The 114,588-nt window shown below is 67.5% G+C and carries 102 protein-coding genes (1 of these 102 only partly in view); 47 read left to right on the forward strand and 55 right to left on the reverse strand.

The annotated features are described in order from the left end of the window. The coding region (locus QZ670_RS07085; protein ID WP_294253392.1) for a 3'-5' exonuclease at nt 1–2,296 on the forward strand (2,296 nt) is incomplete at its 5' end. A gap of 84 nt (nt 2,297–2,380) precedes the next feature. Next, the gene (gene trxA / locus QZ670_RS07090) at nt 2,381–2,701 is read left to right on the forward strand and encodes a thioredoxin (protein WP_294253394.1); all 321 of its coding nucleotides are present in this window, start codon (nt 2,381–2,383) and stop codon (nt 2,699–2,701) included. A gap of 48 nt (nt 2,702–2,749) precedes the next feature. On the opposite strand, the gene QZ670_RS07095 is transcribed toward trxA, so the two are convergent. The 4 genes from QZ670_RS07095 to QZ670_RS07110 all read right to left on the reverse strand — a co-directional run bounded on the left by QZ670_RS07095 (nt 2,750) and on the right by QZ670_RS07110 (nt 7,045). Continuing rightward, nucleotides 2,750–3,544: an inositol monophosphatase family protein gene (locus QZ670_RS07095; protein ID WP_294253399.1), complete on the reverse strand. Its 795-nt coding sequence runs from the start codon at nt 3,542–3,544 to the stop codon at nt 2,750–2,752. Between the two features lie 5 nt (nt 3,545–3,549). Next, nucleotides 3,550–4,776, reverse strand: coding sequence for a bifunctional glutamate N-acetyltransferase/amino-acid acetyltransferase ArgJ (argJ, locus tag QZ670_RS07100; RefSeq protein WP_294253401.1), 1,227 nt, complete (start codon nt 4,774–4,776; stop codon nt 3,550–3,552). Between the two features lie 57 nt (nt 4,777–4,833). Beyond that, nucleotides 4,834–5,778: a factor H binding protein domain-containing protein gene (locus QZ670_RS07105; RefSeq protein ID WP_294253403.1), complete on the reverse strand. Its 945-nt coding sequence runs from the start codon at nt 5,776–5,778 to the stop codon at nt 4,834–4,836. A gap of 418 nt (nt 5,779–6,196) precedes the next feature. Beyond that, a complete protein-coding gene (locus tag QZ670_RS07110) occupies nt 6,197–7,045 on the reverse strand; it encodes a transferrin-binding protein-like solute binding protein (protein WP_294253408.1) in 849 nt (282 codons plus the stop codon). 674 nt (nt 7,046–7,719) lie between these two features. Between QZ670_RS07110 and QZ670_RS07115 the strand changes: the two genes are divergently transcribed. Together QZ670_RS07115 and secA are read left to right on the forward strand one after the other, a co-directional pair. Beyond that, nucleotides 7,720–7,980 (forward strand): hypothetical protein, encoded by a 261-nt coding sequence (locus QZ670_RS07115; RefSeq protein WP_294253410.1) that lies wholly within the window; start codon nt 7,720–7,722, stop codon nt 7,978–7,980. Nucleotides 7,981–8,106: 126 nt separating this feature from the next. Continuing rightward, nucleotides 8,107–10,851 (forward strand): preprotein translocase subunit SecA, encoded by a 2,745-nt coding sequence (gene secA, locus QZ670_RS07120; protein WP_294253411.1) that lies wholly within the window; start codon nt 8,107–8,109, stop codon nt 10,849–10,851. 179 nt (nt 10,852–11,030) lie between these two features. On the opposite strand, the gene QZ670_RS07125 is transcribed toward secA, so the two are convergent. The 3 genes from QZ670_RS07125 to QZ670_RS07135 form a co-directional block, all read right to left on the reverse strand. Beyond that, complete coding sequence (locus QZ670_RS07125) at nt 11,031–11,630, reverse strand: hypothetical protein (protein ID WP_294253413.1); 600 nt, start codon at nt 11,628–11,630, stop codon at nt 11,031–11,033. Nucleotides 11,631–11,762: 132 nt separating this feature from the next. Next, complete coding sequence (locus QZ670_RS07130) at nt 11,763–12,278, reverse strand: phosphoribosyltransferase family protein (RefSeq protein ID WP_294253416.1); 516 nt, start codon at nt 12,276–12,278, stop codon at nt 11,763–11,765. Beyond that, nucleotides 12,278–13,294, reverse strand: a complete 1,017-nt coding sequence (locus QZ670_RS07135; protein ID WP_294253419.1) for an adenosine deaminase — start codon at nt 13,292–13,294, stop codon at nt 12,278–12,280. The genes QZ670_RS07130 and QZ670_RS07135 overlap by 1 nt, the downstream gene beginning before the upstream one ends. On the opposite strand from QZ670_RS07135, the gene QZ670_RS07140 reads away from it, so the two are divergent. Then, a complete protein-coding gene (locus tag QZ670_RS07140; protein ID WP_294253638.1) occupies nt 13,244–14,536 on the forward strand; it encodes a right-handed parallel beta-helix repeat-containing protein in 1,293 nt (430 codons plus the stop codon). The genes QZ670_RS07135 and QZ670_RS07140 overlap by 51 nt on opposite strands. Before the next feature lie 40 nt (nt 14,537–14,576). Here QZ670_RS07140 and QZ670_RS07145 read toward each other — a convergent pair whose 3' ends face one another. After that, on the reverse strand, nt 14,577–14,744 hold the full coding sequence (locus QZ670_RS07145; RefSeq protein WP_294253421.1) for a hypothetical protein: 168 nt from the start codon (nt 14,742–14,744) through the stop codon (nt 14,577–14,579). A 220-nt stretch (nt 14,745–14,964) separates the two neighbouring features. Here QZ670_RS07145 and QZ670_RS07150 point away from each other — a divergent pair, with 220 nt between their 5' ends. Next, complete coding sequence (locus QZ670_RS07150) at nt 14,965–16,050, forward strand: acyltransferase (RefSeq protein WP_294253424.1); 1,086 nt, start codon at nt 14,965–14,967, stop codon at nt 16,048–16,050. A 67-nt stretch (nt 16,051–16,117) separates the two neighbouring features. Here the strand turns inward: QZ670_RS07150 and QZ670_RS07155 are convergent, their stop codons facing one another. Next, the gene (locus QZ670_RS07155; protein WP_294253429.1) at nt 16,118–19,153 is read right to left on the reverse strand and encodes a TonB-dependent receptor; all 3,036 of its coding nucleotides are present in this window, start codon (nt 19,151–19,153) and stop codon (nt 16,118–16,120) included. Between the two features lie 590 nt (nt 19,154–19,743). On the opposite strand from QZ670_RS07155, the gene QZ670_RS07160 reads away from it, so the two are divergent. The 3 genes from QZ670_RS07160 to trxB all read left to right on the forward strand — a co-directional run bounded on the left by QZ670_RS07160 (nt 19,744) and on the right by trxB (nt 22,332). Then, nucleotides 19,744–21,000 carry an HD-GYP domain-containing protein gene (locus tag QZ670_RS07160; protein WP_294253432.1) on the forward strand — a complete coding sequence of 419 codons (1,257 nt, stop codon included), beginning with the start codon at nt 19,744–19,746 and terminating at the stop codon, nt 20,998–21,000. 83 nt (nt 21,001–21,083) lie between these two features. Then, on the forward strand, nt 21,084–21,221 hold the full coding sequence (locus QZ670_RS07165; RefSeq protein ID WP_294253435.1) for a hypothetical protein: 138 nt from the start codon (nt 21,084–21,086) through the stop codon (nt 21,219–21,221). A gap of 139 nt (nt 21,222–21,360) precedes the next feature. Continuing rightward, nucleotides 21,361–22,332 carry a thioredoxin-disulfide reductase gene (gene trxB, locus QZ670_RS07170; RefSeq protein ID WP_294253437.1) on the forward strand — a complete coding sequence of 324 codons (972 nt, stop codon included), beginning with the start codon at nt 21,361–21,363 and terminating at the stop codon, nt 22,330–22,332. 7 nt (nt 22,333–22,339) lie between these two features. Here trxB and QZ670_RS07175 read toward each other — a convergent pair whose 3' ends face one another. The 3 genes from QZ670_RS07175 to QZ670_RS07185 are packed head-to-tail and all read right to left on the reverse strand — an operon-like array spanning nt 22,340 to nt 23,969. Further along, nucleotides 22,340–23,086 (reverse strand): alpha/beta fold hydrolase, encoded by a 747-nt coding sequence (locus QZ670_RS07175; RefSeq protein ID WP_294253439.1) that lies wholly within the window; start codon nt 23,084–23,086, stop codon nt 22,340–22,342. Further along, nucleotides 23,074–23,715 carry a hypothetical protein gene (locus QZ670_RS07180; RefSeq protein ID WP_294253442.1) on the reverse strand — a complete coding sequence of 214 codons (642 nt, stop codon included), beginning with the start codon at nt 23,713–23,715 and terminating at the stop codon, nt 23,074–23,076. Before QZ670_RS07180 ends, QZ670_RS07175 begins: the two co-directional genes overlap by 13 nt. Continuing rightward, the gene (locus QZ670_RS07185; RefSeq protein ID WP_294253445.1) at nt 23,712–23,969 is read right to left on the reverse strand and encodes a phosphopantetheine-binding protein; all 258 of its coding nucleotides are present in this window, start codon (nt 23,967–23,969) and stop codon (nt 23,712–23,714) included. Before QZ670_RS07185 ends, QZ670_RS07180 begins: the two co-directional genes overlap by 4 nt. Nucleotides 23,970–24,056: 87 nt before the next feature. On the opposite strand from QZ670_RS07185, the gene QZ670_RS07190 reads away from it, so the two are divergent. The 11 genes from QZ670_RS07190 to QZ670_RS07240 all read left to right on the forward strand — a co-directional run bounded on the left by QZ670_RS07190 (nt 24,057) and on the right by QZ670_RS07240 (nt 37,614). Then, entirely contained in the window at nt 24,057–25,544 is a 1,488-nt protein-coding gene (locus QZ670_RS07190; RefSeq protein ID WP_294253448.1) for an acyl-CoA ligase (AMP-forming), exosortase A system-associated, read from the forward strand. Continuing rightward, nucleotides 25,541–26,752, forward strand: coding sequence for a pyridoxal-dependent decarboxylase, exosortase A system-associated (locus tag QZ670_RS07195; RefSeq protein WP_294253451.1), 1,212 nt, complete (start codon nt 25,541–25,543; stop codon nt 26,750–26,752). The genes QZ670_RS07190 and QZ670_RS07195 overlap by 4 nt, the downstream gene beginning before the upstream one ends. A gap of 138 nt (nt 26,753–26,890) precedes the next feature. After that, on the forward strand, nt 26,891–27,487 hold the full coding sequence (locus tag QZ670_RS07200) for an XrtA/PEP-CTERM system exopolysaccharide export protein (protein ID WP_294253640.1): 597 nt from the start codon (nt 26,891–26,893) through the stop codon (nt 27,485–27,487). After that, nucleotides 27,487–29,007, forward strand: coding sequence for an XrtA system polysaccharide chain length determinant (locus QZ670_RS07205; RefSeq protein WP_294253453.1), 1,521 nt, complete (start codon nt 27,487–27,489; stop codon nt 29,005–29,007). The genes QZ670_RS07200 and QZ670_RS07205 overlap by 1 nt, the downstream gene beginning before the upstream one ends. Before the next feature lie 3 nt (nt 29,008–29,010). After that, nucleotides 29,011–29,865, forward strand: coding sequence for an AAA family ATPase (locus QZ670_RS07210; RefSeq protein WP_294253456.1), 855 nt, complete (start codon nt 29,011–29,013; stop codon nt 29,863–29,865). Then, entirely contained in the window at nt 29,862–31,448 is a 1,587-nt protein-coding gene (locus QZ670_RS07215; RefSeq protein ID WP_294253458.1) for a hypothetical protein, read from the forward strand. Before QZ670_RS07210 ends, QZ670_RS07215 begins: the two co-directional genes overlap by 4 nt. A 12-nt stretch (nt 31,449–31,460) precedes the next feature. Continuing rightward, nucleotides 31,461–32,525 carry an AAA family ATPase gene (locus QZ670_RS07220; RefSeq protein WP_294253460.1) on the forward strand — a complete coding sequence of 355 codons (1,065 nt, stop codon included), beginning with the start codon at nt 31,461–31,463 and terminating at the stop codon, nt 32,523–32,525. Nucleotides 32,526–32,528: 3 nt separating this feature from the next. Continuing rightward, entirely contained in the window at nt 32,529–33,374 is an 846-nt protein-coding gene (locus QZ670_RS07225) for an XrtA system polysaccharide deacetylase (protein ID WP_294253463.1), read from the forward strand. Beyond that, nucleotides 33,371–34,423: a FemAB family XrtA/PEP-CTERM system-associated protein gene (locus tag QZ670_RS07230; RefSeq protein WP_294253465.1), complete on the forward strand. Its 1,053-nt coding sequence runs from the start codon at nt 33,371–33,373 to the stop codon at nt 34,421–34,423. Before QZ670_RS07225 ends, QZ670_RS07230 begins: the two co-directional genes overlap by 4 nt. Beyond that, on the forward strand, nt 34,423–35,688 hold the full coding sequence (locus QZ670_RS07235) for a TIGR03087 family PEP-CTERM/XrtA system glycosyltransferase (protein ID WP_294253468.1): 1,266 nt from the start codon (nt 34,423–34,425) through the stop codon (nt 35,686–35,688). Before QZ670_RS07230 ends, QZ670_RS07235 begins: the two co-directional genes overlap by 1 nt. A gap of 33 nt (nt 35,689–35,721) precedes the next feature. Continuing rightward, nucleotides 35,722–37,614 (forward strand): XrtA/PEP-CTERM system amidotransferase, encoded by a 1,893-nt coding sequence (locus tag QZ670_RS07240; RefSeq protein ID WP_294253471.1) that lies wholly within the window; start codon nt 35,722–35,724, stop codon nt 37,612–37,614. Between the two features lie 36 nt (nt 37,615–37,650). Here the strand turns inward: QZ670_RS07240 and QZ670_RS07245 are convergent, their stop codons facing one another. After that, a complete protein-coding gene (locus QZ670_RS07245) occupies nt 37,651–38,454 on the reverse strand; it encodes a fructosamine kinase family protein (protein ID WP_294253473.1) in 804 nt (267 codons plus the stop codon). 13 nt (nt 38,455–38,467) lie between these two features. After that, a complete protein-coding gene (locus QZ670_RS07250) occupies nt 38,468–38,746 on the reverse strand; it encodes a metal/formaldehyde-sensitive transcriptional repressor (RefSeq protein ID WP_294253475.1) in 279 nt (92 codons plus the stop codon). Between the two features lie 98 nt (nt 38,747–38,844). Between QZ670_RS07250 and QZ670_RS07255 the strand changes: the two genes are divergently transcribed. Beyond that, a complete protein-coding gene (locus QZ670_RS07255) occupies nt 38,845–40,170 on the forward strand; it encodes a carbohydrate porin (RefSeq protein ID WP_294253477.1) in 1,326 nt (441 codons plus the stop codon). 7 nt (nt 40,171–40,177) lie between these two features. Here QZ670_RS07255 and QZ670_RS07260 read toward each other — a convergent pair whose 3' ends face one another. The 10 genes from QZ670_RS07260 to QZ670_RS07305 all read right to left on the reverse strand — a co-directional run bounded on the left by QZ670_RS07260 (nt 40,178) and on the right by QZ670_RS07305 (nt 47,491). Continuing rightward, complete coding sequence (locus tag QZ670_RS07260) at nt 40,178–40,942, reverse strand: phosphoadenylyl-sulfate reductase (protein ID WP_294253480.1); 765 nt, start codon at nt 40,940–40,942, stop codon at nt 40,178–40,180. Next, the gene (locus QZ670_RS07265; RefSeq protein WP_294253481.1) at nt 40,935–41,360 is read right to left on the reverse strand and encodes a DUF934 domain-containing protein; all 426 of its coding nucleotides are present in this window, start codon (nt 41,358–41,360) and stop codon (nt 40,935–40,937) included. Before QZ670_RS07265 ends, QZ670_RS07260 begins: the two co-directional genes overlap by 8 nt. Beyond that, nucleotides 41,353–42,987 (reverse strand): nitrite/sulfite reductase, encoded by a 1,635-nt coding sequence (locus tag QZ670_RS07270; RefSeq protein WP_294253483.1) that lies wholly within the window; start codon nt 42,985–42,987, stop codon nt 41,353–41,355. Before QZ670_RS07270 ends, QZ670_RS07265 begins: the two co-directional genes overlap by 8 nt. A 3-nt stretch (nt 42,988–42,990) precedes the next feature. After that, nucleotides 42,991–43,287, reverse strand: a complete 297-nt coding sequence (locus tag QZ670_RS07275) for a DUF2849 domain-containing protein (protein WP_294253485.1) — start codon at nt 43,285–43,287, stop codon at nt 42,991–42,993. Continuing rightward, nucleotides 43,284–44,081: a uroporphyrinogen-III C-methyltransferase gene (gene cobA, locus QZ670_RS07280; RefSeq protein ID WP_294253487.1), complete on the reverse strand. Its 798-nt coding sequence runs from the start codon at nt 44,079–44,081 to the stop codon at nt 43,284–43,286. Before cobA ends, QZ670_RS07275 begins: the two co-directional genes overlap by 4 nt. 83 nt (nt 44,082–44,164) lie before the next feature. Continuing rightward, entirely contained in the window at nt 44,165–44,638 is a 474-nt protein-coding gene (gene moaC, locus QZ670_RS07285) for a cyclic pyranopterin monophosphate synthase MoaC (protein ID WP_294253491.1), read from the reverse strand. Then, entirely contained in the window at nt 44,635–45,405 is a 771-nt protein-coding gene (trpC, locus tag QZ670_RS07290; protein ID WP_294253494.1) for an indole-3-glycerol phosphate synthase TrpC, read from the reverse strand. The genes moaC and trpC overlap by 4 nt, the downstream gene beginning before the upstream one ends. Next, a complete protein-coding gene (gene trpD / locus QZ670_RS07295) occupies nt 45,402–46,397 on the reverse strand; it encodes an anthranilate phosphoribosyltransferase (protein WP_294253496.1) in 996 nt (331 codons plus the stop codon). The genes trpC and trpD overlap by 4 nt, the downstream gene beginning before the upstream one ends. A 56-nt stretch (nt 46,398–46,453) precedes the next feature. Continuing rightward, entirely contained in the window at nt 46,454–46,861 is a 408-nt protein-coding gene (locus tag QZ670_RS07300; protein ID WP_294253499.1) for a hypothetical protein, read from the reverse strand. Between the two features lie 45 nt (nt 46,862–46,906). Further along, on the reverse strand, nt 46,907–47,491 hold the full coding sequence (locus tag QZ670_RS07305; protein ID WP_294253501.1) for an aminodeoxychorismate/anthranilate synthase component II: 585 nt from the start codon (nt 47,489–47,491) through the stop codon (nt 46,907–46,909). Between the two features lie 112 nt (nt 47,492–47,603). On the opposite strand from QZ670_RS07305, the gene QZ670_RS07310 reads away from it, so the two are divergent. Further along, nucleotides 47,604–48,014: a hypothetical protein gene (locus tag QZ670_RS07310; protein WP_294253502.1), complete on the forward strand. Its 411-nt coding sequence runs from the start codon at nt 47,604–47,606 to the stop codon at nt 48,012–48,014. Between the two features lie 176 nt (nt 48,015–48,190). Here QZ670_RS07310 and QZ670_RS07315 read toward each other — a convergent pair whose 3' ends face one another. Together QZ670_RS07315 and QZ670_RS07320 are read right to left on the reverse strand one after the other, a co-directional pair. Next, a complete protein-coding gene (locus QZ670_RS07315) occupies nt 48,191–49,678 on the reverse strand; it encodes a chorismate-binding protein (RefSeq protein ID WP_294253504.1) in 1,488 nt (495 codons plus the stop codon). Continuing rightward, nucleotides 49,675–51,621 carry a peptidylprolyl isomerase gene (locus tag QZ670_RS07320; RefSeq protein ID WP_294253506.1) on the reverse strand — a complete coding sequence of 649 codons (1,947 nt, stop codon included), beginning with the start codon at nt 51,619–51,621 and terminating at the stop codon, nt 49,675–49,677. The genes QZ670_RS07315 and QZ670_RS07320 overlap by 4 nt, the downstream gene beginning before the upstream one ends. 118 nt (nt 51,622–51,739) lie before the next feature. Between QZ670_RS07320 and tpiA the strand changes: the two genes are divergently transcribed. Together tpiA and QZ670_RS07330 are read left to right on the forward strand one after the other, a co-directional pair. Next, entirely contained in the window at nt 51,740–52,495 is a 756-nt protein-coding gene (tpiA, locus tag QZ670_RS07325; RefSeq protein ID WP_294253507.1) for a triose-phosphate isomerase, read from the forward strand. Between the two features lie 4 nt (nt 52,496–52,499). Further along, nucleotides 52,500–54,497, forward strand: a complete 1,998-nt coding sequence (locus tag QZ670_RS07330; RefSeq protein WP_294253510.1) for an EAL domain-containing protein — start codon at nt 52,500–52,502, stop codon at nt 54,495–54,497. Here the strand turns inward: QZ670_RS07330 and QZ670_RS07335 are convergent. From QZ670_RS07335 to rimO, 4 genes are all read right to left on the reverse strand, one after another. Further along, a complete protein-coding gene (locus QZ670_RS07335) occupies nt 54,475–55,869 on the reverse strand; it encodes a leucyl aminopeptidase family protein (RefSeq protein WP_294253512.1) in 1,395 nt (464 codons plus the stop codon). The genes QZ670_RS07330 and QZ670_RS07335 overlap by 23 nt on opposite strands. A gap of 74 nt (nt 55,870–55,943) precedes the next feature. Continuing rightward, nucleotides 55,944–56,585: a hypothetical protein gene (locus QZ670_RS07340; protein ID WP_294253515.1), complete on the reverse strand. Its 642-nt coding sequence runs from the start codon at nt 56,583–56,585 to the stop codon at nt 55,944–55,946. Then, nucleotides 56,582–57,982, reverse strand: a complete 1,401-nt coding sequence (locus QZ670_RS07345; protein WP_294253518.1) for a serine hydrolase domain-containing protein — start codon at nt 57,980–57,982, stop codon at nt 56,582–56,584. The genes QZ670_RS07340 and QZ670_RS07345 overlap by 4 nt, the downstream gene beginning before the upstream one ends. A 60-nt stretch (nt 57,983–58,042) precedes the next feature. Next, complete coding sequence (gene rimO / locus QZ670_RS07350; protein ID WP_294253520.1) at nt 58,043–59,374, reverse strand: 30S ribosomal protein S12 methylthiotransferase RimO; 1,332 nt, start codon at nt 59,372–59,374, stop codon at nt 58,043–58,045. Nucleotides 59,375–59,488: 114 nt separating this feature from the next. Between rimO and QZ670_RS07355 the strand changes: the two genes are divergently transcribed. Then, nucleotides 59,489–60,004, forward strand: coding sequence for a GNAT family N-acetyltransferase (locus QZ670_RS07355; RefSeq protein WP_294253523.1), 516 nt, complete (start codon nt 59,489–59,491; stop codon nt 60,002–60,004). A 40-nt stretch (nt 60,005–60,044) separates the two neighbouring features. Here QZ670_RS07355 and QZ670_RS07360 read toward each other — a convergent pair whose 3' ends face one another. From QZ670_RS07360 to QZ670_RS07370, 3 genes are read right to left on the reverse strand one after another with little or no spacing between them, the layout of a single operon-like run. Continuing rightward, on the reverse strand, nt 60,045–61,481 hold the full coding sequence (locus QZ670_RS07360; protein ID WP_294253526.1) for an AMP nucleosidase: 1,437 nt from the start codon (nt 61,479–61,481) through the stop codon (nt 60,045–60,047). 56 nt (nt 61,482–61,537) lie between these two features. Then, nucleotides 61,538–61,987 (reverse strand): cytidine deaminase, encoded by a 450-nt coding sequence (locus QZ670_RS07365; RefSeq protein ID WP_294253529.1) that lies wholly within the window; start codon nt 61,985–61,987, stop codon nt 61,538–61,540. A 5-nt stretch (nt 61,988–61,992) separates the two neighbouring features. After that, a complete protein-coding gene (locus QZ670_RS07370) occupies nt 61,993–62,475 on the reverse strand; it encodes a UPF0262 family protein (protein WP_294253532.1) in 483 nt (160 codons plus the stop codon). A gap of 80 nt (nt 62,476–62,555) precedes the next feature. On the opposite strand from QZ670_RS07370, the gene QZ670_RS07375 reads away from it, so the two are divergent. Then, nucleotides 62,556–64,052 carry a replicative DNA helicase gene (locus tag QZ670_RS07375; RefSeq protein ID WP_294253535.1) on the forward strand — a complete coding sequence of 499 codons (1,497 nt, stop codon included), beginning with the start codon at nt 62,556–62,558 and terminating at the stop codon, nt 64,050–64,052. 130 nt (nt 64,053–64,182) lie between these two features. Next, nucleotides 64,183–64,803: an FRG domain-containing protein gene (locus QZ670_RS07380; protein WP_294253538.1), complete on the forward strand. Its 621-nt coding sequence runs from the start codon at nt 64,183–64,185 to the stop codon at nt 64,801–64,803. Nucleotides 64,804–64,828: 25 nt separating this feature from the next. Here the strand turns inward: QZ670_RS07380 and QZ670_RS07385 are convergent, their stop codons facing one another. Together QZ670_RS07385 and QZ670_RS07390 are read right to left on the reverse strand one after the other, a co-directional pair. Continuing rightward, on the reverse strand, nt 64,829–65,521 hold the full coding sequence (locus QZ670_RS07385; protein WP_294253541.1) for a VIT family protein: 693 nt from the start codon (nt 65,519–65,521) through the stop codon (nt 64,829–64,831). A 224-nt stretch (nt 65,522–65,745) separates the two neighbouring features. Further along, the gene (locus QZ670_RS07390; protein WP_294253544.1) at nt 65,746–67,110 is read right to left on the reverse strand and encodes an MFS transporter; all 1,365 of its coding nucleotides are present in this window, start codon (nt 67,108–67,110) and stop codon (nt 65,746–65,748) included. A 131-nt stretch (nt 67,111–67,241) separates the two neighbouring features. Between QZ670_RS07390 and QZ670_RS07395 the strand changes: the two genes are divergently transcribed. After that, nucleotides 67,242–68,375, forward strand: coding sequence for a glycosyltransferase (locus tag QZ670_RS07395; protein WP_294253547.1), 1,134 nt, complete (start codon nt 67,242–67,244; stop codon nt 68,373–68,375). A gap of 90 nt (nt 68,376–68,465) precedes the next feature. Continuing rightward, the gene (locus tag QZ670_RS07400) at nt 68,466–69,869 is read left to right on the forward strand and encodes a nitronate monooxygenase (RefSeq protein ID WP_294253549.1); all 1,404 of its coding nucleotides are present in this window, start codon (nt 68,466–68,468) and stop codon (nt 69,867–69,869) included. Nucleotides 69,870–70,001: 132 nt separating this feature from the next. On the opposite strand, the gene QZ670_RS07405 is transcribed toward QZ670_RS07400, so the two are convergent. Then, a complete protein-coding gene (locus tag QZ670_RS07405; protein ID WP_294253551.1) occupies nt 70,002–71,000 on the reverse strand; it encodes a D-glycerate dehydrogenase in 999 nt (332 codons plus the stop codon). Nucleotides 71,001–71,073: 73 nt separating this feature from the next. Between QZ670_RS07405 and QZ670_RS07410 the strand changes: the two genes are divergently transcribed. After that, nucleotides 71,074–71,556, forward strand: a complete 483-nt coding sequence (locus tag QZ670_RS07410; protein WP_294253553.1) for an SH3 domain-containing protein — start codon at nt 71,074–71,076, stop codon at nt 71,554–71,556. A gap of 192 nt (nt 71,557–71,748) precedes the next feature. Here QZ670_RS07410 and QZ670_RS07415 read toward each other — a convergent pair whose 3' ends face one another. Beyond that, nucleotides 71,749–72,936, reverse strand: a complete 1,188-nt coding sequence (locus QZ670_RS07415) for an acetyl-CoA C-acyltransferase (protein WP_294253555.1) — start codon at nt 72,934–72,936, stop codon at nt 71,749–71,751. 145 nt (nt 72,937–73,081) lie between these two features. Here QZ670_RS07415 and QZ670_RS07420 point away from each other — a divergent pair, with 145 nt between their 5' ends. From QZ670_RS07420 to QZ670_RS07445, 6 genes are all read left to right on the forward strand, one after another. Continuing rightward, nucleotides 73,082–73,885, forward strand: coding sequence for an A24 family peptidase (locus QZ670_RS07420; protein WP_294253557.1), 804 nt, complete (start codon nt 73,082–73,084; stop codon nt 73,883–73,885). Nucleotides 73,886–74,091: 206 nt separating this feature from the next. After that, on the forward strand, nt 74,092–74,538 hold the full coding sequence (locus QZ670_RS07425) for a MarR family transcriptional regulator (RefSeq protein ID WP_294253560.1): 447 nt from the start codon (nt 74,092–74,094) through the stop codon (nt 74,536–74,538). Between the two features lie 75 nt (nt 74,539–74,613). Then, entirely contained in the window at nt 74,614–76,653 is a 2,040-nt protein-coding gene (locus QZ670_RS07430) for a malate synthase G (RefSeq protein WP_294253562.1), read from the forward strand. Nucleotides 76,654–76,756: 103 nt separating this feature from the next. Further along, nucleotides 76,757–78,955, forward strand: a complete 2,199-nt coding sequence (locus tag QZ670_RS07435; protein WP_294253564.1) for a BamA/TamA family outer membrane protein — start codon at nt 76,757–76,759, stop codon at nt 78,953–78,955. Further along, complete coding sequence (locus QZ670_RS07440; RefSeq protein WP_294253566.1) at nt 78,955–83,172, forward strand: translocation/assembly module TamB domain-containing protein; 4,218 nt, start codon at nt 78,955–78,957, stop codon at nt 83,170–83,172. Before QZ670_RS07435 ends, QZ670_RS07440 begins: the two co-directional genes overlap by 1 nt. A gap of 54 nt (nt 83,173–83,226) precedes the next feature. Then, the gene (locus QZ670_RS07445; RefSeq protein ID WP_294253568.1) at nt 83,227–84,693 is read left to right on the forward strand and encodes an NAD(P)/FAD-dependent oxidoreductase; all 1,467 of its coding nucleotides are present in this window, start codon (nt 83,227–83,229) and stop codon (nt 84,691–84,693) included. Here QZ670_RS07445 and QZ670_RS07450 read toward each other — a convergent pair. The 18 genes from QZ670_RS07450 to QZ670_RS07535 form a co-directional block, all read right to left on the reverse strand. Then, the gene (locus tag QZ670_RS07450) at nt 84,690–85,907 is read right to left on the reverse strand and encodes an FAD-dependent oxidoreductase (protein ID WP_294253570.1); all 1,218 of its coding nucleotides are present in this window, start codon (nt 85,905–85,907) and stop codon (nt 84,690–84,692) included. The two genes, QZ670_RS07445 and QZ670_RS07450, sit on opposite strands and share 4 nt — an antisense overlap. Before the next feature lie 17 nt (nt 85,908–85,924). Beyond that, nucleotides 85,925–86,374, reverse strand: coding sequence for a MaoC family dehydratase (locus QZ670_RS07455; protein ID WP_294253572.1), 450 nt, complete (start codon nt 86,372–86,374; stop codon nt 85,925–85,927). After that, nucleotides 86,375–86,839 carry a GNAT family N-acetyltransferase gene (locus QZ670_RS07460; protein ID WP_294253576.1) on the reverse strand — a complete coding sequence of 155 codons (465 nt, stop codon included), beginning with the start codon at nt 86,837–86,839 and terminating at the stop codon, nt 86,375–86,377. Then, nucleotides 86,836–88,710, reverse strand: a complete 1,875-nt coding sequence (locus QZ670_RS07465; RefSeq protein WP_294253579.1) for a biotin carboxylase N-terminal domain-containing protein — start codon at nt 88,708–88,710, stop codon at nt 86,836–86,838. Before QZ670_RS07465 ends, QZ670_RS07460 begins: the two co-directional genes overlap by 4 nt. Next, nucleotides 88,707–89,027: a DUF3088 family protein gene (locus QZ670_RS07470; protein WP_294253581.1), complete on the reverse strand. Its 321-nt coding sequence runs from the start codon at nt 89,025–89,027 to the stop codon at nt 88,707–88,709. The genes QZ670_RS07465 and QZ670_RS07470 overlap by 4 nt, the downstream gene beginning before the upstream one ends. Then, complete coding sequence (locus QZ670_RS07475; RefSeq protein WP_294253583.1) at nt 89,015–89,542, reverse strand: nuclear transport factor 2 family protein; 528 nt, start codon at nt 89,540–89,542, stop codon at nt 89,015–89,017. The genes QZ670_RS07470 and QZ670_RS07475 overlap by 13 nt, the downstream gene beginning before the upstream one ends. A gap of 47 nt (nt 89,543–89,589) precedes the next feature. Continuing rightward, the gene (locus tag QZ670_RS07480; RefSeq protein ID WP_294253586.1) at nt 89,590–91,191 is read right to left on the reverse strand and encodes a carboxyl transferase domain-containing protein; all 1,602 of its coding nucleotides are present in this window, start codon (nt 91,189–91,191) and stop codon (nt 89,590–89,592) included. Between the two features lie 6 nt (nt 91,192–91,197). Then, on the reverse strand, nt 91,198–92,352 hold the full coding sequence (locus tag QZ670_RS07485) for an isovaleryl-CoA dehydrogenase (protein WP_294253588.1): 1,155 nt from the start codon (nt 92,350–92,352) through the stop codon (nt 91,198–91,200). A gap of 142 nt (nt 92,353–92,494) precedes the next feature. Continuing rightward, the gene (locus QZ670_RS07490; protein ID WP_294253590.1) at nt 92,495–92,926 is read right to left on the reverse strand and encodes a hypothetical protein; all 432 of its coding nucleotides are present in this window, start codon (nt 92,924–92,926) and stop codon (nt 92,495–92,497) included. Nucleotides 92,927–93,059: 133 nt separating this feature from the next. Then, entirely contained in the window at nt 93,060–93,413 is a 354-nt protein-coding gene (locus QZ670_RS07495) for a Rieske (2Fe-2S) protein (protein WP_294253592.1), read from the reverse strand. Between the two features lie 211 nt (nt 93,414–93,624). Continuing rightward, complete coding sequence (gene hmgA, locus QZ670_RS07500) at nt 93,625–94,902, reverse strand: homogentisate 1,2-dioxygenase (protein WP_294253594.1); 1,278 nt, start codon at nt 94,900–94,902, stop codon at nt 93,625–93,627. Nucleotides 94,903–95,163: 261 nt separating this feature from the next. Beyond that, nucleotides 95,164–96,204: a 4-hydroxyphenylpyruvate dioxygenase gene (gene hppD / locus QZ670_RS07505; RefSeq protein ID WP_294253595.1), complete on the reverse strand. Its 1,041-nt coding sequence runs from the start codon at nt 96,202–96,204 to the stop codon at nt 95,164–95,166. A gap of 51 nt (nt 96,205–96,255) precedes the next feature. Continuing rightward, the gene (locus QZ670_RS07510) at nt 96,256–97,605 is read right to left on the reverse strand and encodes an FAD/NAD(P)-binding protein (protein ID WP_294253596.1); all 1,350 of its coding nucleotides are present in this window, start codon (nt 97,603–97,605) and stop codon (nt 96,256–96,258) included. Nucleotides 97,606–97,630: 25 nt separating this feature from the next. Continuing rightward, complete coding sequence (locus QZ670_RS07515) at nt 97,631–97,897, reverse strand: DUF6356 family protein (RefSeq protein ID WP_010545163.1); 267 nt, start codon at nt 97,895–97,897, stop codon at nt 97,631–97,633. 200 nt (nt 97,898–98,097) lie between these two features. After that, nucleotides 98,098–98,967, reverse strand: a complete 870-nt coding sequence (locus QZ670_RS07520; protein ID WP_294253597.1) for an NAD(P)-dependent oxidoreductase — start codon at nt 98,965–98,967, stop codon at nt 98,098–98,100. Between the two features lie 58 nt (nt 98,968–99,025). After that, nucleotides 99,026–101,617: a bifunctional lysylphosphatidylglycerol flippase/synthetase MprF gene (mprF, locus tag QZ670_RS07525; protein ID WP_294253599.1), complete on the reverse strand. Its 2,592-nt coding sequence runs from the start codon at nt 101,615–101,617 to the stop codon at nt 99,026–99,028. An 80-nt stretch (nt 101,618–101,697) separates the two neighbouring features. Then, a complete protein-coding gene (locus tag QZ670_RS07530) occupies nt 101,698–102,462 on the reverse strand; it encodes an AcvB/VirJ family lysyl-phosphatidylglycerol hydrolase (protein WP_294253601.1) in 765 nt (254 codons plus the stop codon). 181 nt (nt 102,463–102,643) lie between these two features. Next, a complete protein-coding gene (locus tag QZ670_RS07535) occupies nt 102,644–103,726 on the reverse strand; it encodes a potassium channel protein (protein ID WP_294253603.1) in 1,083 nt (360 codons plus the stop codon). 116 nt (nt 103,727–103,842) lie between these two features. Between QZ670_RS07535 and QZ670_RS07540 the strand changes: the two genes are divergently transcribed. The 11 genes from QZ670_RS07540 to QZ670_RS07590 all read left to right on the forward strand — a co-directional run. Beyond that, complete coding sequence (locus tag QZ670_RS07540) at nt 103,843–104,835, forward strand: L,D-transpeptidase family protein (protein WP_294253605.1); 993 nt, start codon at nt 103,843–103,845, stop codon at nt 104,833–104,835. A 4-nt stretch (nt 104,836–104,839) separates the two neighbouring features. Further along, nucleotides 104,840–105,421: a M23 family metallopeptidase gene (locus QZ670_RS07545; protein ID WP_294253607.1), complete on the forward strand. Its 582-nt coding sequence runs from the start codon at nt 104,840–104,842 to the stop codon at nt 105,419–105,421. A 40-nt stretch (nt 105,422–105,461) separates the two neighbouring features. Further along, on the forward strand, nt 105,462–106,025 hold the full coding sequence (gene efp, locus QZ670_RS07550; protein ID WP_064312161.1) for an elongation factor P: 564 nt from the start codon (nt 105,462–105,464) through the stop codon (nt 106,023–106,025). Between the two features lie 120 nt (nt 106,026–106,145). After that, nucleotides 106,146–106,961 (forward strand): inositol monophosphatase family protein, encoded by an 816-nt coding sequence (locus QZ670_RS07555; RefSeq protein WP_141985631.1) that lies wholly within the window; start codon nt 106,146–106,148, stop codon nt 106,959–106,961. Nucleotides 106,962–107,089: 128 nt separating this feature from the next. Next, nucleotides 107,090–109,558: a PAS domain S-box protein gene (locus QZ670_RS07560; protein WP_294253617.1), complete on the forward strand. Its 2,469-nt coding sequence runs from the start codon at nt 107,090–107,092 to the stop codon at nt 109,556–109,558. An 8-nt stretch (nt 109,559–109,566) separates the two neighbouring features. Next, entirely contained in the window at nt 109,567–110,967 is a 1,401-nt protein-coding gene (locus QZ670_RS07565) for a chemotaxis protein CheW (protein WP_294253619.1), read from the forward strand. A 129-nt stretch (nt 110,968–111,096) separates the two neighbouring features. Beyond that, the gene (locus QZ670_RS07570; RefSeq protein ID WP_121076778.1) at nt 111,097–111,471 is read left to right on the forward strand and encodes an NADH-quinone oxidoreductase subunit A; all 375 of its coding nucleotides are present in this window, start codon (nt 111,097–111,099) and stop codon (nt 111,469–111,471) included. After that, complete coding sequence (locus QZ670_RS07575) at nt 111,462–112,001, forward strand: NADH-quinone oxidoreductase subunit B (RefSeq protein WP_064312156.1); 540 nt, start codon at nt 111,462–111,464, stop codon at nt 111,999–112,001. Before QZ670_RS07570 ends, QZ670_RS07575 begins: the two co-directional genes overlap by 10 nt. Beyond that, complete coding sequence (locus tag QZ670_RS07580; RefSeq protein ID WP_294253623.1) at nt 111,998–112,834, forward strand: NADH-quinone oxidoreductase subunit C; 837 nt, start codon at nt 111,998–112,000, stop codon at nt 112,832–112,834. Before QZ670_RS07575 ends, QZ670_RS07580 begins: the two co-directional genes overlap by 4 nt. Next, entirely contained in the window at nt 112,831–114,060 is a 1,230-nt protein-coding gene (locus QZ670_RS07585) for an NADH-quinone oxidoreductase subunit D (RefSeq protein ID WP_116469531.1), read from the forward strand. Before QZ670_RS07580 ends, QZ670_RS07585 begins: the two co-directional genes overlap by 4 nt. Further along, nucleotides 114,060–114,588: the 5' portion of an NAD(P)H-dependent oxidoreductase subunit E gene (locus QZ670_RS07590; RefSeq protein ID WP_294253626.1), read on the forward strand. It continues 140 nt past the right edge of the window; only the first 529 of its 669 coding nucleotides appear in the window; the start codon lies at nt 114,060–114,062; the stop codon falls past the right edge of the window. Before QZ670_RS07585 ends, QZ670_RS07590 begins: the two co-directional genes overlap by 1 nt.

Raw genomic sequence — 114,588 nt, forward strand, 5'->3', positions numbered from 1 at the left:
ACTGCTGGAGCGGCCGGGCATCGGCGAATGGGTCCGCTACAAGCTGGACCAAGTGACCGAGCATGTCCTGATCGACGAGGCGCAGGACACCAACGCGCATCAGTGGCGGATCGTGCGTGCGCTGGCCGACGAGTTTTTCGTCGGGCGCGGCCTCTATGCGCCGTCCACACGGACGCTGTTCACCGTGGGCGATCACAAACAGGCGATCTTCGGTTTCCAGGGCACCGACCCGATCAACTTCCAGGCGGCCGAGCTGCATTTCTCGCGCCGGGCGGACGAGGTGGCGGGCGATGACGAATGGCCGCCCGAGGAACGCGGCCTGCCGTTCAACCAGCTGTCGCTGACCCACAGCTTCCGCTCGACCACGCCGATCCTGGAGTTCGTCGATGCCGCAATCGAGGCGCTGGGTGAACCCGGCATGGGCATGGCAGGCGAGGTCGAACGCCATGCCAGCGAGGTGAAAGGCCCCGGCCGCGTCACGCTCTGGCCGCCGGTGGTGGCGGGCGGCAGCGACGAGGATGAGGAAGGCTGGATCGACGATGCGGTGCGCAAGGTCGCGACCGACATCGCCCGCGCCGTCCGTCGCTGGCTGGACGACGGCGTCATGCTGGAGAGCAAGGGCCGTCGACTGGAGCCGCAGGACATCATGATCCTGGTCAAGCGGCGTGGCGACCTCGCCTCGCTGATCGTCGCACGGCTCTATGCCGAGGGGGTGCCGGTGGCGGGTGTCGACCGGCTGCGGCTGAATGCGCCGCTGGCGGTGCAGGACTTGCTGGCGACGGTGCGGTTCGCGCTTCAGCCCGAGGATGACCTGTCGCTGGCGTCGCTGCTGGTGTCGCCGCTGATCGGCTGGTCGCAGGATCGGCTGATGACGGCCGGGCACCGCGAGCGGGGATCGCTTTGGGCGCATCTGACGCGGACCCTGCCGCCCGAGGATCTCGCGCCCCTGCGCCAGATGCTGGCGCGGGCCGATGTGTCGACGCCCTACCAGTTTCTGGAGGAGTTGCTGTCGGGGCCGCTTGATGGACGGCGCAAGCTGATCCGGCGGCTGGGCACCGAGGCGCGCGATCCGATCGAGGAACTGCTCAACGCCGCGCTGACCTTCGAAAGCACGACGACGCCTTCGCTCCAGCGTTTCCTCGACTGGTTCGATCGCGGCGATGTCGAGATCGTCCGCGATGCCGCGCAGCCGCAGCCCGCGGTGCGGGTGATGACCGCGCATGGCTCCAAGGGACTGCAGGCGCCGCTGGTGATCCTGGCGGACGCGACGGTGGACCCGACGCGCAGCCCGCGCAGCTTCCTCAAATGGGCGCTGGAGGAAGATCAGGATGCCTTCCCGATCTTTCGTCCCCGCAGTGCCGAGCGCGACGGCGTCCTGGCCGAGGCGTTGGAAAAGGCCGATGCGCGCGAGTTGCAGGAGCATTGGCGGCTGTTCTACGTCGCCGCCACCCGCGCCGAGGAACGGCTGGTGATCGCGGGCGCGCTCGGCCCCCAGGCCAAGGGCGAGCCGCCCAAGGCGAGCTGGTATGCCGCGAGCGCCGCCGCGTTCGATGCGCTGGGCGTGCCGGTCGACGAGGCCGGGGTGCGGGAGTTCCACGGCGTGGTCCCGCAGGCGCCGGTGCGGCCGGTTGCGGCGCCGCCGGTGGTCGAGGCAAAGCCCGCGCCGCTACTGCCCGACTGGCTCCACACGCGTGCGCCGGAGGAAGCCCGGCCGCCCCGCCCGCTGGCACCTTCGTCGCTGGGCGATGACCGCGTCGCCGATCCGCCGCCGGGTCCCGCGATGCGCGCCGCTGCCGAACGCGGCCGCTTGCTCCACGCGCTGTTCGAGCGCTTGCCGGGCGTCGCCCCGGACGCGCGGCGGTCGGCAGCGGATCGCTGGCTGGCGGGGGCGGGGGGGCTCACCGATGCGGCCGAGCGTACCGCGCTGATCGATGCCGCGCTCGCCGTCACCGAAGACCCGCGCTTCGCCGAGCTGTTCGGCCCCGATGCGCTGGGCGAGGCGCCGATCGCTGCGGTGGTGGCGGACGGGGTGGTGGTCTCCGGCACGGTCGACCGGCTGGTGGTGACACCTGACCGGGTACGGGTGGTCGACTTCAAGACCGGCCGCCGCGCGCCGGCGTCGCTTGCCGACGTACCGCCCTACCACCTCCGCCAGATGGCGGCCTATGTCGCCGCGCTCCGCGTGATCTTCCCCGAGCGGGCGGTGGAGGCCGCCCTCCTATATTCTGCCGGTCCCGTGCTCTACGCATTGCCCGAGGCCCTTCTCGCCGAGCACAAGCCGGGCTACGCGGGGTAGGAGCAAAGCTTTGGGTCCTGCGCTTGAGCAATGGCCCCGGCGATCATAGATAGCCGACCAACACGAAGTTCAGGAGATACCGACATGGCCACTCTGGCGACCACCGACGCCAAATTCGAAACCGACGTGCTGCAGGCGGACAAGCCCGTCCTCGTCGATTTCTGGGCAGAATGGTGCGGCCCGTGCCGCATGATCGCCCCGGCGCTCGAAGAGCTCGCCGAGGAGCTGGCCGAGCAGGTGCAGATCGTGAAGATCAACATCGACGACAATCCCGATGCGCCGACCAAGTATGGCGTGCGCGGCATCCCGACGATGATCCTGTTCAAGAACGGCCAGCAGGCGGCCACCCAGGTCGGCGCGCTGCCGAAGAGCGCGATCAAGCAGTGGATCGAACGCGAGATCTGATCGCGTCCTCCGCTTTCCCCTCCCGCACGCGGGAGGGGAGCGACTGCATCAGCCGAACAGCAATTCGGTAGCGCGGCGACCCAGCTCGGGCGTCGACGCCGCGATCAGCCCCACACCCTTGCCGTCGACGCGATAGGGCGTGCCGTCCCAATGCGCCACATAGCCGCCCGCCTCGCCGAGGAAGACGACGCCGGGGGCATGGTCCCAGAGCAGCGTGCGCCGGAACACCGCGACGTCGTTCTGCCCCAGCGCCAGCCGGGGATAATTCTCGGCCGCGCAGCGCGGCATCGCCCAGAGTTCGAAATCCTGCTCGAATCGCCGCATCCGCTCGGCATGCTCGGCCTCGGACTGGGCGACCTTCGATACCGAGGCATGCGGGCGCGGGCCATCGCTCTGTCGGGCATGGACCCGGGCGCCGTTGACGAACGCACCGCCGCCCAGCGCCGCATGGCACATCCGCTCGGCGACCGGATCGTAGATCCAGCCCGCCTGGATGACGCCCGCCTCGATCAGCGCGATCATGATGCCGAAAGGCGGTTCGCCGGCCGCGAAATTGCCGGTGCCGTCGATCGGATCGATGACCCAGGCGCGGGCCGCCATCGCCTGATCCACCAGCGCCGGGTCTGCCGCACAGGCTTCCTCGCCGATGATCACTGCATCGGAGGCGATCGCGGCAAGGCCCTCGGTCAGCCGTTCCTCGGCCTCGCGATCGGCGATGGTGACCAGCTCGCCCGGCGTCTTCTCCAGCACCTCGTGCGCCGCAAGGTTGCGGAAGCGCGGCAGGACGACGGTCTCGGCGACGCGGCGGATCAGCGCGGAGACCGCGTCATGATGCGGGTGCAAGCGGGTCAGCTCCGGTAATCGGCGTTGATCGAGATATAGCCATGGGTGAGGTCGCAGGTCCAAACCGTCGCGCGGCCCTCACCGAGGCCGAGATCGACGCCGATCTCGATTTCCTGGCCCTTGAGGTGCGCGGCGACCGGCGCCTCGTCATAGCCTTCCACCGCCAGGCCGCCCTGCGCCACCTGGGTGGTGCCGAAGCGGATGGCGAGCCTGTCGCGCTCGGCAGGCTCGCCGGCCTTGCCGACGGCCATCACCACGCGACCCCAGTTCGCGTCCTCACCCGCGATCGCGGTCTTGACCAGCGGCGAATTGGCGATCGACATCGCGATGCGGTGCGCGCTGCGATCGCTCTCGGCGCCCTCGACGGTGATTTCGATCAGCTTCTGCGCGCCTTCGCCGTCGCGCACCACGAGCAGCGCGAGCTGGCGGCAGAGATCGGCGAGCGCCGCACGGAAGGCGTCGGCGCCGGCATCCTCGTCGCTGGTCAGCGGTGCATTGCCCGCCTTGCCGGTGGCGAAGGCGAGAACGGTGTCGCTGGTCGAGGTGTCGCCGTCGACCGTGATGCAGGAGAAGCTGTGTCCGTTCGCATCGCTCAGCGCGCGCTGCAGGAACACCGGGTCCACCGCCGCATCGGTGAAGACGAAGCCAAGCATCGTCGCCATGTCCGGCGCGATCATGCCCGATCCCTTGATGATGCCGGCCAGTGTCACCGTGCGGCCGTCGACCACGGCGGTGGTCACCGCGCCCTTGGCGAAGGTGTCGGTGGTCATGATCGTCGCGGCGGCGTCTTCCCAAGCGCAGACTTCGGCGGTGTAGGCGGCATCGAGCCCGGCCTCGGCCTTGTCGATCGGCAGCGGCACGCCGATCACCCCGGTGGAGGCGACGAACACGTCCGAGGGATCGCAGCCGAGATGCTGCGCGGTGCGGGCGGCGATCGCCTCCACCGCCGCGCGGCCGCGATTGCCGGTGAAGGCGTTGGAATTGCCGGCGTTCACCACCAGTGCACGCGCCTTGCCGAGCACCAGCGCCTTGCGGCACCATTCAACCTCGGGCGAGGGGCATTTGCTGCTGGTCAGCACACCGGCGACGCTGGTGCCCTCGTCGAGCGTGACGAAGGTGAGGTCGCAGCGATCCCAATTCTTGTACCGCGCACGGGCGACGCGGGGCGTTACGCCCGGAATCGCGGGCATAGCGGGGAAGGGCAGCGCGAGCGGGGAGGTGCTTGTGGACATCCCCTGCTTCATACGCCGCCCTTCCCGAAGGACAAGCGGGTCTGGTGCGAACGCGGTTCAGCGCTTGGCCGCGACAGCGCCGGCAAGCGTCACCATTTGGGCAACGCCGGTGGAATCGGGCCCGGCAGGATCGGGCAGCTGCAGCGAGACGCTACCGCCAAGCTCTTCTGCTGCCGGACCTGCAAGGAAGCCCGCAAAGCTGCCCGTGCCTGCGGTACCGTTCAGTTGTGCGAGGCTTGCGCCGCCGGTCTGGGTCAGCGGGATGGTCACGTCGTAGCTGGCGCCGGTATTCCTTTCGAGGGCGCTCTTCGCGGTAAACTTCAGCGTGAGCGTCCCGCGATAACTTTGGGCCGCGAAGTCGACGGTCACCTGCAAGGTGCCGCTTACCGCATAGACGATTCCATCCAGCGGCTTCGTTCGCGTCGCCCTGCCGGAGACCACGCCGTTATAGGTGACGGTGCCGCTTCGGGGCACACTGGTCGTCGCCGTCTTCTCGCCGAACGCGAAGTAGCGACGATCGTTGGTTTCGCCGCTCGTGTCCGACACGGAGAACGTATACAGGCCGAAGCTGGCATAGCTCAGCGCGAGCAGATCGTTGCTGCTGCCCGATCGAAACAGTTCGAGCGTCTGGTAGTAGCTCGTCCGGCCGATGCCCGGGTAACAGCGACGCGAATATACGAGGTAGCGCGTGTCGGATCTGGCGGAATCGATGTCACTCGGCCCGAAAGACGCACTTTCGTCGACCCCCGAGTAGAGCGGATTGGATGCGACGCGGATCGTATAGCGCTGTGTCGCGCTGGCATAGCTGAATGCCTCCGCCAGGGTCGGATCGGCGGTCTTGTACAACGTGATCGCGCCGTAATTGCTATATTGCAGCAGCGTGCTCGCCGTGTCGAACGTGCGATCGAAGACCGTGTCTGGAGCAGGGCAGGTATAGGTAGCCGGGGCCGTGCCTAACGTCGATGTCGGCGTGGGCGTGGGCGTGGGCGTGGGTGTCGGCACCGGAGTGGGCGTCGGCGTCGGGGTCGGCGTGGGCGTCGGTGTTGGCGTCGGAATCGGCGGCGTTGGCAGCGGCGAGGGCGCGGGCGCAGGCGCCGGTGTCGGACTCGGCGCGGGGGTAGGCGTCGGCGTGGGGGTCGGCACGATTACCGTACCGGCTCCCCCGGTCGTGCCTCCACCGCAGCCGCCTAGCAGAAGAAGTGCAGCAGACGTTCCGCGGCCAATACCGAATCGCATGATTATTCCTGATCCCCCAATTCGATGCGTTCGCCCGACCTTCGAACGATAGGAGGCGGCCTAGCTCTTTCTTTCAATGTGGCAAGTTAATCGCACGTTGGGACGCCAATTATTTTTCCCACTCGGCCGGTTAGCAACCTCATCTACTGGCAGCCGAACGAAAGCGGGTGACCGAGGGTATGGTTCAGCGCTTAGCGGCGGCGGCTCCCACCAAGGTTACTGGATTGATGATACCGGCATAATCCGGTCCGGCTGGATCGGGGATCTGCAAAGAGAAGCTGCCACCAAGCTCTTGTGCTGCAGGACCGGCAAGGAAACCAGCGAAGCGGCCTTGGCCCGCGGCGCCACTCAGTTGCGTAAGCGATGCGCCACCTGTTTGCGTCAAGGGGATGATTATGTCGTACGGCGCCGATTCGCCCGATGTCGCCTTGAGGGTGAGCGTGCCGGTGAACGTCTGCGCCACGAAGTCTACGGAAATCTGGATCCTTCCACTGATCGAATATTTTCGCGGATACACGGAGTCGTTTCGCGTCGCGAAGCCCGAGACGATACCAGTATAGGTCGATACGCCGGTGCGGGGCAGATCCGATACCGCTGTCCTCACCCCATATGCAAATAGACGACGATCATATAGGTCATAGGATCGCGGCTGTGAGAAGTTGACGGTGTACATGCCGAAGCTTGCATAGTCGAGTGCAAGCAGGTCATTGTCTGCGCCAGGTCTAAAGAGCTCAAGTTCCGCCTGAAAGGCACCCTCTTTGGGCTGTAGTCCGTCGGAACAACTGCGCTTGTACACGATGGTGTGGGCATTGGAGCGATTGGCCAGCACGTTCTCGGGACCGAACGAAATGCTCTCGTCGAGGTCGGAGAAAAGGGGATTGGACGCTACACGAAGGGTGTAGCGTTGGGTTGCAGCAGCGTAGCTGAAGGCCTGGGCCATCACCGGATCCGCGGACGTGAGATCATGCACGCCATCAACAGCATTGCGATACTGCATCATGGCGCTGGACGCGTAGAAGGTGCGGTCGAACATCGTGTCTGCTGGACACGTCCAGCGTACCGGTGTCCTGGAGGGCGTTGGACTAGGTTCTGGCGTAGGCGTCGGTGTGGGCGTTGGGCTGGGTTGCGGTGTCGGCGTGGGCGTCGGGATTGGCGGCGTCGGCAGCGGCGAGGCTGTCGGGCTGGGTGCTGGCGTCGGGCTCGGCGGTGCGGGGGTCGGAGTCGGGGTCGGGGTCGGGCTGGGCAGGATCACCGTGCCGGCGCCGTTGCCGTTTGACTGGTTGCACCCCGCGAGGGCGAATAGAGACAGCGAAATCGCACTGACCGAACTATAACGCATAAGATAGAATTCCCCCTTTGCTTGGCTTTGTCGGCGGTCCCGATCGGATGCGCAAGAGCATCCAGTCTCGGCGATCCACTCTTCTCGGCTCAATTCACAGGCCGAACTGTGCCACTGAGATTCGCGGCGCGTGTTGCGTGTCGGTCGGCCGCGCGACCTGATCGCGTAGCCGGTCGTCCCAAAGTAGAGCTCGCAAACCGCATCTGGGCGGGGGCGCGCGCGGTCACAAAATGCGCGTCTCATTCCGCGCCAATGGGTCGGCCGGCCGTCCCCCGCTTTTGATTAGACGAACCGTGCGGCGATCCCTATGTGTCGTGCGTTGCCGCCCGTCGGTTGCGACATTGCCACCGTGTACCACAGGGTTTCGCTTGGAACTGCTGCTGCTCCTCACTGCGCTTTTCGCGAGCCTGACCGGCGTGTCGGGCGAGCGTGGGCTGCGCGCCGTTCAGGGCGTGGCCGTGGTTCGCGTGGCGGAAGCGGCGCAGGCGGCGGTCGCCCCGTCGCGCCACATCGTCGCCGCTGCGGCGGCGCTCCCCGCGCTGGTGCGGCTCGTCACGATCCCGGTGTTCCACGTCGCCACCGCTCCGCGGCCGCCGCTTCGCCTCGCCTTCGAGCAGCGGCGCGAATAGCCTTTCCGGCCCGCGCGTTCGGGCCCTTCTTCCTTTCGTCGCCGCGCGTGTGCGCGGTGCGCCCGTGATGGCTCCGCTTCGTCCGGCAGCCGTCGCGCATCCCATCCAAACAGGTCAGGAATTCGCATGTTCGGCGGTATTGCCAAGTCGCTTTTCGGTTCGTCCAACGATCGCTACGTCAAGTCGCTCAACCCGATCGTCCAGAAGATCGCCAGCTTCGAGCTGACGCTCCAGGCGATGAACGACGACACGCTGGCCCAGCAGACGATCAAGTTCCGCGAGCAGCTGGCGAACGGCGCCAAGCTCGACGACCTGCTGCCCGAGGCTTTCGCCACGGTGCGCGAGGCGGCACGGCGCGTGATCGGCCAGCGCCACTATGACGTGCAGATGATCGGCGGCATCGTGCTCCACCGCGGCGAAATTGCCGAGATGCGCACCGGCGAGGGCAAGACGCTGGTGGCGACGCTCGCCACCTATCTCAACGCGCTGCCGGGCGACGGCGTCCACGTAATCACCGTCAACGACTATCTCGCCCGCCGCGACGCCGAATGGATGGCGCAGGTCTATGGCTTCCTCGGCCTCACCACCGGCGTGATCGTACCGAACCTGACCGACCAGCAGCGCCGCGACGCCTATGCCTCGGACATCACTTACGGCACGAACAACGAGTTCGGCTTCGACTATCTGCGCGATAACATGAAATACGATCGCGCGAGCATGGTGCAGCGTCCGTTCGCCTATGCGATCGTCGACGAGGTCGACTCGATCCTCATCGACGAGGCGCGCACCCCGCTGATCATCTCCGGCCCGACCGACGATCGTTCGGAGCTGTACATGAAGGTCGACGCGGTCGTGAAACAGCTCGACGATTCGACCTATGAGAAGGACGAGAAGCAGCGCACCGTCGTGCTGACGGAAGAAGGCACCGAGATGGTCGAGCGGCTGCTCGAGGATGCCGGGGTGCTGGTTGGCGCCAATCTCTATGACTTCGAGAACACCCAGGTGGTCCACCACCTTAACCAGGCGCTCCGCGCGAACGTGATGTTCAAGCGCGACACCGATTACATCGTCAAGGACGGCAAGATCGTCATCATCGACGAGTTCACCGGCCGCATGATGGACGGCCGCCGCTGGTCGGACGGCTTGCACCAGGCGGTGGAAGCCAAGGAAGGCGTGAACATCGAGCCCGAAAACCAGACGCTCGCCTCGATCACCTTCCAGAACTATTTCCGCATGTACCCCAAGCTGGGCGGCATGACCGGCACCGCCTCGACCGAAGCGGCCGAGTTCTACGACATCTACAAGATGAACGTCGTCACCATCCCGACCAACCTGCCGGTGCAGCGCGTCGACGAGGAGGACGTGTTCTACAAGTCGACCGAGGACAAGTTCGCCGGGATCGCCAAGACGATCAAGCAGCATGCCGAGCGCGGCCAGCCGGTACTGGTCGGCACCGTCTCGATCGAGAAATCGGAGATGCTGTCCGAATTCCTCCACCGCGAGGGCGTGAAGCACGAGGTGCTCAACGCGCGCTTCCATGAGAGCGAGGCGCACATCGTCGCGCAGGCGGGTCGTCTGGGCATGGTCACCGTTTCGACCAACATGGCGGGCCGCGGCACCGACATCCAGCTGGGCGGTAACGTCGAGTTCCGCGTCGCTGACGAACTGCGCGACATGCCCGAGGGTCCGGAGCGCGACGCCGCGATCGAGCGGATCAAGGCCGAGGTTGCCGCCGAGAAGGAGCAGGTGAAGGCCGCGGGCGGTCTGTTCGTGCTCGGCACCGAGCGCCACGAGAGCCGCCGCATCGACAACCAGCTGCGCGGCCGCTCGGGCCGCCAGGGCGATCCGGGCCTCAGCCGCTTCTACCTGAGCCTCGACGATGACCTGCTGCGCATCTTCGGCTCGAACACGCTGTTCTCGCGGATGATGCGCTCCAGCCTGGAGGATGGCGAGGCGATGCCGCCGTCGCGCTGGCTGAGCAAGGCGATCGAGACCGCGCAGCGCAAGGTCGAGGCGCGCAACTATGACGTGCGCAAGCAGGTCGTCGAATATGACGACGTGATGAACGACCAGCGCAAGGTCATCTACGAGCAGCGCGCCGACATCATGGATGCCGACACCGTCGGCCAGGTCGTCGAGGACATGCGCCACGAGACGGTCAACGCGATCGTCGGCGAGGCCTGCCCGCCGAACAGCTATCCGGAACAGTGGAACATCGCCGGTCTCAAGGAGCGCCTTGCCGACACGCTCAACCTCGACCTGCCGATCGAGCAATGGGTGAAGGACGAGGAGGCGATCGATCCGGAAATCCTGGAGGAGCGCATCCGCGCGGCCGCCGATGCCGCGATCGCCGAAAAGGCCGCGGACCTCGAGCCGGAGACCTGGACCTCGATCGAGAAGTCGATCCTGCTCCAGAACCTGGACCATCACTGGAAGGAGCATCTTGCGATGCTCGACGCGCTCCGTCAGGTCGTCCACCTGCGCGCCTATGCGCAGAAGACGCCGATCAACGAGTACAAGCACGAGGCGTTCTCGATGTTCCAGCGGATGCTCGACACGATCCGCGAGGACGTGACGCGCACCATGGCCTTTGCCCAGTTCCGCATGGCGCCGCCGCCGGAACTGCCCGAGCTGCCGGCGTTTCTGACCACCCACATCGATCCGCTGACCGGCATGGACAATACCAATGATTGGGACGGCGGCTCGGCGGGTCTGGTCACCACCCGCCTGCCACCGCTCGGCATCCCGCAGCCGGCGGGCGACGACTATGGCACCGATCCGTCGCAGTGGGAGGGCGTGGTCAGCCGCAATGCGCCGTGCCCGTGCGGTTCGGGGCTGAAGTACAAGCACTGCCACGGCCAGGTGGCGTAAGGGCTGCTGGTTCCCCTCCCGCTTTCGGGAGGGGCTAGGGGAGGGGACGGAGCGGCAACGCGCTTCTTCCACGTCGATCCCTCCCCCGACCCCTCCCGCAAGCGGGAGGGGAGCGAAACGGAGAAGGGCGGCGCCGGTGGTCCCGGCGCCGCCCTCTCTGCTTCTCCGCTTGTCCGCGATCAGCGGGTCTGCGGCATCTGGATCTTCGGACCCAGCCGTTCCTTCACCTCGCGCGCATCGAAGGCGCGGATGTTGTCGGCGGGCTTGGGGCCCTTGCCCATCACGATCTCGGCCATCGCCTCGTAGCGGTCGACCGTGCGGATATCGACGTTGCGGTCGAAGAAGGGATCGCCCCAGAAGGGATCCCAGCTGCGCCAGCCCCAGCGCGGGCTGTAATAGCGCCAGTACGGGTTCCAATAGCCCCAGGGGCCACCGAAGGCAGGGCCGCCGATGCCCGGTGTCGCATAGGTCTGGGTCTTCTTCTCCGTGTCGCGATCGGCGAGCAGGAAATAGTCATAGCCACTCTGCAGCGTCAGCTCGGCCGACCGGTAGAGAAGGTAGCGCTCCACCGTCTCGCGCGAGGTCAGGCTGTTGCCCGAAAAGCTCACCCGGAAGCGATTGTCCTCGATCTGCTCGTCCGAATAGCCGTTGCGCACCGATCCGTTCGCCGAAGCGGGCTGATACGGCGTGGCGGTCATGCACGATGCGAGCGAGAGGCTGCCCGCGACCATCAGGCCGAGTGCTGCTAGCCGCCGGCCCTTCTGTGATGAAATTGGCATTGTTCCTCCGACACTTCCAAACAGTAAACGTCGCCGAATGCCCCTCGAACGCACGAGCCGGCGAAACTCTCCCGCGCGTTCACGCGGTGAGGCGTGGCATGGATACGATTGACGGTTGCTGAACAGCAGCTGTCAAGCCAGCCGATCGGGTACTTCGCGGGCGTCGGCGTCGAGGCTGGTCTGCGGCGCCATCGCCTCCCAAGGGAAGACGAACCAGTCCTTCTGCACGTCGCGGTCGATCGTCTCGGCGCCATAGTCGACCCGCTGCGACGACCGGACATTGTCGAGCAGCACGGCGAAGCGCACCCGGTCTGCCACCGCGCCCTCGGCGGCGAGCGCGGCGCGCAGTTCGCCGATGGTCTTGCCGCTGTCGTTGATGTCCTCGACGAACAGCAGCCGCTCGCCGTCGCGGGTGCGCTTCGCCAGCACCGCGACCAGCTCGTCGCCGAACTGGGCGATTCGGGTCGAATAGTCGATCGAGACCAGCGGCAGCCCGATCCGGTGCGAGAGATACACCGCAGGCGTCAGCCCGCCGCGCCCGACGCCGACGAGCAGGGTAGGGGACCAGTCCGCTACAGCCCCTGCAATCGCATGCACGCCGGCGACGAGCTGGTCATGGGTGAAATGGGTGAAGACGATGTCGCCCATCACGCCGCCTCCGCCACCCAGGCGTCGATCGCCGCGCAGTGCTTTGCCACCGCTTCGTCGGGCAGGAAGGAGCCCAGGAAGCTGTTGCGGGCCAGCGTGGCGAGCTGCTGCTTGCTGAGGCCGCGCCCATAGGCGACGGCGCGATAATTTTCGCCGACATAGCCGCCGAAATAGGCAGGGTCGTCCGAGTTCACCGTCGCGCGCAGGCCGAGTTCGAGCATCCGGTCGATCGGGTGCGCGTCGATCGTCTCCACATTGCACAGCTTGACGTTGGACAACGGGCAGACGGTGAGCGTCATGCCCGAGCGCGCCAGCCTGGCGACCAGCGCGGGATCGTCGAGGCTGCGATTGCCATGGTCGAGCCGGTCGACCCGGAGCAGGTCCAGCGCCTCGTGGACATAGGCGGCCGGGCCTTCCTCGCCGGCATGGGCGACGCGCTTCAGGCCCTTTTCGGCGGCGGCGGCGAAGACGCGGGCGAACTTGGACGGCGGGTGGCCGAGTTCGGAGGAATCGAGGCCCACGCCGGCGATGCGATCGAGCCACGGCTCGGCCTCGGCCAGCGTCTTGAACGCATCTTCCTCGTCGAGATGGCGCAGGAAGCAGAGGATCAGCTGCGAGGTGATGCCGAAGCGCGCCTCGGCCTCGGCCATGCCGGCCAGCAGCCCCTCGACCACCGTGGCCATCGCGATGCCGCGATGGGTGTGGGTCTGCGGGTCGAAGAAGATCTCGGCATGGCGGACGCCGTCGGCGGCCGAGCGCTCGAAATAGGCCAGCGCGAGGTCGCGGAAATCGGCCTCGGTGCGCAGCACGTCGGCGCCGGCATAATAGATGTCCAGAAAGTCCTGCAGGTTCGAGAACTGATAGGCGGCGCGCACCGCCTCGACGCTGTCATAGGGGATCGCCACGCCGTTGCGGCGGGCGAATGCGAACATCTGCTCGGGCTCAAGGCTGCCTTCGATGTGGAGATGGAGTTCGGCCTTGGGCAGGCCGGCGATGAAAGCGTCCAAATTTTCCATCGCCTCAACATCGCAGCGGCACCGGCGAGTCGCAAGCGCAACGCCCACGAGAAGAGTTGCGTTTCATGCACATGTTCGGTCCGGGCGCTATCATGTCGATGGGACGAGGCGGGTTCGGGGGAGCACCGGACCGCCACGGTTCGCCTCATACCCACGCGGTGCTTGCCGATACGTCCAGCGGAGGTTCATATCGGCTGGCGCCTGGGAGCCGGCGGACACGCTCGCGTCGATCTGGCAGATCGTCGTCCGATCACGGAGGACCTTATGCTTCTGCTCTTTGCCGCCGCCATCGCCGTCGCAACGCCCGCCGAGCTGCAGGCGGCGCTCAAGACGGCGCGGGGCGGCGACGTCATCCTGCTGAAGCCCGGCCGCTACGGGACGGTCGTCCTGAACGATGCGCGGTACGACACCATGGTCACTATCCGGAGCGCGGATCCCCGGCGTCGGGCTTTTTTCACCCGCCTGGTTCTCAACAACCCGCAAAACCTGACGCTGTCCCGGATCGAGGTGTCCTACGCGCCCAAGCCGGGCGAAGGCAATTCGCAGGTGATGATTCGCGTCAACAATGGTTCAAACGTCACGCTGGACAATCTGTACGTTCACGGCGTGATCGACGGCAATGTCGCCGGGGATGCGAGCGGCGTTGCCGCCTATGGCGTGCAAGGCTTTCGCGTCATCAATTCGCGCTTCGTCGAGATCAATGCGGGCATCAAGACGGATCGCGGCGGAAACGTCCTGATCGACAACAACGATATCGGGTTCATCGGCTCGGATGCGATCGAGATCCCCGGGTCGGACGGCATCACCATCTCGGGGAACAAGCTCCACGATTTCCGCACCAACCCCGGCATCCATCCCGACGGGATCCAGTGCTGGACGACGCGCGAAGCTTCCGGTTGCAAGAACGTCCGGATCCTCCGCAACCAGATACTCGGCAGCCCGGGCCACGAGCCGCAGGGCGTGTTCTTCGGCGACGAAGACCGCGTCGGCGGCTATGAGAATATCGAGATCAGCGGCAATCGCTTTTTCATGACGATGTGGCACGCGATCAATATCTACAGCGGGCCGAAGAACGTCGTCATCCGCTCCAACGAGGTGATCGCGGGCCCCAATTTCACGCCGTGGATTCGCGTGGACGCGCCGGCCGCGGTCAAAGACAATGTGGCGCCGGCATATTACATCAACAGCAAGAAGAGCATGCGGCCCGCCGGAAACCGCATCGGCGGCCAGTTCAGGAAGTAGAACGCTGCGCCGGCGTGGCATCCATGGCCGGCGGCCGCGGTTATCGGCCTAAGGTCCTGGACGCGAAAGCCGTGCTCGGTTCGTCATGCGAGGTGATGCCGAGCGCGTCCGTCACCATGAAGCGCAGCATCAGGGCGAGCCCGAGCGCAACGACGAAGTACCAGACCATCAACGACTCGTCGCTCTTCGGTTTCCCGGAGCCCTTCATGCCTCTTTCCCCCCCCCAGCGTCGGTTCCGCTCATAATGGGTGGCTGCGCGGAGCATAGTGCAAGTTGCGCGGGGTAAGATGGCGTATTGATCCATTTTGGAACTTGGGCACCATCTGCTCGCGCTCGGCGCGTTGATTTCAAGACAAATTCATGTTGAGGCCCGAACCGGGAATCTCATCGGGCGATTCCTATCGGCTGATTTGCAGCAGGGGGCGAGAATGACAAGTTTGGGGGAACGGTTCGCCGCGCGCGCGACGACCGGTTTCGATTATGCGCGGCTCGTGCTCGCGCTGGCAGTGGTGCTTTGGCACACCTTTCCGGTCACGATGTCGACAGAGGCGCTGCTGCCGCATGTCCATGAACCGATCATGGTGCTCGTGCGCGTCATCCTGCCGATGTTCTTCGCGCTCAGCGGCTTCCTGGTTTCTTCCAGCCTGGAGCGGGCGCCGAACCTCGGGGTGTTCCTCTGGCATCGCGTGCTGCGCATCTTTCCTGCGCTGACGGTGGAAGTGCTGTTGTCGGCGCTGATCCTGGGGCCGTTGCTGACCACGGTTTCGCTCGCCACCTATTTCACGCACCGCGAGTTCTTCCAGTATATGGTCAACATCATCGGCTGGATCCATTTCCGGCTGCCGGGCGTGTTCCTCGACAATCCCGTGTCGGGCATCGTCAACAGCTCGCTATGGACGGTGCCGTCGGAACTGGAATGCTACATCACGATCAGCGTGCTGTTCCTGATCGGATTCACCAAGCGACCGAAGCTGCTCGCCGCCACCTATATTCTCGCTGTCGCGCTTCTGACGTGGCGCCAGATGGCGACCGGTGCGCCGCTCTGGTTCAATGTCGACAAGTTCAACCTGACGCTCAGCTTCGTCGCCGGCATGGTCGTGTATCGGTATCGGCACGCGCTGCCGGGTGGCTTCGCGGTCGCCTTCGCCGCCTTTGCCGTCGCGTGCCTGCTGCTGTATTTCCCGAATGCGCAATATGTCGCCAGCTTCCCGGCGGCCTATGCGATTGCGGCTTTCGGCTGCAATCGCATGTGGCGTCCCAAGCTGCTCTTCGGCGGCGACTATTCCTACGGCCTGTACCTCTATGCCTATCCGATCCAGCAGACGGTGGTGCACCTGATCGGCCCGGGCAAGTTCTTCGAGACCCTCGGCCTGTCGCTGCTGGCGATGGTGTGCTTCGCGGTCTTCTCCTGGCACGTGATCGAGAAGCGTATCCTGGTGTTCAAGGACGCCTTCCCGGCCATCGCCCGCTGGGCGCGCCGCCCGAGCCTCACGCGACGCACCATCCCGGTGTGACAACGACCGAACGACGCATCGGGAGGGGCAGATGCCCTCCCGATGCGCGATGTTCGGCGGTGTGGGATCAGAACTTGAAGTTCGCGCCGGCGCTGAAGTTGCGACCGACGAGACCAGCATAGTGCCAGCTGCTCAGATAGTTCGGATTGCTGGTATAGGCACCGGCCGCAAGCGGCGCGCGTGCATTGGTGAAGTTCTGGATGTTGAGGAAGAAGCGGAACTTGTCGTTTACCTCCACCGCCGCGTTCAGATCGGCATAGATGAACGGACGGATGTAGCAGAACTTCGCGGCATCCTCCGGACGGGCGATTGGCGCGAGCGTGTGCGAGCACGACAGATCCACCACGGTGTTCGGCGCTGCTGAAATTTCGTCCGCCGCGACCTGCTTGATGCGGCCGACATAGTAGGTCGTCGCGGTCAGCGAGAACTTGCCGACTTCCAGCGCATTCTGCCAGTTGCCGCGCATCCGCGGGGTACCGCCACCCGACGACAGCTCGTAAGGCCCGAGCGTACCGGCATATTTCTGCACGACCCCGGTCGGGGTGACCAGATCGAGGCGCAGAACGCGGGTGAGGTCGACGCGGCTGATCAGGCGCACATTGTCGGAGAAGCGAATGTTCGCAGTCGCCTGCATGTCGAGGCCCGAGCTGACCTGATAGTTGGCGTTCACATAGGGCACGTTGAACACCAGCAGGCGCGGCAGGGCAGTCGGGTTGACCGGATCCGGTGCGTCGACGACGTTGCACTGATAGCCAGGCCCGACCGCGGCCAGCGCGGCGCAGGCGGCGGCGGCGTTGGTCTGGCCGTAATAGGCCTTGATCGCATCGGCCCGCAGCGGACCGCTGACGATGAGGTTCGACTTCTTGATGTTGTAATAGTCGACCGTGACGTTGAACCAGCGCGTCGGCTTCAGCATCGTCCCGATGGTGACGCTCTGCGAATTTTCCGGCAGGATGTTCGGGTTGCCGGTGGCCCCGCTGCCGATGTTGTAGGTGCCCGAATAGGCCGGATTGCCCGGGTGGGCTGCGACGAACGGCGCGAGCGGCGTGTAGGACGAGAAGCCCGAATAGCTGCTTGCCGGATTGTACTCCGCGAAGGTCGGTGCGCGGAAGCCCTGCGAGTAGGTGGCGCGGAACGCGATCTGCTCGGTCGGGTTGAACTTCACGCCAACCTTGGGCGAGAAGTGGCTATAGCCCTGCGAATAATGGTCGTAGCGGCCCGACACGTTCAGATCGACGGTCTTCAGGAACGGCGCATCGATTTCGAAGAAGCCGGCAGTGACGGTTTGACGACCCTGCGCCGACGAAGTGTTCAGCGCGTAGTAGCTGAGATCCGCATTCTGGTTGCGGTTCATCAGCGTCTCACGACGGATCTGGAAGCCGCCGCCGACATTAAGATCGCCGCCGGGCAGCGACATGACCGACTTGATCAGCGAGCCGCCGATCGTCGCCACGGTCGAGTAAGACGGCGTGGTGCGCTCCGGCGAGATCTGGTTGCGCACCGCTGCAGTATTCTGCTCCGGATTGACGAAATTATACGAACCCGTGTTAATCGCGTTCAACAGGCCCTGAATATTGATAAATCCGCGCTGCGTTACGCTGAAATTGTCGCGGGCATAAACGCCGTTGAGGCGGAAGGTGAAGCCGTTGCCGAACTTGCCCGAAATGCCGGCGGTGGTGCGGAACACATCGACATAGCGGAAGCTGCCGGCGGGGATGTCGCCGAACAGATAGTAGATGCGGGCTGCGTTCTGCGTCGGGTCGGCGCCGGCGACGGCATAGGGGTTGTTCGGATTGAGCCGGCGATCGGCGGCGGTGGCGCAGTTCACGCCCGAGGCGCAGACATACATCGGCAGCACGATGCCCGGGCTGCTGGATGCGATCGAGGCCGAGCCGCCGAACGGCTGGGTCTGGCGAATGCCCGACGGCGTGCCCGTGATGCTGACTTCCGAATGCGAGTAGCTGCCGCTCGCGAACGCTTCCAGATTGTCGCTCAGACGCGCGGTGAGGCGCGCCGTGGTCGAATAGCGCTGCTGCTTGGGCTGGATGATCGAATATTCATCGGGAAGATTGTGCTTGCAGCCGGTGCCCTGCGCGGCGCCTGACGTCACCGTGAACGTGCCGTTCGCGCACGCATTCGGATTGAGCAGCTGGTACTGGTTGGTCAGCGGCGCGCCGACCTGACCGGCCAGGGGGTTATTGAGATCCGTCTGCCGAACGCGGGTGACTACGGCCTGCGGGTTCGGCGTGGTCAAACTGTCGTCGTTGCGATTGCGATCGAGCAGGCCGCTCGGCGTCAGGTCGAGCGTGTTGAAGGGGTAGCCGCGCGAGTGATTGGTGATGTACCCGTCATAGGTATATTCGCCATTCACATAGAAGTTGAAGCCCTTCTCCTGGTAGTCACCCACGCCGGCGGTCAGGGTCGCACGATAGTGCGAACCGTCCCCACGTTCGGTCGTGCCGCCCTGGACCGAGCCTTCGATCCCCTGAACATTCTTCTTGCTGATCAGGTTGACGACGCCGCCGATTGCATCCGCACCGTACGTCGACGACGCGCCGTCCTTCAGCACTTCGATGCGGTCGACGATGCTGAACGGGATCGAGTTCAGGTCGACATAGGAATTGTGACCATCGTCGTTAAGCGGGAAGTTCGCCGAGCGGAGCCCGTCGATCAGCACGACGGTCGACGACACGCCCAGGCCGCGCAGCGATACGGCGGCGCCACCGGCTGAGAAGCCGTTGCGGAAACCGGTCGAGATCGACCCGGCGCTGTCCGCAGATACCGAGCGGATCGCGTCCTGCGCGGTGGTGATGTTGGCGCGCTGCAGCGTCTCCGAACTCAGCACGGTTACCGGCGAGATCGAGCTTGCGTTCGAATTGCGGAACAGCGTGCCGGTGACGACGATGGGGGCCTGATCGGCCGGAGCGGCTTGGTCCTGCGCGTCGGGCGCGGCCGGGTCCTGCGACGCTTCAACCGCGCTTGCGGGAGCGTCGGCCGCCTGTACGGGCGCCGCGTTCTGGGCATAGGCCGGAGCTGCGATAGCGGTCAGCAGCGCGGCGGTCGAAATGCCATACCGCAGGTTCAGAAAACGCGCGGAATCCATCAAAATCATGAAGCTGTTCCCTTTTAGCGCAGCAACGACTTTTGTCGTTTCGATCCAATCCAACGGAGCTGCGAGGGAGCAGCTATCATCGGCGAAGTTAAGGAGGGTTTAAAAATATCGCTGGCGAATCGAAGGGTTACTGAAGGTTCCGGCTGCAGTCTTCAGTGGTCTTCCGCGATAATTTTCGCTTAATTCTCGATGGCGGCACACGTCACGTCAGCGCAACGATGGCACGAAGTTGCAGGATTTCCTCCTCGTTGATTTTTCGCGCCTGGCATTGCTTTCCAACGTTGCGCGGGGGGAGCGTTCTTGCGTCGGTCTGACGCGCCGTTACGCGCAGCTGTTGTCCCGGTGCGGAAGCGCCCGGACCAGCCGGCGCCTTCCTCGCGCTGGGCAAGTAATCGGCGGTGCCAGCGCAGCGGGGCAACGTCGTGCGCGCCGTTAGCACCTGGCTAACGATATCTGGATATAGTCGATTAGGTCGTGCGGTTTAGCCTGCGAGGACCATAAGTCGTTGGGAGGCTTGGCGACGTGTCAGGGGAGAGGCGCTCTCGGGGAGCGCCCGGAACGGATTGCGCAGGGCGTCTGCCATGGCGGCCCTGAAGACCGTGCCGGCGGCAGAGGTCCGGCTCGGGATGTTCATCCACGGCTTCGAGGGGTCATGGTGGGAACACCCGTTCTGGCGGACCCGCTTCCTGCTCACAGAGCTTGAGGATCTCCAGAAACTGCGTGCGTTTCAAGGCGGCGTGATCATCGATGTCGCGCGGTCGCAGGAGCCCGCGCAGGATCTTGATGCGACCGCCGCCGCAGCCGCCGCGCGGGGCGGGGAGGGGGCGGAAACATCTGCTGTTTCACCGCCGGCGAACGCGAAAAGGCAATTTCCCGAATCCCCCTCAGCCCGTTTTTCCGCCGATCAGGCGCAGGCCGCGGCGCTGGTCGCGGGCGCACTCGATACCGTGCGCGGTACGTTCGACGATGTCCGCCTGGGGCGCGCGGTTGCACATGAGAAGGTCGCCGCGCTGGTCGACGACATTGCCGGGCAGCTCGATCGCAATGCCTCGGCGCTGCTCCGTGTGCTCCAGCTCAAGAGCAAGCACCAATATACCTATCTGCATTCGGTCGCGGTGTGCACGCTGATGGTCAACCTGGCGCGGCACCTGGCGATGGACGACGAGGCGGTGCGCACGCTGGGGCTGGCCGGGCTGCTCCACGATGTCGGCAAGGTGGCGATCCCCGATGCCGTGCTCGACAAGCCCGGCCGGCTCTCGCCCGAGGAATTTGCGGTGGTGCGCACCCATCCGGAAAAGGGCGCGGCGCTGCTGCGCGAGGATGGCGCGATGCCGGCGCTGGCGATGGAGGTCTGCCTTCACCATCACGAGCGCTGGGACGGCAACGGCTATCCGCACGGGCTGAAGGCCGACGCGATCAGCCTGCCCGCGCGGATGGGCGCGATCTGCGACGTGTACGATGCGCTGACCTCACATCGGGCCTACAAGAATGCGTGGCTCCCGGCCCGCGCGCTGGGCGCGATGTGGAGCTGGGACGGACATTTCGACAGGGAGTTGCTGTTCCAGTTCATGCGCAGCATCAACCTCTACCCACCGGGCATGCTGGTGCGGCTCGCCTCGGACCGGCTGGCCCTGGTGCTCGACAATGGCGGGCGGGCGACGCGGACGCGGCTGCTGGTCTTCCACTCCTTTGCCGAGGACAGCGCGCTAACTCCACGAACTCTGGCGCTCGACGTCGGAACGGAGGAGGACAAGGTCGTGGGATTCATCCGGCCGGAAGATTCGCCTACCGCGATTCCGTCGCTGGACTTGTACCCGCCGGTCCCTGTAACAAATTAGGCATAATACCGGAACGGCACGCGATTCCGGATCGTCTATAAGCAAGAACAGGAAGAGGGTCGCTTGAACGGAGTCGCCGTATAATGCGTGCATTACATGAATTGCCGCCGGAGCAGGTCGAAGGCCGGGGTGTGGATCCCGCTGCATCGCGCAGCCTGCTGATCATGGCGATGGGCAGCGTGCTCTTCTGGGCGAGCGTGGCGGTGTGGATCCTTCGCTGATCGGCGCGTAGTTCGTCTTGGTGGCGTAACAGCTTTTCCGTTCCGGCACGGCGTTGCAGATATGTCCCGCGACGCCATGTTGCTTCCGACGATGCCCTGTCTCTAGAAGCGGCATCGAAGATTCGTCGGAAAGCAGAGCATGACCGCCACCCATTCTACCCGCATGTTGATTCTGGGCTCGGGCCCCGCCGGCCTCTCGGCCGCCATTTACGGCGCGCGCGCAGGCCTCGCCCCGATCGTCGTCCAGGGCATCCAGCCCGGCGGCCAGCTGACCACCACCACCGATGTCGAGAATTATCCCGGCTTCCGCGAGGTGATCCAGGGCCCGTGGCTGATGCAGGAGATGCAGGCCCAGGCCGAGCATGTCGGCGCGCAGATGATGTGGGACACGATCGTCGAGATCGACGTCAGCCAGCGCCCGTTCCGCCTCGTCGGCGACGGCGGCACCGTCTACACCGGCGACACGCTGGTGATCGCCACCGGCGCGCAGGCGCGCTGGCTGGGGCTGGATTCGGAGGAACTGCTCAAGGGCAAGGGCGTCAGCGCTTGCGCGACCTGCGACGGCTTCTTCTTCCGCGGCAAGAAGGTGGCAGTGATCGGCGGCGGCAACACCGCGGTCGAGGAAGCGCTGTACCTCACCAACCACAGCCATGACGTGACGCTGATCCACCGCCGCGATTCGCTGCGCGCCGAGAAGATCCTCCAGCAGCGCCTGTTCGCCAACGAGCGGATCACCATGGCGTGGAACAAGGAAGTCGTGCGTTTCATCGGGGGCGGCCAGCCCGAAGGCCTGGTCGGCATCGAACTGAAGGACACGGTGACCGGCGAGCTCTCGACGCTGGAGGTCGATGGCGGCTTCGTCGCGATCGGCCATCACCCGGCGACCGAGCTGTTCCGCGGCCATATCGCGCTCGACGACGACGGCTATATCCAGGTCGAGAAGGGCACGACCAACACCAGCGTGCCCGGCGTGTTCGCCTGCGGCGACGTGATGGACAAGCATTACCGCCAGGCGATCACCGCCGCCGGCACCGGCTGCATGGCCGCGCTCGACGCCGAGCGCTTCCTCGCGGCGGCGGATTTCGAGACGGTCGCGCAGGCGGCCGAATAACGAGAGGTCAGGGCGCTCGCTGCTCGGCGAGCGCCTCGATCACCCGCTCGTATAGCCAGGCCTTGTCGGCAGTGCCGGCGAAAACATGGCTGGCGGTATCAAACTGCTTGCGGCGCACGCGGGTGCCGGCGGCGGCGTAGGCCGGCTTGTGCAGGAATTCGGCGAAGTCCGCGGCGATCTTGTCGCGGGTGGCGAGCAGTACCGTCATCGGCACCTCCGCCGCGGTGAACGCGGCGGCGAGTTCGCTGCCGAGGTTGCGATGGGTTTCCGGCCGCCGTGTCGCGACTCTGCCGATCACCTGCCGCATCCAGCCGCGCGCCGCTTCTCCCTCCTCGGCTTCTTCCGGCGGGGGGAGGGGGGCGACGATAACGGGATTTGCGAGCAGCAGCGCGTCAATCCGCGCCTGGGCATGGAACAGCGCAAGCGCCGTCGCGCCGTCGCCATTGCCGAACGCGACCACGCGCCGCAGTTTCGCCTCGCGCCGGAAGATGCTTGCAGCCGCAACGATGTCCGGCGCGCTTTCCAGAAAGCCCTGGTTGCTGCCCGCCGAATCGCCGACGCCGCGGCGATCGAAGCGGAACACCGGATAGCCCGCCGCCGCGATGCGATGCGCCAGCTGCGACATGCTGCGATGCGGCCCGCTGCGAATTTCGTTGCCGTTCGACACGATCAGCAGCCCGGTAGCGCCCGACGCGCTGTCCAGCGTGCCGACCAGCATGTCGCCCAGGCAGGGGAAGCCGATCAGGCTTCGCACATGCGCACCCAGGCGGCGAGGTCGTCGGCAAGCAGCGTCGCGAGATCGAGGTCGTTGTCGGGCGTCGGCTCGCGCCACAGCGCGCGGCCGGGGACGAGGCGATCGGCCGGACGGGTGTCGCCCTCCAGCCGGAGCGTGCGGGCGGGCTCGACATGGCAGTCGGGCAGTTCCTCTAGGAACGTGTCGGGCAGGCGATGGCCACCATAACCGGGCGCGTCGCCGATGCGGTGGATGCGGCGGAGCGCGCGGAGCAGCGCGTCCCCGGGTTGCGGCGCGAAGTGCCAGCGGCGGCGGATGACCACGCTGCCGTCAAGCAGGGCGCCGCTGCGGATGGCCATGGAGTAGGCGCGGCCGCCGGCGGTGCGCGCTGCCGCCGCGAAGCCCGCGCGCAGATCGGAGATGGCGATGCGCTCGCTGGGGATCAGGCTCTCGCCGGTGCCGGGAAGCTCGGGCAGCACGCCGGCGATGCCGTGGTTCTCGGCGAGCGACCGGAGGATCGTCGCGGCGAACCCGCGCATCCGGTTCGCCTCTTCAAACAGCGGCAACGCCGCGATGACGACGGGGCCGCTGCCGGGACCGAAGCGCACCATCGCTTCGCGGCCGCCTGCCCAGTCATAGGGTTCGATCACCCCAATACCTTTTGCGCGGCGAAGCGGGTGAGCGTGCCGAAGCTCTCCAGCATCTCGCCGTCGACTTCGTCGTCTTCGATCAGGATGCCTAGCCGGTCCTCGATCTCGGTCAGCACGCCGGCGACGGCGAGCGAATCGAGTTCGGGCAGGGCGCCGAACAGCGGCGTGGTCTCGTCGAACGCGGCAACGCGATCGTCGCTCAACCCGAGCACGTCGCGCAGCACGCCGCGGACGGTGGTTTCGATGTCGAGCATGGCTTCAGGCCGCAATGGGGTTCCCCTGCAAGAAATTTGCGCTTCCGTAAGGCTTGGCGGCGGCGCTGCCAAGACTATGGGTGGTGCATGATCGCGCTCGATCCTGCCCCGCATCTTATAGACGCGCTGCCGCTGCGTGGCGCGCCGGACGCCGTTGCTTTGGAAGACAAGGCAGGCACGCTGACCTATGCCGAACTGGAGGCGGCGGTGGGCAGCATGGCGCATGCCCTCGCCGCGCATGGCCTGCCCGCGGGCGAGCGGGTGGCGAGCTGGCTGCCGAAGACCCGCACCGCGTGCCTGCTGCCGCTGGCCGGTCCCCGCGCGGGACTCGTCCATGTGCCGATCAACCCTGCGCTCAAGCGCGCGCAGGTCGCGCACATCCTGGCGGACAGCGGGGCGCGGCTGCTGGTGACGCAGCAGGCGCGGCTGGCGGCGCTCGAGCCCGGCGACGTGCCCGCCGATTGCCTGATCGTCACCGAAGAGGAACTGGTCGGCACCGACGCCCTGCCGCTCGCGAGCGGCGAACCCGATGCGCTGGCGGCGATCCTCTACACGTCGGGGTCGACCGGGCGGCCCAAGGGCGTGATGCTCAGCCACGCCAATCTGTGGCTCGGGGCGATCAGCGTCGCGCATTACCTGAAGCTCGCACCGGAGGACCGGGTGCTGGGCGTGCTGCCGCTGAGCTTCGACTATGGCCAGAACCAGCTTTTCTCGACCTGGGCGGCGGGCGCGCGGGTGGTGCCGCTCGACTATCTCACCGCGCGCGACGTGGTGAAGGCGGTCGGGCGGTTCGGCATCAACACGCTGGCGGGGGTGCCGCCGCTCTGGGTGCAACTGCTCGAGGCGGAATGGCCGGAAGAGAACACGGCCTCGCTCAAGCGGCTGACCAATTCCGGCGGCGCGCTGACCCGGCCCCTGGTGCAGGGACTGCGGACGCGTTTCCCCGGCGCCGACCTCTATCCGATGTACGGCCTGACCGAAGCGTTCCGCTCGACCTATCTCGATCCAGGACTGGTTGACAAGCATCCGGAATCCATCGGCCGCGCCATTCCCTTCGCCGAGATCCTTGTCGTCGATGCCGAGGGCCGTCGCGCGCAGCAGGGCGAACTCGTCCATGCCGGGCCGCTGGTCGCCAAAGGCTATTGGCGCGATCCCGAACGGACCGCGCTGCGCTTCCGCCCGGCACCGGCCTTCGCCGAGCGCCAGGGCATGGCGGTATGGTCCGGCGATACGGTGACGGAGGATGCCGAGGGGTTGCTGCGCTTCGTCGGCCGTGACGACGAGATGATCAAATCCTCGGGCAACCGGATCAGCCCCACCGAGATCGAGGAGGCCGTGGTCGCTGGGGGCGAGACCAGCGAGGCGGTGGCGTTCGGCGTCCCCGACCCGCGTCTTGGCCAGGCAATCCTGGTCGTCGTACGCGGCGACGGCAGCCGTGAGGACGAACTGCGCGCGCGGCTGCGGCGGGAACTGCCGAGCTTCCAGCAACCGGCGCGCTATGTCTGGCGGGAAAGCCTGCCGCGCAACGCCAATGGCAAGCTCGATCGGTCCGGGCTGAAGACGGAGATCCTATGAACGCGAAGCCCACCGGACCCATTCCCGCCGACTATGCCGTGCAATCGGTGCTGCAGATCTCCGGCCGCAGCGCCCGCGACTGGGCGGAAGCGGGTACGCCGCTCTATCTGTACGACGCGAACGCAGTGCAGGCGCGGATCGCGCGGTTCCGCGCGGCGATGCCGGACCGGATCGCGCTGCACTATGCGATCAAGGCCAATCCCTTTCCGCCGCTGATCGCCGCCATCGCTCCCGAGGTCGACGGCATCGACGTCGCCTCGGCGGGCGAGATGGACAAGGCGCTGGCGGTGATGGACGCCTCGGCGATCAGCTTCGCCGGGCCGGGCAAGCGCGATGCGGAGCTGGAAGCGGCGATCCGCGTAGGGGTGACGCTCAACCTTGAATCCGAGGGCGAAGCCGATCGCGCGCTGGCGATCGGCGATCGGCTGGGCATCACGCCGCGGCTGGCGGTCCGCGTGAACCCGGACTTCGAGCTGCGCGGCTCCGGCATGAAGATGGGCGGCCGCGCTTCGCCCTTCGGGATCGACGCCGCGCAGGTGCCCGCGCTCGTTCGGCGGCTGGTGGCAGCCGGCGCCGACTGGCGGGGCTTCCATATCTATGCCGGCTCGCAGGCGCTGTCGGCCGAGGCGGTAATCGAGACCCAAGCCGCCACCATCGGCCTCGCCGCGCGGCTGGCGGACGAGGCGGGCGCGCTGCCGCCGCTGGTCAACCTCGGCGGCGGCTTCGGCATCCCCTATTTCCCCGGCGACCTGCCGCTTGATGTCGAGGCGGTCGGCGCGGCGCTTGCCGGCGAACTGGACCGCCTAGACACGCACTATGCGATCGAGCTCGGCCGCTGGCTGGTCGGCGAGGCGGGGATCTATCTGGCGCGGGTGATCGACCGCAAGGAGAGCCAGGGCGAGACCTTCCTCGTCGTCGATGGCGGGCTCCACCACCATCTCGCCGCGACCGGCAATTTCGGTACCGTTGTGCGTCGCAACTATCCCGTCGCCGTCGCGCATCGGATGCAGGACGCGCCGGAGGAGGTGGTCACCGTGGTCGGCCCGCTCTGCACGCCGCTCGACCGGCTGGCGGATCGCGTGGCGCTGCCCCGTGCCGAGGTAGGCGACCTGATCGCGATCTTCGCCTCCGGCGCGTACGGCGCCAGCGCCAGCCCGCAGGCGTTCCTCGGCCACCCGCCGGTTCGCGAGCTTCTGGCAGGAGCCTGACGCCTAACGCTAAATTTACGCGTCCTGCGCCATAGCTCGCCGTCCGGCACGGGCGCGCGACACGCCGCCTCGCTGCCGCTTGGAGGCACGGCAATGGCGGTTTCGTTCGGGATCAAGGCGGCGGCGACGCTGGCGCTGATGGCGCAGCTATCGGCGTGCGGCAGCGGCGGACCGCGTCCCGAGCTGCCCGCCGCGGGCTTCGTCGGCGCCAGGGAAGCGCCCAGCGACGAATATGTCATCGGCCCGCTCGACCATCTCAGCATCTTCGTGTGGCGGAACCCGGAGATCTCGACCAAGGTCCAGGTGCGCCCCGATGGCCGCATCACCACGCCCCTGATCAACGACATGCCGGCGGTGGGCAAGACCCCCGCGATGCTCGCCGACGACCTGAAGCTGGCGCTCAGCGAATATATCAAGGACCCGATCGTCTCGGTGATCGTCGAGAATTTCTCGGGGACGTTCAGCCAGCAGATCCGCGTGGTCGGCGCGACCGAGAAGCCTGCCTCGCTGCCGTACCGCGCCAACATGTCGATCCTCGACGCGATGATCGCGGTAGGCGGCCTCAACGAATTCGCTGCAGGTAACCGCGCGCGGCTGGTGCGCTACGATCCGCAGACCGGCAAGCAGCGCGAGTTCAAGCTCCGCCTCTCCGATCTCCTGAAGAACGGCGACACCTCCGCAAACGTCCGGCTGGAGCCGGGCGACGTGATCATCATCCCGCAGAGCATGTTCTGATGGGAAGCCTGTTCGACGAGGTCCGCAGCGCGATCCACGCGGTGTGGATGCGCCGCACGCTCGCGCTGGCGATCGCCTGGGTGGTATGCGTGGTCGGCTGGGTGGCGGTGTCGCGCATCCCGGACAGCTATGAGTCCAAGGCGCGCGTGCTCGTCGAGCTGCGCCAGGTGCTGCCGAACGATGGCGGCGTGGCGGCCGCGGGCCAGCAGCAGGACATCGACCGCATCCGCCAGACGCTCACCAGTTCGGTGAACCTCGAAAAGGTCGTCCGCGGCACCGATCTGGCGAAGACGATCACCAAGCCGGCGGATCTGGCCGCGCGCATTGCCGGGCTGCAAAAGGCGATCAAGCTCACCGCCCAGCAGGACAATCTGTTCGAGATCGCGGTGACCGGCGCCGATCCGGCGATCTGCCGCCAGGTCGTCGAGAAGCTGATCGCGCTGTTCCGCGACAACAAGCTCGCCGACAGCCGCGACGAGAGCAGCCAGTCGCTCGCCTTTCTCGACCAGCAACTCGCCGAGCGCCAGCAGGCGCTGCAGGCGGCGGAGACCAAGCGCGCCGAATTCCAGTCGCGCTTCCTCGGCAGCCTGCCGGGCACCGGCTCGCTCGACGACCGGATCGGCGCGGCGCAGCAGCAGCTCCAGCAGATCGAAAGCGATCTCGCGGCGGCGCAGAGCGGCCTGAGCGCCGTCAACGCGCAGATGGCGGGGACGCCGGCCAGCGTGGCGGGGCAGGGTGGCGGTCCGGTAGGAACCGGCCCGGCGCGCGCCCGGCTCGCGGACCTGCAGGCGCAGCTTTCCGATGCCCGCGCGCGTGGCTTCACCGAGGCGCATCCGGACGTGGTCGCACTCAAGCGGCAGATTGCAGGGGCTCAGGCCGCCGCGGCGCGCGAGCCGAGCGGTGTTGGGGGCGGAGGCAGCTTCGCCAATCCGCTCTACCTCAGCCTGCGTTCGATGCAGGCCGACAAGGCCGCGCAGGTCGCAGCCCTCAGCCAACGCCGCGCGCAGATCCAGGGCGATCTCGCGGCGCTCAACGCCAAGCTGACCCAGGCGCCGCAGGCGGCCTCCGAGCAGGGGCAGATCGACCGCGACTATCAGGTGCTCAAGGACCAGTATGCCAAGCTGCTCGCCGATCGCGAACAGCTGCGGATCAGCAGCCAGGCGCAGAGCCAGACCGATGCGGTGAAGTTCAGCGTCATCGACCCGCCGACCCAGCCGCGCAGCCCGAGTTCGCCCAACCGGCCGATGCTCCTCACCGCCGTGCTGGTCGCGGGGCTGGGCGCGGGCGTGGCGGCGGCATTCCTGCTCTCCAAACTGCGGACCACCTTCGACACTGCGACACGGCTCGAGCGCGCCAGCGGGATGCCGGTGATCGGCTCGATCGGCGAGGTGGTCACGCCCCGGCAGCGGGCGCGTCGCCGCAAGCAGCTCCAGCACTTCCTCGGCGGCGTAGCAGGCTTGGGCGTCGCCTATGCCGCGATCCTGCTGGTCGGCATGCTTCACCATGCTGCGGGGGCCTGAGCGATGAACGAACACAGCCCCAAGCGCTTCACCGGCTCGTTGATCCAGCGCGCGATCGCGATGATGCCGGCACTGCCAGCGGAGGAGGCGCCCGCCAAGTCGCAGTCGGCACCACCCGTGCAGGATCGCCCGATGGTGCCGATCGACCGCAACCGTTTGGCCGCGGCCGGCATGCTGGTGCCCGGAGGCCCGATCACCCCGCTCGCCGAGGAGTTCCGCATGGTGAAGCGGCAGCTGCTGCTCACCGCGCGCGGCGTCGCCGGCGTCGATGCCGATCGCGCGCGGATGATCCTGGTCTGCTCGGCCCAGCCCGACGAAGGCAAAACCTTCTGCGCGATCAATCTCGCGCTCTCGATGGCGGCCGAGAAGGATGTCGAGATCCTTCTGGTCGACGCCGATTTCGCCAAGCCCGACGTCTCCAAGCGGCTCGGCATGGGCGAGGGGCCGGGGCTGCTCGATGCGCTCGATGGCCAGATCGATGTCGAGGCCTGCATCGTCGATACCGACGTGCCGCAGCTCGCGATCCTGCCCGCCGGCACCCGTAGCGTGAGCGATACCGAGTTGCTCGCGAGCGACGGTGCGCGGGCGATGCTCGATCGTCTGGCGGCGGCCAATCCGCGCCGCATCGTGATCTTCGATTCGCCGCCGGCGCTCGCGGCATCCCCGGCCTCGGTGCTGGCGCTGCATGTCGGCCAGACGATGATGGTGGTCCGCGCCGACCGCACCAGCGAGGAGGACCTGCGCGCCGCGGTCGCTGCGCTCGATGGGTGCGAGCATATCCAGCTCGTCCTCAACGCGGTGTCATTCCAGCCTTCGGGCCGTCGTTTCGGCAGCTATTACGCGCAGGCGGGCCGGTGATCCGTGGCGCGATCGTGCTGGCCGTCTGCGCCGCCGCGATCGTGCCCGCGGCCGCCCAGCGGCGCGCGACCGTCACCCCCTATATTGAGGTGAGCCAGGTCGCCACCGCCGAACTCAACGGCGGGGAGACGCTGACCTACTCGCAGCTCGGTGCCGGGCTCGACGGCAGCATCCGTACGCGTCGGGTGCAGTTGCAGGTGAGCTACCAGTATCAGCACCGCTTCACCGAGAAGGGCAGCCTGCAATCGGGCGACAGTCACAATGGCCTCGCCCAGGCGCGCATCACCGCCGCCCGCGGGCTGACGCTGGAGGCCGGTGCCGTCGCCACCCGTACCCGCACCGATGCGCGCGGCGATGCGCTGACCGGCAACGCCGCCAACGCGCGCAACCTGAGCCAGCTCTATTCGGGCACTATCGGTCCCAAGCTCGACACCCATGCCGGGCCGCTGTTCGTGCAGGGCGCCTATCGCTTCGGCTTTACCAAGGTCGACGACGGTACTGCGGCCGGCGTTTCCGCGACGCTGCCGCAGGTCGATCGCTTCGACCATTCCACCTCGCACGCAGTGAATGCCAGCATCGGCGCAAAGCCCGGCGCCGTCCTACCGATCGGGCTCAGCGTCACCGGCGGGCTGGTGCGCGAAAATGCCAGCCAGCTCGACCAGCATTTTGCCAGCAGTTCGGGGCGCGGCGACGCGATCGCGCCGATCAGCCGCACCGTCGCGCTGGTCGGCGGCGCGGGGTACGAGCAGATCACCGTCCGTCAGCGCGATCCGCTGCTCGGCACCGACGGCAGGCCGGTGGTCGACGGGGCGGGGCGCTATGTCACCGATCCGGCATCGCCCGTGCGGATCGCCTATGATTTTGATGGCATGTTCTGGGACGGCGGTGTGCTCTGGCGTCCGAGCCGGCGGACCGCGCTCGAGGTACGGATCGGCCGCCGCTACGGGGCGATGCGCTATACCGGCAGCTTCACCTTCCAGCGGAACAACGGCAGCGGCATCCAGGTCGCGGTGTACGATACGGTCGAGACCTATGGCCAACAGGTCGGCGGCAGCCTCGCGGCGCTGCCGGTAGGCTTCGTCACCACCGCCGATCCGTTCGGTGTGCAGGCCGGCGCCTGCATCTACGGCACCAGCGGCGCGGCGGCGGGCGGCTGCATCGCCGGCGCTTTCTCCTCGGCGGCGACCGCAGCCTATCGCGGCCGCGGGATGACCGCCAATGCGGTGTGGAGCCGCGGCACGACGCGGCTCGGCGTGGGCGGCGGCTTTGCCCGACGTGACTTCCTCACCCCCATTGCCGCGAACGCAACCGGCGGCAGCTGGGACGAGAGCTTCTATGCCCAGGCCTTTGCCGCGCTCGCCGCTGGCCGGGACGGAACGGTCGGGCTGAACCTGCTCGCCAGCTATTATGACGGCGACATCCCCGGCAGCACCGCGGTGTTCGGCTGGGGCGCCAATACCGCCTATACCCGCCGCCTGGGGCATCTGAGCCTCACCGCAACGGCGGGCATCTACGGCTCGATGCGCGACGGCCCCGACCAGGCATCGGCACAGGCGCTGATCGGAGCGCGCTATGGTTTTTGAGAGACTGCACGCATGATGGACGATCATTACGGGCTGCGCGGCCGGCCGTTCCAGCTGACCCCTGATCCGCGCTTCTGGTTCGATACCGCCACGCACGGCAAGGCGATGGCCTATCTCGGCTATGGCCTCAGCCAAGGGGAGGGCTTCGTCGTCATCACCGGCGATCCGGGCGCGGGCAAGACCACGCTGCTCGGCCATCTGCTGGCAGAGCTGGACGGCGAACGGCTCAACGTGATCAAGATCGTTTCCACCCATTTGCGCGCCGACGACATGCTGCGGCTGGTAGCGCAGGGGCTCGGTCTGCCGGGGGATGATCTCTCTAAGGCCGCGCTGCTGCTGGCGATCGAGCGCGGGCTCCACGAGGTCGCCCGCGCCGGGCGCCGCACGCTGCTGGTGGTGGACGAGGCGCAGGCACTGCCGGGCGAGAGCCTGGACGAGCTGCGCATGCTCTCCAACTTCCAGGCCGGCGGCTATCCGCTGCTCCAGATCTTCCTGCTCGGCCAGCCCGAGTTTCGGCTGGTGCTCCAGCAGCCCGCCTTCGAGCAGCTGCGCCAGCGGGTGATCGCGATGCACCACCTCGCCCCGATGGAGGTGGAGGAGGTCGAGGCCTATCTGATGCACCGGCTGATGCTGGTCGGCTGGAGCGGCCGCCCGCGCTTCACCGCCGATGCGCTGGCGGCGATGCACCGCTGGTCGGGCGGCATCCCGCGCCGGCTCAACCAGCTGGCGAGCCGGGTGCTGATGTATGGCGCGGTCGAGCAGATCGAGAATTTCGGCGCGCCCGATGTCGCCGCGGTGATCGAGGATATCGAGCAGGAGGACGTGATCGAACCGGCCGCCGAGCCGACGGGCGAATCCGCCCCGCTGCGCCCGAGCCGCGTTGCCGCGCTGCGCGCGGTGCCGGAGGGCTCGGCAGAGACTCGGGCGCTCGAGCGCCGCGTCGCCGAGCTGGAGGCGCAGGTCGCCTCGCAGTCCGATGCGCTGCGCCGCGTGCTCTCGCTGCTGGTTGACTGGGTGGAGAAGGATGAGGGCCGCAGCGGCATCGATCTCGACGCCCTGCGCGGTAGTGCTGCCTGAGCCATGGGCGTGCGCAACGGCCTGTCGGTCGACGTCGAGGACTGGTTCCAGGTCGGCGCCTTCGAGACCACGATCGCGCGCGGTGACTGGGACGGGCTGGAGCGGCGCGTCGAGGCCAATACCGATCGCGTGCTGGCGCTGTTCGCGGAAGCGGGGGTGCTGGGCACCTTCTTCACGCTCGGCTGGGTGGCGGAGCGTCATCCGAAGCTGATTCGCCGCATCGCCGAGGCCGGGCACGAAGTCGCCAGCCATGGCTGGGACCATGCCCGCGTCTTCACGCTGACCCCCGACCAGTTCCGCGAGGATCTCGCCCGCGCCCGCGCCGCACTGGAGGATGCCGCGGGCGTCGCGGTGAACGGCTATCGCGCGCCGAGCTTCTCGATCGACCGGCGCACCCCCTGGGCGCATGCGGTGCTGGCCGAGGCGGACTATTGCTACTCGTCGAGCATCGCGCCGATCGCGCATGACCATTATGGCTGGCCCGATGCGCCGCGCGCGCCGTTCCGGCCGCTGCCCGACGCGGGGCTGATCGAGCTGCCGATCACGATCGCGCGGGTGCTGGGGCGCGAGGTCACCGCAGGCGGCGGCTTCTTCCGGCTGCTGCCGCAGGGCGTCACCGACCGCGCGATCCGCGCCGCCAACGGGAGAGGCGAGGCGGCGATGTTCTATTTCCATCCCTGGGAGATCGACCCCGGCCAGCCGCGGGTCCGCGGGGCGCCGCTCAAGTCGCGCCTGCGCCATTGTGCCCGACTGGGTGCGATGCAGGGCAAGCTGCGGACCCTGCTCGGGACGCACGACTGGGGCCGGGTGGATGCCATCGCCGCGCAGGCGGCGGAGCGGCTGGCGTGAGCCTGTCCGTCCGCACGGCCGACCTGCACGATGCGGCCGAGTGGGGGCGGCTCTCCGCCTGGGTCGACGCGCAGGCCGATGCCACGCCGTTTCACCTGCCGGAATGGAGCATGGCGGTGGCGAAGGGATGCCGCCAGCGCAGCCACTATCTGGTGGCGGAGGGCGCGGGCGGGCGGATCGTCGGGGTGTTGCCGCTGACGGCCGTCGTCTCGTCGCTGTTCGGCCGGGCACTGGTCTCGACCGGTTTCGGCGTCGGCGGCGGCATTCTCGCCGAGCAGGGGTTTGCGGTCGCCGCGCTCGGGCAGGCCGCCTGGAGCCTCGCCACGCGCCTGCGCTGCCCGAGCCTCGACCTGCGCGGCGGCCCCTGTCCGGGGGAGGACTGGGCGCGCGACGACACGACCTATCTGGGCTTCGTCCGCCGGCTAGCGGCCGATGACGAAGCCGAACTGCTCGCCGTGCCGCGCAAGCAGCGCGCCGAACTGCGCAAGGCGCTCGCCGCCGATCTGGCGGTGGAGGTTGCAGCCGACCGGGCCGCCCGGCGCGCGCACTACACCGTCTATGCCGAAAGCGTCCGCAATCTCGGCACCCCGGTCTTTCCGTCGGCGCTGTTCGCGGCGGTGCTGGAGGCGTTCGGGGCGGAGGCGGACATCCTCACCGTCCGGCACCAGCGCCGCGCGGTGGCGAGCGTGCTCAGCCTCTACTGGCGCGGCACCGTCTATCCCTATTGGGGCGGCGGGACCGAGGCGGCGCGGGGGCTGCGCGCCAATGACCGGATGTATTTCGCGCTGATGGCCCATGCCCGCGCGCGCGGCTGTTCGCGGTTCGACTTCGGCCGCTCCAAGGCCGGCACCGGCGCGGCGGCGTTCAAGAAGAACTGGGGCTTCGCGCCCGAGTCCCTAGTCTATTTCTCGCGGCATGCCGAGGGTGCCGCACCGCGCAGCATCAACCCGCTCGATCCGAAGTTCCGGTTGCAGATCGCGGCATGGAAGCGGCTGCCGCTCTGGGCGGCCAACCGCATCGGGCCGCTGCTCTCGCGCGGGCTCGGCTGATGGGCGACATCCTGTTCCTCGCCCACCGCATGCCCTTTCCGCCGGATCGTGGCGACAAGATCCGGGCCTATCACCTGCTGCGCCATCTCGCCCGCGACCACCGCATCCATCTCGTCGCCTTCGCCGACGATCCCGAGGACCTGCAGCACCAGGACGGCCTTGCGGCTCATACTGCGACACGCACGATCGTCTGGCGGAAGGCGCCGACCGTCTGGACGGGCGCGCGCGCGTTGCTGCAGCGCCGGCCGGTATCGCTGGTCGCCTTTGCCGACCCGGCAGTACGACGTGCGGTGAATGCGCTCCTGGAAGCGCAGCCGATCGACACGATCTTCCTCTTCTCCAGCCAGATGGCACAGTATCTGCCGCCCGCTCCCAAGCAGCGGGTGATCATGGACTTTGTCGACATGGATTCGGCCAAGTTCGCCGCCTATGCAAAGGGCGGGCGTGGGGCCATGGCCTGGGTGCACAAGCGCGAGGCGTCGCTGCTGCTCGCTCATGAGCGCCGCGTCGCTGGCCTATCCGATGCCAGCCTGTTCGTGAGCGACGCCGAGGCGACGCTGTTCCGGGAGCGCACCAACGCCCCCCGCGTACATGCGATCGAGAACGGCATCGACACGGTGTTCTACGATCCCGCCGGCCGCTTCGAGCCGCTCGGCGGGGAGGGGCCGTTGCTCGTCTTCACCGGGCAGATGGATTACCGGCCGAACATCGAGGCGATCCGCTGGTTCGCCGAAAAGGTGTTCCCCCGCGTCCGACGCGCCCATCCCGACGCGCGGCTCGCGGTCGTCGGCCGCGCGCCGACCCCGGCGGTCCAGGCGCTGGCGGAGCGACCCGGCGTTCTCGTCACCGGCAGCGTTCCCGATGTGCGCGACTGGCTCGCCGCCGCCGCGTTGGTGGTGGCGCCGCTGCAACTGGCGAGGGGCATTCAGAACAAGGTGCTCGAAGGCATGGCGATGGCGCGGGCGGTGGTTGCCTCGCCGGCCGCGGCCGAGGGGGTCGACCATGCCGGCACGCTCTGTGTCGCCGAGGGCGCAGATGCGTTCGGCGGCGCCGTGCTGCGCCTGCTCGATGACCCCGATACCGCCGCGGCACTCGGCGCCGCTGCCCGCGCGCGCGTGATCGCCCGCTACAGCTGGGACGCGCGGCTGGCACCGCTCGACGCGCTCCTCGAGGCGCCTGCAGGCCACCTCCATCAGCGGGGTGGCGCAGATGCCGATCGCTTGGTACCGGGCCGCTACGATGCGGATCATGAACGGCGACGATAGGGGACGGATAGGCGACCGCGAGGGCATGCGCTGATGTGCGGCATTGCCGGCCTCTTCTATCCCGGGCTCCCCAAGCCGATCGACCCCGCCCGCATCGTCGCGATGAGTGATGCCCAGGCGCACCGCGGACCCGACGGCTCGGGCGTGTGGTGCGTGGCGGGGGTCGGGCTCGGCCATCGCCGGCTGGCGATCATCGACCTCGAAGGCGGCGTCCAGCCGATGGCGCTGCCAGACCAGAGCCTCGCCGTCACCTTCAACGGCGAGATCTACAATTTCCGCGAGGTCCGCGCCGAGCTGGAGGCGCTGGGCGCCCGCTTCGTCACCGACAGCGACACCGAGGTGCTGCTTCACGGCTGGCGCGCCTGGGGGCCGGACCTGCTCGCCCGGCTGAACGGCATGTTCGCCTTTGCACTCTACGACGCGCCCGGCCAGAGCCTGTTCCTCGCCCGCGACCGCTTCGGGGTGAAGCCGCTCCATTATGCCGAACTGGCCGACGGCGCGGTCGCCTTCGCCTCGGAGCTGAAGGGCCTGCTTGCGCATCCGCTGCTCCGCCGCGCCGCCGATTTGCGCGCGGTCGAGGACTATCTGGCGCTCGGCTATGTGCCCGACGACGCCAGCATCGTCGCGGGCGTGCACAAGCTGCCGGCGGGGCATTTCCTGCTGCTCCAGCGTGGCCGCCCGGCGCCGCAGCCGGTGCGCTGGTGGGATATCGACTTCACCCGCCGCGCCACCGGCCGCACGCGTGACCTCAAGGCCGAGTTGATCGAGCGGATGCGCACCGCCGTCCGCTCGCGGATGATCGCCGACGTGCCGCTGGGCGCGTTCTTGTCGGGCGGTGTCGACAGCTCGGCGGTCGTCGCGCTGATGGCCGAGCGCAGCAAGGCAGCGGTGAAGACGTGCACGATCGGCTTCGACGAAGCCGGGCTCGACGAGACCGCCCATGCGGCGAAGGTTGCGGCGCGCTTCGCCACCAGCCATCGCACCCGCACCGTGGGGGCGGAGGATTACGGGCTGATCGACACGCTGGTCGCCGCCTTCGATGAGCCCTTCGCCGATGCCTCGGCACTGCCGACCTATCGCGTCTGCCAACTCGCCCGCGAGAGCGTGACCGTCGCCCTTTCCGGCGACGGGGCTGATGAGGCGCTGGCCGGATATCGCCGCCACCGCTTCTTCGCCGTCGAGGAGCGGGTGCGCGGCCTCCTCCTGCCGGACGTGCGGGCGCGGCTCTTCGGGCGGCTGGGGACGCTCTATCCCAAGGCGGATTGGGCGCCGCGGCCGTTCCGCGCCAAGACGACCCTGCTCGCGCTCGCCGACGATGGGGCGGAGGCCTATGCCAAGGCGGTGGGCGTCACCACGCCGACGCTCCGCAACCAGCTCTACAGCGACACCGCGCGTGCGGCGCTCGATGGCTATCGCGCCGAGACGCGCTATGTGGAGACGATGCGGCACGCGCCCGCGCGCGATGCGCTCGATCGCGCGCAATATGCCGATATCCGCCACTGGTTGCCGGGCGACATTCTCACCAAGGTTGATCGCACCAGCATGGCCGTGGGCCTGGAGGCACGCGAGCCGCTGCTCGATCACCGCCTCGTCGAGTTCGAGGCGAGCCTGCCGCCGTCGCTCCGCCTTCGCGGTGGGCAGGGCAAGTGGCTGATGAAGAAGGCGCTGGAGCCCTGGCTGCCGCGCGAGATCCTCTATCGACCCAAGATGGGCTTCGTCACCCCGATCAGCGCCTGGTTCCGCCACGCGCTGGCCGAGGAGGCGGCGGCGCTCGCCCGTTCGCCGCTGCTGCTCCAGAGCGGCTGGTTCGAGCCGCGGACGATCGCCCGGCTGGCCGAGGACCACCGCGCCGGCCGCGCCGAGCACGGCCGCACGCTGTGGCAGCTGGTGATGCTGGAACGCAGCCTCGCCAGGCTGTTCGGGTAGCTGCTGAATCCTTCCCCCGGCGGGGGAGGATCGACATCACTCCACTTCCACGAGCGCCGCTTCCACCGCGCCGGCATAGCTGCTGCCGAACAGCCGGAGGTGCACGAGCAAAGGCCACAGCCGATAGATCGGCTGCCGTTCCTGCCACCCCGGCGTGAGCGCGAGCGCATCGAAGAAGCGGGCGGGCGGCGCATCGAACAGCGTGAGCATCGCGGCGTCGACCTCCCGGTCGCCATGATAGCAGGCGGGGTCGATCAGCGCGCTTACCCGGCCGCCGGACACCAGGACATTCCCGCCCCACAGGTCGCCGTGCAGCAACACCGGCGCCGGGTTGCTCGGAAGGAGGCCGGCCAGGCGATCGGCGAGGCGTTCCAGCCGCCGCGCCAGTGCCGCGGGTACGTGCGACACGTGGCAGCGCAGCCGCCGCTCGGCCCAGAAGCTCGGCCAGTCGGGCGTGGCTGCGTTGGGAATGGCGACCCGGCCAAAGGCATAGTCGGCGCGCCAGCCATAGGCGCCGCCGGTCGAGGCGTGGAGCGTCTGCAGCACCTGTGCCAGATCGTCCCAGCCGGTTGCGAGAGGACCGTCGTTCGGCATCTCCTCGATCAGCAACAGGTCTTCGGTGACCGCCAGCACCTTGGGCGCCGGTGCCCCGCTCCCAGCGATGGCGCGTAGCATCTCGGCTTCCAGCGACACCAGCGGGCCCTGCTTGGCGATCGCGCTGCCGCCACCCACAAGGCGGAGCCGGTGGACCGCCGACAGGTCGCCGCCGGCGAGTGCCGCCGCACCCGAAACGGGGCTGCCGAGCAGGGCGGCGGCGCGATCGACGAGGCTGGTCTGCATGGGGCCGCTCCACTCAGAGAAGATAGCTGCGCACGATCGCGACCAGTTCCTCGGCCGCCTGGACCTTGGGATCGTCCGACGCGGCATCGGGTTCCAGCATGTGCTCGCGGATATGGTCCTCGATCACCTCGGCGATGAAGCCGTCGAGCGCGCCCCGGCAGGCAGTGGCCTGCTGAAGCACGCGGGCGCATTCGGCATCGGCATCCACCGCGCGCTCGATTGCCTCTATCTGGCCGCGCAGCCTTTTCAATCGGTTGCGCAGCTTCTGCTTCTCGCGCGCGACATGGCTCATCGCCGGCCCTTTCCGTTTCGCTTGCTCGATACCCCCCTAGGGTATAGGGGCGCCGCCGTCGAGTCGGCGATGTCCGCCGTCATTCGAGGTGCACGCTCATGGTCTACGCCTTCTCCAAGGCTGTCGCGGTTGCGGCAGCGCCGTTCCTCCTGCTGCCGGCGGCAGCGCGGGCGCAGGATAGCGGCGACCCGCAGCCTTTCGCGCTCCATGGACAGGCCACCATGGTGGTGCAGGGCGTCGGCGGCTTCAGCGATCCCTATCGTGGCGCCAACAGCCTCGCACCCGATCAGGTCCGAGAGACGATCGACGTTACGCTCTATGCCGGCGTGCGGCCCTGGGCGGGCGGCGAGCTGTGGTTGAACCCGGAGATCGACCAGGGCTTCGGCCTGTCCAACACGCTGGGCGTGGCGGGTTTTCCCAGCGCCGAGGCGTACAAGGTGGGCAAGGACGAGCCCTATCTCCGGCTCCAGCGTGCGTTTTTCCGCCAGACGATTGCGCTGGGAGGGGAGCGCAGCGCCGTCGCCCCGGCGATGAACGTGCTGGGCGGCACCCAGGCCGCGAACCGGCTGGTGCTGACGCTGGGTAAGTTCGGCGTCGGCGATGTGTTCGACACCAACCGCTATGCCCATGATCCGCGAGGCGATTTCCTCAACTGGTCTGCGGTCGATACCGGCAGCTTCGATTATGCTGCGGATGCCTGGGGCTATTCGACGGGCGCAGCGGCCGAATGGTATCAGGGCGCCTGGACGCTCCGCGCCGGGTTGTTCAATCTCTCCAAGGTGCCCAATGGCGAGACGCTGGAGCGTGATTTCCGCCAGTATCAGGTCGACGTCGAGGTCGAGCATCGGCACATGCTCGGCGGGCAGCCCGGCGCGATCCGCGTTACTGGCTTCCGCAATCGCGGGCAGTTCGGGCGATTCGACGACGCGCTGGCGCTGGCCGCAGCGCAGGGACAAGTGGCAGACACTGCATTGGTCCGCCAGCGCACGACCCGGACCGGCATCGGGGTGAATGCGGAGCAGGCGGTAACCTCGACGCTGGGCCTGTTCGCCCGAGCCGGCTTCGCCGACGGATCAATCGAACCCTATGACTTCACCGACATCGATCGCACCGCGCAGTTCGGCGCGTCGCTGAACGGCGCGGGCTGGGGCCGCGCGAACGACCGAATCGGGCTGGTTGGCATCGTCAACGGCATCTCGCGCGCGCACCAGAGCTATCTCGATGCGGGCGGACTGGGCGTGCTGGTCGGCGACGGCAAGCTGCCGCACCCGGGCAGCGAGGCGATCGCGGAAGCCTATTACGACTGGCAGCCGCGCAAGGGCTTCGACGTGACTCTCGACTATCAGTTCATCGCCAATCCGGGCTACAACCGCGATCGCGGCCCGGCCAATGTGTTCGCCGTTCGGTTCCACGGCGGGTTCTGAGGCGGCGTCAGAACACCGGCTGGTTGGCGTCGTCGTCGCTCGTCGGGGTGTGGATGCCGCACTCGGTCTTGTCCCAGCCGCGCCAGCGCCCGGCGCGGGGGTCTTCGCCTGGCTTCACCTTGCTGGTGCAAGGCGCGCAGCCGATCGAGGGATAGCCCTGCGCGACCAGCGGGTGCACCGGCAGGTCATGCGCGGCGAAATAGGTGTCGAGATCGGCTTTGGTCCAATCCGCCAGCGGATTGATTTTCAGCCGTTCGCCGTCCAGCTCGAAGCGGGGCAGAGCGGCGCGGGTGCTCGCCTGGAACGCCTTGCGCCCGGTGATCGTCGCGTCGAACCCGTCCAGGCCCGCCTCGAGCGGCAGCACCTTGCGGATCTCGCAGCAACCGTCGGGATCATAGGACCAGCGCAGCTCGGTGCCGTCACGCTTGGCCAGCAGCTCGGGATCGGGCTGCAGGTTGCGGAAGTCGGTGAGGCCCACGCTCTCGACCAGCAGGTCGCGATAGGCGAGCGTCTCGGGGAAATGCTTGCCGGTATCGAGAAACAACACCGGCACGGACCGATCGACGCTGGCGACGAGGTGCAGCAGGGCCGCCGATTCCGCACCGAACGAGGAAACGATCGCCGTTTCCCCGGTCAGCTTCTCGGCCAGCACCGTGCGCAGCATCTCCAGCGTCGGCACGCCGAGGAACCGCGTGTTCAGCCGCACCGCATCCGCCTCGGTGAAGCGGGGCGTCACGTCGATCCGGTCGATCTGGCGCGCGGGTTCAGCCATGGCGCAGTTTCCAGACGGGCACGACAGTGTCGGCCGCCGCCTGGTAGCGGAAGCCGTATCGGCTCAGTGCGGCTTCCAGCGTCGCCGCGTCGATCGGTGCATTGGGTGCGAAACTGTCGAAGCCACAGCGGCGCATCAGCGGGATCTGGTCGACCAGCACGTCGCCCTGAGCGCGGAGTTCGCCCGTATATCCGGCCTCGCGGAGGATACGGGCCGAGGAATAGCCCCGGCCATCGCGAAAGCTCGGGAAACTCACCTCGATCAGCGCGATGCGATCCAGATGGGGGAGGAGCGCGCGGGCATCTTCGCCGGATTCGATCCGCACCGCGGTGGCGTTGGACTGGCCGAAGAAGCTGTCGAGCGTGACGGCGGGCTCGTCATGCGCTTCGTCGTCGCGGTAGCGCAGGAACTCAACCATAAATGGCCTCCTTGAACGGTGCCATGCCGATGCGGCGGTAGGTATCGACAAAGCGCTCGCCGGGGGTGCGCTCGCGGACATAGACGTCGGTCGCGCGCTCGATCGCGTCGACGACGCCATCCTCGCTGAAGCCGGGGCCGGTGATGTCGGCCAGGCTGACATCCTCCGCGCCCGAGCCGCCGAGCAGCAGCTGGTAATTCTCGGTGCCTTTCCGGTCGACGCCGAGGATTCCGATATGGCCGGCATGATGGTGGCCGCAGGCATTGATGCAGCCCGAGATCTTGAGCTTGAGCTCGCCCAGGTCACGCTGGCGCGCCGGATCGGCGAAGCGTTCGCTGATCTTCTGCGCGAGCGGGATCGAGCGGGCATTGGCGAGGCTGCAATAATCGAGGCCCGGGCAGGCGATGATGTCGCTGATCAGGTCGAGATTGGCCTCGGCCAGCCCGGCCTCGCGCAGCGCCGTCCAGACTGCAAAGAGGTCCGCCTTGCGGACGTGCGGCAGCACGATATTCTGGGCATGCGTGACGCGAAGCTCGTCGAAGCTATAGCGCTCGGCGAGGTCGGCCATCACGTCGATCTGGTCGGCCGAGGCGTCGCCCGGGATGCCGCCGATCGGCTTGAGGCTGATCGTGACCACGGCATAGCCCGGCGCCTGGTGCGCGTGGACGTTCTGGTCGAGCCACACGGCGAAATCAGGGTCGCTGCGATCCAGGGTGTCGGGAGCATCAGCCTCGAACGCCGGGGGCGCGAAATAGGCGGCGATGCGGTCGAACTCGGCCTGGGGCGGGTCGATGCCGAGCGCCTTCACCGCCTGGAACTCTTCCTCCACCTGGCGGGCATATTCCTCGGCGCCGAGCGCGTGGATGAGGATCTTGATCCGCGCCTTGTAGATATTGTCGCGCCGGCCGTGGCGATTGTAGACGCGCAGGCAGGCTTCCAGATAGCTCACGAAGTCGGCGAAGGGCACGAACTCCTTGATCAGCGCGGCGATCATCGGGGTGCGGCCCATGCCGCCGCCCGCATAGATGCGCGCGCCGAGTTCGCCCGCGTCGTTCCGCACGATCTGGATTCCAATGTCGTGCAGACGCATCGCCGCGCGATCGGTGTCGCTGGCGATCACCGCGATCTTGAACTTGCGCGGCAAATAGCTGAATTCGGGGTGGAAGGTGCTCCACTGGCGGAGCAGCTCGGCCCAGGGGCGCGGATCGGTGATCTCGTCGGCGGCCGCGCCTGCGAACTGGTCCGAACTGATGTTGCGGATGCAGTTGCCGCTGGTCTGGATGGCATGCATCTCCACCGTCGCCAGCTCGGCGAGGATGTCGGGTGCGTCCTCCAGCTTGATCCAGTTGTACTGGAGGTTCTGGCGGGTCGTGAAATGGCCATAGCCGCGGTCGTACTTGCGGGCGATGTGGGCCAGCAGGTGCATCTGGCGGCTGTTGAGCGTGCCATAGGGCACTGCCACGCGCAGCATGTACGCGTGCAGCTGGAGGTACAGCCCGTTCATCAGCCGCAGCGGCTTGAACTGATCCTCGGTCATGTGGCCGGCGAGGCGGCGCTGGACCTGGTCGCGGAATTCCTCGACGCGCGCGGCGACGATGGAGGCATCATATTCGTCGTACTTGTACATGGTTCAGATCACCCAGCTTCCGGCCTGCGGGTCGGCGGGCTTGAGGGTCAGGTCGGGGCGAACGGTGGGGCCGAGCGCGCGGATGCGGTCCTTGATGTGCGCGGGGCGGGGACCTTCGGGCGTCGCCTCGGCATCGATCACATAGGGTACGTTGACGCGGCGCGCGGCCTCTTCGGTCGCGGCGAGCACGTCGCCCTTGTCGCCCACGTCCACCGCCTCGGCGAGGTGGCGCGACCAACTCTCGCCGGTCCACCAGACCACATCGCCGGTGGCGAGATCATTGCCGGTCAGCAGCTTCATGCCTGGTCTTCCCCAAGAGTCTCGGCGGTGCGCGCCCAGCGGGCGAGCTTGTCCTCGGCATCGGCGAGCAGCGTCACCTCGCCGACGACGATGATCGCGGGGCTCTGCACATCCTCGCGCTCGACCATCGGGCCGAGATCGGCGAGCAGCGTGCGGATCGCGCGGTGGCCTTCCAGCGTGGCGCGCTCGAGCACCGCCACCGGCATGTCCGGCGCGACGCCGTCGGCCATCAGCTTGTCGGCAATGGCGGAGGCGGTGGCCACGCCCATGTAGATCACCAGCGTGCGGCCCTTGCCGGCGAGGCCCGACCAGTCCTGGTCGGTCAGCCCCTTGCACTGGCCGGCGACGAAGCTGACCGCGCTCGACCAGTCGCGATGGGTGAGCGGCAGCATCGCCTCGGCGGCGGCGCCGAGCGCGGCGGAGACGCCGGGGATCACTTCCACCGGCAGCCCGGCCTCGCGCACGGCCTCCACTTCCTCGCCGCCGCGGCCGAAGATGAACGGATCGCCGCCCTTGAGCCGGACGACGACCGCGCCGGTCTTCACATGCGCGACGATCAGCGCGTTGATCGATTCCTGCGGCAGCGTGTGCTTCGAGCGACGCTTGGCGACCGAGATGCGGTGCGCTTGGGGGGCCAGATCGAGCACGCGATCGTCGACCAGCCCGTCATGAACGAGCACGTCGCACGCTTTCAGCGCCTCGACGGCTCGGACGGTGAGCAGGCCCGGGTCGCCGGGGCCCGCGCCCACGAGGATCACGCGGCCGCGGGAGTTGGGGTCGAGAAGCGTTGCCATGATGCCGCACATGGCCCGGTGGCTGCGGCAGGGCAATGGAGGATCGGTTTGGGGCGGCTAAGGGATTCTTTGCCGTTCGCGCCTCAGCCTTCCGCGCGCCAGTCGCCGGACTTGCCGCCGGTCTTGGTCAGCAGGCGGATGTCGCTCAGCACCATGCCCTTATCCAGCGCCTTGGCCATGTCGTAGAGCGTCAGCAGCGTCACCGACACGGCGGTGAGCGCCTCCATCTCCACGCCCGTCTTGCCTTCGGTAGCGGCGGTGGCGGTGGCGGTGATGCCGGTTTCGTCGAGGTCGAGGTCGATCGCGACGCGGGTGAGGGGCAGGGGATGGCAGAGCGGGATCAGCTCCGAGGCCTTCTTCGCCGCCATGATCCCGGCGATGCGCGCGGTGGCGAGCACGTCGCCCTTCTTCACGCTGCCATCGCGGATCGCCGCGGCGGCCTCGGCCGACATGGTGATGCGGCCCCGCGCCAGCGCCTCGCGCGCGGTGACCGCCTTGCCGCCGACATCCACCATGTGCGCCGCGCCGGTTTCGTCGAGATGGGTAAGCCCGCTCACCCGACCAGCGCCCGCGTCGCTGCCTCGACATCGGCCTGCCGCATCAGCGACTCGCCGATCAGGAAGCAGCGGATGTCATGCTCGGCCATCGCGTCGAGATCGGCGCGGTTGTTGAGCCCGGACTCGGCGACGAAGGTACAGTCCTTGGGCGCATGCCGCACGAGATCGTACGTCTTCTGCACGTCGACCTCGAAGGTCTTCAAATTGCGGTTGTTCACTCCGATCAGCCGCGACTTGAGCTTGAGCGCGCGCTCCAGTTCGTCAGCATCATGGACCTCGACCAGCGCGTCCATGCCCTGCTCGCTCGCGGCCGCTTCGATCTCGGCCATCTGGCCGTCGTCGAGCGCGGATACGATGATCAGGATCGCGTCGGCGCCGATCGCGCGCGATTCCTCCACCTGCCAAGGGTCGATCAGGAAGTCCTTGCGGATCACCGGCAGGTCGCACGCGGCACGCGCGGCGATCAGATAGTCTTCGTGCCCCTGGAAATACTCCTGGTCGGTCAGCACCGAAAGGCATGCCGCGCCGCCGGCAGCATAGGCGCGGGCATGGGCGGGCGGATCGAAATCGGCGCGGATAAGCCCCTTGGACGGGCTCGCCTTCTTGATCTCGGCGATCAGGCCATAGCCGCCGGCCGCGGCACGCGCATCGAGCGCTGCCTTGAAGCCGCGCGGCGCGGTGGGCGTCGGCCAGGCAGGCCGCGCCGCCTTGCGGGCGGCGACTTCGGTGCGCTTGGTGGCGATGATCGTGTCGAGAATGGTGCTCATGCGAAGGCGATCCAGCAGTCGAGAAGGGCGTTGGCAAGCCCGTTGTCGAGCATCTCGGCGGCTTCCTCCACCCCGTCCCGTAGGTCATCGGCGCGGCCCGCGACCATCAGTGCGGCGGCCGCGTTGAGCAGCACCGCGTCGCGATAGGCGCCGTGCTCGCCCTGGAGCAGGCGGCGCAGGGCGAGGGCGTTGTATTCGGGATCGCCGCCGCGAATCGCGGCCAGCGGATGGCGCGGCAGGCCGGCATCCTCGGGCGTGATGCGGGTCGGCAGCTTGGCGCGGCCGACATTGACAACGACGCTTGCTGCCTCGGTGGACAGTTCGTCGAGCGCATCCTCTCCCGAGACGACCGCCGCCGCCTCGACGCCCAATTGCTCCAGCGCCTCGGCATAGACTGGGGCATAGTCAGGCCGCGCGATGCCGATCAGCTGGTGGCGGACATGCGCGGGATTGGCGAGCGGGCCCATCAGGTTGAAGATCGTCCGCCGCCCGATCCGCCGCCGGATCGGCGCGATGCGGCCGAGCGACGGGTGATGGTGCTGCGCGAACAGGAAGGCGATGCCGATTTCATGCAGGCTCTCCTCCGCGCGCGCCGCGGCCCGGTCGAGGTTCAGCCCCAGCGCCTCCAGCGTATCGGCGGCACCGGCCTTGGACGAGGCGGCGCGGTTGCCATGCTTCGCCACCGGCACGCCGGCAGCCGCCACGACGAGGCTTACTGCGGTCGATACGTTGAGCGTGTGATGCCCGTCGCCGCCGGTGCCGCACACGTCGATCGCCCCCTCGGGGGCGGTGATCGGGATCAGCCGGTTGCGCAGCGCGCGGGCGGCCTCGGCGATTTCGATGCTGGTCTCGCCGCGCACGGAAAGCGCGATGAGGAACGCCTCGATCTCCGCCTCGGGCGCGGTGCCGTCGAGAATGTCGGCAAAGGCTTGCGCGGCAGTTTCGCGGGCAAGCGGGGAGGACGGGTCGGGAAGCAGGCTCAGGCTGGTCACGCCGCCTCTATTCCGGGACGGGGCCAGCCTGTCGAGCAAATCCTGCTTGGGGTGGCTTAGTTGCTCTTCTTCGGCTTGGTATAGGGCACGAACTCGCCGAGCGAGACGAAGCCGCGGGGGAAGAACGAATTGCGGTCGATCAGCCGCACCGTGTCGATGCTGCACAGCTGCGATCCGAAGGTGTTGGTCACCAGGATCGAATTGTCGTCGAGCTGCTCGGCGCCGCCGCGCGGCTGGTTCACGTACAGCGTGTTGCCAACGGTATAGATGATCGCCTTGCCGTCGATGATCTGGCTGGATCCGGTTCGATCCAGGCTGATGCAATCGACCGGCTTGCCCGCGACTCGGCCGTCGAGCAGCTTGGCAAGCTTCTCCTCGGGCGTTGCGCGGTGGCGCTGGGCATTGGCGACGGGCGCCGCGAGCAGCGCGGCACCGGCGAGCAGGGTAGCGAGGATCGTCTTCATGCCGACTCTCCTAGCACATCCGCGATGAACCGAGCCTGACGAAAGTCAGGCCGTGGCGGTCGCCTCGATGCCGGCCAGCCGCAGGAAATTGGCGAGCATCGCATGGCCATGCTCTGTCGCGATACTTTCCGGATGGAACTGTACGCTGTGGATCGGCAGCGAAGCGTGGCGGAAGCCCATCACCGATCCGTCCTCGGCGGTGGCGTTCACCACCAGGTTGTCGGGAATGTCGGTGACGATCAGCGAGTGATAGCGCGTCGCGGTGAAGGGCGAGGGCAGGTCGGTGAACAGTCCTGTTCCATCATGCGTGACCGGGGAGGTCTTGCCGTGCATCAGCCCGCCGCGCACCACACTGCCGCCGAAATGCTGGCCGATCGCCTGGTGCCCCAGGCACACGCCGAGCAGCGGCTTGCGCTGATCGGCGCAGGCGGCGACCAGATCGAGGCTGATCCCGGCCTCGTTCGGGGTGCATGGGCCGGGGGAGATGAGGAAACCCTGCGCATTGCTGGCGATCGCTTCGTTTGCGGTCAGCGCGTCGTTGCGCACCACCTGCACCTCCACGCCCAGTTCCATCAGATAGTGGACGAGGTTCCAGGTGAAGCTGTCGTAATTGTCGAGAACGAGGATCATGGCGCAGACCTAGGCGCTCGGGCGCCGATGCACAATCCGGCCTTGCGGGTGCCACAGTGCCGCGGCACCGCTGATGGGGCAGGGACGTTGTGTCGCCTCCAGGAGTATTCCCATGCTTGCCCGTTTGATGCTTGCCACCGCCCTGCTCGCCGCACCGGCGTTCGCCCAGACCCAGGATCAGACGACCGCCGATGGCCCGCCCAAGCGGGTGCGCAGCATCCTGCTCTATGGGCAGGAGAGCTGCCCCAAGCCGGCCAATCCGGACGAGATCGTCGTTTGCTCGAACGCGGGTGATTCGCCCTACCGCATCCCCAAGCGCTTCCGCGACCAGCCCAAGGAAGACGCGCCCTCGACCAGCTGGTCGCGCCGGATGGAAGTGGTGGAGGAAGTTAACAGCCGCGGCCTGCCGAACACCTGCTCGGCGGTCGGCACCGGCGGCCAGACCGGCTGCACGCGGCAGATGCTGCAGCAATGGTATCAGGACAAGCTGGACAAGGAAGCGAAGGCGTCGCGCGTTCCCTGATCGTGGCCTTTCCCACTTTTAACTAGCCGTCATCCCCGCGAAGGCGGGGATCCATTGGCGCTGATGCCGCGGTTCCTTCCCCCGGCGCACAGGGCAATGGATTCCCGCTTTCGCGGGAATGACGTCGGTTTTGGGTGATGCCGTTGTCGCGGCCGCATTCGGCGGTTGCTGCTTCCTTACTGCCCGAAACCCGCCTCGCTGGCCCGCGCGATCGCCTCGCGCGCGGCGGCGAACAGCGCGCCGGACTTGGCCTCGCACTCGCGCTGCTCATAGGCCGGGTCGGAGTCGGCGACGATGCCGGCACCGGCCTGCACGTGCATCACGCCATCCTTCACCAATGCGGTGCGCAGGACGATGCACGAGTCCATCGAACCGTCAGGCGAGAAATAGCCCACGCCGCCCGCATAGGGGCCGCGCGTCTCCGCTTCCAGCTCGGCAATGATCTCGCAGGCGCGCACCTTCGGCGCGCCGCTGACCGTGCCCGCCGGAAAGCCGGCGAACAGCGCGTCGATCGCGTCCGCATCCTTGCGCAGCTTGCCCACCACGTTCGACACGATGTGCATCACATGGCTGTAGAACTCGACCGTGTAGCTGTCCGTGACCTTGACGCTGCCGGGCGCAGCGGCGCGGCCGACATCGTTGCGACCGAGATCGAGCAGCATCAGATGCTCGGCGCGCTCCTTGGGATCGGCGAGCAGCGAGGTGCGGTTGGCCTCGTCCTCGGCAGCGGTGCGGCCGCGCGGCCGGGTGCCGGCGATCGGGCGGATGGTGATCTCGCCGTCGCGGGCGCGGACCAGGATCTCCGGGCTCGATCCGGTGAGCGCGAAGCCCGGCAGGTCGAGATGGTAGAGGAAAGGCGAGGGGTTGATCCGCCGCAGCGCGCGGTAGAGCTCGAACGGCGGCAGCGGGAAGGGCGCGGTGAAGCGCTGGGCCAGCACCACCTGAAAGATGTCGCCTGCCGCGATATACTCCTTCGCCGCCGCGACCATCTCGCCATAGCGGCCTTCCGGCAGGACCGGCGTCGGCTGGATCGCCAGCGGATCGGCGCGGACGGGGGCGGGCAGGGCGGCGGTGGCGAGCTGCGCGGCAATCGCGTCGATGCGCTCGGCCGCGCATTCGGGATCGGCGCCCGGCCATACGGGGGCGACGAAGAACAGCGTGTCCGCCAGCCGGTCGAACACCAGCAGCACCGTCGGCCGCACGAAGATCATGTCGGGTACGCCGACCGGGCTCTGCGGCGGGCGGGGGAGCTTCTCGACCAGCCCCACCGTCTCATAGCTGAAATAGCCGACCAGGCAGGCCAGCGCGCGCGGCAGCTCGGCCGGCACGTCCATGCGGCAATCGGCGACCAGCGTGCGCAGGGCGGTGAGCGGGTCGTCCGACAGCGGCTCAAAGGCAGCGCGATCGGTGAGCCACTGCCGGTTGATCTCGGCCTCAGTGCCGGTCGCACGGAACACCAGGTCGGGCGCGAGCCCGATCAGGCTGTGCCGCCCGCGGACCGATCCGCCCTCGACCGACTCCAGCAGAAAGTCGCCCCGGCCCGGCTCGATAAGCTTGAGCGCGGCGGCGACCGGCGTCTCGGTATCGGCGACCTGCTGGCGCCAGACCAAAGCGGGCCGGCCGGCAGCGAGCGCGGCGCGGGCGGCGTCGAGGCCCTGGATCACTGGCCGCTGGCGCCCGTGCGCTGCAGGTCGGCGCGGAGGCGGGCGATTGCCGCTTCGTTGCGACGGACCTTGAGCGCGCTTACCAGCGAGGCGGCGAACTGGCGCTCATATTCCTGCGCGCCCACCTGGCCCAGCGCCTGCGTGATCGACTGAAGCATCTGCGGGCCCTGCGGATCGCCGGCAAGGCTCCCCGGCTGGATCGTGTCGACATAGACGACATAATAGCCGCCGCGGTTCGGCGCCTCGACCAGGCGCGCGGTCTTGGCCGGCATGTCGAACGCCATCTGGATGAAGTTCTCCTTGCCGCGCAGCTCGCTGCGCTTGAAGTCGAACGACTTGGGCGGCGCACCCTTGGTTGCACCCGCTTCGGCCAGCGCCTGTGCCATCGGCACGCCCTTCTGCAGTTTGGGCAGCATTGCGGTTGCAGCGCTGCGCGCCTTGGCGAGCGCCTGGTCGAGCAGATAATCGGCCTTCACCTTCTCGGTGATCTGCGCAAGCGGACGCGGCGCGGCGGGCACGATCTTCTCGAGCGAAACCAGCGCGAAGCTGCCGTCCTGGCCGACCGGCACCACCTGCGGCTCGTCGCCGGCCTGTTCGAAGCCAAAGCCGGCCTTGATCACCGCCGCGGCGGTGGCGTCCGGCTGATAGGCGGCATTGTCCGGATCGGTGCCGTTGGCGATCAGCGCGGGGCTGCGCACCGCAGTCAGCTTGGCCTTGGCAACCGCTTCGTCGAAGGTCGCGCCGTCGCCGACGGCATCCTCGATCGCCTGGCGCGAATCGGCGAGCAGCGCGGCGAGCTTGCGCTTGGCGACTTCCTCGGTCAGCTCGCCGCGGACCTGGTCGAGGCTGCGGGCGGCGATCTTCTCAACCTTGGTCACGCGGTAGACGAACCAGGCGCCACCGAGCTGGACCGGGCCCTGCATCGCAGTCGCCGGGGCGGCGAAGGCGGCATCCGCGAAGGATGCCGAGACCTGCTTGGCGATGCCGGTCTTGTCGCTGGCGTCGATGGTGCGGGCCTCCAGACCGGCGGCCTTGGCGGCTGCGGCCAGGTCTCCGCCCTTGGCGGCGGCAGCGACCTTGGCGGCGACCGACTGGCTGATCGCCTGGACCAGCTCGACACCGCGCTTCTCGCTGGCGGTGTATTTGGCGGCATCCTTCTTGTAGGCGGCGGCGATCTCGGCCTCGGTCGGCGCGGCCTGTGCCTTCAGCGCGTCGGGCTGGGCGAGCGCGTAGCGGACAATGCGGCGCTCGGGCACCTGATAGCGGCTGCGGTTCTGCGCGTAATAGCCGGCCAGCGTATTGGCGTCGGGTGCGGGGCCCGGGTCCATCGCCAGCGACTGGACGAAGCCGACGATGCCGGTGCGGCGCTCGAGCAGCGTCGCGACATAGGGGGTCACCACGCCGGCGGGGGCAGGCGCGCGCAGGGCGACCGGACCAACCAGCCAGGCGGCGTAGCGCTGCGTCGTCATCCCCTCGCGGAACGCCGCCGGGGTGAGCTGATTCTGCGCGAGCAACTGCTCGAAGGTCTGCTGGCTGAACTTGCCGTCCATGCCGGCGAACTGCGGATTGTTGGCAATGTCGGTGTCGATCAGCTTCTTGCCGACTGCCATGCCGTTCTGGTTCGCGAATGCCTCGATCGCGGCGGTGTTGACGGCGTCGTTCAGCGCGGCCTCGAACCCGCCCTGCGCCAGCACCTGCGCCATCGTGACCTTCTGGCCCTGCTGCTGTGCGTTGCGGACATAGCGTTCCAGCCGCTCGCGCACCTGCTGCTCGGTCACCTTCTCGCCGGCCACGGTCGCCAGCGCGCCGCTGCTGCCGGTGATCCCCTGGCGCATGCCGGTGACGTCACTCGCCGCAAAGGCAATCGCGAGCAGGCCCAGGAAGATGAAGACGATGATCAGGCCGTAGCGCGACTTGGTGAAGTTCCGGAAGGCGTTGAGCATGGAGAGCCGTTCGTTCGAGGAATTTGGGCCCGCTTTAGGGCCGGTGTCGCGCGCCTTCAAGCTTGTGCCGCGCGGCGCAATCGGTATCGACTGTGCCGAAACATTCGGGGAGTGATGGATGCGCCGCAAGCTGGTCGCCGGAAACTGGAAGATGCACGGCATGCGTTCGCACTTGCGGGAGATCGACGCGATCGCTGCTGCGGCGCGGGCACATCCCCAGGTCGATGCCCTGCTCTGCGTGCCCTATACCCTGATCGCCGCCGCCGCGGACATCGCTCCCGACTTCACGATCGGCGCGCAGGATGTGCACGAGAATGACCAGGGCGCCCATACCGGCGACGTCTCGGCACCGATGCTGGTCGAGGCGGGCGCGAGGGTGGTGATCGTCGGCCATTCCGAGCGCCGCGCCGACCATGCGGAGACCAGCCACCACACCTGGGCCAAGGCCGCGGCCGCGCGCCGACACGGGCTGAACGTGATCCTGTGCTGCGGCGAGACCGAGGCCGAGCACGATGCCGGTCGCGCCGAGCGCATCGTCCAGTCGCAAATCGAAAAGTCGCTGCCCGACGGTGCCTCGCCCGACTGGCTGACCATTGCCTATGAGCCGCGCTGGGCGATCGGCACCGGCAAGACGCCGACGCTCGACGAAATTGCCACGATGCACGCGATCCTGCGCGCCAAGCTGCGCGGCATGATCGGCCTGTCGGCCAACGAGATGCGGATCCTCTACGGTGGATCGGTTAGCGGCGCCAACGCGGCGTCGATACTGGCAGTCGAGGATGTCGACGGTGCGCTGGTCGGCGGCGCGAGCCTCACCGCCGCTAAGTTCGTGCCGATCATCGAGGCGGCGGCGCAAATAGCGACGGCGGATTAACCTGTTGGCGGGGGTCTGGCGCTACAAGGCCTCCATGCTGCCGCGGATTCACCTTGTACGTTCGGGAAGGACCAAGCTCGATCGAGCGATCCTGACCGAGCAGTATCGGGTGCTCGGGCAGCAGATTCCGCTGATGTACACGCTCGTCTTCCTCGACGCGGTGTTCCTCGGCTTCGCTTCCTATGGGTCGGTGTCGACGCGGCTGAGCGTGGTCGCGCCCATCCTGCTGGGTATCGCGGCGGCGGTGCGCAGCCTCTTGTGGGTTGCACGACGCGGCGATTCGATACCGAGCCTTCGCCGGATTCGCCGCTATCTGGTCGGCACGATCGTCGCGGCCGCCATCCTCAGCCTCGCATTCGGCGGATGGGCGCTGGTGCTGTTCGTCGAGGCGGATCTGGCGCGGCGCACCTGCATCGCGCTTTACATCTTCATCGGTGCGATCACGTGTTGCTATTGCTTGCAGACCTTCCCGATCGCCGCCTGGCTGGTGATGGCCTGCGGTGCCTCGCCAGTGATCGCCTGTCTGATCGTCTCGGGTGACCGGTTCCTGGTCGGGCTGGGCATCAACATCATTCTGGTCTCTGCCGTCGTGCTGCGGATGTTCGGGGCGACCCATGCAGGGTTCGTCGACGTGCTCGCCTCGCGCGCCGAGATGGCGGCCGGCCAGCGCCGCGCCCGGCTGGCCGAGCAGCGCGCGCACCAGCTAGCCTATCACGATCCCCTGACGGGCCTGCCCAATCGCCGCGCGCTCACCGAATATCTGCGCGACGCTGAGCCGCATCGCTTCGGGCTGATGCTGGTCGATCTCGACCGCTTCAAGTCGATCAACGACGTGCATGGCCATCCGATCGGCGACCAGCTGCTCCGCGCCGTCGCAGGTAGGCTGAGCTGGGTGGTGGGCGAGGGCGGTCGAAGCTACCGGCTGGGCGGCGACGAGTTCGCGATCACGCTGCCGTTCGACGGCGACGATCTCGATCGGGTGCGCAGCGTCGCCCACGCCATCGTGCGTGAGGTGGCGCGGCCGTTTCTGATCGACGAGCGCATGCACCATATCGGCGCCAGTGTCGGTATCGCGCTTTATCCTGAGGACGCGCGCGACGCGGACACGCTGATGCGCCGCGCCGACGTTGCGCTGTATCAGGCCAAGGAGGCCGGGCGCGGCTGCTATTGTGCCTTTGCCAGCCAGATGGATGCCGAGATCCGACGCCGCTCGACCATCGAGGCGGAGATGCGCGACGGGCTCACCCAGGGGCTGTTCTACCCGCGCTACCAGCCGATCATCGACCTGCGCACCGGCCATGTCACCGGCTTCGAGCTGCTCGCCCGCTGGCGCCGCGAGGACGCCGAGATCGGGCCCGACCAGTTCATCCCGATCGCCGAGGAATGCGGGCTGCTCAACACGCTGATGCTCGACCTGCTCGACCGTGCCTGTTCGGAGACGCGGGACTGGCCGGTGCCGGCAAGCATTGCGATCAACATCTCGCCCGGCCAGCTGCGCGACGACTGGCTGAGCCACAAGATCCTCTCCGTGCTCGCTCGCACCGGCTTCCCGCCGCAGCGCCTGACCGTGGAGATCACCGAGAACGCGCTGATCGTCGATGCCGAGAAGGCGCACCATGCGATCGAGTCGCTGAAGAACCAGGGCGTGCAGCTGGCACTCGACGATTTCGGCACCGGCTACGCCTCGATCCAGCATCTCCGCATGCTGCCGTTCGACAAGATCAAGATCGACCGTTCCTTCGTCGAGTCGCTGAGCGAGAGCACCGAGAAGCTGCGGATCGTCCGCGCCATCCTGGGCTTGGCCAGCACGCTGGAGCTGCCCGTGGTGGCCGAGGGAATAGAGACGCTGGAAGCGGCCGAGATGCTGCGCGCGCTGGGCTGCGCGCAGGGGCAGGGCTATCTGTTCGGCCGACCGATGGACAAGGAAGAAGTCGAGCGCTGGCTCGCCGACGGCGTGATGCCGCCGGCGGCCGAAGCACTTATCCGCCGTACCGGTCTTTGAGCACCTTCCAGGTGGCGCGCAGACTCACCGCTTCCGCGCCCTTGGGGCGGCCCGGCTTGGCGCTGCCGTTCCAGCAGAAGATGTCGAAATGGGCCCACTGGGCCTTGGCCGGCACGAATTCCTTGAGGAACAGCGCGGCGGTGATGGCGCCGCCGAACGGACCCTCGGCCGCGTTGACCATGTCCGCCACATCCGACTTCAGCAGATCCTTGTAGGGATCGTAGAGCGGCATCCGCCAGATCGGGTCGGCCTCTTCCTCGCCGGCCGCAAGGATCTCGGCTGCCAGCGTGTCGTCATTGGCGAACAGCGCCTGCAGGTCCGCGCCGAGCGCCACGCGGGCGGCGCCGGTCAGCGTTGCGAAGTCGAACACCAGCTCCGGATTCTTCTCTTCCGCCTTGGTCAGGGCGTCGCCCAGGATCAGGCGGCCTTCGGCATCGGTGTTGCTGTTCTCGACGGTGATGCCCTTGCGCGAGATCATCACGTCGCCCGGCCGCGTCGCTTCGCCCGAGATCGAATTCTCGACCGCGGGGACGAGCATGTGGAGCCTTACCGGCAGCTTGTTCTGCATGACCAGTTCGGCGAGCGCGAGGGCGTGGGCGGCACCGCCCATGTCCTTCTTCATCAGCCGCATGCCGGCCGCCGGCTTGATGTCGAGACCGCCGCTGTCGAAGCAGACGCCCTTGCCGATGATCGCGATGCGCGGATGTTCGGGATTGCCCCATTCGAGCTCGATCAGCCGCGGCTCGCGCCCCTTGCCGGCGGCCTGGCCAACGGCGTGGAGCATGCCGTAGCCCTGCTTCAGCTCGTCGCCCTTCACCACCGAGAAGGTGGCGCCATAGGCCTTGGCGAGCTCGGCGCCGGCGTCTTCGAGGTCGGCCGGGCTCATGTCATTGGCGCCGGTGTTGATCCGGTCACGCAGCTTGAAGGTGACGGCGGCCATGCGCACCGCCTCTTCCATCTTCACCGGATCGGCGGTGAGCAGCACGCGCGGGCCCTGCGCCTTGGGATCGGCTTTCTTGTAGCGATCGAACTTGTACTGCGCGACCAGCCAGCCATAGATCGCCTTGCCCGGCTCGACACCTTCGACGCGGTAGCTGCCCTCGGGGAGCGTTTCGGCCAGCTTGGCGAGGCACCAGGGGCCAAGCTTCTCGGTATCGGCGACGACCGAGACGACCGACCAGTCCTCGGGTGCGTCGCCGGGCAGGACCGCGCTGGAGAAGGCCGAGCCGCTGAGCTTTTGCGCGGCAGCGGCAGCGCGGTGGCGCGGCGGCTGGGCGGCGAGCCAGGCGTCGTAGCCCTTGGCGTCGATCAGGTGGATGGTGCGAGCGGGCTGGCCGCGATCGGGCTGAACGAGCGTGTTGAGATCCGTCATGCGCCTGATCTAGGACGCCGCGCGCCCCGCGCCTAGCCCGGACCCCCCTGGTTTTTTGGCCAGGGGGCGCCGGATCACTTGGCCGCGGGCAGCGAGGTCTTCCAACGCGCGTCAAGCCTGGCCTGGGCATGGTCGCGCTTCACCTTCGCGACCAGCGAGATGCCGCGGAGCGTGACGCTGTGTCCGCCGAGAAACTTGCCCGAGATGGTATAGCCGACGTCGTACAGCGCCACGTCCTCGTGCGGGTCGCCGTCCGCCAGATACTGGGTGACGATTGCCACCGGCAGCCGCTCGTCGCCGCGGCTGTTGTCGGGCAGTCCGGCGGCCTCGCGCGCCTTGACCAGCGCATGCTCGAACCAGCCCCCCTCGATACGCGGCTCGCCGGTGGTCGTGGCGGGGGAGACGCCGAGGGCGGTCGGAAACAGGATCGTTTGACTCTGCACCGATTGCTCGGCAGCGGCGGGCCTGAGCGCCAGCGTCTGCTTGCCGCCATCGGCTGCAACCAGCACCAGCTTCGCCACCTTGGCGGAGGCGCGCTGCTCGGTGGCCGCCTTCTCGGCCTTGGTCTCGCGGCGATCGTTCCAGTTGTTCCAGAGGGTCAGGCCGGAAATCAGCACGGCGGCTACCCCCAGCACCTCGCCCAGCGTGATCCACCGCCGCCGCACCTTGGCGGCTTCGGCGCGATCCTTGGCGCGGCTTTCGGCCTCGTCGCTCATCGCGGCATCACCAGGAACTGCTCGAACTTGCCGTCGGCACCGGGCTCGGCATAGGTCACGGCGATCAGCTGGCGATCCTTGTAGCGGATCATGTAGTTGCGGTTGACGAAGCCGCCACGCAGCCGCGCCTTGCCGATCGGCGTGAAGGCCAGCGGCTCGCCCAGCGGTGCAAGGCTCTCGCGATAGTCGCCAAGGGCGGTGGCATCGAAGTAATAATTGGCATCCTCGGTCATCAGGCTGCGATCGGGCGTGCCGACCCGGAGCTGGTCGAAGAGCTTGCGCGCGAGCGCGTCGCGCTGCTGGTCGAGCGTCGGGGCGGCGGCAGGCTTGGCGACCGGCAGCAGCAGATCGGTAATACCTTGCGCGATGATGTCGTGCGCACCGCCGAAATCGGCGCTGACCAGCGAGACGACCGCGAACTTTTCCTCCGGGATGACCACGTTGCTCGACAGGAAGCCGACCGCCTCGCCGCCATGCGATACTTCCTTCTTGCCGCCATGCTCGCCCAGCGACACGCCAAGGCCGTAATGGGTCGGCGCGCCATCGGCGAGCTTCACCTCGGTTTCCTGGACCGCCCAGTCCTCGGGGGTGAGCACCTTGCGATCGATGCGCGCGATGTCCCACTTGGCGAGATCGGCGGCGCTCATCGCCAGCTCGCCGGCCGCCCAAAGCCAGCCATCGGCGGCAGGCTTCGCAGGACGCACGGGCCCCAACGCATTGCGGTGCGTGCCCTGCGGGAAGCCCTTGCCGACCGCCTTGTCCTGGTCGATCGCCTGCATGCCCAGCGGCTTGAAGATCTTCGCCTGGAGGTAGTCGAGCAGCTTCTTGCCCGACGCCTTCTCGATGATCATGCCGGCGACGACATAGCCGGTGTTAGAATATTGCCAGGCGGTGCCGGGGGTGAAGTCGAGGGGCTTCTTCGCCCAGCGATCGACGATCTGTTGCGGCGTCACCGCCGTCTCCATAGCTTTGAAGCTATAGTCCTGTGGCCAGTAATCCTGCAGGCCGGCGGTGTGGCTGAGCAGCTGGCGAATGGTGATCTTGTCGGCATCGGTGACGTCCGGTACCCATTTCGACACCTTGTCGTCGAGGCTCAGCTTGCCCTCGTCCTCCAGCAGCAGGATCGCCGCGGCGGTGAACTGCTTGGAGATTGACGCGATCTGGTACTTGGCATTGACGTCCGGGCCCTTGGCGATGCCCGGACCCTGGTCGCCATAGGCCTTGGTGAAGACGATCTTGCCGTCGCGCACGATCGCGATCGAGGCGGACGGCACACCGCTGCTCTTCAGCGCGTCGGCGACGATCGTGTCGACCTTCGCGGTCTGCTCCGCGGTAAGCTGCTGGGCGGCAGCGGGGGTGGCGATCAGCAGGGTGGCGGCAAGGGCGGAACGGAACATCGGGCCTCCGGGAGATGATCCCAAAGGCTTAGCGCCGCCCGCGCACCCTGCCAACGACGATCAGCCCATCGGCACGCCGTACAGGTCGTGTTCGTCCGCGTCCTCGATGAGGACCTTCACGATGTCGCCCTGTTCCAGATGGCCGGAGTCGCGCAGGAACACTTCGCCGTCGATCTCCGGCGCATCGGCCTGGCTGCGGCCGGTGGCGCCGCCATCCTCGTCGACCGCGTCGATGATGACTTCGAGCTGGCGGCCGATCTTCGCCTGGAGCTTGGCGGCGCTGATCGCGGCGGTCTTCTCCATGATCCGGGCGTAGCGCTCTTCCTTGACCTCTTCCGGCACCGCGCCGGGCAGGTCGTTGGCCGAGGCGCCCTCGACAGGCTCGAAGCGGAACGCGCCGACGCGGTCGAGCTGGGCTTCGTCGAGCCAGTCGAGAAGATACTGGAAGTCTTCTTCGGTCTCGCCGGGGAAGCCGACGACGAAGGTCGAGCGGATCGCGATGTCCGGACAGATCTCGCGCCAGCCGCGCAACCGCTCGAGCACCTTGGCTTCGTTGGCCGGGCGCTTCATCGCGCGCAGCACATTGGGCGCCGCATGCTGGAACGGGATGTCGAGATAGGGGAGCACCAGCCCCTCCGCCATCAACGGGATCACCTGATCCACATGGGGGTAGGGGTAGACATAGTGCAACCGCACCCAGGGCGCGATCTGGCCGAGCTCGCGGGCGAGGTCGGTCATGTGGGGCACGACCTCGCGGCCCTTCCACGCACGCGGCTCCTTGCGGATGTCGATGCCATAGGCCGAGGTGTCCTGGCTGATGACCAGCAGTTCCTTTGTGCCGGCGGCGACCAGCTTCTCCGCCTCGCGCAGGATCGCATCGGGTCGGCGGCTGACGAGATCGCCGCGCAGCGACGGGATGATGCAGAAGCTGCAGCGATGGTTGCAGCCTTCCGAGATCTTCAGATAGCTGTAATGGCGCGGCGTGAGCTTCAGCCCGCTGTCCGGCACCAGGTTGACGAAAGGCGAGGGCGGCATCGGCGCCGCGTCATGCACCGCGCCGACGACTTCCTCATATTGATGCGCGCCGGTGACCGCGAGCACATTGGGGAAGCGGGCGCGGATGACTTCGGCTTCCTTGCCCATGCAGCCGGTGACGATCACGCGGCCATTCTCGGCAATCGCCTCGCCGATCGCCTCGAGCGACTCTTCCTTGGCGCTGTCCAGGAAGCCGCAGGTATTCACCAGCACGACGTCCGCGCCGGCATAGTCCGGCGACAGCGCATAGCCGTCCGAACGGAGCTTCGTGAGGATACGCTCGGAGTCGACCAGATTCTTGGGACAGCCGAGCGACACCATGCCCACCTTGGGGGCTTCGGGGAGTCGCGTTGCCATGATCGTTGGCGCACATAGGCCTTTTCGCGGAAATTGCCAGCCATGGGGCGTTTACGGATGGCCGATTCGGCCCGCCATGGTACGGGCAGGCCAGCAACACCGGGAGATTTCGTCATGACCGCGACCACCGAAGAGCCTGTCCAGCTGCCGACCCGCTCCGGGCTCATCATCGACGTGCGCACCGTGCGTCCCGACGACGAGGCGCTGCTCAAGGACTTTTTCGATCACGTCTCGAACGAGGATCGTCGCTTCCGCTTCTTCACCGCGGCCCCGCAGCTCCAGCCGCACCAGGCCAAGGCGCTGATCGAGGTCGATCACCACAAGACCGAGAGCTATCTGGCGTTCACCGCAGAGGGCGAGCTGGTCGGCTCGGGCATGCTCGCCTGCGACGATGCGCTGGAGACCGCCGAGGTCGCGATCTCGATCCGCGCGGATCGCAAGGGGCAGGGGGTGGGCTGGAGCCTGCTCAACTACATCAGCGCCGAGGCCAAGGCCCGCGGCGTGAAGCGGCTCCAGTCGATCGAGAGCCGCGAGAACCACCTCGCGATCGAGTTGGAGCGCGAAATGGGCTTCGTCGCGCGCGAAGTCGAGGGCGATCCCAGCGTGGTGCTGCTCGAAACGGTGTTCTGATCGAGGGTGCCCCGGCCGAAACCGGGGCACCTCTCTGGCGTCAACGGAACGGCGGTTCGTTGAACGCGCGCAGCTTGCGGCTGTGGAGCTTGGCGCCTTCGCGGCGCAGTTCCTCGCAGGCCTCGATGCCGATCTTGAGATGCTCGGCGATCGCGCGCTCGTAGAAGCGGTTGGCCTGGCCCGGCAGCTTGAGTTCGCCGTGGAGCGGCTTGTCGGAAACGCAGAGCAGCGTCCCATAGGGCACGCGGAAGCGATAGCCCTGCGCCGCCAGCGTCGCCGACTCCATGTCGACGCCCACCGCCCGGCTCAGCGAGAAGCGCAGCGCCGACTGCGAATAGCGCAGCTCCCAGTTGCGGTCGTCGGTGGTGACGATCGTGCCGGTGCGAAGCCGCTGCTTGAGCTCGTCGCCCGACTGGCCCGAGACCGTCTCGGCCGCCCGCGCCAGCGCCTGCTGGACTTCGGCGATAGCGGGGATGGGGATCTCCGGCGGCAGCACGTCGTCCATGATGTGGTCGTCGCGCAGATAGGCATGGGCGAGGACATAGTCGCCGATCCGCTGGCTGGGGCGCAGGCCGCCGCAATGGCCGATCATCAGCCACGCCTCGGGGCGGATCACCGCGAGGTGATCGGTGATCGTCTTCGCGTTGGACGGGCCGACGCCGATATTGACCAGCGTGATGCCCGTGCCGCCCTCGGCCATCAGGTGGTAGGCGGGCATCTGGTGCCGCCGCCACGCGCCGTCGCTGACCAGCCGGTCGGCGTCCGCCGCATCCTCGATCACGATTCCGCCCGCGCCCGACACGCCGGTGAAGCGGCTGTTGGGGCCCAGCTGGGCGCAGGCCCAGCGGACGAACTCGTCGACATAGCGGTGATAGTTGGTGAACAGGATATATTGCTGGAAATGCTCGACCGGCGTGCCGGTGTAATGCTTGAGCCGTGCCAGCGAGAAATCGGTGCGCAGCGCATCGAACAGCGCCAGCGGCCGGGTCTCGTCCTGGCTGATCCAGATGCCGTCGGCGATCTCGTCGCCGATATGCGACAGCTCGGTCGCTGGGAAGTGGCGGCCCAGCTCCGTCGCCGAGATGTCGTCGAGGCTCAGGATCGTGTTGGGATCAAGCACATAGGGGAAGGGGATTTCCTGTCGCCCGGTGACGGCGTGCACCTCGACGTCATAATCCTCGATTAGGAAGGTGAGCTGCTCGGTCAGGTACTCGGCGAACATCGCCGGGCGCGTCACCGAGATGCGGTAGTCGCCCGCCTCGACCAGCCGGCCGAACGAGCGGCGCGGGATCGGCTTGTTGACCCCGCCGCGATAGGTGACGCGGAGCTCCGGATAGGCGAAGCTGCCGTCGGTCCGCGTCTCGGGATCGGGCGTGGTGCCGTCGGTGATGTAGCGGTTGAGCGCCTGCTGCAGTCGTTCGACCGAGGCGCGATAGAGCCGATCCAGGTCGGCGACGATATCGGAGGCTTGAGTCATCTTCCATCGCTAAGCGCGGAAGATGACGCTGGCAAGTCGGCGGTGAAACGAGCGACTCAGCTGATCCCCAGATCCCCCGGTCCGAAGGCCTGGGGCAGCAGCTCGGACAGCCGGTAGCTCGCCACCGCATCGCCCTCGGCCGCGCCGCAATGGACGGGCAGGTCGCGCTTGCCGAGCTGCGCGGCCTCGTTGATCACCTGGCGGCAGCGGCCGCAGGGGCTGACCGGCGCGGTTCCGGTGGGCACCCCGTCCGCGCCGATCGGGCCGCCGATCACCGCGATCTCCGCCACGTCGCGGAGGCGCCCCTGCGCCGAGACCGTCGCCAGCGCCACCGTCTCGGCGCAGAGCGACAGGCCGTAGCTGGCATTCTCGAAGTTCGCGCCGGTCACCACCGTGCCGTCGGTCAGCAGCACCGCGGCACCCACGCCGAAGTTGGAATAGGGCGCGTGTGCGTTGCGCGCGGCAATGCGGGCGGCTGCGATCAGCGCGCTGGTGTCGGTCGTCATGAAATTCATCCCTTGATGTGGAGCACGCAGATCAGCGTGAACAGCCGCCGCGCAGTATCGAAATCGACGTCGATCTTGCCCTCCAGCGCGGTGCGGAGCAGCTCGGCGCTGTCGTTGTGGATGCCGCGCCGGGCCATGTCGACCGTCTCGATCTGCGCGGGCGTCGCGTTGCGGATCGCCTGGTAATAGCTGTCGCAGATCGCGAAATAGTCGCGGATCGGCCGGCGGAAGCGGGCGAGGCCGAGCACGATCGTCTCCAGCGGCGTATCGTCCGCCCGCCGGATCGCGAGCGCCAGCCGACCTTCCTCGACGCTGAGGTGCAGCTTGTACGGCCCGGCATAGCCGTCGGCCTGTTCGCGCTGGGGGGCGAAGTGATTGTCCTCGAGCAGATCGTAGATCGCGATCCGGCGTTCCTGCTCGATATCCGCCGAGCGCCACAGGATGGTGCGCTCGTCGAGGGTCACGTCGATGATCCGCGGATCGGCCATAGGCCGCAGCTTTGGAAGCATTCCCCGTTTTCCACAAGCCATGCGGTTGCCGTCGCCGCCGCATTGGAGGATGAGGCGGCATGGCACAGCCGATCCCTTTCCCCACCCAGGAGCCCCAAGAGGGCCTCAGCCTCCCCCAGAATGTCGAGGCGGAAGCAGCGCTGCTCGGCGCGATGATGATCGACAACCGAGTCGCGGAAGACGTCCTCCAGAAGATTCGACCCGAGCATTTCTTCGAGCCGCTGCACGGCCGCATCTATGAGCAGATCGCGCATCTGGTCGGCGACAACCGCCTCGCCACCCCGGTGACGCTGCGCCCGCTGTTCGCCAACGATCCGGCGATGAAGGAGCTGGGCGGCCCGGCCTATCTCGCCCAGTTGACCGGCAACCCGGCCAGCCTGATCGGCGCGCGCTCGTTCGCCGACCAGATCTACGATCTCGCCCAGCTCCGCGCGCTGGTCGATGTGGGCCGCGGCATGGTGGAGGGCGCGCTCGACACCAGCCAGGACATCAACCCCTCCAAGCAGATCGAGCAGGCCGAACTCCGCCTCTACCAGGTCGCCGAGCAGGGCGATTCGGAAGCCGGCGTGAAGTCCTTCACCCGCGCCGCGACGCTCGCGGTCAAGCAGGCCGAGAAGGCGATGAACTCGGGCGGCGGCATCTCGGGCATCACCACCGGCCTCAGCGACCTCAACGCCTCGACCGGCGGTTTCAACCGATCGGACCTGCTGATCCTCGCCGGCCGCCCGGGCATGGGCAAGACCTCGCTCGCGACCAACATCGCGTTCAATGCCGCCAAGCGCTGGATGGACGATCTCGACGCGGGCATCGCCGAGGAGAAGTCGATCGGCGCGCCGGTGGCGTTCTTCAGCCTCGAAATGTCGGCCGACCAGCTGGCGATGCGTATCCTGTCCGAGCAGGCCGAGGTCGTCTCGGAAAAGCTGCGTACCGGCCAGCTGAGCAATGCCGAGTTCCAGAAGTTCGCGCGCGCCGCGGGCGATCTGGAGCGGCTGCCGCTCTATATCGACGACACGCCCGGCCTCACCATCGCGGCGCTGCGCACCCGCGCGCGGCGGCTCAAGCGCCAGCACAAGATCGGCATGGTGATCGTCGACTATCTCCAGCTGCTCACCGGATCGGCCAAGGCCTCGGGCGATGGGCGCGTGCAGGAAATCTCGGAGATTTCGCGCGGCCTCAAGACGCTGGCCAAGGAACTCCATGTCCCGGTGCTGGCGCTCTCCCAGCTGAGCCGCGCAGTGGAAAGCCGCGAGGACAAGCGCCCGCAGCTCTCCGACCTTCGCGAATCCGGCTCGATCGAGCAGGACGCCGACATCGTGCTGTTCGTGTATCGCGACGAATATTATCACGATTTCAAGGCGCCCACGAAGATCCCCGACGGCACCGAAACCGCCGAGGAGCGCATGGCCTATGAGGAATGGCAGGCGCGCCAGCTGGAAGTGGCCAACAAGGCGACGGTGATCATCGCCAAGCAGCGCCATGGTGCTACGGGCTCGGTGCATATGCGCTTCGACCGGCAGTTCACCAAGTTCAGCGATCTGGCGCCGGAGGGGTATTGATAAGGGCGCTTAGTCGGGCGGAAGTATTACTCAAAGCCGTAGTGCAGATTGGGTTGACCTCGATTCTGCATGCCTAAAGAGGGGTTTTATCGTGGAGAGGCTGAGTGGCTGGGATGTGATCCGAGACTTCATGGATCAGCTCGCCATATATGGAAAATCGGGTGCCATATACCGCGGGCAGGCGAGGAAGGAGTGGACCGTCATCCCGTCGGGATATCGTGATGCTTCCAAAGGTGTCACGAATACTGCGCGATTGGATGATTGGAAGTGGCGCGCCGCCCGATTTGCATCGCCTTTGCCTCAGGACGATGTCGAGTGGCTCGTCATGGCTCAGCACTATGGCTTAGCGACTCCGCTGCTAGACTGGACTACTAGTCCGCTTATTGCCCTATTTTTCGCTTGTGAGGGATATGAACATATCGGTCATGATGGGTGCGTCTGGATTAGCGATCTTGATCAGTTTGATATTGCCTACAACACGTTGTTGATAAGTCCGTTTGGCGAACGGAAAAAGCCTTTTGCTATCAACGGCGTTGGCCGAAATGTTAGGTCGACGGCGCAAGATAGTATCCTTACGCTTCACGCTGCCTCTGACCCAATGAATTTTCGGCATGATCAAATATTTTTAGTGCCGAGTGGCCTGAAAATTGATGTAATGAATGAACTATCTAAGTTAGGGATATCTGCCGATCGTCTTCTTTATGACATAAATCATCTGGTTTCGGCCATAAAGGCCGGGTATAAGTACTAGTTAATCGTCTGATTGGCATTTTAATTCAAACGCTCGTCCCCACAAGCCGCCCAATCCCGGCGGTCAGCGCCATCGCCAGCGCGCCCCAGAACACCACCCGCACCACCGGCTTGAGCGGCTTGGCCCCGCCGGTGATCGCGCCCAGCGCGCCGAGCAGGGCGAGGAACAGGATTGATCCCGCCGCTTCGCCCGCCGCCATCCAGCGCATCGGCAGCAGCGCGGCGAGCAGCAGCGGCAGCGCCGCGCCCGCCGTGAAGGTCGCCGCCGAGGTGAGCGCGGCGACCACCGGCCGCGCGGTGGTCATTTCGGTGATGTGCAGCTCGTCGCGGGCATGGGCCTCCAGCGCATCATGCGCCATCATCTGCTCGGCCGCCGCCTTGGCCGTCGCGGGATCGACGCCGCGGCCGACATAGATGGCGGCCAGCTCGGTCAGCTCGGCCTCGGGCGTGGTGGCGAGTTCCAGCCGCTCGCGGGCGAGGTCGGCGCGTTCGGTATCGGATTGCGAGCTGACCGAGACATACTCGCCCGCCGCCATCGACATCGCCCCCGCGACCAGCCCCGCCACGCCCGCGACGAGCAGCGCCGGCCGCTCGGCGCCCGAGGCGGCGACCCCCAGGATCAGGCTTGCGGTGGAGACGATGCCGTCATTCGCCCCCAGCACGGCGGCGCGCAGCCAGCCGATCCGGGCGACGAGATGCTGTTCGCGGTGTGGGCGCATGGGGTTCCTCCGGCGATGGTCTCGCGGAGAGGATGGGGCGGGGCTCCGGCACGGGCAATGGGGGACATCCCGTGGGTGTAGCGGGAGGGGCGGTTGATGGCCTTTCCACCGTCATCCCGGCGGAAGCCGGGATCCATTCGCCACTCCGCCGCTGCAGAAGCCGGTACGGAGACCCAAATGGATCCCGGCTTTCGCCGGGATGACCGCTAGAGGGGAGCGGCGGCTCAATCCTTCAGCGTCAGGAACGCGGTCACGCCTGCCGCCACCGCCAGCGCCGCGCACACCAGCGCCGCGACATGGAACCCGCCGACCAGCGCCGCGCCGGTCTGCGACAGCACCGCGCCGGCCAGCGCGGTCGCGACCAGCCCGCCGGTCCGCGCGATCGCGCTGTTGAAGCCCGAGGCCGTCCCCGTGAAGCGATCGTCGACCGAGGCAAGCACCGCCGTGGTCAGCGGCGCCACCGCGCCGGCCATGCCCAGCGACAGCACCAGCATGCCCGGCAGGATGCTCGTCCAGTAGCTCGCCTGCGGGTCCGCGCCGGAGAGCAGCCAGAAGCCGAGGCCGGTCACGATCGGCCCGATCGAAAGCGGCCAGCGCCCGCCGATCCGCGCCGCCAGCCGCCCGGCGAAGCGCGAGGAGACGCCGATCACGATCGAGAAGGGGAGCAGCGCCAGCCCTGCCTGTGCGGGCGGATAGCCGCCGCCGACGATCAGCAGATAGGGCAGCAGCAGGATCAGCCCGCCGAGCGCGCCATAGAGCAGCAGCGTCAGCACGGTGAGGCCGACAAAGGGCAGCGACCCGAACAGCGCCAGCGGCATCATCGCGCGCTCGCCCAGCCGATGCTGGTGGAGCACGAACCCGGCCAGCAGCGCCACGCCGCCGAGCAGGCCGATGGTCGATTGCGTGGAGACCGCATGGCTGCTCGACCAGAGGGTGAGCGCCCAGGTCAGACTGCCCAGCCCGGCGGTGGCGAGCGCCGCGCCCAGCCAGTCGAGCCCGCCCTTGCCGCGCGGGCTCTCGGGGACGAAGCGCCAGGCGATAGCGATCGCCGCGGCGGCTACGGGCAGGTTGAGGTAGAAGATCGCGCGCCAGCCGACCGCGTCGACCAGCCAGCCGCCGAGCGGCGGGCCGACCGCAGAGGCGATCGCGCCGGCTGAGGCCCAGGTGCCGATCGCGCGCCCGCGTGCCTCGCCGTGGAAGCTGCTGCCGAGCAGGCCGAGGCTGTTGGGCATCAGGATCGCCGCGCCGATCCCCTGCAGCGCCCGCGAGGCGAGGAGCAGATCGGTGCCCTTCGAAAGCGCGCAGCCGAGCGAGGCCAGCGCGAAGATCGCCACGCCCAGGATCAGCATCCGGCGGCGACCGAAGTAGTCGCCGGTAGCACCCCCGAACAGCAGGAGGGCTGAAAGCGGCAGCAGATAGGCGTTGATGATCCAGGGCAAGGTGGCGGGATCTGCGGCGAGCGTCCTGCCGATCGTCGGCAACGCGACATTGGTCACCGATCCGTCGAGAAAGGCGAGGCTGGAGGCGCACATGCACGCCGCGATGATCCAGCCGCCGTTACGCGGGGCGGGCGGGGCGGTGTCGCTCATCGGCGGGTCTGGCGCTGCATGGCGCCGGCTCTAGCGGGGCGGGCGGGCAAGGGCCAGCCAGTGCCGTGGTATCGCACCCTCGCATCCTAACGGATGACGCCGCCGCAATCGCCCGCTACACCCCGGCCCCCATGTCGATCCACATCCTCCATCTTCATTCGACCTTCGCGCTCGGCGGCAAGGAAGCGCGGGCGGTGCAGCTGATGAACGCATTCGGCGATCGCGCGCGGCACACCATCGTCTCGGCGATGCCCGACCAGCTCGGCGCCCGCGAGGCGATCGACAAGCACATCAAATACGAGGTCGCGCTCGACCCGCCGCCGCTCAGCGGCAAGCCCTCGGTCAAGCGCTACGAGCAGATCGCGCGCTTTATGCGCCGTTTCGATCTGGTGCTCACCTACAACTGGGGCGCGATCGACGGGGTGATGGCGGCGCGGGTGTTCGGCAAGGGCCTGCCGCCGATCATCCACCACGAGGACGGGTTTAATGCCGACGAGGCGGAGAAGCTGAGCACCGTCCGGAACATGTATCGCCGAATGGCGCTGCCCGCCGCCAATGCGCTGGTCGTGCCTTCGGAGAAGCTTGAGCAGGTCGCCACCAAATTCTGGAAGCAGCCGGCCGAGCGGTTGGTCCGCATCGCCAATGGCGTGCCGACCGCGCGCTACACCGGTCAGCTTGATCCTTCGCTGCTGCCGATGCTGGAGAAGCGCCGCAAGGGCGAGGTGTTCATCGGCTGTCTCGCCGGGCTGCGGCCGGTGAAGGACCTGCCGATGCTGGTCCGTGCCGCGGCGGGCATGTCCTCGCGCTTCAAACTGGTGATCCTGGGCGAGGGGCCCGAGCGCCAGGCAATCCTCGACCAGGCCGAGGCGATGGCGATCGAGGACCAGGTGTTCCTGCCCGGCTTCATCGCCAATCCGCATCGCTATCTGGGGCTGTTCGACATCTTCGCGCTCTCCTCGAAGAGCGAGCAGGCGCCCGTGTCGGTACTGGAGGCGATGGCGGCGGGGCTGCCGATCGTCGCGCCGCAGGTAGGGGATATTGCGGCAATGGTGTCCGAACCCAATCACACGTATCTTTCGGCGGACCGCACCGAAGTGTCGTTGCGGGATCGGCTCGACATCCTGGCGCAGCATCCGGACGAACGGAAGCGGCTGGGCGAGGCGAACCGGCTGCGGGTTGCGGCGTTGTATGACGAGGCCGAGATGGTTTCGGCCTATGCGCGGCTCTATGCCCAGGCGATGGGACGGGCGGGCGCGCTCGGCTAAGGCTGGGTCGAGACCGGGCGGCGTTGATTTGTTACTCGCTTGTCGCAGCCAATCCGGCTAGCGTCGCGCGGCAATTTTTGTGGAGGCAATGTGTTCAAGGGTCTTTCGCCCATCAGCTATAACGGCCGGGAAGTCTGGCCGCTTGTCGAGGGCGGGAAGGGCGTCGCAGCGACCAACCATGCGAGCGCGGGGGCCTGGGCGGCCGCCGGCGGCATCGGCACGGTCAGCGCGGTCAACGCCGACAGCTATGACGCGGATGGCAAGATCATCCCGCAGATCTACCGTGCCCTCACGCGCCGCGAGCGCCATGAAGAGCTGATCCAGTACGCGATCGAAGGCGCCGTCCAGCAGGTCAAGCGCGCCTTCGAGATCGCCGGCGGCAAGGGCGCGATCAATATCAACGTGCTCTGGGAAATGGGCGGCGCACAGCGCGTCCTCCAGGGCGTGCTGGAGCGGACCAAGGGCATGGTGGCGGGCGTCACCTGCGGTGCAGGCATGCCCTACAAGCTCAGCGAGATCGCCGCGCACCACGAGGTGAGCTATCTGCCGATCGTCAGCTCGGGCCGCGCCTTCCGCGCGCTGTGGAAGCGGGCCTATTCCAAGGCGCAGGAATGGCTGGCTGCGGTGGTCTATGAGGATCCCTGGCTCGCCGGCGGGCATAACGGCCTGTCGAATGCCGAGGACCCGCGCGCCCCGCAGGATCCCTATCCGCGCGTCAAGGCGCTGCGCGAGGTGATGCGCGAAGGCGGGCTGCCGGACAGCGTGCCGATCGTGATGGCCGGCGGCGTCTGGTATCTGCGCGACTGGAACGACTGGATCGACAATCCCGAGCTGGGCGCGATCGCCTTCCAGTTCGGCACGCGTCCGCTGCTGACCAAGGAAAGCCCGATCCCCGATGGTTGGAAGGCCAAGCTGATGGAGATCGAGGAAGGCGACGTGCTGCTGCACCGCTTCTCCCCGACCGGCTTCTATTCGAGCGCCGTCCGCAATCCGTTCCTGCGCCATCTCGAAGCGCGCTCGGAGCGCCAGATTCCCTATTCGACCGAGGCGGCGGGGGATCACACCTTCCAGCTCGACGTCGGCGTGAAGGGCAAGAATTTCTGGGTGACGCGCAACGATCTGCTGCGCGCGCGCGAATGGCATGGCCTGGGCTTCACCAGCGCGCTGAAGACGCCGGACAACACGCTGGTGTTCGTGACGCCCGAGGACCAGCAGATCATCCGCAAGGACCAGGCCGACTGCATGGGCTGCCTCAGCCAGTGCCAGTTCTCTTCCTGGGCGGATACCGAGACCAACTCGACCGGCCGCCTGGCCGATCCGCGCAGCTTCTGCATCCAGAAGACGCTGCAGGACATCGCCCATGGCGGCGATACCGATCAGAACCTGATGTTCGCCGGCCACGCCGCGTACAACTTCAAGCGCGATCCCTTCTATTCGAACGGGTTCGTGCCGACGGTGAAGCAGCTGGTCGACCGGATCCTGACCGGGGATTGAGGGACGCGCTTCTAAGCCCCTCCTCCTTGGAGGACGGGTTGGGGTGGAGGGATTCCAGAACGCTTGTTGGTCTCTATCGAGACACTGCCCCACCCCAAACCCCTCCCCTGAAGGGGAGGGGCTAAGTTTAGTCTACAACCATCCCTCGAACACCTGGTCCGGCGGGCGGTGTCCGTCGGCCCAGCTGCGGATATTGGCGATGACCTTCATCCCCATCGCCTCGCGCGCCTCGAACGTCGCCGAGCCGAGGTGCGGCAGCAGCACGACATTCTCCAGCGCCATCAGGCGCGGATCGACCCTCGGCTCATCGACATAGACGTCGAGTCCTGCCCCGGCGATGCGGCGTTCCTGGAGCGCCGTCACGAGCGCTTCCGGATCGACGATCTCGCCCCGCGCGGTGTTGACCAGCCAGGCGCCCGGGCCGAGCAGGTCGAGCCGCCGCGCGTCGATCAGCCCGTTGGTGGTGGCGGTGTGCGGGGTATGGATCGTCAGGATGTCGATCGCTTCAAGCATCGCATCGAGATCGTCGTGATAGGTGGCGCCGAGCTGGTGCTCGAGCACCTCGTGAACACGGTGCCGCCCGTGATAATGGATCTGCAGCCCGAAGGCGCGCGCGCGCTGGGCGACGGCCTGCCCGATCCGGCCCATGCCGAGGATGCCGAGCTTGCGCCCGCCGATCCGGTGGCCGCGCATGCTGGTCGGGCTCCAGCCGCGCCAGGCGCCCGAGCGGACCAGCTTGTCACCCTCGACCAGCCGACGCGGCACCGCGAGGATCAGCGCCATCGTCATGTCGGCGGTGTCGTCGGTCAGCACGCCCGGCGTATTGGTGACGATGATGCCGCGTGCGCGCGCCGCCTTGAGGTCGATATGGCCGACGCCTGCGCCATAGTTCGCGATCAGCCGCAGTCGGTCGGGCGCGGTGGCGAGCAGGTCGGCGGTGATGCGGTCGGTGACCGTGGGGACCAGCACGTCCGCGTCAGCCATTGCGGCGGCGAGCATGGCGGTGTCCATGGGCGTGTCGTCGGGATTGGGGACCGAGTCGAACAGCGCCGCCATCCGCGTCTCGCTGGCTTGCGGCAGCGCGCGGGTGAGGATCACCCGGGGGCGGGACGGTCGCTTGGGATCGGCCATGGCAAAGGATTGGCCGGTGGCGCGGATACAGTCAACGGTTGAAGCGCGGGGCCGGCTGGTCGATAGACGCGGCATGCAGCAGCGGCGTTTCTCGATCGGTATCGCAGCCCTGGCGCTCGTCGCCCTGGCCACCCCCGCGCATGCGGAGCGCAAGCCGCCTTATTATGCCTCGCTCAAGGCGAGCAAGGCGCGGATGCGCACCGGGCCGGGGCGCAACTATCCCACCAACTGGTTCTACCAGCGGCGCGGGCTGCCGGTGAAGGTGCTCGCCAGCTATGGTGCCTGGGTGAAGGTGCGCGATCCCGATGGCGCGGAGGGCTGGATGCAGGCCAATCTGCTCGACGACAAGCGAACCGCCATCGTCGCGGGTGGCATCGCCGAGCTGCACAGCAGCCCCTCGGGCGATTCGCACATCAGCTGGCGCGCGGCGCCGGGCGTGGTCGGCAAGATCAGCGCGTGCAGCGGCGGATGGTGCTGGTTCGATGCAGGCGGCCGTGCCGGCTATGTCGAGCAGGCGCGGGTCTGGGGGACCGAGCCGGGCGAGACAGTGCGGTGATTCCGCACGCTTAGCCCCTCTCCTTCATGCGCATCAGGTCGGCGCTGCCCCCGGCGGCGCCTGAACAGTGCGGGGCGCTGCTCACCTGATGCGGGGTTGGGGTGGGGCATAGTCTCACCGAGACCAACACGCGTTCTGGAATCCCTTCACCCCCAACCCCTCCTCCAAGGAGGAGGGGCTAGAAAAATTGCATTAATCCATCAGTTCCACCGCGACCGCGGTCGCTTCGCCGCCGCCGATACACAGCGAGGCAAGGCCGCGCTTCTGGCCCTTGGTCTCCAGCGCCGAGAGCAGGGTCGCCAGAACCCGAGCGCCGCTCGCGCCGATCGGGTGGCCGAGTGCACAGGCGCCGCCGTGAATGTTCACCGCATCATGGGCGAGGCCGAGTTCCTGCATTGCGATCATCGTCACGCAGGCGAAGGCTTCGTTGACTTCGAACAGGTCGACGTCGCCGGTCTCCCAGCCTGCCTTTTCCAACGCCTTCCGCATCGCGAACACCGGTGCGGTGGTGAAGCGTGCGGGCGCATGGGCATGGGCGGCGTGAGAGACAATCCGGGCGATCGGCGTCAGCCCCAGCTTCTCGGCCACCGAGGCGCGGGCCAGCACCAGCGCCGCCGCGCCGTCCGAGATCGACGAGGCATTGGCCGCGGTGATCGTGCCGTCCGTGGCGAAAGCTGGCTTGAGCGTCGGGATCTTGGCCGGATCGGCCTTGGTCGGCTGCTCGTCGAGCCCCACCATCACCACGCCCTTGCGGCCCTGCAGCTCGACGGGAACGATCTCGCGATCGAACGCGCCGCTGGTCTGCGCCGCCTTGGCGCGTTCGAGGCTGGCGATGGCGAAGGCGTCCTGCGCCTCGCGGGTGAACTGATATTCCTTGGCGGTTTCCTCTGCGAAGCTGCCCATCAGGCGGCCGGGCTCATAGGCGTCCTCCAGCCCGTCGAGGAACATATGGTCCTTGAGCACGTCATGCCCGATCCGCGCGCCGCCGCGATGGCGCATCGACAGATAGGGCGCGTTGGTCATGCTCTCCATGCCGCCGGCGATCAGCAGGTCGACCGAGCGGGCCGCGAGCGCCTCGGCCGCCATGATGGTCGCCTGCATGCCCGATCCGCACATCTTGTTGATCGTCGTCGCCTCGATGTGCTGCGGCAGCCCGGCCTTGAGCGCCGCCTGGCGGGCAGGGGCCTGGCCGAGCCCGGCAGGGAGCACGCAGCCCATATAGATGCGCTCGATCGCGTCGCCCTTGAGCCCGGCGCGCTCCACCGCGGCGCCGACCGCGGTAGCGCCGAGATCGGTGGCGGAAGCTTCGGCGAGGCTGCCCTGGAAGCTCCCCATCGGCGTGCGGGCGTAGGACAGGATGACGATGGGGTCGGCGGACATGCAGGTTCCTCTCAGATGTTTGGCGCCGATCTAGGGCGTCGGCGGCGGGTTTGCAAAAGCCGGGACGTTCCCGCAGGAAGAGTGCCGTGCGTACAGCTAGCCGACCTCCTCGAATGCGACGCCTCGTTCGGCGTGCGATGCCCGCATGACACCGCTGGAATTCTGGGGATGGCCGATCCTGCTCGGCGTGCTGGGCGCGGTGTTCGGCAGCTTCATTGCCACGATCGCGATCCGCTGGCCCGAGGAGCGGGGCGTCGGCCGCGGGCGCTCGGCCTGCGATTCCTGCGGCACCCCGCTGGGTGCGGCGGAACTGGTGCCGGTGTTCAGCTATCTCGTGCAGCGGGGGCGGTGCCGCCATTGCTCGGCTCGCATTGCGCGCAGCCACTGGCTGACCGAGGTCGTGGGGCTGGCGATTGGCGGAATCGCGGGGCACGCCGCGCCGGGCGTCGAGGGTGTCGCGGGCGCAGTGTTCGGGTGGTTGCTGCTGGCGCTGGCAGCGCTGGATCTTGCGGCCTTCTGGTTGCCGAACGGGCTCAATGCCGCGCTCGCCGTCGTCGGGCTTGGCGTCGGAGCGACGGGCGTCGGCGCGCTGCTGCCCGAGCGCGTGATCGGCGGGATCGTGGGCTTCGCGGTGCTGTGGCTGGTGGCGCGGGGGTACAGGGCCTTGCGCGGTCGGCAGGGATTGGGCGGGGGCGACCCCAAGCTGTTCGGGGCGATCGGCTGCTGGCTCGGCTGGGACAATCTGCCAATGGTGCTGCTCGCGGCAAGCCTGATCGGGCTGACGGTGGTGGTGGCGATGTTGATGGCGGGGCGACACGTGCGGCCAAGCGACCGTCTGCCTTTTGGGGTGATGCTGGCGCTGGGGGCCTGGGTTGTTTGGCTCGTCCCGCAGCTGGTGTCGCCGGCGGGTCCGCCCGCCATCCTGCAGCTCTCGTCGATCGGGCATTGAGGGTCGGGGTCAAACAGTACAAAAAAAAAGGCCGCCCCGGAAGGGCAGCCTTTGAAAGTCTTAGGAGAGGATGCCTGAAAGGCCTGATCTTTCTGCACCGCGGGGGCATCTGCTGCAAGTGCGAACTGTTACCGGTATCATTGCAAAAAATGCAACCTGCCAGCGTTGTCACATGCGTAAAGGTTAACCAGGTGTTAGGGGGCTAGATGACCGCGTTGAAACTGAACGATTTTCTTCCGTATCGGATGTCAATCGCATCCAACGCGGTGTCCGACGCGGTGGCCACCGCGTATCGCAACCTTTTCGGCTTGCGCATCCCGGAATGGCGTCTCGTCGCGGTGCTGGCCGAGGGCGGTGCAATGAGCCAGCAGGCGCTGTGCGGCCGGACTAGGATGGACAAGGTGACGGTGAGTCGCGCCGCGATCGGCCTGGTCGAGCGCGGGCTGATCGCACGTGCGGCAAATCCGATCGACCAGCGCTCGCACCTCGTCGCGCTCACGCCCGAGGGGTGGCAGCTGTACGAGCAGGTCGCGCCCAAGGCGCTCGAGCTGGAGCGGCGGCTGTTCGCCAGCTTCTCCGAGGACGAGAAGGCGCAGCTCGCGGCGATGCTGGCGCGGATCGAAGCGGCGGCTACGGCATTCGACGGGGGTTGATCGCGCCGCCCGGCCTCGCGTAAGCAAGGCGAGCCCTCCCCAGGCGTGTAGCGAAGAACCGCAAGGAGGACTCCGTTGACTGACTATGCCGATCGCGCCGGACTGCAGGTTGCCACGTCGCTGGTGCGCTTTGTCGAGGAGGCGGTGCTGCCGCCGCTCGGCATCGATGCGAACGGGTTCTGGGCGGGCACGGCGGCGATCTTCGCCGAGCATGCGCCAGCGAACCGCAAATTGCTGGCCAAGCGCCATGCGCTGCAGGCAGCGATCGATGCACGTCTGGAGAGCGGCGCGACCGCGGACGAGGCGTTTCTTCGCGAGATTGGCTATCTGGTGCCCGAACCGGCGCCGTTCGCCATCGCTACCAGCCATGTCGATGCGGAGATCGCGACGCTGGCCGGGCCGCAGCTGGTGGTGCCGGCGCTCAACGCCCGCTTTGTGCTCAACGCGGCTAATGCGCGCTGGGGCAGCCTGTACGACGCGCTATACGGCACCGATGCCATCCCTGGCGTCGCAAGCCCCGGCGGCTATGACTCGGCGCGCGGTGCGCAGGTGATCGCCTGGGCGCGGGCGTTCCTCGATCAGGTGCTGCCCTCCGCCACCGAGATCGGCAGCACGGCGGAGGGCGCCCGGCAGACGATCTATTATCGTGGCGCCAACGGCTTGCACTTCGCGATCGTGCGCGATCCGGCCCATCCGATCGGCCGCGACGATCCCGAGCACGTCGCCGATGTCCTGCTTGAATCGGCGCTCACTGCGATTATCGACCTCGAGGATTCGGTGGCCGCGGTCGACGCCGAGGACAAGGTGCTCGGCTATGCCAACTGGCTCGGCCTGATGCGCGGCGATCTGGCAGAGACGTTCGAGAAGAACGGCCGGAGCCTCACGCGCACGCTGGCCTCCGATCGCGTGTTGGCCGACGGGACCATATTGCCCGGACGCGCGGTGCTGCTCGTCCGCAATGTCGGGCATCTGATGACCACGCCTGCGGTGCTGCTGCCCGATGGCAGCGAGGCGCCCGAGGGCATTCTCGACGCGATCATCACCGGCGCGGTCGGGCTGCACGACGTGAAGGGGCTGGGGCGCCATCGCAACAGCCGCACAGGTTCGATCTATGTCGTGAAGCCGAAGATGCACGGGCCGGAGGAATGTGCCTTTGCCGACGGGCTGTACGGCGCGGTCGAGGGGCTGCTCGGCCTCGCGCCCGACACGATCAAGATCGGCCTGATGGACGAGGAGCGGCGCACCTCCGCCAACCTTGCCGCGTGCATCCATGCGCTGAGGGACCGGCTGTTCTTCATCAACACCGGCTTCCTCGACCGTACCGGCGACGAGATCCACACCAGCATGCGCGCCGGCGCGATGGTGCCCAAGGGCGAGATGAAGGCCGCACGCTGGATCGCCGCGTACGAGGCACGCAACGTGCGAATTGGGCTCGATTGCGGGCTGGCGGGGCGCGCGCAAATCGGCAAGGGCATGTGGGCGGCGCCCGATCGCATGGCGGACATGCTCGCGCAGAAGGGCGCGCATCCCAAGAGCGGCGCGTCCACCGCCTGGGTGCCAAGCCCCACTGCCGCGACGCTGCACGCCACGCATTACCACCAGGTCGACGTCGCAGCCTGCCAGCGGGCGCTGCCGGCCGAGGTGCCGCCGCTCGCCGATCTGCTGACCGTTCCGCTGGCGGAGGGACGCAACTGGAGCGCGGAAGAGATCGAGCGGGAGCTGGACAACAACGCCCAGGGCATTCTCGGCTACGTCGTCCGCTGGATCGACCAGGGCGTCGGCTGCTCCAAGGTGCCCGACATCCACGACATCGGGCTGATGGAGGATCGCGCGACGCTGCGCATCTCCTCGCAGCACATCGCCAACTGGCTGCTCCACGGGATCGCCACGCCCGACCAGGTCGACGCGGCGCTGCGCCGTATGGCGGCGAAGGTCGATGCGCAGAATGTCGGCGATCCGCTGTACCGGCCGATGGCCGGACACGAGGCGCAGAGCCTTGCCTTTCAGGCGGCGCGCGCGCTGATCTTCGAGGGGGTCGAGCAGCCGAGCGGCTATACCGAGCCCTTGCTGCACCGCTTCAGGGCACGCGCCAAGGCGCTCGAAGCTTGCGTTTGATCGCAAGCGTTGCTTGGAACGACAGAAGCGGGGAGCCAAATCGGCATCGAACCGTTACGGAAGCGGGAGGGCCGGATGCAATCGCGGCTCCCGAAGGAGGCGCGTGAGTAAAGGGGTTCGGGTGGTTTGGGTCGCGGCGCTGGCCGGGGCGGGGTTCGTGCCAGCACTTGCGCATGCCCAGCTGAACGAACCCAAGCCGGGGCAGGGTGCGCCGCAATCTGCTCAGCAGGCCCTGCAGGAGACGACCACCACCGATCCGCAGCAGGCCGCGCCGATCGTCACCGACAAGGCGTTCGAGGAAGCGCTGCCCAAGCTGAGCGACGACATCAACGCGCCCCTGGAGCCGCTCGGCAATTTCCAGAAGCCTGCAGCCGCGGCGCCGAACGCTAGACCGTCGATCACGCCGACCCCGCCTGCCACGCCAGTTCAGCAGGCCCCGGTGTCGATCGACGAACAGGGCTTCGCGCCGGCAGGGCCGGAGGCGCCCGAAATGGCGGCGCCGTTGCCGTCGCTTTCCGAGTTCAAGGTCGACCCGGTCGCCGACGTTGCCGATGATAGCGAGAAGGCCCCGACCATCCGCTACACCACGGAAGTGGACGGCCTCGCCGAACTACGCCTGGACGATGAATTCCGCAGCCTATCCGCGCTTCAGCACGGCAAGGGCAAGGCGGCCAACGCCGCGATGGTCACCGCCCGCGCCCGCGAGGACGAGAAGCTGGCGCTGCGGCTGATGAAGTCGCTCGGCTATTATGACGGCACCGCGACGTCCACGATCGCGCAGAACCCGCCCAATTCGGGCAACCTCCGCGCGACGATCGTCGCCTCGCCCGGCAAGCTCTATCGCCTGGGCTCGGTCCGGATCGAGAGCGATCCCACCGTTCCGCCCGGGCTGCTCGACCGCGAGCTCAACCTCAACCCGGGCGATCCGATCCAGGCCGATCGCGTGCTCGGCGCCGAGGCCAATGTGTCGCTGCGGATGCCGCAGCAGGGCTATCCTTTCATCGAGCTCGGCCAGCGCGACATCGTGCTCGACGACGCCACCCACACCGGCGACTACACGCTGCCGGTCACGCTCGGCCCGCGCGCCAGCTTCGGTGAGATCCAGACAGCCGGACGCCGGCAGGTGTTCACGCCCGAACATATCAATATCTTCCGCCGCTATCGCGAGGGGCAGATCTACGACAGCCGCAAGGTCGACGATCTGCGTCAGGCGCTGATCGCGACGGGATTGTTCTCCACCGTGTCGGTCGAGCCGCAGCGCACGGGCAAGCCTGGCCCGGACGGCACCGAGCAGGTCGATCTGCTGGTGCGGCAGGTTGCGGGCAAGGCGCGCACGCTGGCGGGCGAACTCGGTTACAGCACCGGGCAAGGGGTCAAGGCGCAGGCGAGCTGGGCGCACCGCAACCTGTTCCCGCCCGAAGGTGCACTCACCGTCAGCACCATCCTCGGCACGCAGGAGCAGGCGCTGACCACCACCTTTCGCCGCTCCAACGCCGGCAAGCGCGACCGCACCTTCCTGCTCACCGCGTCGCTCAACCACCAGGATTATGACGCGTTCGAGGCGTTCACCAGCACCCTGTCTGCCCGCATCTCGCGCGATTCCACGCCGATCTGGCAGAAGCGCTGGACCTATTATTACGGTGCCGAGCTGGTCGGCTCGAACGAGGACCGGTACAATTTCAACCTCGGCAAGCGCGATCGCGGTACCTGGCTGATCGCCGCGATTCCGACCTTCCTCGGCTATGATACCTCGGACGACCTGCTCAACCCGACCCGCGGCTATCGCATCAAGGGCAATCTGAGCGCGGAAACGTCCGTGCGCGGGTCGGTGCGGCCCTATGCGCGGGCGATGCTGGAGGTGGACGGCTATTACCCGGTTACCAGCAGCATTGTTCTTGCGGGTCGGGTGCGGGCGGGCTCCATCAGCGGCGTGTCGCGCGACGATCTGCCGCCCTCGCGGCGTTATTATGGCGGCGGCGGCGGATCGGTCCGCGGCTTCGGCTATCAGGAGCTCGGTCCCCGTTCTCCCGACGACAAGCCGGTCGGCGGCCGCTCGTTCAACGAGTTCGGGATCGAGGCGCGCTACCGCTTCGGCAATTACGGCGTCGTGCCCTTCCTCGATGCCGGCCAGGTCTACGAGGGCACCACGCCGACCGGCCGCAACCTGCGCTTCGGCGCAGGCATCGGCGGGCGGCTCTACACCAATTTCGGCCCGCTGCGCATTGACGTGGCGACGCCTATCGCACGCAAGAAGGGCGAGTCGAAGATCGCGCTCTACATTTCGATCGGACAGGCATTCTGATGGTGGACGACGTGCCTGAAACCGAGACCGTGACGGTCGTGCGTACCGGCAAGCCGCTCTGGGTGAAGATCGCCCAGTGGGTGGCGCTGGGGCTGATGTCCCTCGCCGCGCTGGCGGGGCTGGCGGTGCTGGGGCTGGATACCCAGCCCGGGCGGCGGCTGATTGCGGACCAGCTTGCCCGGCTCAAGCTGGAATCCGGCCTCGGTTTCCGTATCGGCCGGATCGACGGATCGATTTATGGCGGCATGGTGCTGCGGGACGTGCGGGTAAGCGACACCAAGGGCGTGTTCGCCACCGCGCAGGAGATCAAGCTCGACTGGCGGCCGCTCTCCTATCTCAAGAACCGCATCGATATCCGCAACTTAGAGAGCCCGGAAATCCGGCTCGCGCGGCTGCCCGAGCTCAAGCCGTCGGGCGATCCCAACGCGCCGCTGCTGCCCGACCTCAACATCGATATCGCGCGGCTCAATGTCGCACGGATCGACATCGCGCCGGCGGTAGACGGCCAGCGGCACATCGCGCAGCTGCGCGGTTCGGCGCATCTCTCGGAAGGGCGTGCGCAGGTGATCGCCGATGCGGGTACGATCGCCGCGCGCGGCGTCGCCGGCGGCGACCGGGTGACCCTGAAACTCGACGCGGTACCGGCAGCCAATCGGCTCGACATCGATCTGCGGTTGAACGCCCCCAAGGGCGGCCTCGTCGCCGGTCTCGCCAAGCTGCAGGCGCCGCTGGTAGCGACCGTGCAGGGCGCCGGCGACTGGAAGCACTGGGCCGGCAAGGGCGTCGCGACGCTCGGCGGCGGCAGCCTCGCCGATCTCGACGTGACAGCCGACAATGGCCGCTTCCAGATCCGCGGCATGACGCATCCCGGGCTGTATATGCAAGGTCCGGTCGAGCGGCTGACCGCGCCCGGGCTGCGGCTCGACACCGATTTCCGCTGGGCCGACCGCAAGGCGGACGGCGTCATCAAGCTCAAGTCGGATGCGCTCTCGGCGCAGGCGCAGGGCCTGGTCGATCTCGGCAACAACCAGTTCCACGGCGTGCATGTCGATGCGCTGCTGCTCAAGCCGGGCACGATTGCGCCCAAGCTGGTCGGCCGCTCGGTGCGCGCCTCGCTGGCGCTCGAAGGCGCCTTCGCGACGCCGATGGTCGACTACAAGCTTTCCGCCGGCGCGATTGGGTTTGGCGAGACGGTGGTCGAGCAGCTTTATGCCGAGGGCCGTGCACGCGTGGATTCGGATCGTATCCTGGTGCCGGTGCGCGCCAAGGCGGCGCGGGTTTCCGGGCTGAACGCCGCGGCGGGCGGCCTCGTCACCAACGTCACGGTGAACGGCGACATTGCCATCTCGGGCAGCCGCATCCTTTCGGACAACCTCCGGCTGAAGTCGGACAAGATCGACGCGACCGCCATCGTTGCCGCCGACATGGCCACGGGTCGCTATACCGGCGCGCTGAAGGGGCGGATCAACGACTATACGGTCGCCGGGGTCGGCGTGGTCGATCTCAACACCGATGCCGAGCTCTACACCGCCCCCGGCGGCGGCTGGGGCATTCGCGGCAAGGTCGCCGGGCGCACGCGCAAGCTGTTCAACGAAGGCGTCCGCAACTTCCTGGGCGGCAACACCGTCGCATCGGCGCGCCTCAATCTCGATCCCAAGGGCGTGATCGGCATCGCAGACGTGCGCCTGAAGGCACCGCAGTTCCGTGTGCTGCGCGGGCAGGGGACCTATGACCCTGCTGGCGCGATCCGGCTCACCGCGGACGCGGTCTCCGATCAGTACGGCCCGCTCAGCGCCCGGGTGACGGGCACGCTCAACGCGCCGCAACTGCTGCTGCGCGCGGAGAAGCCGGGGCTCGGCGTGGGGCTTGCCAAGGTCGAGGCCAAGGTGGTCGGGCGCGGCGATGCCTATGCGGTGGCCGCCACCGGCGACAGCAATTACGGCCCGTTCAACGCCGATGTGCTGGTCCGTACCGGCAAGGCGCTCGCGATCCAGGTGAACGCTGCGCGCTTCGCCGGCATGGACATTGCCGGCCAGCTGCAGCAGACGCCGGCCGGTCCGTTCGCCGGCCAGCTGACCTTCCGCGGGTCGGGCGTCGACGGCCTCGCCACGCTGGGTGCAGAGGGCAAGTTCCAGCGCGCGGACGTGCGGGCGACCGCGGCCAATGCCGCCATCCCCGGCGTCGCCGAGCTGACCATCGGCCGCGCCATCGCCAATGCGAGCATCGTGCTGGCAGACCAGCCGCAGGTCGTCGCCGACGTGCAGATCGCCAACCTCAAGCGCGGCGAGTTCCTGCTGCGCACCGCGCGCGCCAAGATCGACTATCGCGGCGGCAACGGCACCGTGCAGGCAGTGGCCAGCGGCTCTTCGGGCGTGGCGTTCGACGTCGCCCTCAACGGCCGGATGACGCCGAGCCTGTGGACAGCGGCGCTGCAGGGCCAGGCCAGCGGTGTCAAGTTCCGCACGCCCCAAGCCGCGCGGATCGCGATCGAGAACGGCACCTATCGCCTGCTCCCGACGCAGATCGACTTCGACCAGGGCAGCATCCGCCTTGCCGGACGCTATGGCGACGGCACGGTGCTCCAGGCGCGGCTCGACAAGCTCGACCTGGCGATCATCAACGCCTTCGTCCCCGATCTCGGCATCGGCGGTACTGCAACCGGCAGCCTCGACTTTGCCCATACTTCCGCGGAGGCGTTCCCTAGCGCCGACATGCGGCTGGAGATCGACGATCTCACCCGCTCCAGCCTCGTCCGCGTCTCGGCGCCGGTGCACATCAGCATGGTCGGCAAGCTGCTGCCCGATGGCGGTGACCTGCGCGCGCTGATCCGGCGGGGCGATGCCACGATCGGTCGCGTCGTCACGACGCTACGGCCGCTCGGCGCCGGGGCGGGCACGTGGACGGAGCGGCTGATGGCCGCGCCGCTCTCCGGCGGCATCCGCTACAACGGCCCTGCGGCGCTGCCCTTCGCCTTTGCGGGGCTGCCCAACCAGCAGCTCACCGGCGCGATTGGCATGGCGGCGGACTTCAGCGGCCGGGTGGATCGCCCGCAGCTCAACGGCGTCGTTCGTGCCGACAATCTGACCTATGACAACGAAGGCACCGGCACGCGGCTGACCAACCTCAAGATCGACGGCCAGTTCTCCAACGACGCCTTCGTGCTCAACCAGGCGACCGCGCGTGCAGGCGACGGCAGCGTGAGCGCCAGCGGCCGGGTCGGCCTGTCCTCGGCCGACGGCTTCCCGATGGCGATCAACGTCAAGCTCGACGATGCCCGGCTGGCGCGCAGCGAAGCGCTGGGGGCGACGGCGAGCGGCACGCTCACCATCACCAAGAGCGCCGACGTCCAGAAGATCGAAGGCCAGATCAACATCCCGGAGGCGAACTACCAGATCATCCGCCAGGGCGCGGCGGAGATCCCGGAACTCACCGGCGTGCGCCGCAAGGGCGATGTCGATCCCAACCAGCAGGCACAGACGAAAAAGCCGGCGCGCGCCTTCGGCAACTTCGACCTCGCGATCCGCGTCCGCGCCGACAATCGCCTGATGGTGAGCGGCATGGGGCTGGAGTCCGAATGGCAGGCGAACATCACGATCGGCGGCACCACGCTCAATCCGCAGATCCGCGGCACGATGGAGGTGGTGCGCGGCACCTACAGCTTCGCCAGCCGGCGGTTCGAGCTGACCAAGGGCATCATCAGCTTCCAGGGCGCGGAGCTGACCAACCCGACGATCGACATTTCGGCGAACACCACGGCGGAGGGCGTCACGGCGATCCTCAACATCACGGGTACGGCGCAGAAGCCGCAGATCGCCTTCACCTCCAATCCGGCGCTGCCGCAGGACGAGGTGCTGTCGCGGCTGTTCTTCGGCACCAACGTGACCAACCTGTCCGCAACGGAGGCCATCCAGCTGGCCGCGGCGCTCAACTCGCTGCGGGCCACCGGCGGCGGGCTCAACCCGCTCGGCCAGTTGAAGTCCGCGACGGGCATCGACCGGCTGCGCGTGCTCGGCGCCGACGACACCACCGGTCGCGGCACCTCGCTTGCCGCGGGCAAGTACATCACGAACAACATCTATATCGAGATCATCACCGATGCCCGCGGCTTCACCGCAACGCAGCTGGAGGTGTCGCTGTCGCGGGCGCTGAGCGTGCTCTCGCAGACGAGTTCGTTCGGCGGATCGGGTGCGACGCTGCGCTACTCGCGGGATTATTGAGGTGGCGCGCACCGAATAGTCGTGCAACCATGCCTCCCGGAGAGGCAAAAAAAGATGCGCGAACATTTCGACGTGCTCGTCGTCGGCGCGGGGATTTCGGGGATCGGCGCGGGCTATCACCTGCAGACGCAGAGCCCCGGCCGCACCTATGCGATCCTCGAGGGACGCGAGCGGATGGGGGGCACCTGGGACCTGTTCCGCTACCCCGGCATCCGCTCGGATTCCGACATGTATACGCTGGGCTTCCCGTTCCGCCCGTGGACCGATGCCAAGGCGATCGCCGACGGCGACGCGATCTTGCGCTATCTGGTGGATACCGCCCGCGAATTCGGCATCGACCGGCACATCCGCTATCGCCACAAGGTCGTCGGGGCCGCTTGGTCGAGCGCAGAGGCGCTGTGGACGGTGACCGTCGAGGCAGGCGGGCAGACGCGCCAGTTCAGCTGCAGCTTCCTGCTCCTCTGCTCGGGCTATTATAATTACGCGCAGGGCCATCTGCCGCAGTTTGCGGGCCGTGAGGACTTTCACGGCCGGATCGTCCATCCGCAATTCTGGACGCCCGACATCGACTATGCCGGCAAGCGCGTCGTCGTGATCGGCAGCGGGGCGACCGCAGTGACGCTGGTGCCCGAGCTTGCGCGCGAAGCGGCACACGTCACCATGTTGCAGCGCTCGCCCAGCTATGTCGTCGCACGGCCCTCGCAGGACCGGATCGCCAACTGGCTGCGGCGCGTGCTTCCCCTCAAGGCCGCCTACGGCCTGACGCGGTGGAAGAACGTCCTGCTCGGCCAGTATTTCTACGGTCTCGCCCGCAAGCACCCGGCCAAGGCCAAGGCGCGGCTGGTCGAGATGGTCCGCTGCGAACTCGACCCTGGGTACGACGTCGCCACCCATTTCACGCCGAACTACAACCCCTGGGACCAGCGGCTTTGCCTGGTGCCCGATGCCGACCTGTTCGCGGCGATCCGCAGCGGAAAGGCCGATGTCGTTACCGATCAGGTCGAGCGGTTCACCGGCGAGGGGCTCAAGCTACAGTCAGGACGAGAACTCGCCGCCGACCTGGTGGTCACCGCGACCGGGCTCGAAGTGCAGCTGATGGGCGGCGTGCCGGTGACGGTGGACGGCGAAGCGGTCGATTGGTCGCAGCGGCTCACCTACAAGGGCATGATGTTCTCCGGCGTGCCGAACTTCGCCATCGCCTTCGGCTACACCAATGCCAGCTGGACGCTGAAGGCGGACCTCACGGCGCGTTATGTCACGCGCCTGTTGGCAGCGATGGCGAAACGCGGCATGCGGCAGGTGACCCCGCAGCCCTCCGCGCCGGTGGAGCCGCAGCCCTTCCTCGATTTCACCTCGGGCTATGTCCAGCGCGCGCTGCACCTGTTGCCGCGCCAGGGCCATCGCAAGCCGTGGCGGGTGCACCAGAGCTACACCCGCGACCTGCTGGCGCTGAAATATGGCGGCATCGACGACGACATGGTCTTCTCCAACCCGGAGCCCGCCAGGCGCGAGGCCGCCTAGCCGAGCAGCGCGCGGGCGGCGGCCACGCCGGTCTTGTACGCGCCGTGTACGGTGGAGAATTCGGTGGCCGAGCATGCCTCGCCGGCGAAGCGAATGCGCGGATCGATCGGGGTGCTGAGCACGTGACGGGCCGAGGCGCGGCCGGGCAGGGCATGGCTGTAGCCGCCGCGGATATGCGTCTCGCGGCTCCAGGCCGATCCCGCGAGCAGCCGGAGCCGTTTCCGCCACTGGCCGCCGAGCAGCGCGCACAATTCCTCGATCGCGAAGTCGGCCGCGCCTTGCAGCCCGCGCGCGGCCAGCTCGCGCGCGCCATCGCCGCCGAACATCGCCTCGATGATCGGGTGTCCGAACGGGCGGAGCGTATAGGTGCCGGTGATGACGCTGCGCGGATCGCCGAGCAGGTGGGCGTTGGCCTCCAGCTCGTCGGCGCCCTGCTCGATCGCGAGGAACAGCTTGTCGGCAAGACCCAGCGGCAGCGCCGCAGCGGCGTGGAGCAGGTCGTCATGGCCCGCGACCATGATGTCGCCGCGCGCCAGAATATCAGTGGAGACAGTTACGATCACCTGCGCCGCCTCCAGCGTGCCCCGCGGCGTCTGCAGCCTGAGGCGGATGCTCGAGCCGTCGATCGCGGTGATCGGCGTGGCGAGCGCGGTGCGCAGGCAGCCTGCCTGCGACGTCACCAGCGCGCCATAGCCGGCAGGCACCCGCCAGTCGGTCTCGGTCGCGGCGTCCTCATAGGCGAGATAGTCGGCGATCGAGAGCTTGGCGGTGTCGACGCCGTTGACGAAGCCGCTGATCGCATCGATCCAGGCGCTCCAACCGCTGTCGGGCACCAGCGCCGCGCCCGCGCGGTCGCCGGGCGGCGGATCCTTGCGCAGCCGGGTCTCGAACGCGTCATAGGCCCTGGCGGCGTCGCGCTGCTCGGCCTGCGAGAAGCCGAGTTCTCGCCATTGCTCGCGCCAGCGCGGCAGCGTCCGGTCGAGTTCGAAGCCGTGCAGCGCGGCGATCTCCACCCAGGGGTTGTGCTCGGCCGAATGGAGCCAGCCGGCGCCCAGGTCGAGCGTCATGCCGTCGACATGCTCGGTGCGCGCCCGCCCGCCGAGTCGCGTGTCTGCCTCGACCAGCAGTACGTCCTTGCCGGCATCGGCCAGGGTGCGGGCGGCCCCGATGCCGGCGGCGCCGCCGCCGACCACGATCACGTCGAACTGTTGCATCCCCTGCGGAACGCGCGTCAGGCCGAACGGCTGCGCAGCAAGGCCGATCGCAAACATTCGCAGACCAGCTCGTCGCGCTGATTGTGCATCTGGTGCCGCCAAGTGACGATGCCCTGGCCGGGGCGCGACTTGCTCGGGCGCAGATCGACCACCTCGGAGCTGGCGCGCAGCGTATCGCCGAGAAACACCGGCTTGGGCATGACCAGCTTGTCATAGCCGAGATTGGCGACCAGCGAGCCTGCAGTGGTGTCGGCAACGGTGACGCCGATCATCAGGCTGAAGGTGTAGGTGCCATTGACCAGGATCTGGCCGAACTCGGAGGCGCGCGCCGCCTCGGCATCGAGGTGCAGCGGCTGGGTGTTGTGGGTGAGCGCGGTGAACAGGAGATTGTCGGTCTCGGTCACCGTGCGGCGCAGGGCGTGCTCGATGCGGTCGCCCAGCTGCCATTCGTCGAAGAAGCGTGCCATTCAGCCTTGATCCTGTTCCAGTTTCAGCTTGAAGCCGAAATGGCTCTTGGTCCAGCCGAGCTTCTCGTAGAAACGATGCGCATCGGTGCGGTCGCGCATCGAGGTGAGCTGCACCAGTTTGCACCCGCGGGCGCGGCATTCTGCTACGGCCCAGTCTATCATTTGCGCGCCAAGTCCTTGACCGCGGACGGAAGACGCGATGCGCACCGCCTCGATCTGGCCGCGCCAGGCGCCGCGAAAGGCGATGCCGGGGAGGAAGCTCAACTGCATCGTGCCGATCACCTCGCCGTCGCGTTCGGCGACGACCAAGCGCTGGTTGGGATCGCGATCGATATCGGCGAACGCCATCTCGTAGCGCGGGTCGAGCGGCAGCGAGGCATCCTCGCGCCCGCGGCTGAGGTCGTCGTCGTCGAGCATCGCGACGATGGCGGGAAGGTCGGCGAGGGTGGCGTCGCGGAAGATCATGCCGCCTTCTCCACGCGGACGAGCAAGCTGCCTTCGGTGACCTGCCCGCCCGCGGTGACGGGGAGCTCGGCGACGGTGCCGTCGAACGGCGCGGTGAGCGCATGCTCCATCTTCATCGCCTCCAGCGTGACGAGCCGCTGGCCCTTGGTAACCTGTGCCCCGGTAGCGACGTCGACCGCGGTGATGCGGCCGGGCATGGGGGCGAGCAGGGCGCCGTCGGCGGCAGTGCCCAATCCTTTAGACCGGAACGCCCAAGGCTCCACCGTATAGGCGTATCCCTGATCAAACTTCACAACCCCTGTCTCCAGCGGGATGGCGCGCGCGGCGTTGTTCGCATAGGGGAAAAAGTCTTGTGGAAGCTTTGCTTCGACAGGTGCGTCGTCGATCAGCAGCCGTACGCCTAGATCGGGTTGCGCGTTCAAGCGAAAGCCGGAGTTGGCAAGTGTTCTCGCTTCCTCAGGCGGATAAAGAAGGCATAGCGCAGCGTCGAGCGCATCCTCGCTGAGGTCGGGCTTGGCAACCAGCGCGTCCTGCTCTCGCGCGATGAACCCCGTGTCGATTTTGCCGGCCAGAAATGCTGGTGCGTCGAGCAGCTTCGCCAAAAATCCGGCGTTGGTCCGGATCGGCCAAACGTCACAGGTCGCACACATGCCTTGCAGATCGGAGATAGCCTCCGCACGGGTGGGCGCGGCGGCAATGAGCTTCGCGATCATTGGATCATAGAAGGGCGAGATTGCATCCCCTTCGACGATTCCGCTTTCGATGCGGTATCCACCAACCCTGAAGTGGTCGAGCCGCCCCACGCTCGGCAAAAACCCCTTGGCCGGATCCTCCGCATAAAGCCGCGCTTCCATCGCCCAGCCTTGGATCGACAACTCCTCCTGCCGCTTCGGTAGCGGCTCGCCGCTCGCGACGCGGAGCTGCCATTCCACCAGGTCCTGACCGGTGATCTCCTCGGTCACCGGATGCTCGACCTGGAGCCTTGTGTTCATTTCCATGAACCAGATGCGGTCGGCACGGAGGCCTTCGCTGGCGTCGGCGATGAACTCGATGGTGCCTGCGCCGACATAGTCGACCGCCTTGGCAGCCCGCACCGCCGCTGCGCAGATCGCCGCGCGGGTTTCGGCATCCATGCCGTGGGCGGGGGCTTCCTCGATCACCTTCTGGTGGCGGCGCTGGAGCGAGCAGTCGCGCTCGAACAGGTGGACGACATTGCCGTGCGTGTCGCCGAACACCTGCACCTCGATGTGCCGAGGCGAGAGGATGTATTTCTCCAGCAGCACCCGGTCGTCGCCGAAGGACGAGGCCGCCTCGCGCTTGCAGCTGGCGAGCGCGTCGGCGAAGTCGGCCGCGCTTTCCACCCGCCGCATGCCCTTGCCGCCGCCGCCGGCGACGGCCTTGATCAGCACCGGATAGCCGATCGCATCGGCCTCGGCCTGGAGGCGTTCGGGCGACTGGTCTTCGCCGAGATAGCCGGGGGTGACTGGCACGCCCGCCGCGATCATCCGCGTCTTGGCGGCGTCCTTGAGGCCCATCGCGCGGATGCTGTCCGGCTTGGGCCCGACCCAGACCAGCCCGGCGGCGATCACCGCCTCGGCAAATTCGGCATTTTCGGAAAGGAAGCCATAGCCCGGGTGGATCGCTTCGGCGCGGGTGGCCTTGGCCGCGGCGATGATCTTGGCGGCCACCAGATAGCTTTCCCGCGCGGGGGAGGGGCCGATATGCACCGCTTCATCGGCCTGGCGGACGTGGAGTGCGTTCGCGTCGGCGTCCGAATAGACCGCGATCGTGCGCAAACCCAGCGCGCGGGCGGTGCGGATGATGCGGCAGGCGATTTCGCCGCGATTGGCGATGAGCAGGGACTGGATCACGGGTGGCGCTCCGGAAAGCCGTGGCGGGTGTGGAGCGCGGCGAGCACGCCCTCGATGTCGTTCGCGAAGCCGCCCTCGGCAAAGGCGAGCGCGGGAAGGTTCTGGTTGTCCTCGCCCAGCCGCCCCACCACCGCGGCGCGCGGACGGGGCCAGGGAACGCGGACCACGTCGATGGCTGCGGCGCGCGCCGGGAAGGCGGCGAGCAGGCCCTCCACCGTGATGCAGTCCTTGCAGTAGAAGCGGCGCGTGCCGCCATAGGCGGGATCGGCCCAGTCGGTATCGAGGACGAACAGCGTGTCGCGGGTCATTCGGTGCATCCCGTGGTGCGCGAAGTCCAGGCGAGGCTGGCGATCTTCCAGGCGCCGTTCTCACGGACCAGACTGAAATGATTAGTGCCGCAGTGATGCACCTTGCCGTTAAGCCGGAAGACGTACGGCGCCCACACCATGGCCATGTCGCCGTCGATTTCTACTGCAGGGCCGGAAACGCGCTCGTCGAACGTCTCCGGGCCGGGCTGGAAGCGGGCGAGCAACTCGGCGTTGGTCAGGGTGTGGACGGTCGCGGGACCACCGCCGGCTTCGGTAACGATCGTTGCGCCTGCGCTCGAGAGGAGGACGCCGCCGATCGCCGCAGCGTCGCGCGTGTTGATCCCGCCCAGCAGCCTGTCGACCGTCGCGAGCACCGCGCGTTCGTCGCCGCCGTTGGGCGGGGCGAGCGGGTTGGCGGGCGGCAGCTTGGTCGGCGAGGCAACGCTGCGGGTAGGATTAGCAGCGGGCAGCGGTAGGCCCGTCGTTTGTGTGGCGAGGGTAAAGGCGATAAAAGACAACAGCATGGATCAGCCTCTGCAATCTGGTTCTGAGGGCGCGTACGAGCGCTTCCTCACATCCGGAACACGCCGAACTGCGGCCGCTCCGGGATCGGCGCGTTCAGCGTTGCCGCCAGCGCGAGGCCGAGCACGTCGCGGGTCTGGGCCGGATCGATGATGCCGTCGTCCCATAGGCGCGCGGTGGCGTGCCAGGGATTGCCCTCGTCCTCGTACTTCTGGCGGATGGGCGCCTTGAACGCCTCGGCTTCCTCCGCAGACCAGTTGCCTGCATCCCGGTGGACCGTCGCGAGCACGCTCGCCGCCTGCTCGCCGCCCATCACGCTGATCCGGCTGTTGGGCCAGCTGAACAGGAAGCGCGGCGAATAGGCCCGGCCGCACATGCCGTAATTGCCCGCGCCGAAGCTGCCGCCGATCAGGATGGTGAGCTTCGGCACCGTCGCCGTCGCGACTGCGGTGACCAGCTTTGCGCCATGTTTCGCAATGCCTTCCGCCTCATACTTGCCGCCGACCATGAAGCCGGAAATGTTCTGGAGGAAGAGCAGGGGAATGCGGCGCTGGCAGGCGAGTTCGATGAAATGCGCGCCCTTCTGCGCGCTTTCGGAGAACAGCACGCCGTTATTGGCGAGGATCGCGACCGGCATGCCCCAGATATGCGCGAAGCCGCAGACCAGCGAGCTGCCGTAGAGCGCCTTGAACTCGTGGAACTCCGAGCCGTCGACCAGCCGCGCGATCACCTCATGCACGTCGTACGGCGCGCGCACGTCGGTGGGGAGGATGCCGTACAGCTCCTCGGGCGCATATTTGGGCGGGCGCGGGTCCTTCAGGGCCACGTCCGGCACGCGGTCAGCGGGCAAATGGCTGACGATGTCGCGGACGATGGTCAGCGCATGTTCGTCATTCTCGGCCAGGTGATCGACCACGCCGGAGCGGCGGGCATGGAGATCGCCGCCGCCGAGATCCTCGGCGCTGATCTCCTCGCCGGTCGCCGCCTTTACCAGCGGCGGGCCGGCGAGGAAGATCGTGCCCTGGTTGCGGACGATCACGCTCTCGTCGGACATGGCGGGGACATAGGCGCCGCCGGCGGTGCAGCTGCCCATCACGCACGCGATCTGCGGGATGCTCTGCGCGCTCATGTTGGCCTGGTTGAAGAAGATCCGCCCGAAATGCTCCTTGTCGGGGAACACCTCGGCCTGGTGCGGCAGGTTGGCGCCGCCGCTGTCGACCAGGTAGATGCAGGGCAGGCGGTTGGCTTCGGCGATCTCCTGCGCGCGGAGATGCTTCTTCACCGTCATCGGATAATAGGTGCCGCCCTTCACGGTGGCGTCGTTGCAGACGATCATCACCATGCGGCCGGAGACGCGGCCGATGCCGGCGATCACCCCTGCGCCGGGGATCTCGCCGTCATAGAGGTCGCAGGCGGCGAGCTGGCCGATCTCGAGGAACGGGCTGCCAGGATCGAGCAGCCGCTCGACCCGCTCGCGGGGGAGCAGCTTGCCGCGCGCGACATGCTTGGCGCGGGCGGACTCGCTGCCGCCGAGCGCCGCCTGTGCGACATCGGCCCGGAGCTTCTCGGCCAGCGCACGGTGATGCGCGGCCTGGGTGCGGAACTGGTCGCTGTCGGGATTGACCTGTGTGGGGAGAACCGGAGCAGACATCGGTGCTTACGCCGCCCCCAGCAATTCGCGGCCGATCAGCATGCGGCGGATCTCGTTTGTCCCCGCACCGATGTCGAGCAGCTTGGCGTCGCGCAGGAAGCGTTCGACCGGCCAGTCCTTGGTGTAGCCGGCGCCGCCCAGCGCCTGCACCGCCTCGCCGGCGACGCGGAAGGCATTCTCGCTGGCGAGCAGGATCGCGCCCGCGGCGTCGAAGCGCGTCGTCTTGCCCGCATCGCAGCTGCGCGCCACGGCGTAGACGTACGCCCGTGCGGAATTGAGGGCGACATACATGTCGGCGATCTTGGCCTGCATCAGCTGGAAGCTGCCGATCGCCTGGCCGAACTGCTTGCGCTCGCGCAGGTACGGCAGGACCACGTCGATACAGGCCTGCATGATGCCGAGCTGGATGCCGGCGAGCACCGCGCGCTCATAGTCGAGCCCGCTCATCAGCACGCCCACGCCGCCGTTGAGCGGACCCATGACGTTCTCTTCCGGCACCTCGCAGTCGCTGAACACGAGTTCGGCGGTAGGCGAGCCGCGCATGCCCATCTTGTCGATTTTCTGGCCGATCGCGAAGCCCGGCATGCCCTTTTCGATCAGGAACGTCGTGATGCCGCGCGATCCTTCGCCGGTCTTGGCGTACACCACCAGCGTGTCCGCATAGGCCGCGTTGGTGATCCAGAACTTGGTGCCGTTGAGCACATAGCCGCCCTGGACCTTCTCGGCCTTGAGCTTCATCGAGACGACGTCGGAGCCCGCACCCGCCTCGGACATCGCCAGGCTGCCGACATGCTCGCCCGAGATCAGCTTGGGGAGATATTTGGCCTTCTGCTCGGCATTGCCCCAGCGGGCGATCTGGTTGACGCAGAGGTTGGAATGCGCGCCGTAGCTGAGCCCGATCGAGGCCGAGGCGCGGGCGACTTCCTCGCAGGCGATGACATGTTCGAGATAGCCGAGGCCGAGCCCGCCATCGGCCTCCGGCACGGTGATGCCGTGCAGGCCGAGTTCGCCCATCGCCGCCCAGAGCTCGTCGCGTGGGAACCAGTCCTCGGCATCGATCCGCGCGGCGAGCGGGGCGATCTTGTCTCGGGCGAAGCGCGCGGTGGTCTCGCGGATCATGTCGGCGGAATCGCCGAGGGCGAAATCAAGTGAGGCGTCCAAGGCTTCTCTCTCTCCAATGCGCGTCAGCAGTGCTGACCTTTTTTGGCTATTTCCCGCATTTTGCCGCCACCGGCAAGAGGGAGGAGAGCAGGTACGAAAAAACCCCGGAGCGACCCTTATTCTCCGGGGTGCTGGTGGGGCTTCAGGCGAGCGCGCCCGCGAGATCGACTTCATCCTCCTGGCGCAGGACGTGGCTGGTCGGCCAGATGCCGATCGAGCCGGGGACGCCGCTCACGTCGATCCAGCTCCATTCCTTGCTGCCGCCGTAGAAGGTAACGGTGCGCCCGGCAACGTCGATTTCGAGCTTGTTGCCCTGGGTCCGGTACGGTGCCTGCTGGGTGTTTCCAAGCAGATTGATCGTGCAGGTCCCCGACGGGCTGAGATCCGGCATCGTGATGGCGATGTCGCCCTGGATCTTGTTCCCGAGAACAGATGCATCGATCTTCAGATCGGCATTCAGCTGATTGAGCGTGTTCATGAAGCCGGTTCCGATCTTGGGAAACCGGTTCAAATATACGTCGAAGCTTTCTCCCTGCTTGAGGGCGGAGTTAACGAACTTGGTAAGGTCTGCCATGGTTCCATCCTTCTCCTGCGGCAGTGCAGCATGGCTGCAGATGCCAAAAATAAAGTACGGGAGCCACCTGAGTCGGTCAACACATGAATACATATGAAGTGATTACATTGGTGAATGTGCCTTCGAAGCGTCTTCATGAAGTAACGATATTTACGTTTTCTATTGATACTGGCCATGGCAGCAAGGTGCTGCCGGCGCAGGGGCCGCCGACGCACACTCCGTCGTCTATCCTGTAGAGCGCGCCGTGCCAGCTGCACTGGATATGGCCAGCGTCGGGCGTGAGATAGGCATCTAGTTCTTGGCTGAGCGGTACCGGCATGTGCGCACATCGGTCGACATAGCCATAGACCCGATGCCCTCGGCGAACGACGAAGCCGTGGAAGCGACCGGCGCGCATCTCCAGCACGAAGGCGCGCGCGGTGCCGTCGGGGATCAGGTCGAGCGGGCCGAGCGTCACGCCGGCGGGAGTGGTGGTGAGGCGCTCCATTAGATCCTCCCCGGAACGGGGAGCGTGGCTGCCCGCGAACTCCGACGTTCGTCATCCCCGCGAAGGCGGGGATCCATTGGCGCTGCATTGTCGCTTCCTTCCCCCTGCGCCCAGGGCAATGGATTCCCGCCTTCGCGGGAATGACGATGTCTTGTGAAGGCGTCCCCCTTCCTTCGGTAGCAATGCAGCTGCCATGCGGCACCGACACGCTTCACGGCAGCTGTGCCTTGGGGAAGCCTTCCCATACTGCGTCATAGTCGGGCTGGGCGTGAGCGAGCGCGTGTGCGGTCGGGCGATAGGGCCAGCAGGTCTCGACCATGAACGCCAGGGTGCCGTCGATCTTGTGCGGCTTCAGGTCCGCGGTGGTCGCGCCGCGCCAGCTGGCGACGTCGGGACCATGGCCTGCCATGAGGTTGTGGAGCGACAGGCCGCCTGGCGCGAAGCCTTCCGCCTTGGCGTCGTACGCGCCGTGGATCAGCCCCATGGCCTCGCTCATCACGTTGCGGTGGAACCAGGGTGGGCGGAACGTGTCCTCCGCCACCATCCAGCGCGGCGGGAAGATCACGAAATCGGCGTTGGCCCGTCCGGCGACGGTGCTGGGCGAGGTGAGGACGGTGAAGATCGAGGGATCGGGATGATCAAAGCTGACCGTGTTCATCGTATTGAACCGGGCGAGATCGTAGCGATAGGGCGCGAGGTTGCCGTGCCACGCCACCACGTCGAGCGGGCTGTGCGGCAGCGAGGTTATCCACAGATTTGCCAACGACTTCTGCACAAGCTGGAACGGCGTGTCGCGATCCTCGAACCAGGCGGCGGGCGTCTCGAAGTCGCGCGGATTGGCGAGGCCGTTGGCGCCGATCGGCCCTAGATCGGGCAGGCGGAAAGGCGCGCCGAAATTCTCGGCAACATAGCCGGTGGCGGCGCCGTCGGGCAGCAGCACGCGGAAGCGGACTCCGCGCGGGATCACCGCGATATGGCCGGGGGCGATGTCGATCCTGCCGAGTTCGGTCAGTAGCGTGAGCGCGCCGGCTTGCGGGATGAAGAGCAGCTCGCCGTCGGCGTCTACGAAGGCGCGCGTCTCCATGTCGCGATTGGCGGCGTAGCGGTGAACGACCACGCCTTCCAGATCGGCGGGATCGCGGGTGGCGAGCATCGTCTCCATGCCGTCGATCCAGTCGACCGGCGCGGCGGCTGCGGGGATCGGATCCCAGCGCAGGCGGTTGGGGGCGAGCGGCTTCAGCGGGGTGTGCGGCGAGAAGCGCGGCGCGCCGTCATAGGCGCGGTAGGGCGGGTGCTCGGCGCTGGGGCGCAGCCGATAGAGCCACGAGCGGCGGTTCTCCGCGCGCGGCGCGGTAAAGGCGGTGCCGGAGAGCTGCTCGGCATAGAGGCCATAAGGCGGCCGCTGGGGGCTGTTGCGGCCGATCGGCAGTGCGCCGGGGACAGCCTCGGTCGAGACATGGTTGCCGAAGCCGGGGAAATAGTGGGTCATCCTGCTCCTCCTCCTCGGAAGGCTACCGCCTCTCGGGGGCTCATTGGCCCAATTTCGTCATTCCCGCGAAAGCGGGAATCTATTTTCCAAGACGCTCGAGGCAGGAACCGCAGCTTCAGCGCCAATGGATCCCCGCTTTCGCGGGGATGACGGTGGGTTTTGGGCTGCGGTTGGTCCGGTCCCAACGGGCAAGGAATGGGGCCGGGGTATGCCATGCTGTTCCTGCGGCGGCACCCCCGGCTCTCTCCCTCTCCGAACTCGTCAGGCGTCGACCTTGATCACGCCGCGGCGGATCTGGTCGAGCTCGATGCTCTCGAACAGCGCCTGGAAATTGCCGTTCCCGAAGCCTTCGTTACCCTTGCGCTGGATGATCTCGAAGAAGATCGGCCCGAACATTGTCTCGGTGAAGATCTGGAGCAGGATGCCCTCGTTATTCTCCACCGAGCCGTCGATCAGGATGCGGTTCTTGCGCAGCCGCTCGACGTCCTCGCCGTGGCCGGGGACGCGCTTGTCGATCAGCTCGTAATAGGTTTCGATCGTGTCCTGCAGCCGCACGCCGCGGGCGCGCAGGCGCTCGACCGTGTCGTAGATGTCGTCGGTGGTGAGCGCGAGGTGCTGGATGCCTTCGCCGTTATATTCGCGGAGGAATTCCTCGATCTGGCTGTTGTCGTCCTGGCTCTCGTTGAGCGGGATGCGGATCGCCTTGTCGGGCGCGATCATCGCCTGGCTGAACAGGCCGGTCGCCTTGCCCTTGATGTCGAAATACTTCTGCTCCTCGAAGCCGAAGAGCGTGCGGTAGAATTCGCTCCACACCCGCATCTGGCCGCGGCGGACATTGTGGGTGAGGTGGTCGAGCAGGTCGAGCCCGACGCTGTTCTCCGCCTCCGCCTCGCCCCAGCCCGGGAACTCGGCCCAGTCGGCATAAAGGTCGCTGCCGTCCTGGATGAAATAGAGGTAGGAGCCGCCGATGCCCTGGATGACGGTGTCGTCCTCATCCGTAGGCTTGCCGCCATGGGCGAGCGCCCAGTCCATCGCCTTTTTGGGGTCCGCAACGCGGAATGCCATCGCGCTGGCCGAGGGGCCATGCTCGCCGCGAAAGGAGGCCACGCGACCGGCATCGTCGCGGTTGAGCATCAGGTTGATGCGGCCCTGCTTGTAGCGGGTGATGTTCTTGCGCGGGTGGCGATGGGTGGGGACGAAGCCCAACTGCTCGAACTGGCGCGCCATCGCGTCCGGATCGGGCGAGGTGAACTCGACGAACTCGAAGCCGTTGAGGCCGAGCGGATTGGCGGTATCGGTCATGGCCGACCTGATACCCCAACTCCCGATTTAGTGTCAAATGTTACCAGTTCGTCACAGACCCTCGCCGCCGACCCAGTGGGCGTTGGAGAGGCGGCGGGCGACTGCCCAGGTCTGGGTGCGGATGTCGGGCACCGCGACGATTTCCCAGAAGGCGCCGCGGGTCATGGGTCCCAACGCGTAGAGAGTCGCGTTGGCGGTGCCGTCGGCGGCGATGGTCTGGCCCTGGTTGTCGACGTCGATACCGATATGCGCGGGATCGGGGCGGATCACGCCGCGGGCGGCAAGGCGCTGGAGCAGCGGCTCGCGGCTGCGGGCAAGGTCGCCGAGCGGGCCGGTGCAGTTGACGATGCGCTGGGCGAGGATCGTCTCGGGCGCGTCCTGCCCGCGCGGGCGGAGGGTGACGGCGATCCCGTCCGGGCCTTCGACGAACCCCAAGGTCTTGGCGGCGCACACTTCCAGCTGGCCGCGGTCGATCAGCGCCTGCAGCCGGCCATGGACCTCGGGGGCGAGGCGATGGCGGTGGACGTCCCACCAGGGGCGCAAATGGCGGAGGAAGCGGGCGCGCTCGTCCTCGCTGGCATTGGCCCACATCGGCTGGGTGAAGGGGCGAAGCTCGTCGACCGCGTTGCGCCAGCCGACCTGTTCGGCGCGGTTGCGCACGGTACGGACCAGCGAAGACGCCTGGGTGCGCGGGCGCTCGCGGATCTTGTCCCAGTCCTGTCCCGGGCCATGGGGGCGGGGGAGCAGGCCGCGGCGCGACACCGCGACGATCTTGCCGCCGAACCCGCGCGCCTCGAGCAGCAGTGCCACGTCGACCATGGTGAGGCCGGTGCCGATCACCAGCACGGTATCGCGGTCCGAAAGGCCATCGGGCACGCTCGGGTCCCAGGGATCGCCCTTGTAGCGTTCGGCGGAGAGCGTCGCGGGATCCAGCCCCGGCGGGTCGTGCGGGGGCAGGTTGCCGACCGCGAGCACCGCGGCATCGGCGCGCAGCGTGCCCTCGGCCAGCTGGAGCGTCGCGCCTTCGGCATCGAAGGTCACGTCCGCCACTTCGCCGCGGACGAGGCGCAGGCGGTCCGGATAGCGGGCGAGCGCCTCGTCCAGCATCTCGCGCAGATATTCGCCATAGACGCGGCGCGGCACGAAGCTGGTCGCGGCATGCTCCACCCCGCGTGCCTCCAGCCAGCGGACGAGATGCGCGGGATCGTCGGGAAAGGCGCTCATGTTCGCGGCGCGCACGTTGAGCAAATGCGAGGGATGGGCGGCGCCATAGGCGAGGCCGGTGCCCGCCACCGGCGCGCGCTCGATCAGCGTCGCGCGTGGGCCTTCGTGGCGGATCAGGTTGATCGCCTGGAGCGTGCCCGAAAAGCCCGCGCCGATGATGGCGACGTGTTCGATCATGGTTGCGGCTCCCCCGATGCCGGCGTCAGATTTCGTAGTCTAGTTGCCACTCGGGCTGGCGGAAGGCGGGCTGCTGCTCGGCAAAGGCGGGCTGGCGCGCCTTCATCTGGGCATAGAGCCGCTTCACCGAGTCGCTCGCGGTGCGGACGAACAGGAAGGGCAGCACCGCATGGACGATGCAGGCGGCGCCGCCGACCATCATCGTCACGCCGAACCGGGCCGCGGTGGCGGCATGCTCGCCATAGCTTTCGCCGACGCTGCGCGGATGGGCGAGGAAAAGCCGAGTGATCATATGGGAAATGTACGCGGGATCGGAGCAGGGGGGAAGGGCGTCCGTCCTAGATCCGGCTCTTCCTGCGGAAGGAAGGCTGCGCCCCTTGTGTTCCCCTCCCGCTTGCGGGAGGGGTTAGGGGAGGGGCTGAAGCTTCAAAGCGCTTCTTCCACGTCGTTCCCACCCCCAACCCCTCCCGCAGGCGGGAGGGGAGCGCGCGTTCACAGCTTGGCGATGGTCTCGGCCAGCGCGGTCACGTCGACGTCGCTGCCTTCGGTCTTCACGGTCTCGGTGAGGTGCGCGCGGACCAGGTCGAGCAGCGGCATCTTGGCGCCGACGGCTGCGGCGGCCTCACCGGCGAGGCGTATGTCCTTGAGGCCCAGCGGCGCGGCGAAGCCGGCCGGGCGGTGGCGGCGCTCGGCGATCGGCGGGCCATAGACCTTGTGGATCGCGCCGTCGAAGATCGTGCCCGAGAATACCTCGAGCATCTTCTCGCGCGCCACGCCGCCCTTCTCGCCGAGCGACATCGCCTCGCCGTACGCCTCGACGGTCGCCATGATCATGAAGTTGCCGGCGAGCTTCACCAGGTTCGCCGCCGAGGGTTTGTCGCCCATCGGGAAGGTGACGCGGCCGAGCGCATCGAGGATCGGCGCGGCGGCTTCTATCGCCTCGGGCGCGCCGGCGGCGACGATGGCGAGCTTGCCCTGCGCGGCGACCGGCGGGCGGCCGAACACCGGCGCCGAGACGAAGTGATGGCCTGCCTCGGCATGGCGCTCGGCCAGCTTGTCGGCGGTGGCGACGGCGATGGTGCTGTGCGAGAGATGCAGCGCGCCCGGCGCCATGCCCGCGAGCACGCCGTCCTCGCCGTCGAGGATCGCCTCCAGCGCGGCATCGTCCGCCACCATGGTCAGCACGGCCTGCGCGCCGTCGGCGGCTTCGCGGGGCGTGCGGGCAAGGCGGGCGCCGCGTTCGGTAAGCGTCGCGGCCTTGTCGGGCGAGCGGTTCCAGACGGTGAGCGTGTGCCCGGCATCGAGCAGCGCGCCCGCCATGCCGATCCCCATCTGTCCGAGCCCGAGAAATGCGAGGTCCATGCGTGTCTCCCTGGATTGCGGTGCAGCATGTGGGGTGCGGGGCGCGGAACCCAAGGGGTTATCCGCCGATCAGCACCGCCGCATCGATGAGCGCCCGCGGGACCGATACGCCCGGCGTGGTGCCGATATAGCGGGGCACCCAGCTGGGCCCGAACTTCTGCTTGAACGATCGCAGCCCCGAAAAGCCGTAGATCCGCTCGCCATGGCCATAGACCGCCGCGCCGAGCCGCGACCAGATCGGCGCGAGCGGCCCGGGTTTGAGGCCGGAGAGCGGCGCCATGCCGAGGTTGAAGCGCTGGAAGCCCTGCGCGGCGCCATATTGCAGCAGCCGCACGAACAGCAGGTCCATCGCGCCATAGGGCGTGTCCGGCAGGTGGCGCATCAGGTCGACCGAGATCTCCTCGCGATTGGGCGTCTCCCACAGATTGGCGAACGCGACGATCTCGCCCGCCAGCCGCAGCACGGCGCAATCGAAATGCGCGAGATAGGCTGCATCGAAGCGACCGAGGCTGAAGCGTTTCTCCGCGCCGGGCTTGTCCGCCAGCCAGGCATCGGAGACGCGCTGGAGGTCGGGGAGCAGGGCGGGCACCTGCGCGGCAGGGATCACTTCGAACACCAGCCCCTCGCCGGTCGCGCGCTTCACCGAATAGCGCAACGACTTGAACTGGCCGCCCTTGAGATCATAGCCGTGGCGGAGGTCCACGACGGCTTCTTCGCCATATTTGAGCGGCTGAAGGCCGAGTTCGACGACCAGCGGCAGCATCGCCGCGCTCACCTGGAACAGGCAGAGCCGGCCCCGCGCGGCGTCGCAGCGGCGGCGGATTTCCCAGATCAGCTCGGACCAGGCTTCCTCCGGGCCGACGGGGTCACCCATCACGATCCAGGTGCGGCCCTGCACCCGGTACATCAGAAAGGCGTCGCCCGAGGTGGAGACGAGGAAGTCCTTGTCGCCGGTATAGGCCAGCATCGCGTCCGCCCGGCTGGTGACGGCGATCGCGCGCGCGGCCACCTCCGGATCGAGCGCCTGGTGCTCGCGCACCCGGGGTGCGGCGGACATCAGCCGCCAGAACGCCCAGCCGACCAGCAGCATCGTCGCGCCCAGCGTCGCGCGGAGGAAGCGGGGGGCGTTGCCGCGCCACGCGAAGTCCCACCAGAGATCGTCGCTGTACGGCACGCGCTTGTAGGCGAAGAAGCCCGCCCAGGCGCTGAGCAGCAGCGCGATCAGCGCCGCCGCCCACCACCAGCGCGCGACCGGCGCCGAGCCGATCCCGGCGCTGCGGTAGAAGCCGGGGCGGGCATATTGGAGCAGCCCGGCGACGATCAGCAGCACCGTCGCTTCCTCGACGTCGATGCCCTTGGCGATCGAGAAGACGGCCCCCGCCACCAGCAGCAGCCGCGCGGCGTGGAAGCCGCTCTTGAGCCGCGCCTGCACGGCAGGCGCGATCAGCAGCAGCGCGGTGCCGACCAGGCTCGCGGCGAAGTGCGAGCCCTCGACGAAGGGCAGCGGCAGGATGCCGTGCAAGGGGTGCATCCGGCCATGCGCGGGCGGCAGCGCACCCGAGACGAGCAGCACCAGCCCGCCGCCGAACACCAGCAGCGCCAGGAGCGGCGGTACGAGCACCTGTCCGATCCGGTGGGCGACACCCAGGCCGGTGGCGATCGGATGCCGCAGCCGCCGCCCCTCGATGCCGACCAGCAGTCCGCCGGCCACCAGCAGCGGGAGCAGATAATAGACCAGCCGGTAGAGCAGCAGTGCCGCGAACAGGTCGCTGCGGCCGATCGGCACCAGTGCGAGCATCACCGCCTCGAACACGCCGATTCCGCCGGGCACATGGGTGACCAGCGCGATGACGATGGCGAGCGCATAGGCGAGGTAGAAGCTGCCGATCAGCGCGGGATCGGCATGGGGGATCAGCACGAACAGCGCGCCCGAGGCGCAGGCGAGGTCGATCGCGGCGATGCCGATCTGGCCCGCCATCAGCGGCACGGGCGGCAGCGGCAGGGTCGCACTGCCGAGACGCAACTCCGCCAGCCCGCGGGCGCGGGCCACGAACAGCACGGCGAAGGCGAGCAGCACCGCCAGCCCGGCGCCATGGAGCAGCGCCAGCGGCAGCGTCTGGCCGAACAGCGCCAGCGGCTGCGGGGCGGCGAGCAGCGCGATGGCGGTCACCGCGAACACTCCGCTCCAGAAGGTGGCGCCGGCGATCAGCGTGATGCGGGCGACATCGGCGAAGTCGAGCCCCGCCGCGCCGTACGCCCGCAGCCGCGCGGTGCCGCCGGTGAGCAGCGATAGGCCGAGATTATGGCTGATCGTATAGCTGGTGAACGAGGCCAGCGCCGCCGTCCGCCACGGCAGCCGCTCCCCGATGGCCCGCACCGCGAACCAGTCGTAGAGGGTGAGCGCGAGATAGGAGGCGGTGGTCAGCCCCAGCGCCGCCGCCAGCCGCGCCGGCTCGATCTGGTGCAGCGCGTGTCGCACGTCGCGCAGGCGCACCTCGGCGAGGATGGTACGCACCGCCTCGAAGCCCAAAGCCGCCAGCGCCAGCGTCACCAGGATCAGCAGTGGCCGGCGATGGCGCGCGAACCAGGCCAGCAGACCGTTTGCGGTCAACGGCTCTTCCTCCGGCGCCTCGGTTTCGGCGATCTGCATCCAACTCCCCCAACGGCGCCTTTCCCTTGCGCCCGCCCGCCTTTATCCGCGGGGTCGGTCGCGGGCAATCGAGCGGGCGCTCATGGCGCAGGCGCGTCCAAATGCGTGCCGAGCACGGGCGCGAGCGCAGCAAACACGGTGCGGACCAGCAGGTCGTGGTCCATCCGCAGGAAATGGCCGCCCGGCAGGGTGATGCGGCGCACGTTCGGGGCGAGCAGGGTGGGGCAGAGGCTGTCGGTCTCGTCCTCCCCGCGGATGCAGGTGACCGGCAGCCAGTCGAGCGCGCGCGCCGAGGCGGCATCGGCATCGGGGGCGCCGATATAGGCGAAGCCGAGCGGGTCGGCGCGGAAATAGGCGTCGGTGCCAGGCACGACGAGCACCAGCGCGGCGACCTGGGCACGGAGCGCCGGCGGGAGCGACGCCAGGGCCACCCGCGCCATGTCCGCGCCGAAGGACTGGCCGATGACGATCACCCTGGTCGCGCCCGAGCGGCGTTGCGCCTCGCGAATCGCGTTGATCAGCAGCGCCTGCACCTCGGCATGGGTCTGGCGTCGGGCGAAGGCGGTCGAGCTCGCCACCGCATAGACCGGCACCCCGGCCCCGGCGAGCGCCTCGACCACATAGGAACCCATGCCGTAGCGAAGCCCCATGTCGCCGGAGAGGAACACCGCGGCGACCGGGGCGGCGCCGGGCCGTTCGGGCATGCCGTAGAGGTGGACGGGATCGCGATCGAGGAAGCCCGCGCTCCAATAGACCCCGAAGGCGATTGCGGCGAGCAGCGCGACAAGGGCGGCCGCCCAGCGCTTCCAGGCGAGACGGCGGATGCGGGGGGAGGGTGTCGCCATCGTTGCGCCTTATGGGGTGGGAGATGAAGGGGGGCTGAAGGGGTACACGTTCTTAGCCCCTCCTCCTTGGAAGAGGGGTTGGGGTGGAGGGATTCCAGAACATGCGTCGGTCTCGGTGAGACACAGCCCCACCCCACCCCCCTGAAGGGGAGGGGCTTATGTGCCGACGCGAACAGCCCCCTCAAAACTTGTTTCGCCCGGCACGGATCTCCGCCCGCGACGTGAACAGCGCCCGCGCGCCTGCGGCGACGTCGCGCATCACCACCACTGCCTTGTCGCCGGCCTCCAGCCGCTCGTCGCGGGCGGGGCGGGGGATCGAGCGGCCGTCCGGGCGGTCGATCTGGACGATGAAGACGCTGCCCTCCGCCCGCCGCTCGGCTTCCTCGACGCTCAGGCCCGCTATGGTCGAGCCTTTCGCGACCTCGACCATCTCCACCTCCAGCCCCAGCGCGCCGAGCTCGCGTCGCAGCCGCGCCAGTTGCTCGTCGCTCTGGACATGCTCGCGGTGCGGATAGAGGATCATCCGCGCCATCGCCTCGGCGCCGATATGGGTGGGGAAGACGACGCGGTCGGCGCCGGCATGGATCAGCTTGCGCTCGGTGGTCGGCGCCTCGCCGCGGGCGATGATCTCCAGCCCGCCATTGAGATTGCGGGCGCTGAGCGTGATGAACACGTTCGCCGCATCGTCGGGAAGCACCGTCGCGAGCGCTCGGGCGCGCTGGATGCCTGCGGCGATCAGCACCTCCTCCTCGGTGGCGTCGCCGGAGAGGGTGCACAGCCCCGCCGCCTCGGCCTCGGCGCGGCGTTCGGGGCCGCGCTCGATCACCACCACCGGCACCGCGGCGCGGGACAGGTCGCGGGCGAGCATCACCCCGATCCGGCCATAGCCGCAGATCACGACATGGTCGGCGAGCTTGTCGATGCGGCTCTGCATGCGGGTTGCTCCGAAAATACTCTGCAATTGCAGCATTGTGAAGAACTGGACAAGCGCGCTGGTGAGCAGGATCATGCCGGTGCAGCCGAGCACCATCGTGCCCATGGTCAGCGCGTGGAGATAGGGGGTGTCGATCGGGCGGATCTCGCCGTATCCGACGGTGTAGATGGTCAGCACGACCATGTAGCTCGCATCGGCGAAGCTCCACCCCGCCGCCATGTAGCCGATTGTCGCCAGCACGGCGACCGCGAGCACGAATAGCAGGATCGAAACCAGGTTGCGCACCGGCGAGCCGAGCACTTGTTCCGCTTCTGAAAGAATCCCCCGCATCGCGTTGAGTAGGGCATGGGAGGCGCCGCTTGTCCATCGGGGTTTGCCCGCAGCGGCAACCGGGAGGCGCATGCGAACGTTTAGCCCGGATCAGGTACAGGATCGGGAGAGGCTGCATGCGGAAATGGGTGTTCGGAATTGCCGCGTTGTTCGCCGCGCCCGCCATGGCGCAGGCCCCGAGCCCCAAGCCGCCGGTTGACCGCAACATCCTCCACGCGCAGGTGATCCTGGAGCATCTCGGCTTCGGGCCGGGCATCCTCGACGGGCGCGCCGGCCAGTCGCTCACCGCCGCGGTGCGCGGGCTGCAGGAAGCGCGCGGGCTGAAGGTTACCGGCGTGATCGACCCGGCGACGCTGGCGGTGCTCCACCAGTATCGCGCGCTGCGGCCGGTGCGGACGCTCGCGGTCGGCGCGACGACGATGCAGGGGCCGTTCGTCGATCCGATTCCCAAGGACCTGACCGAGCAGGGCAAGCTGAAGACGCTCGGCTATCGCAATCCACTCGAGAAGTTGGCGGAGATGTTTCACACCACGTCTGAAGTCATCACCGCACTCAACCCCGGCTTGACGACGATCAAGACCGGCACGATGCTGCGGCTGCCCAATGCGCTGCCCGGCTCGCGGGACTATCCCACCGACTGGAAGCCCGACTGGCGCCAGACGCTGAGCATGCTCAACGTCGACCCGCGCCAGCCCCAGGCCGACCATATCGTCGTCGACAAGTCCGAGGGCGTGCTCAAGGTGTATGGCACGGGCAACCGGCTGGTCGCGCAGTTCAGCGCCACGATGGGCAGCGAGCATGACCCGCTGCCGATCGGTCGCTGGAAAATCAATGGGGTGGATACTAACCCTAAGTTTCATTATAACCCGAAGCTGTTCTGGGACGCCAAGAAGGGCGACGATCCCGCGATGCTGCCGCCGGGGCCCAACGGCCCGGTCGGCGTGGTTTGGATCGACCTGTCCAAGGACCATTACGGCATCCACGGCACCCCCGAGCCGCAGACGATCGGCCGCACCGAAAGCCATGGCTGCATCCGCCTGACCAACTGGGATGCCGCCCGCGTCGCGCTGATGGTGAAGCCGGGCACCCCGGCGTTCTTCCAGGAGTAACGCCGTGCGGCGCTTCGGCCTGATCGCGGGGCTGGTGCTGGTGGCGCTGCTCGCGCTGCTGGTGTCGCGGGTGCGCTTCCTGCCGGCGGGGCAGGCGCCGCGCGTCCAGGCAGCGGCTCCGATGCCCGCAGCCTCGCCGGCAGCGTCGTCTGGGCTCATAATCCCGGTGCAGGGCGTGCCGGCCTCGGCGCTCAGCGACAATTGGGGCGAACCCCGCGGCGACGGCGACCGCGTGCACCACGCGATCGACATCCTCGCGCGCAAGGGCACCCCGGTGCTCGCCGCCGCATCGGGCAGGGTCGAGAAGCAGTTCGAGAGCGATCTGGGCGGCCACACGCTCTATGTCCGCACGCCCGATGGCGGGACGGTGCACTATTATGCCCATCTCGACACGATCGGCGTGGCGGAAGGCGCCGCCGTGCGTCAGGGCCAGCCGATCGCCACCGTCGGCACCAGCGGCAGCGCCTTGGGCGGCCCGCCGCACCTCCATTTCGAGGTCAAGCGCATGGCCCCCGGCGAGGGCTGGTGGCAGGGCACCAACGTCGACCCCTATCCCCTGCTTGCGGGAAAGCCCGGGCGGAGCTAAAGGGCCCCGCTCAGCTCTTTCTCACATACAGGCACGATCCATGAAGATCAGCGGCGTGGACATCCGTCCCGGCAACATCATCGAATATGAGGGCGGCATCTGGCGCGCCGTCAAGATCCAGCACACCCAGCCCGGCAAGGGCGGTGCCTATATGCAGGTCGAACTCAAGAACCTGCGCGACGGCCGCAAGAACAACGTCCGCTTCCGCTCGGCCGAGACCGTGGAGCGCGTGCGCCTCGACACCAAGGATTTCCAGTTCCTGTATCCGGAAGGCGACATGCTCGTGTTCATGGATAAGGAAACCTACGATCAGACGACGCTGCCGCGCGACCTGCTCGGCGAGGCCGCGGCCTTCCTGCAGGACGGCATGGACGTGGTGATGGAACTCTATGACGACGAGGCGATCAGCGTCCAGCTGCCCGACACGATCGAAGCCACGATCGTCGAGGCCGACGCGGTGGTGAAGGGCCAGACGGCCTCCTCCTCGTACAAGCCCGCCGTGCTCGACAACGGCGTGCGCGTGATGGTGCCGCCGCATATCGGCAGCGGCACGCGGATCGTCGTCGACGTGTACGAGCAGACCTACGTCCGCCGCGCGGACTGATCTGCCGGCTTCGGCCGAACATGCGAAGGGAAGGGGACGGCAGGCCTGCGTCCCCTTTTCCCGTTTCGGGTCAGGCCTTCCTTAAGTCCCCCGCAGTGAGCGGCAGGGAGAGAGATTGATATGGCAGCCTTTTCCGGCCTTCTCACCGTCATGGACCGTGCCGCACGCAAGGCGGCTCCCCGCTTGCGTCGCGACTTCAACGAGGTCACGCACCTGCAGGTCAGCCGCAAGGGCCCGGCCGATTTCGTGAGCATGGCGGACAAGCGCGCTGAACAGACGCTGATCGAGGAACTGCGCAAGGCGCGGCCCGATTGGCGGATCCTGGCCGAAGAGGGCGGCGAGCTGCCGGGCGATCCGGACAAGCCGCGCTTCATCGTCGACCCGCTCGACGGCACCACCAACTTCCTCCACGGCATCCCGCATTTCTCGATCGCGATCGCGGTCGAGGATCCGAACGGCAGTCAGGGCAAGCCCGAGATCACCCACGGCCTGATCTACCAGCCGCTGACCGACGAGAGCTTCTGGGCCGAGAAGGGCCGCGGCGCCTGGCTGCAGGACCAGCGGCTGCGCGTCTCTGCACGGCGGGACCTTTCCGAGGCGCTGATCGCGACGGGCATCCCGTTCATGGGCCATGGCAATTTCGCCGAATGGAGTCGCATCTTCGGCGCGGTCGCACCGGAAGTTGCGGGCATCCGGCGGCTGGGCTCGGCCGCGCTTGACCTCGCCTGGGTCGCCGCGGGCCGCTTCGATGGCTATTGGGAATCGGACCTGAAGCCCTGGGACGTCGCAGCGGGCATGCTGCTCGTCAAGGAAGCGGGCGGCTTCGTCACCGACTATCGCGGCCAGGACATGGCGATGCAGCGCAACCAGTTCCTCGCCGCCAATGACGGGCTCCACTCGAAGCTCCACAAGCTGGTCGCCAACGCGCTGCGCTGACGCTTTCCGTACGACTACGGAGCCGGGAAATTAACTCTATTTCCCGGCGGCTTCCGAAGGTTTGCGGCCTATAAGTTCCCTTAAAACGTCTCCGGCTATCCAGTCGGGCGAATTGGGACAAACGGCGCATGAACATGGAAGCGGGCGGCCTCGGCAAGGGGCGTCGGGGAGAGGCATCGGACGAGGCGTTCTGCCATGACGTGGGCTCGGTGCTCGACCGCCTCTATGCGGTGGCCGAGTTCAGTCCGGACGGCATCCTGACCCGCGCTAACCAGCATTTCCTCGACGCAATGGGGTGCGTGCTTTCGACCGTCGTCGGCGAGCACCACCGCTTCTTCTGCGATGAGGAATATGCCGCCAGCCCGGCCTATGCGGCCTTCTGGGAACGTCTGCGTGCCGGCGAGACGATCGAGGAGACCGCCCGCCGCAATGGCTGCGAGGGCAAGGATGCCTGGATCGCCGGCCATTATGCCCCGGTCAAAGACGACAAGGGGGCGGTGAAGAGCATCGTGCTGATCGCGCGCGACGTGCGCGGTGCGCAGATCGAGGCGGCGCTGAACCGCAGCGTGCTCAATGCTTTCAGCCGCGCCACGGCGATGATCGAATTCGATCTCTCGGGCCGCGTACTCAGCGCCAACGAGAATTTCTGTGACCTGCTCGGCTACAAGGCCGAGGAAGTGGTCGACCAACATCACCGTATCTTCTGCACTGCCGACTATGCCCGCTCGCCCGCCTATCGCCAGTTCTGGGAACGGCTGGGTCGCGGCGAATTCGATGGCGGTCTGTACAAGCGCGTCGCCAAGGACGGTAGCGATCGCTGGATCCAAGCGACCTATAATCCGATTCTCGACCATCAGGGCCTGCCGGTGAAGATCGTCAAGTTCGCGATGGACGTGACCAAGCAGCAGATCGATACCGCCGAGGCTGCGGGCAAGCTCGCCGCGATCGACCGCTCAACCGCGGTGATCGAGTTCGACACCAACGGCTATGTCGTCGCCGCGAACGAAATGTTCCTGCAGACGATGGGCTATGAGCGCAGCGAGCTGATCGGCAAGCATCACCGCACCTGCTGCGACCCGGACTATGTGAAGGGCGAGGAGTACAACAATTTCTGGCGTGCGCTGGCGGCGGGCGAGTTCCAGGCCGGGATCTTCCCGCGGATCGGGAAGGACGGCCGCCGCGTCTGGATCCGCGCCACCTACAATCCGATCGTCGATGCCGACGGCAAGCTGATCAAGGTGGTGAAATATGCCTTTGACATTACCGAGCAGAAGCAGCGCGCCGCCGATGCCGAGGGCAAGGTCGCCGCGATCAGCCGCGCGCAGGCGGTGATCGAGTTCACCCCCGAGGGCGTTGTGCTGGAGGCGAACGAGAATTTCCTGAGTGCCACCGGCTATCGTCGCGAGGACGTGGTGGGCAAGCACCACAAGATGTTCTGCGACGCCGAGCTGGTGAATTCGCCGGAATATGCGCGCTTCTGGACCGATCTGGCGCACGGCGAATACACAGCCGGGGATTTCCGCCGCCGCAACAAGGCGGGCGAGGAGATCTGGCTCAACGCGACCTACAACCCGATCTTCGACGGTCTCGGCAACGTCGTGAAGGTCGTTAAGTTCGCCCACGACATTACGGAGCGCAAAAAGGCCGCGATCGAGGGCAAGAGCCGGGCCCAAGCGGTCGACCGCAGCCTGGCCACCATCGAGTTCAGCCTCGACGGCGAAATCCTGACCGCCAACGAGAACTTCCTCTCGACCATGGGCTACACCCTGCGCGAGATCCAGGGCCGGCATCATTCGATGTTCGTCGATCCGGCGCATCTCAAGTCGAAGGAATATGGCGACTTCTGGCGCGCGCTCGGCCGCGGCGAGGGGCAGTCGGGCCGCTTCCACCGCATCGGCAAATACGACCGCGACGTGTTCATCCAGGCGAGCTACTCGCCGGTGTTCGACCTGCAGGGCAATCCGTCGCGGGTGATCAAATATGCCTATGACGTCACCGACCAGGTTATGCTGGAGCGCAAGATCGCCGCGAAGACCGAGCAGATGCAGGGCGTCGTCGGTGATCTCTCAGAAGCGATCAAGACGATCAGCGAAGGCGCCTGTAGCGCGACGGGGCTCGCCAGCGAGACCCAGGCGGCAGCGGATCGCGGGACCACCGCGATCGAGGGCACGATCGAATCGATGGAGCTGATGTCTGCGTCGTCGAAGAAGATCGCCAGCATCGTCGACGTGATCGGCGATCTCGCCGGCCAAACCAACCTGCTCGCCTTCAACGCCGCGATCGAGGCGGCACGTGCCGGCGAGCACGGGGTCGGCTTCTCGATCGTCGCCGAGGAAGTGCGCAAGCTCGCCGAGCGCAGCGCCTCGGCGGCCGAGGAGATCAACCGGCTGATCGGCGAGTCGAGCGAGCGCGTGGCGCAGGGCACCGAGCGGTCCCGCTCGGCGCGCGACGCCTTCGAGGCGATCGCCGGCTGCGTCGACAAGACCACCGGCGCGATCTCGGGCATCGCCCAGTCGGTTGGTGCCCAGCGCGAGACGTCACGCCAGGTGGTGGCGATGATCGACGAACTCGCGACCTCCACCCACAGCACGATCTGAGCAGGACCATGGGGACCGAGCTCACCGCACCGGTCGGGGAGGCGGGGCGGCGCCATATCGATCTCGGGCTGCTCCGGCTGTGCGGGGTCGAGCTCGCGGTGCCGGTAGACTGGGTGCGCGAAGTCGTACCGTGTTCGGCGGCGATGGGGCCGTGCTTCGGCAGCCATCCGGCGCTGATCGGCTCGATCGGCGTTCGCGGCGACGTCATCCCGGTGGTCGACGTCACCGTGCTGCTCGGCTTTGGCGAGCGGACGGGTAGGGGCGGCACGATCGTGGTCCTCCGCAAGGACGACGTGCTGCTCGGCCTCCGGATCGACACCGTCTCCGGCCTGTACCGGGTCCCGGTGTCGGCGGTGCGCGAACTGGTCGACTCGGGCGGGGCGGCGCGGCTTGTCGATCGCGCCTTCGTCCGCGAGGAGCATCTCGTCGGCATCCTCGATCCCGAGGCGCTGTTCGCCATGCCCAATCTGCCGCTGGTGCGCTGCCATGCGCGCGAGGGCGACAGTGCCGCGCTCTCGCGTGCACGGCCGTTCGTGCTGGTCACCGTCGCCGGGGTCGACATCGCGATCGACAGCCATCTGGTGGAGAGCACCGCGCCCGCGATCAGCCTGCGCCGCTGCGCGGTCCCGGCGCCCGGCTGGGCGCGCAACGTCAATTATCTCGGCCGCGACGTCCGCGTCTTCGACCAGCTCGCGACGCTGGGCCTCGACGGTGCGACTCCGGAGGAGTCGCCCGGCCCGGTGATCCTGCTGCGGATCGCGCCGGACAAGCTCGTCGGCTGGCACGTCGAGAGCGTGCGCAGCGTCGCCCGCATTCCCGAGGACAAGTTCGGCCCGGTTCCGGCGGGGCTTGCTCAGCGAAGCGCGTTGTTCGCAGGCATCGCCACCGATCCGGCGGGCGGCCAGAACCTCGTGCTCGATACCGATGCGGTGCGGGCGGACCCGGCCATCAAGGCGATGGCGGCGCTGTGTCGTGCGCCTGCCCAGGCCGAAGGGCGCACGACCGTCGCGGCGCGCGAGGGGGCGGCGAGCAACAACGCCTTCCTGATCTTCGATACCGGTGCGCGACTGCTCGCGACCCCGCTGGATTCGATCCGCGAGGTCGTGCCGTTTCGCGGGCTCTCCTCGCGAGTCGAGGACTATTCGGGTTTGTGTGGCCTCGCCGATCATCGCGGCGCGCCGATCTCGGTCTATGGGGTCGAGCCGGGTGCAGAGCCGGGCGAGGCCAAACTGCTGATCATCGCTCGCGACGAGGCGGGGCAGGGGGCACGCGGCTTCCTCGCCCAGCGCTTGGCCACGATCATCAATGCGCCCGCGCTCCCTGTCCCGGGGGGAAGCCCGGGCGCTCGATTCATTCCAGCAACGATCGACGGTGCGGCGCATTCCATCCGAATTCATACGCTTGGCTGAAGCCACGCCGGACGCGTTCAGCGGTGCTTAACAATTGCGAATGATTCTCAGCGGTTCCAGGCCTTGCCGCACCGGGATCATGGTCCTAGAAGCCGCTCAAGATTCCGCAGTCGCGAGAAGAGAAGGCCATTGGTCGACCTGTCACAATATCTGCCGATCCTGATATTCCTCGGGATCGCCCTGTTGCTCTCGGGCACGTTCGTGTTCCTGCCGATGCTCGTGTCGCGCCTCACCGGCACGAACAAGCCGTCGCCGGAAAAGCTCACCGAATATGAGTGCGGCTTCCCCGCCTTCGAGGATTCGCGCAGCCAGTTCGACGTGCGCTTCTACCTCGTCGCGATCCTGTTCATCGTCTTCGATTTGGAAGCTGCCTTCCTGTATCCGTGGGCGGTGAGCGTGTTCAAGCTGGGCTGGACGGCCTGGATTTCGATGATGATCTTCGTTGCCGAGCTGGCGCTCGGCCTGATTTATGCGTGGAAGAAGGGAGCCCTGGAATGGGAGTAGAGCTTTCGTCGGCGCCTCCGGCCGGTACGCTCCCGGACGTCGGTTTCCTCAACGACATCAATGCCGAGATTTCGGACAAGGGTTTCCTGGTCACCTCCACCGAGGAGCTGTTCCAGTGGGCCCGTACCGGGTCGCTGTGGTGGATGACCTTCGGTCTGGCCTGCTGCGCGGTGGAGATGATCCACGTCAACATGCCCCGCTACGACATGGAGCGGTTCGGTGCCGCCCCGCGCGCCTCCCCGCGTCAGTCGGACGTGATGATCGTCGCGGGCACGCTGTGCAACAAGATGGCTCCGGCGCTGCGCCGGGTCTATGACCAGATGTCGGAACCGAAGTACGTGATCTCGATGGGCAGCTGCGCCAATGGCGGCGGCTATTACCACTATAGCTACAGCGTCGTGCGCGGCTGCGATCGCGTGGTGCCCGTGGACATCTACGTCCCCGGCTGCCCGCCGACCGCCGAGGCGCTGCTCTACGGCGTGATGCAGCTGCAGCGGAAGATCCGCCGCATCGGGAGCCTGGACCGGTGAGGGCGCCGGCTCCCCGCTATGCCGCCAATGACGGCGTGATCGAGGCGGCGACTGCCGCGCTCGGCGACATGCTGATCGAGGCGAAGGATGCGGTGGGCGAGGTGTCGCTTACCGTCGTCCGCGAGAAGCTGTGCGACGCGATGATCGCGCTGCGCGACACGCCGGGCCTGGAATATCAGCAGCTCAGCGAGATCGCCGGTGTCGACTATCCGCAGCGCGCGGAGCGTTTCGACGTCGTCTACCAGCTGCTGTCGTTCACCCGGAACCACCGGATCCGCGTCCGCGTCACCACCGACGAGGAAAAGCCGGTGCCGAGCGTGACCGACATCTGGCCGGTCGCCGGCTGGCTCGAGCGCGAAGTGTACGACATGTACGGCGTGCTGTTCTCGGGCAATGACGATCTCCGCCGCATCCTGACCGACTATGGTTTCCAGGGCCATCCGCTGCGCAAGGACTTCCCGATGACCGGGTATGTCGAGGTGCGCTATTCGGAAGAGGCGAAGCGCGTCGTCTATGAGCCGGTCAATCTGCCGCAGGACTTCCGCAACTTCGACTTCATGAGCCCGTGGGAAGGCGCCAAATACGTCCTCCCCGGAGACGAGAAGGCGCCGCAGCCCGAGGCCAAGGGTGCACCCACGCCTGTCAAGGCAGGCGAGGTCGCCAAGGCCGACACCGCTGCCGCCAAGAGCGAGCCGGCGCAGGGCAAGGACACCAAGACCACCGACAGCCCGGCCCAGACCGGCGCTGGTCAGCCGCACCCGGGCAACCAGCCCGGCGAGAAGCCCAAGGATCCGGACGTCGTCCCGACCAAGGGCGAAGGGCAGAACAAATGAGCGATACCGTCGACAAGATCATGGAGCGCGATATCGACCCGGCGACGGGCGATACCTCGATCGCGAACTATACGATCAACTTCGGCCCGCAGCATCCCGCGGCGCACGGCGTGCTCCGTCTCGTCACCGAACTGGACGGCGAGATCATCGAGCGCATTGATCCGCATGTCGGCCTGCTCCACCGCGGCACCGAGAAGCTGATCGAGTACAAGACGTACACCCAGGCGCTGCCTTATTTCGATCGCTTCGATTACTGCTCGCCGCTGGCGATGGAGCACAGCTATGTGCTCGCGGTCGAGAAGCTGCTCGATCTCGAGGTGCCGCTGCGCGGCCAGTATCTGCGCGTGCTGTTCGCCGAGCTGACCCGCATCTGCAACCACATGCTGAACCTCGGTTCGCACGTGATGGACGTCGGCGCGATGACGCCGAACCTGTGGATGTTCGAGATCCGCGAGGACTGCCTGAACTTCTTCGAGCGGGCCTCGGGTGCGCGCATGCACTCGAACTATTACCGCGTCGGCGGGGTTCGCCAGGACGTGCCGGTCAAGCTGCTGAACGACATCGCGGAATGGCTCGACACGCGCCTGCCGCAGCTGTTCGGCGACGCGATCAGCCTGGTCGCCGAGAACCGCATCTTCAAGCAGCGCAACGTCGACATCGCGACGGTGAGCCGCGAGGACGCGATCAAGTGGGGCTTCTCCGGCCCGATGATCCGCGCCGCCGGCATCCCGTGGGACATCCGCCGCGCGCAGCCTTATGACGTGTACGACCGCGTCGACTTCGAGATTCCCGTCGGCACCCGCGGCGATTGCTATGATCGCTTCATGGTCCGCGTCGAGGAAGTCTACCAGTCGGCTCGCATCATCAAGCAGTGCATCCAGGACATGCCGGAAGGTCCGGTCCTGACGCTCGACCGCAAGGTCGGCGCGCCGAAGCGCGGCGAGATGAAGCAGTCGATGGAAGCACTGATCCATCACTTCAAGCTCTTCACCGAAGGCTATCACGTGCCGGCGGGCGAAGTGTATGTCGCGACCGAAAGCCCCAAGGGCGAGTTCGGCGTGTATCTGGTGTCGGACGGCACCAACAAACCCTATCGCTGCAAGGTGCGCCCGACCGCGTTCAGCCACCTGCAGGCGATGGACTTCATGTCCAAGGGGCACATGCTGGCGGACATCACCGCCATCCTGGGCGCCATGGATATCGTTTTCGGTGAATGTGACCGCTGATGGCTGACGCTCCTCAACTCCCCGACGAAGCCGAAGTGCGCGCGCGCTGGGGCAATTTCGCCTGGACGCCGGCCAATGCCGAGAAGGCGCGCGAGATCATGGCCCGTTATCCGGCGGGTCGCCAGATGTCGTGCACCATCCCGTTCCTCGATCTGGCGCAGCGCCAGGTGGGTGCCGAGACGAACACGCAGGGCTGGCTTCCGGTTCCGGTGATCGAGTTCGTCGCCCGCGAACTGGACATGCCCTATATCCGCGTGTTCGAGGTCGCGACCTTCTACACCATGTTCAACCTGGTGCCGGTCGGCCGCTACCATGTGCAGGTCTGCGGCACGACGCCGTGCATGCTGCGCGGGAGCGACGACGTGATGGCCGCGTGCAAGTCGCGCGGGCTGAAGAAGGGCCACACCACCGCGGACGGGCTGTTCACGCTCACCGAGGTCGAGTGCATGGGCAATTGCTCGTCGGCGCCGATGGTGCAGATCAACGACGACAATTTCGAAGATCTCGATTATGATCGCACCCTCGCGA

It is taken from the genome of uncultured Sphingomonas sp. (assembly GCF_913774285.1).
GTDB lineage: Bacteria > Pseudomonadota > Alphaproteobacteria > Sphingomonadales > Sphingomonadaceae > Sphingomonas.

Coding starts and splice junctions, on each gene's coding strand:
- QZ670_RS07240 (WP_294253471.1), top strand. CDS start 35,722: ATGTGCGGCATTGCCGGCCTCTTCTATCCCGGGCTCCCCAAGCCGATC.
- QZ670_RS07255 (WP_294253477.1), top strand. CDS start 38,845: ATGGTCTACGCCTTCTCCAAGGCTGTCGCGGTTGCGGCAGCGCCGTTC.
- QZ670_RS07250 (WP_294253475.1), bottom strand. CDS start 38,746: ATGAGCCATGTCGCGCGCGAGAAGCAGAAGCTGCGCAACCGATTGAAA.
- QZ670_RS07440 (WP_294253566.1), top strand. CDS start 78,955: ATGGTGGACGACGTGCCTGAAACCGAGACCGTGACGGTCGTGCGTACC.
- trxA (WP_294253394.1), top strand. CDS start 2,381: ATGGCCACTCTGGCGACCACCGACGCCAAATTCGAAACCGACGTGCTG.
- QZ670_RS07310 (WP_294253502.1), top strand. CDS start 47,604: ATGCTTGCCCGTTTGATGCTTGCCACCGCCCTGCTCGCCGCACCGGCG.
- QZ670_RS07565 (WP_294253619.1), top strand. CDS start 109,567: ATGGGGACCGAGCTCACCGCACCGGTCGGGGAGGCGGGGCGGCGCCAT.
- QZ670_RS07585 (WP_116469531.1), top strand. CDS start 112,831: ATGAGCGATACCGTCGACAAGATCATGGAGCGCGATATCGACCCGGCG.
- QZ670_RS07200 (WP_294253640.1), top strand. CDS start 26,891: ATGGCGCAGCTATCGGCGTGCGGCAGCGGCGGACCGCGTCCCGAGCTG.
- QZ670_RS07420 (WP_294253557.1), top strand. CDS start 73,082: ATGACACCGCTGGAATTCTGGGGATGGCCGATCCTGCTCGGCGTGCTG.
- QZ670_RS07345 (WP_294253518.1), bottom strand. CDS start 57,982: ATGTTCCGTTCCGCCCTTGCCGCCACCCTGCTGATCGCCACCCCCGCT.
- QZ670_RS07445 (WP_294253568.1), top strand. CDS start 83,227: ATGCGCGAACATTTCGACGTGCTCGTCGTCGGCGCGGGGATTTCGGGG.
- QZ670_RS07475 (WP_294253583.1), bottom strand. CDS start 89,542: ATGCTGTTGTCTTTTATCGCCTTTACCCTCGCCACACAAACGACGGGC.
- QZ670_RS07395 (WP_294253547.1), top strand. CDS start 67,242: ATGTCGATCCACATCCTCCATCTTCATTCGACCTTCGCGCTCGGCGGC.
- QZ670_RS07275 (WP_294253485.1), bottom strand. CDS start 43,287: ATGAAGCTGCTGACCGGCAATGATCTCGCCACCGGCGATGTGGTCTGG.
- QZ670_RS07520 (WP_294253597.1), bottom strand. CDS start 98,967: ATGGACCTCGCATTTCTCGGGCTCGGACAGATGGGGATCGGCATGGCG.
- QZ670_RS07450 (WP_294253570.1), bottom strand. CDS start 85,907: ATGCAACAGTTCGACGTGATCGTGGTCGGCGGCGGCGCCGCCGGCATC.
- QZ670_RS07245 (WP_294253473.1), bottom strand. CDS start 38,454: ATGCAGACCAGCCTCGTCGATCGCGCCGCCGCCCTGCTCGGCAGCCCC.
- QZ670_RS07210 (WP_294253456.1), top strand. CDS start 29,011: ATGAACGAACACAGCCCCAAGCGCTTCACCGGCTCGTTGATCCAGCGC.
- QZ670_RS07140 (WP_294253638.1), top strand. CDS start 13,244: ATGGAGTTCGGCCTTGGGCAGGCCGGCGATGAAAGCGTCCAAATTTTC.
- tpiA (WP_294253507.1), top strand. CDS start 51,740: ATGCGCCGCAAGCTGGTCGCCGGAAACTGGAAGATGCACGGCATGCGT.
- cobA (WP_294253487.1), bottom strand. CDS start 44,081: ATGGCAACGCTTCTCGACCCCAACTCCCGCGGCCGCGTGATCCTCGTG.
- QZ670_RS07575 (WP_064312156.1), top strand. CDS start 111,462: ATGGGAGTAGAGCTTTCGTCGGCGCCTCCGGCCGGTACGCTCCCGGAC.
- hmgA (WP_294253594.1), bottom strand. CDS start 94,902: ATGACCCACTATTTCCCCGGCTTCGGCAACCATGTCTCGACCGAGGCT.
- QZ670_RS07225 (WP_294253463.1), top strand. CDS start 32,529: ATGGGCGTGCGCAACGGCCTGTCGGTCGACGTCGAGGACTGGTTCCAG.
- QZ670_RS07160 (WP_294253432.1), top strand. CDS start 19,744: ATGGCGGCCCTGAAGACCGTGCCGGCGGCAGAGGTCCGGCTCGGGATG.
- QZ670_RS07235 (WP_294253468.1), top strand. CDS start 34,423: ATGGGCGACATCCTGTTCCTCGCCCACCGCATGCCCTTTCCGCCGGAT.
- mprF (WP_294253599.1), bottom strand. CDS start 101,617: ATGCAGATCGCCGAAACCGAGGCGCCGGAGGAAGAGCCGTTGACCGCA.
- QZ670_RS07270 (WP_294253483.1), bottom strand. CDS start 42,987: ATGTACAAGTACGACGAATATGATGCCTCCATCGTCGCCGCGCGCGTC.
- QZ670_RS07110 (WP_294253408.1), bottom strand. CDS start 7,045: ATGTTCGACCGCACCTTCTACGCGTCCAGCGCCATGATGCAGTATCGC.
- efp (WP_064312161.1), top strand. CDS start 105,462: ATGAAGATCAGCGGCGTGGACATCCGTCCCGGCAACATCATCGAATAT.
- QZ670_RS07460 (WP_294253576.1), bottom strand. CDS start 86,839: ATGATCTTCCGCGACGCCACCCTCGCCGACCTTCCCGCCATCGTCGCG.
- QZ670_RS07130 (WP_294253416.1), bottom strand. CDS start 12,278: ATGGGCGACATCGTCTTCACCCATTTCACCCATGACCAGCTCGTCGCC.
- QZ670_RS07510 (WP_294253596.1), bottom strand. CDS start 97,605: ATGATCGAACACGTCGCCATCATCGGCGCGGGCTTTTCGGGCACGCTC.
- secA (WP_294253411.1), top strand. CDS start 8,107: ATGTTCGGCGGTATTGCCAAGTCGCTTTTCGGTTCGTCCAACGATCGC.
- QZ670_RS07260 (WP_294253480.1), bottom strand. CDS start 40,942: ATGGCTGAACCCGCGCGCCAGATCGACCGGATCGACGTGACGCCCCGC.
- QZ670_RS07190 (WP_294253448.1), top strand. CDS start 24,057: ATGATCGCGCTCGATCCTGCCCCGCATCTTATAGACGCGCTGCCGCTG.
- QZ670_RS07145 (WP_294253421.1), bottom strand. CDS start 14,744: ATGAAGGGCTCCGGGAAACCGAAGAGCGACGAGTCGTTGATGGTCTGG.
- argJ (WP_294253401.1), bottom strand. CDS start 4,776: ATGTCCACAAGCACCTCCCCGCTCGCGCTGCCCTTCCCCGCTATGCCC.
- QZ670_RS07265 (WP_294253481.1), bottom strand. CDS start 41,360: ATGGTTGAGTTCCTGCGCTACCGCGACGACGAAGCGCATGACGAGCCC.
- QZ670_RS07560 (WP_294253617.1), top strand. CDS start 107,090: ATGAACATGGAAGCGGGCGGCCTCGGCAAGGGGCGTCGGGGAGAGGCA.
- QZ670_RS07470 (WP_294253581.1), bottom strand. CDS start 89,027: ATGCACCGAATGACCCGCGACACGCTGTTCGTCCTCGATACCGACTGG.
- QZ670_RS07380 (WP_294253538.1), top strand. CDS start 64,183: ATGGATCAGCTCGCCATATATGGAAAATCGGGTGCCATATACCGCGGG.
- QZ670_RS07155 (WP_294253429.1), bottom strand. CDS start 19,153: ATGGATTCCGCGCGTTTTCTGAACCTGCGGTATGGCATTTCGACCGCC.
- QZ670_RS07515 (WP_010545163.1), bottom strand. CDS start 97,897: ATGATCACTCGGCTTTTCCTCGCCCATCCGCGCAGCGTCGGCGAAAGC.
- QZ670_RS07390 (WP_294253544.1), bottom strand. CDS start 67,110: ATGAGCGACACCGCCCCGCCCGCCCCGCGTAACGGCGGCTGGATCATC.
- QZ670_RS07365 (WP_294253529.1), bottom strand. CDS start 61,987: ATGACGACCGACACCAGCGCGCTGATCGCAGCCGCCCGCATTGCCGCG.
- QZ670_RS07220 (WP_294253460.1), top strand. CDS start 31,461: ATGATGGACGATCATTACGGGCTGCGCGGCCGGCCGTTCCAGCTGACC.
- QZ670_RS07320 (WP_294253506.1), bottom strand. CDS start 51,621: ATGCTCAACGCCTTCCGGAACTTCACCAAGTCGCGCTACGGCCTGATC.
- QZ670_RS07185 (WP_294253445.1), bottom strand. CDS start 23,969: ATGCTCGACATCGAAACCACCGTCCGCGGCGTGCTGCGCGACGTGCTC.
- QZ670_RS07370 (WP_294253532.1), bottom strand. CDS start 62,475: ATGGCCGATCCGCGGATCATCGACGTGACCCTCGACGAGCGCACCATC.
- QZ670_RS07535 (WP_294253603.1), bottom strand. CDS start 103,726: ATGCGGGGGATTCTTTCAGAAGCGGAACAAGTGCTCGGCTCGCCGGTG.
- QZ670_RS07205 (WP_294253453.1), top strand. CDS start 27,487: ATGGGAAGCCTGTTCGACGAGGTCCGCAGCGCGATCCACGCGGTGTGG.
- QZ670_RS07375 (WP_294253535.1), top strand. CDS start 62,556: ATGGCACAGCCGATCCCTTTCCCCACCCAGGAGCCCCAAGAGGGCCTC.
- hppD (WP_294253595.1), bottom strand. CDS start 96,204: ATGACCGATACCGCCAATCCGCTCGGCCTCAACGGCTTCGAGTTCGTC.
- rimO (WP_294253520.1), bottom strand. CDS start 59,374: ATGGCAACGCGACTCCCCGAAGCCCCCAAGGTGGGCATGGTGTCGCTC.
- QZ670_RS07540 (WP_294253605.1), top strand. CDS start 103,843: ATGCGGAAATGGGTGTTCGGAATTGCCGCGTTGTTCGCCGCGCCCGCC.
- QZ670_RS07415 (WP_294253555.1), bottom strand. CDS start 72,936: ATGTCCGCCGACCCCATCGTCATCCTGTCCTACGCCCGCACGCCGATG.
- QZ670_RS07305 (WP_294253501.1), bottom strand. CDS start 47,491: ATGATCCTCGTTCTCGACAATTACGACAGCTTCACCTGGAACCTCGTC.
- QZ670_RS07490 (WP_294253590.1), bottom strand. CDS start 92,926: ATGGCAGACCTTACCAAGTTCGTTAACTCCGCCCTCAAGCAGGGAGAA.
- QZ670_RS07355 (WP_294253523.1), top strand. CDS start 59,489: ATGACCGCGACCACCGAAGAGCCTGTCCAGCTGCCGACCCGCTCCGGG.
- QZ670_RS07195 (WP_294253451.1), top strand. CDS start 25,541: ATGAACGCGAAGCCCACCGGACCCATTCCCGCCGACTATGCCGTGCAA.
- QZ670_RS07455 (WP_294253572.1), bottom strand. CDS start 86,374: ATGGCACGCTTCTTCGACGAATGGCAGCTGGGCGACCGCATCGAGCAC.
- QZ670_RS07385 (WP_294253541.1), bottom strand. CDS start 65,521: ATGCGCCCACACCGCGAACAGCATCTCGTCGCCCGGATCGGCTGGCTG.
- QZ670_RS07495 (WP_294253592.1), bottom strand. CDS start 93,413: ATGGAGCGCCTCACCACCACTCCCGCCGGCGTGACGCTCGGCCCGCTC.
- QZ670_RS07360 (WP_294253526.1), bottom strand. CDS start 61,481: ATGACTCAAGCCTCCGATATCGTCGCCGACCTGGATCGGCTCTATCGC.
- QZ670_RS07165 (WP_294253435.1), top strand. CDS start 21,084: ATGCGTGCATTACATGAATTGCCGCCGGAGCAGGTCGAAGGCCGGGGT.
- trxB (WP_294253437.1), top strand. CDS start 21,361: ATGACCGCCACCCATTCTACCCGCATGTTGATTCTGGGCTCGGGCCCC.
- QZ670_RS07425 (WP_294253560.1), top strand. CDS start 74,092: ATGACCGCGTTGAAACTGAACGATTTTCTTCCGTATCGGATGTCAATC.
- QZ670_RS07125 (WP_294253413.1), bottom strand. CDS start 11,630: ATGCCAATTTCATCACAGAAGGGCCGGCGGCTAGCAGCACTCGGCCTG.
- QZ670_RS07335 (WP_294253512.1), bottom strand. CDS start 55,869: ATGACGGATCTCAACACGCTCGTTCAGCCCGATCGCGGCCAGCCCGCT.
- QZ670_RS07555 (WP_141985631.1), top strand. CDS start 106,146: ATGGCAGCCTTTTCCGGCCTTCTCACCGTCATGGACCGTGCCGCACGC.
- QZ670_RS07150 (WP_294253424.1), top strand. CDS start 14,965: ATGACAAGTTTGGGGGAACGGTTCGCCGCGCGCGCGACGACCGGTTTC.
- QZ670_RS07410 (WP_294253553.1), top strand. CDS start 71,074: ATGCAGCAGCGGCGTTTCTCGATCGGTATCGCAGCCCTGGCGCTCGTC.
- QZ670_RS07405 (WP_294253551.1), bottom strand. CDS start 71,000: ATGGCCGATCCCAAGCGACCGTCCCGCCCCCGGGTGATCCTCACCCGC.
- QZ670_RS07300 (WP_294253499.1), bottom strand. CDS start 46,861: ATGAAGACGATCCTCGCTACCCTGCTCGCCGGTGCCGCGCTGCTCGCG.
- trpC (WP_294253494.1), bottom strand. CDS start 45,405: ATGAGCACCATTCTCGACACGATCATCGCCACCAAGCGCACCGAAGTC.
- QZ670_RS07530 (WP_294253601.1), bottom strand. CDS start 102,462: ATGGCGACACCCTCCCCCCGCATCCGCCGTCTCGCCTGGAAGCGCTGG.
- QZ670_RS07480 (WP_294253586.1), bottom strand. CDS start 91,191: ATGTCTGCTCCGGTTCTCCCCACACAGGTCAATCCCGACAGCGACCAG.
- QZ670_RS07135 (WP_294253419.1), bottom strand. CDS start 13,294: ATGGAAAATTTGGACGCTTTCATCGCCGGCCTGCCCAAGGCCGAACTC.
- QZ670_RS07340 (WP_294253515.1), bottom strand. CDS start 56,585: ATGAGCGACGAGGCCGAAAGCCGCGCCAAGGATCGCGCCGAAGCCGCC.